We start from the raw sequence: 110,346 nt of genomic DNA, 5'->3' as shown, positions 1-110,346 counted from the left end.
TGTGAGGGTGCCTATCAACCGCCGGCCCTGTTCCTGGCCGCCGCCGGGGTCAAAGCGCATCGCGTTCTCGACATCAATGACGCCACGTTTATCAGCAGCCTGGAGCATATGGACGCGGTGATCTCCCTGCGCTGCTATCAGAAATTCTCCGCCGACTATGTGCGCGCCTTCAGCCGACGCGGCAAGCTGCTGTGGAACCTGCACCCCGGCGACTTGCCGCGCTATCGCGGGGTGATGACGCTATTCCGCGCAATGATGAACGGTGACAAGAGCTGTGCGGTGACGCTGCATGAAATGGATGAGCACTGGGACGCCGGCCCGGTGCTCGCCCGTCTGCCCGCCGAGTTGCGTCACGATCTGTCGTTCCTGGAAAACATGATGTTGCTGGGCGTGCAAAGCGGCACCTTCCTGGCGCGCCAGCTCATGCGGGCGGAACGGCGCGAAGCGATAGCGGCGGAAAAGCAGGGTGATTCGCGCTATTGGGGCTTCCCGGACGCACAGACGCTGGCGCGGGCGGAACAGGCGGGCATTGAGCTGGTGGATCACGACGCCGTGCGCGATCAGTATCTGGGGCTGTTCGTCGGCGATCGTTTCCATCCGCTGGCGGGACAGTTCTGCGCCGGGTTCGACGACTTCGTGCGGGCGCACGGCCATGATTGAAACGTTGATTGTACTGGGTGCCGGTTTTCTGACCGGCATCACCACCATTCTGTTCGGCTTCGGCGGCGGCTTTGTGGTGGTGCCTTTTGTCTATCACCTGATCTCCGCCTCGGGCGAGCAGCCCGGCCAGGCGATGCATATTGCTGTAGCGACCTCGACAGCGGTGATGATCCTCAACGCGAGTTATGCCACCCTGACCAACTGGCGCAGCGGCAACCTGCTGCGAGAAACCATCGTACCGCTGATCTTTTTCATCGGCATCGGCGCGGCGCTGGGCGCGTTCGCCTCCTCGCTGCTGGCGGACGGCGTGATCCGCTGGCTGTTTGTGGTCTATATGGCGGTGACCATCGCCGACTGTCTGTTCCGCCGGGGCTTCCTGATCAAACCGGCGCGCGCCGAACTGTCTCCCGCCACGTTGTGGGGCGGCGGGCCGTTGATCGGCGGCATCGCCACGCTGCTGGGGGTGGGCGGCAGCGTGATGACCGTGCCGCTGCTGCGTCGCCATGGTTACGACATGAAATATTGCGTCAGCGCCGCCAACCCGCTGTCGATCCCGGTGGCGGTGATCGGGGCGCTGATGTATATCGTGTTGGGGTGGCGCGAGATGAGCGGGCCGCAGTATCTGGGTTACGTCAATCTGAACATTCTGGGGCTGCTGGTGGCGGCGGGGATTGCGGGGATCGTGTTTGCCAGGCGTTGTTTGCCGAAGGTGAGCGATGCGCTGCATGCCAAAATCTACGTGCTGCTGCTGATCGCCGTGCTGATCGCTATCTGCTTCTGAGACAGAAAGGGCGGCCGGATGCCGCCCTGAAAACCGCTTAACGGTGGTATTCGCCCGCCGCTTCCGGCTGATACAGCAATTCCAGCACTTCAATCCGCGCTTCTTCACCGTTCGGCAATTGCCAGGAGATCTGCTTGCCGACGTGCATGCCGAGCAGCGCTGCGCCCAGCGGCGCCATCACCGACAGCTGATCGTGGCTGTCTTTCAGCGAAGCCGGGTAGACCAGCGTGCGCACATGCTCTTCATCAGTGTGCAGATCGCGAAAACGCACGCGGCTGTTCATGGTCACCACGTTGGCCGGCATTTTCTCCGGCGGCAGGATTTCCGCGCGATCCAACTCGTCGTTCAGCGCGGCGGCGACGTCGGTGTTGGCAAAGGCCGGTTGTTCCAATAGCGCATCCAGGCGTTCCGCATCCAGCTCATTAATAGTAATGATGGGTTTGGTCATTCCACTCTCCAGTCAAATCAAAGGGCGCCAGTCTGTGCGCCCATAAATTCGGAAAAACAACACAAAGCAACACCCCCGCGCCAGAGGAGCGGGGGTGTGGGTAATGTCGATTTGTCCCATTGATAGTAGGCGGTTGGGGCGAGAAAAGAAAGAGATCCCGATCACGAAGGCTTTTATCGTCAATCGAGACAAAAAAAACCGTTAGCCGGGTTATGTATTTGTTATCTCATTCACTTTTTCGCCGCAGCGCCGTTTTGCGAAATGGATCTCCGCGCGTCATTCGATTTCCACTTCGAACTGGAAAAAACCGGTCTCCACAGAAAATCTTGCCGGGGGTAGGGTAAAGACATCACAGAAAGCGGGTTATTCAGGTGATGCGCTTTACGGCTTACTGATTAATGTGGGATCTAGGGGTACTGAAAAGTGAATGATGGATCTGCTTCATTAAAAGAAATTGAACAATCCGATATCAGCGAAGCCGGTGAGATCACCGCTCGGGTGCTGGCGGATATTACCGCGATGCTGAATGCTGAGAATATTTATACCAATGCGGTGCAGCAACAGATGCTGGAATCGCATATTCGCGCCATGGTGCTGCGCTCAATAACCGGCGAGCCGTTGCCGGAGGTGGATAAATCATTGTTCGACGAAATTTCCGCCGAGTCCATGCAAATGGCGGAGCGCGTGGTGGATCAGTTTGGCACATTGCCTATCGAAGAGGCCTATTTGCTGTCCGTGCACTTCGAAGTGGCGAAAGATAATAACGCATAGCGGTTAACGCATCGATTTCAATCAGGAGAATATACCATGGGTCAAATTACCGTAGTGATCGGCGATCGTTTGGGCAAAGGGCAAAAAGTCGGCCAGGGCGTTGAAAACGCAGGCGGAAAAGCGGTGGTTATCCCCGGCGTGGCGGCGGATATGAAGCTGGGCGACGTCATGAAAGCGGAAAACGCGCAGCTGGGCATTTCTTTTTGCGGCAGCGGCGGCGCCGGCGCGATTACCGCGCAAACCAAATACGGCTACAAAGCCAAATACGGCATGCGTTCGGTGGAAGAGGGCGTGACGGCAATTAACGAAGGCTGCAACGTGCTGGGTTTCGGCTTTATGGATAAAGAAGAGCTGGGCCAGAAACTGGTGGAAGCCTACGTCAAAAAACATGGCAACCCATAATGAAAGAGCAATATATCACATCGGTAAAGGTGGAGGGTAAAGGCGACAGCAAAGCGAAAGCTTTTGCTTCCGCCTTGGCTAATGTGCAGGGCGCGGTATTAAAGTCCACCAACAATATTCTGCTGCGCATCGAGCCGCAGGACGTCAGCGTAGTGAAGGCGGAAGAGAAAATAACTAAAGAGAAATTTCTTTTCTTCTTTTTGCCGCGTGAAAGAAAGAGCTATGCCGTTTCTCTGGAAATAACCGTGAACGTAACCATTATCAATACCGAGAAGGTTGTCTTCGTCACGAAATAAAAACGTTAGCATAAATGAAAGGGTATACTGATGTTTTTAATCATCTTATTTAAATCGATTATTATCGGTGGGCTGGTGGGGGTCGGCGTAGGGGCCGGCGCCGCACGCATGTTCCACGCGCCGACAACACAGGGCATGGGAGCGTTTCGCACCCTGGGCGAGCTGAACTCCTGCGAGGGCGATCCGGCTTCCCACTTCTCATTCGGTCTGGGCTTCTTCTTCAACGCCTGGGCGTCTTCCGTGGCGGCGGGCTCCTTCACGCAGGACGTCGATCACCGCATCATCCCGCACTGGGGTGCGGCGGCCCTGATGGTCAAGAATCGCAATCTGGCGCAAACGCTGCACGATCCGAAAAAAATGGCTATCGCCTGCGGCATCATCGGCATGCTGGTGGTGGCCTTCCTCAATACCACCGCTTCCGCCGTGCCTGCCGCGCTGCAGGTTACCGCGATCAAGGTGCTGGTGCCGGCGGCCAACCTGCTGGTGAACACCGTGATGCCGGTGATCTTCTGGCTGGCGGCGATCGACGCCGGGCGCCGTTCCGGCTTCTGGGGCACCATCTTCGGCGGCCTGGCGCAGCTGATCATGGGCAACGCCGTACCGGGCCTGGTGCTGGGCATTCTGATCGGCAAGGGCGTGGAAGAGAGCGGCTGGAACAAGATCACCAAGATCATGATGGCGGTGATCGTGCTGCTGTTCGTGCTGAGCGGCTTCTTCCGCGGCTTCGACATGAAAGTTCTCGAGTCCTTCAGCCTCGGCGTGCCGGGCTGGCTGGACGCCATTCACAACACCCTGAGCGGTAAATAAGGAGCGGGATGATGGAAGAGCAAACCCAAAAAGGCTTCTGGTACGCCGACTGGTCATTCCCGATTTTTGTTGGCCTGCTGTCCTCCGGCGTGTTCGCCGGGACGCACATGTACTACCTGTACGGCATCGGCGCCTTTAACGAAGTGGCCTTCGTCTCCATGCTGCGGGCGGGGATGGATACCGGCGTGTACGGCGCGGTGGCGGCGTTCGGCGCCAGCTTCCTGTTCGCGCGCATCATCGAAGGCTCGCTGGTGGGCATCCTCGACATCGGCGGCGCGATCCAGACCGGCGTCGGGCTGGGCGTACCGGCGCTGCTGCTGGGGGCCGGCATCGTGTTCCCGGTCGCCAACTTCGCCGCGTCGCTGGCCACCGGTCTGATCATCGGCCTGGCGATCGGTTACGTGATCATCCTGGCGCGCAAATTCACCATCAATCAGAGCAACTCCACCTACGGCGCGGACGTGATGATGGGCGCGGGCAACTCGTCGGGCCGTTTCCTCGGGCCGTTGATCATCCTGTCGGCGATGACCGCTTCGATCCCGATCGGCATCGGTTCGCTGCTCGGCGCGCTGCTGTTCTATATCTGGGGTAAACCGATCACCGGCGGAGCGATCCTCGGCGCGATGATCCTGGGGGCGATCTTCCCGGTAGCCATTTCTTAAGAGGCCTGCGCCAGGCGCCGCCCGAGGCTGAGGCGGCGCCCGGGCTAACAGGAGCAATGCGGTATGTATGACTTAGTAATCAGAGGCGCCAGACTGGCGGACGATACGCTGATCGATCTGGCGGTAAAGGACGGCAAAATAGCCTCGGTGGGGCGGCTGGCGGCGGACGTCAGCGCCGTTCGCCAGCTGGATCTGGCGGGCAACTGCCGCTTGAGCGCCGGTTGGATCGACGCGCACGTGCACTGCTATCCCGAATCGCCGATTTACCATGACGAGCCGGATCGGGTCGGCGTCGCCAGCGGCGTCACCAGCGTGGTCGACGCCGGCAGCACCGGCGCCGACGATATCGACGCCTTTTATCAGCTGACGCGCAGCGCCAAAACAAACGTTTTCGCCTTCCTCAACATCTCGCGCATCGGCCTGCTGCGGCAGAACGAGCTGGCGGAGTTGACGGACATCGACAAGCGCGAGGCCGGCCAGGCCATCGCCAATCACCCCGGTTTCATCATCGGCATCAAGGCGCGCATGAGCAGCAGCGTGGTGGGGAAAAACGGTACCCGGCCGCTGGTGTTGGCCAAAGAGATCCAGCAGGAAAACCGCCAGCTGCCGCTGATGGTGCATATCGGCAACAACCCGCCGGATCTGGACGACATCGCCGATCTGCTGACCCGCGGCGACATCATCACCCACTGCTACAACGGCAAACCGAACCGCATTCTGACGCCGGCGGGCACATTGCGCGAGTCTATCCAGCGCGCGCTGCGGCGCGGCGTGTTGCTCGACGTGGGGCACGGCACCGCCAGCTTCAGCTTCGAGGTGGCGTGCCAGGCGATCAAACTGGGCATTTTGCCGCACACCATCAGCTCCGATATTTACTGCCGCAACCGCATGAACGGGCCGGTGCATAGCCTGGCGACGGTGATGTCCAAATTCTTCAGCGTCGGCCTGACGCTGCCGCAGGTGATCGCCTGCGTGACGGAGAACGCCGCGTCGGCGCTGCAGCTCAGCGGCAAAGGGCGGCTGGAGCCGGGCTATGACGCCGATTTCACACTGTTTGAACTGCGCCGCGAACCGCAGGTGTTCGCCGACGCCGAAGGGCAAACCGCCGAGGGCGAACGGCTGTTGGTGCCGCTGGCTGCGGTGGTGGCCGGGGAAATCCTATTAACCGAACAAGGGGAGGCAAGCCATGTCTTCGATTTATGAAAAATACGGTTTGAAGCAGGTGATCAACACCTCCGGCCGCATGACCATTCTCGGCGTTTCCACGCCGCGCCAGGACGTGATCGACGCCGTTGATTACGGCCTGAACCACTATTTCGAAATCAAGGATCTGGTCAACAAGACCGGCGCCTACATCGCCGATCTGCTCAATGTGGAGGACGCGGTGATCGTTTCCTGCGCCTCGGCGGGGATCGCCCAGTCAGTGGCGGCGGTGATCGTTAAAGATAACGCCAATCTGCTGGTGAACCTGCACTCGGCGCCGATCGCCGTGCCGCGCGAGATCGTGCTGCCGCGCGGCCACAACGTCAACTTCGGCGCGCCGGTGGACACCATGGTGGCGCTGGGCGGCGGCAAGGTGGTGGAGGCGGGCTACGCCAATGAATGTTCGCCGGAGCAGATTGAAGCCTGCATCACGCCGCAGACGGCGGCGATCCTGTACGTCAAATCGCACCACTGCGTGCAGAAAAGCATTCTGTCCGTCGAACAGGCGGCGGTGGTGGCGCGTAAACATAACCTGCCGCTGATCGTCGACGCCGCGGCGGAAGAAGATCTGATGTGTTACTACCAGATGGGGGCCGATCTGGTGATCTACAGCGGCGCCAAAGCCATCGAGGGGCCGACCAGCGGCTTGGTTATTGGCAAGAAACAGTACGTCGAGTGGGTGAAGCTGCAGTCCGGCGGCATCGGCCGGGCGATGAAGGTCGGCAAAGAGGGCATCCTCGGCCTGACGCAGGCAATTGAAAGCTATCTGACGCTTGAGAAAACCACCGGGCAACAGATGGTGGCGCGGATGACGCCGTTCCTCAACAGCCTCAACACCCTGACCGGCGTCAGCGCCAAAACCGTCTGGGACAGCGCCGGCCGCGATATCGCCCGCGCCGAGATCACCTTTGATGAGGCGGTGCTGGGGCGGTCGACCTATGACATCGTTCAGGCGCTGAAAACCGGCGACATCGCCATCTACTTCCGCGGCTACAAGGCCAACGAGGGCAAGATTGAGGTCGACGTGCGCAGCGTCGACGAGCAACAGCTGATGACCGTCTTTAGCTGTATCAAGAACCTGTTTACGGAGAAACAAGCATGAAGCTGCAGCCTAACTACTATCGCGACCGCGTCTGCCTGAACGTGCTGGCCGGCTCCAAAGCCAACGCGCAGGACATTTACGCGGCGGCGGAAGGCCATGTGCTGGTGGGCGTGCTTTCCAAGAACTACCCGGACGTCGACAGCGCGGTGACCGACATGCTGCGCTATGCGCGCCTGATTGAAAACGCGCTGTCGGTCGGCCTGGGCGCCGGCGATCCGAAGCAGTCGGCGATGGTCAGCCTGATCGCTCAGCAGGTGCAGCCGCAGCACGTTAACCAGGTGTTTACCGGCGTCGGCGCCAGCCGCGCGCTGCTGGGCCAGAACGACAGCGTGGTCAACGGCCTGGTGTCGCCGACCGGCCGCGTCGGCTGGGTGAAGATCTCTACCGGCCCATTGAGCGCCGCGGCGCCGGACGGCATCGTGCCGGTGGAAACCGCCATCGCTTTGCTGAAGGACATGGGCGGCAGTTCCATCAAGTATTTCCCGATGGGCGGCCTGAAGTGCAAGGACGAATACCAATACGTCGCCAAGGCCTGCGCCGAGCATGACTTCATGTTGGAGCCGACCGGCGGCATCGATCTGGAAAACTACGAGCCGATCGTTGAGATCGCCCTGGCGGCCGGCGTGAAACGCGTGATCCCGCATATCTACAGCTCGATCATCGACGCCGCCAGCGGCGACACGCGTCCGCAGGACGTGAAAACCCTGCTGGCGATGACCAAAAAGCTGGTGGGTTGAACGCGTAATGGGATGAGGTAAACGCTGGGAGGCGAAGGTTTTCCCGTGGCGCGGCATGCCGCGCCTTACCTATACTGAGGATTACTATGCGAAACTGGCAGGTTCCAACCCGACGCACCGCGTTGTTCCTGGCGCTGCTGGCCGTGACCGGCCCGGCGCTGCATGCTGAGGATGCAATGAACTCCACGTCATCTCATTTCGCCTATATCGGCACCTACAATCCCAACGGCGAAGGCGTTTACCGGGTGCAGGTCGATCCGGCCAGCGGCGCGTTGAGCCACGCCACGCTGGTCAGCAAAGTGCCGAATCCGGCGCAGCTGACGCTGAGCGTTGACGGCAAGACGCTGTATGTCGCCAGTGAAGTGGCCGACTTCAACGGCGGCAAACACGGTGGCATCACCGCTTACCGGGTCAATCCGGCCGATGGCGCACTGACGCAGCTCAACCAGGTAGATTCGCAGGGGGCAGGGCCGGTGTATCTCTCCTCGACGCCGGACGGCCGCCATCTGCTGGTGGCGAACTATGTCAGCGGCAGCGTGGCGGCTTTCCCGATTGAAGCGGACGGCAGCCTGGGCGCCGCCAGCTCGGTGCAGCAACAGCAGGGCCCGGCGGGCGCGGCCAAACCGGCGGCGGCGGTGAACGGCAGCTTCGCCATCAGCGATCACAATGGCCCGCATGCCCATATGATCGCCAGCGATCCGAGCGGCAAGTTCGTGTTCTCCACCGATCTGGGGTTGGATCGCATCTACCAATGGCGCTTTGACGCCGCGAGCGGCCGGCTGACGCCGAACGATCCGCCGTGGATCGCCGCCTCTTCCGCCGGCGCCGGCCCGCGCCACTTTGTGTTCCACCCGGACGGCGACACCGTGCTGCTGGTGAACGAAGAGGCCTCGACGTTGACCAGCTACCGTTTTGATCGCCAAAAAGGTACTCTGAAACAACTGCATGCGGTTTCCGCGCTGCCCGCCGACTATCAGGGCACCAGCTTCGCTTCGGGGCTGGCGCTCAGCAAGAACGGCGACACGCTGTACGTCGCCAACCGGCTGCATAACAGCATTGCCCAGTTCAGCGTGGGCGCCGGCGGCGAGTTGAAACCGGTGGCGGAAACCTGGACCCGCGGCGATTATCCGCGTTCGCTGGCGCTGAGCCCGGATGGCCGCTATCTGTATGCGCTGAACCAGCGCAGCGATAACGTCACTCGTTTCAGCGTCAACCCGACGGACGGCAAACTCAGCTTTGTGGGCGGCTATCTGCCGATCGGCAGCCCCTCGCAAATGGCGTTCCTGCCGCCGGCGAAGTAACCCGTGGCCCGCCCGGTTCGCCGGGTGGGCCGCCTGATTGACGGACACAGAATGGTGCGATTTCCTTACCCGCGTTTGGCTTACTTGTTCGATGCTTTGCAAACCGAGACTTTGCCGCAGGATGAGCTGGCGAAGCGTTTCGCCGTGTCCACCCGCACGGTGCGGGCGGATATCACCGCGCTGAACGAGATCCTGGACAAATACGGTGCGCGCTTCGTGCATAGCCGCGGGGCCGGCTATCGTTTGCAGGTCGATAACGCCGCGCTATTCAGCGCCCTGCAGCATCAGGAGCGCCGCAAACAGGCCACCCCGCGCAGCGCGCAGGAGCGGGTGCATTATCTGCTGGTGCGTTTTTTGACCTCAGCCTTCTCCCTCAAACTGGAAGATCTGGCCGACGAGTGGTTCGTCAGCCGCGGCACGCTGCAAAACGACATGGCTGAGGTGAGAGAGCGTCTGGCGCACTATCAATTGACGATCGAAACCAAGCCGCGCTACGGCATGAAGCTGTTCGGCGCGGAGATGGCGATCCGCGCCTGCCTGACCGATCTGCTGTTCCAGCTGCAGTTGGCCGACGCCGAGAACCCGTTGCTCAACAACGAGATCCTGTTGCAGCCGCAGGTGGCGGCGTTCGCCGGATTGTTGCACCCGCTGTTGTCGCAATACGCCATTCGCCTGACCGACGAGGGCGAGCAGTACCTGATCTTCTACTGTGCGGTGGCGCTGCGGCGCATCAACGACGGTTATCCGCTGCCGGACTTCGAGGTGGAGGACGGCGACGAGGCGGTGCGTCAGGTGTCGACCCGTCTGGCGGCGGAGCTGCGCGCGGCCTCCGGCAAAGAGATCTCGATGGCCGAAGAGGCCTATCTGCGGGTCAACATCGCCGCACGGCGCGTGCAGGACGTGCAGCCGACCGAGATCAACGCCGACGATGAAGAGGCGCTGGTGGACTACATCCTGTCCTACATCAACGCACACTATAACTACAACCTGCAGGGCGACGAGCAGCTGCGGGCCGATCTGCTCACCCATATCAAGACCATGATTACGCGGGTGAAATACCAGATCAACATCCCCAATCCGCTGCTGGCCAACATCAAGCAGCACTATCCGATGGCTTACGACGTGACGCTGGCGGCGGTCTCCAGCTGGGGCAAGTACACGCCTTATACGCTGAGCGAGAACGAAATCGGCTATCTGGTGTTGCACATCGGCGTGGGGCTGGAGCGGCATTACAACATCGGTTATGAACGCCACCCGCAGGTGATGCTGGTGTGCGACACCGGCAACTCGACGGTGCGCATGATCCAGGCGCAGATTGCGCGCAAGTATCCGCAGCTGGTGATGACGCGCATCGTTTCGCTGCGCGATTACGAGATGCTCGCGCACATCGACGAAGACTTCGTGATTTCCAACGCCCGCATCGGCGAGAAGAACAAGCCGGTGGTGGTGATGTCGCCGTTCCCGACCGATTATCAGCTGGAGCAACTGGGCAAGCTGGTGCTGGTGGATCGCACCCGGCCGTACATGCTGGAGAAGTTCTTCGACGCCGAACATTTTATGGTGCTCAACGAGCCGCTGACGCAGGCGGAGCTGTTCAGCCGGGTGTGCGGCCAACTGGAGCGAGAAGGGTACGTCGGCGCGGATTTTTATCCGTCGGTGGTCGAACGCGAGGCGATCGTTTCCACGCTGCTGGGCGAGGGCATCGCGCTGCCGCACTCGCTGGGGCTGCTGGCGAAGAAGACCGTGGTGGTGACGCTGCTGGCGCCGCAGGGCGTCGTCTGGGGGGAAGGTGAGGTTGCGCACGTGATTTTCCTGCTGGCGATCAGCAAGAGTGATTATGAAGAGGCGATGGCGATCTACGAGCTGTTCGTCACCTTCGTGCGTGAACGTTCAATGAGCCGCCTGCTGGGCAGCGACAGCTTCGACAGCTTCAAAGCGGTGGCGCTGGACTGCCTGAGCCGGAGTTGAGGGCTAATCCGCTTCCGGCAGGAACAGGGCCGGGGGCAGATTGAAACGCTTGGCCAGCGCCATAATGTGCGGAATGGTCAGCGATCTTTTACCGTTCAGGATTTGGTTAACCAACGACTTTTTACCGATCTCATGTTCAAAATCACTTTGGCTGAGTTGGTGCTGTTCCATAAGGACGCGAAGCGCGGCTACCCCCTGTGGTAACTGGGTGATACGCTGGTTGAATGCGGTAAATTCGGCGCTGTTGTCTTCATATTCGGCGATCTTTTTTGCCAGCATGTCAATCAGCGGATGGTGTTCGTCGTTTTCCAGCAGGTATTCCACCAATTCAAGCGCTTCCCGGTAGTCTTGCTGAGCGCGGCTGCCCTGCAACAAGGGCACGGCGCGCAGTAGCGCATCGGCCGCCTTAATGGCATCTGTAATCATGATGAACTCCTTCGATAGTGCTGCATCAGCTTGTCGTATTCGGCGTGGCTAACGATATGCTTTATGAAGACTTTCTGTGTCTCGAAGCTGGCAAAGAACAAGATCCGCAGGTGGTTGCCGCCGACGTCAATGACCCACCATTTCTCTTTGTATTTCATACGATCGAGCGAAGGAAAAAGCGCTTTTAACTCGTCCGGCGTGCGGAACTCGCCCCGTCGCAACGCTTTATAAATGGCCTCGAGAGCAGTGGCTTCATTGGGATATTGCTTCGTTGCGTTATTGAACGGTTCCCTGGAAATGATATGCATCGTTCCTTCGATTCCTACCCGGTGAACATTATAGCGACTGCCGGTGAAGTTCACAAATTGTAAACTTTTCGTTGTCCCGTAAGCAAAGCGTGGGGAAACACCCGCCTGTTGTCTGTTTTTGCGTTACACACTATTGCGATTATCGTGGTGGGGGTAAATCCATGACTTGAATTTACAGGCGGTTACGGCTGATTCTGGAAGCGGATTCGCAAAGTGAGAAACGGGAGGGCTACGTTATGGGAGGGGGGGGAGGCAACACATGCGCCGAGGCGACGCATGGGGAGAGTCTCAGCGACTAATCTTCATCAAACCCGGAGTTGAACAGCTCGACCACCGCCGCCAGCGCGTTGACTTCGTCGGGGCCGGTCGCTTCGACTTCGATATGCCGGCCCTGGGCGGAGTCCAGCATCAGCAGCGCGATGACGCTGCTGGCTTCGGCTTCGGTGCCGCTTTCGTTGCGCAGCATCACTTCGGCGTCGAAGCTTTGCACCAGTTCGAACAGTTTCATCGCCGGGCGCGCGTGCATGCCCAGCTTGTTTTTGATTTCAACCGTCTGTTTGACCGTCATTGTTTGCGCTTTTCCAGCGTGCGGTGGCGCGACTGCACGTTCTTGCCGCGCGAGCGGAAGTAATCGGCCAGCTGTTCCGCCACGTACACCGAACGGTGCTTGCCGCCGGTACAGCCGATGGCGACCGTCAGGTAGCTGCGGTTGTTGGTTTCCAGCATCGGCAGCCACTGTTCCAGATAGCTGCGGGTCTGGTAGATGAAGTTGTGCACTTCGGTATGGCGATCGAGGAACGACGCCACCGGTTTGTCCAGGCCGGTCATCGGCCGCAGCTTCGGATCCCAGTGCGGGTTCGGCAGGAAGCGCACGTCGAACACGTAGTCGGCGTCGATCGGGATGCCGTGTTTGAAGCCGAAGGATTCGAACACCATGGTCAGTTCGCGCTCGCGCTTGCCCAGCAGGCGGGTGCGCAGCATTTCGGCCAGCTCATGTACCGACATTTCCGAGGTGTCGATAATCAGGTCCGCCCGCGAGCGCAGCGGTTCGAGCAGATCGCTCTCTTCGTCGATGGCGCTTTCCAGCGACAGGTTTTTGCTGGAGAGCGGGTGCAGGCGGCGGGTGTCGCTGTAGCGGCGGATCAGCGTGTTGCGATCGGCGTCGAGGAACAGCAACTGCGGCGAGAAGCTGTCCGGCAGCTGAGTCATCGCGTATTCGAACACTTCCGGTGATTCAGGCATGTTGCGCACGTCGATGCTGACCGCTGCGGAGATATTGCGTTCCGCCAGCGTATTGGCGAGCTGCGGCAGCAGCACCACCGGCAGGTTGTCAACGCAGTAAAAACCCATGTCTTCCAGCGCCCGCAAGGCGACGGATTTTCCGGAACCGGAACGGCCGCTGACAATCATCAGCACCATGTGGCAACTCCCCTGGCATCGCGGCGGCGTTCATCGCCACCGTTAAACTTTGTTATTCCGGCCGCAGCCGGATCCATCATCGTAAAACAGTATCGTTATCCGGGCTGGAAGTCACGCCGGCCGGGCATCACTCGGTGATGATTTGGTAAAGTTCTTCGTCGCTCTGCGCGGCGCGCAGGCGGCGGCATACGGTTTTGTCGGCCAGGCGTTTGGCGACCAGCGACAGCGTATGCAAATGGGTTTTGCACTGATCGGCAGGCACCAGCAGCGCGAACAGCAGGTCGACCGGCTGGTTGTCGATAGCGTCGAAAGCGATGGGTTGGTCGAGACGGATAAACACGCCAACGGCCCGCAGTGTGTCCTCTTCCAGTTTGCCGTGGGGAATGGCGATACCGTTGCCGATACCGGTGCTGCCCATGCGCTCCCGGGTGAGAACCGCGTCAAACACCACCTGCGAAGGCAGATTGAGCTGTTTGGCGGCCAGTTCGCTGATAATTTCCAAAGCCCGCTTCTTGCTGGTGCAGTGTACCGAGCTTTTGGTGCACTCGATGTTTAACACCGAGCTTAATTGCATATATTCGTTGTTCATCTCATCTTCACTTAAAACCGCGCCGCCGGGCGAACCCGGCAAGGCGGTTTTTCGTCGGTTTTAACCCTGATTACCGTTCGGCGCGTCACCCATGCGGGTCACGCGCCGAAGGGTGAGGCGGCGACGGATGCCGCCTCATGGAATGGGTTAGGGTGTCAGTGTTGCTTCAATTTGTCTTTATGTTTGTTCAATTGACGTGCCAATTTGTCGATCAGCGTATCAATTGCGGCATACATATTCTCGTCTTCCGAGGTGGCGTGCAACTCGCCTCCATTCACGTGCACCGTTGCTTCCGCAATTTGCTGCACTTTTTCCACACTTAATACAACATACACCTGATTGATGCGATCAAAGTACTGTTCGAGTTTGGCGAACTTGTTGTTCACGAACTCGCGCAACGGATCGGTGATTTCGATGTGGTGTCCGGTAATGTTGAGCTGCATAGTGTCTTCCTTCTCAATAGAGGTCAAACCAACTGTTTACGCTGGTTCGACGGCGGGATGGACAAAGACTCTCGGTACTTGGCGACGGTGCGCCGCGCCACGATGATCCCCTGATCGGCGAGCAGGGTGGCCAGCTTGCTGTCGCTGAGTGGTTTGGCGGGGTTTTCCGCCGCAATCAATTTCTTCACCAACGCGCGGATCGCCGTCGAGGAGGCTTCGCCGCCGCTGTCGGTATTCACGTGGCTGGAGAAGAAATATTTCAATTCGAAAATGCCGCGCGGGCTGTGCAGAAACTTCTGCGTGGTGACGCGCGAGATCGTCGATTCATGCATCTCCACGGCCTGGGCGATATCCGCCAGCACCATGGGTTTCATAAACTCTTCGCCTTGCTCGAAGAACGCCTGCTGTTGATCGACGATGCAGCGGGTGACTTTCAGCAGCGTCTCATTGCGGCTCTCCAGGCTTTTAATCAGCCACTTGGCTTCCTGCAGGTTGCTGCGGATGAACTGGCCGTCGGCTTCGCTGCGGGCGCTGTTGCCCAGCGCGGCGTATTGCTGATTGATCTTCAAACGCGGCACGCTGTCGCCGTTGAGCTCGACCGTCCATTTGTTCTGCGTCTTGCGCACCAGCACGTCCGGAATCACGTATTCCGATTCGCCGGTATTGATCGACTGCCCCGGGCGCGGATCGAGCGACTGAATCAGCAGCATCGCTTCTTTCAGTGTATCTTCTTTTAGCCGGGTTGATCGCATCAGGCTGCGAAAGTCATGGTTGGCCAGCAGATCCAGATGGTCGCTGATGATCAGCCGCGCTTCGGCCAGGTAAGGGGTGTCTTTGGCGTATTGGGAGAGCTGCACCAGCAGGCAATCGCGCAGATCGCGCGCGGCGACGCCGATCGGATCGAAACGCTGCACGCGCTTCAACACCGCCTCGACTTCCTCGAGGGTCACGTTTTCGTCACCCAGGCTTTCCAGAATGTCTTCCAGCGGCACGGTGAGATAGCCGGTGTCGTCCACCGCGTCGACGATGGAGGTGGCGATGGCGGCGTCGGTATCGGAAAACGGCGTCAGATCCACCTGCCACATCAGGTAATCCTGCAGCGTTTGGGTGGTCTCGCCCTGATAGACCGGCAGCTCGTCGTCGCTGTAGTCGGTGCCGGTGCCGGACGGCGTGCCGGCGGTGTAGATCTCATCCCAGGTGGCGTCCAGCGGCAGCTCTTCCGGCATGTCTTTCTGTTCCAGCGCCTCGCGGGTATCGAGCCCCTCGGTCTCCTGGGTTTCTTTGGCGTCGATTTCGTCGTGCAGATCGGTCTGTTCAAGCAGCGGATTGCTCTCCAGCGCCAGCTGGATCTCTTGCTGAAGCTCAAGCGTGGACAACTGCAGCAGGCGGATCGCCTGCTGGAGCTGAGGAGTCATGGCCAGCTGTTGACTGAGCCTGAGTTGCAAACCTTGCTTCATAGTTTTCTGTCTACTTCCGTTAACGGTGTCGCCCCGCAGGGCGCGCCGGCGCTTAGAGGCGGAACTCTTCGCCCAGATAAACGCGTTTAACCTGCTCGTCGGCCAGAATAGCATCCGGCGTGCCGTGGGCAATCAGTTTGCCCTGGCTGACGATGTAGGCGCGTTCACATACGTCCAGCGTCTCGCGCACGTTGTGGTCGGTGATCAGCACGCCCAGGCCGCTGTCACGCAGGTGCTCGATGATTTTTTTGATGTCGATAACGGAAATCGGATCCACCCCGGCGAAGGGTTCGTCCAGCAGAATGAATTTCGGGTTGGCCGCCAGCGCGCGGGCGATTTCGACGCGGCGGCGTTCACCGCCGGACAACGCCTGGCCAAGGCTGTCGCGCAGATGGGAGATATGGAACTCTTCCATCAGCTCCTTGGCGCGGTCTTCGCGCTGTTCGCTGGTGAGGTCGGGGCGAATCTCCAGCACCGCCATCAGGTTGTCGTACACGCTCAGGCGGCGGAAGATCGAGGCTTCCTGCGGCAGATAGCCAATACCGCGGCGCGCGCGGGCGTGCAGCGGCAGCAGGCTGATGTCTTCTTCGTCGATCACGATGCGCCCGGCGTCGCGCGGCACGATGCCGACCACCATGTAGAAGGTGGTGGTTTTACCTGCACCGTTCGGGCCGAGCAGGCCGACGATCTCGCCGGATTTCACTTTCAGGCTGACGTCTTCGACAACTTTACGGCCCTTGTAGGCTTTCGCCAGGTTTTCTGCGATGAGTGTTGCCATAAGTGATTAGTTACTCTTTTTTTGCTCGTTTTTGTCTTGCAACTGCGACGGTACCAGAACCGTTGTCACGCGTTTGCCTTTATCGCTAAACGCCTGCATTTGCTGCTGTTGCACCAGATAGGTGATGCGATCGCCTTTCACGTTGCTGTCGAGCTGCTCCAGATAGGCGTTGCCCGTCAGGGTCACCAACTGGGTCGCCACGTCGTAACGCACTTTCTGCGCGTGGCCTTTGACCGGCTTGCCGCTGTCCTGCATCTGGTAGAAGGTTACCGGGTTGCCGAACGCTTCAATATAGGTCTTATTCTGATCTCCGCCCGGGCGGGTGACCACCACCTTGTCGGCGCGAATATCGATGGTGCCCTGTTTGATCACCACGTTGTCGGTGAAGGTGCTGACGTTGCTTTGCATGTCCAACGACTGCTTGAGCGAGTCGATGCTGACCGGCTGGCTGGAGTCGGATTTCAGCGCCAGAGCGGGGGCGCTGGCGGCCAAAACTAAGCTGCCGAGCAACAGGTTACGGAGTTGGTTTTTGGTTCTGAATTTCATAGTTGGTCTTAACCTTATCAATCAGCTCAGCGGTTTTGGTCCGCAGGTTCCCACGCATTTTCATGCCGTTAGAGGTAAAATTGGTCCCGTAAAGCGTGACTTCGTCATCGGAGGTGACGTCCTGGGTGACCAGGTTTACCTGAGCGTTGTCCGTCTTAATTTTTTCCAGCTGCGAGGTGGTGGTCAGGCTGTTCACCTCGACGTGACCATACAGATACAGCATTCGGTCTTTAGTCAGTTTGGCGCGATCGGCGCGAACTGACCAGGTGGCCACCGCATTCTCATCGAACAGCGTCATCACCGGCTGGGTGAACCAGCTCAGCTCGCCGGCGGTGTAATATTTCGCGTCTTCCGCCACCAGTTTGTAATTCAGCTTGCCGGCCGGGTTGTACACCACGGTGACCGTGTGCTGGCTCTGGTAGGTCGGATCCTGATCGTTGACCGGGCCTGGGGCCGTGTCGTCGCTGAAGTCCGTCATGTTCCAGCCGATCAGCGCCAGAACGATCACCGTCAACAGGATGGTGATCCACAGTTTGGTTTTACTCATATCGACAGCCCTTTGGCGTCCTCCAGCTTATTTTGAGCCAAAAGAATGATGTCGCACAGTTCGCGCACCGCGCCGCGGCCGCCGGCAATGCGGGTGACGTAGTGGGCGCGCGGCGCCAGCAGCGGATGGGCGTCCGCCACCGCGACCGCCAGGCCGACCTGCGCCATCACCGGCCAGTCGATCAGGTCATCGCCGATATAGGCGACCTGATCCGCCGTTAACGACAGTTTATCCAACAGTTCGCGGAAGGCCAAAAGCTTATCGGACTGCCCCTGATACAGATGGGTGATGCCGAGCGTCTGCGCGCGGTCCTCCAGCAGCCTGGCGGAGCGCCCGGTAATGATCGCCACCTCGATGTCTGAGGTTTTCAAGCAGCGGATGCCGTAGCCGTCGCGCACGTTGAACGCCTTCAGTTCTTCACCGTTGTTGCCCATGAAGATCAGGCCGTCCGACAGCACGCCGTCAACGTCGCAAATCAACAGGCGGATGTTCCCGGCACGCGCCATAACCTCTTGTTCTACCGGCCCGTAGCAGGTTTCTACCATACCCATTCCGTTCTATTCCTTAATTAAACGACGCCGGCGCGCAGCATGTCATGCATATGTACCACACCCAGCAACTGGTCGCCATCGGCAACCAGCAGCGCGGTGATGTGGCGTTGTTGCATCAGGTTCAATGCATCGACCGCCAGGATGTTGGGGCGCACCCGCACGCCGCCCGGCGTCATGACATCGGCAATCTTCGCCTCGTGCAGGTTGATGCCCATGTCGAACACCCGGCGCAGGTCGCCATCGGTAAAGATGCCGGCGATTTTCATCAGATCGTCGCAGATCACCGTCAGGCCCAGATTTTTGCGGGTGATTTCCAGCAACGCGTCGCGCAACGAGGCGTCGGCGCTGACGTGGGGAATTTCATCGCCGCTGTGCATGATATCGCTAACCCGCAGCAGCAGTTTGCGGCCGAGTGCGCCGCCCGGATGCGACAGCGCGAAATCTTCCGGCGTGAAACCGCGCGCTTTCAGCAGCGCGACGGCCAGCGCATCGCCCATCACCAGCGTGGCGGTGGTGCTGGTGGTCGGCGCCAGCCCCAGCGGGCAGGCTTCCTGCGGCACCTTGATGCACAGGTGGATATCCGCCGCTTTACCCATCGAGCTTTCCGGATTGTTAGTCATACAGATGAGGGTGATCTGTTGGCGTTTCAACACCGGGATCAGCGCCAGGATCTCGCTGGACTCGCCGGAGTTGGAGATGGCGAGCACGATGTCCTGCGGGGTGACCATGCCTAAATCGCCATGGCTGGCCTCCGCCGGATGAACGAAGAATGAGGGCGTGCCGGTGCTGGCGAAGGTCGCGGCGATCTTGCAGCCGATGTGGCCGGATTTGCCCATGCCCATCACCACCACTTTGCCGCCGCAGGCGGCGATGGTTTCGCAGGCGCGGGTGAAGTCTGCGTTGATGTAGCTGTCGAGCTGAGCCAGCCCTTCACGCTCTATCTGAAGCACTTCTTTGCCGGCCTGTTGAAAATCGAAGCCCGGTTGCAACTCAATGTTCGACATACTCATTCCCGTCGGTTTAGCCGAAAGTACTGAAAGGGTTAAAGAACAGCACCGCAAGATACGCAATAAAGCCGCATAATAACAGCGCGCCCGCCAGGTGGCCGATGCGATGTTTGCGGCCGATGCACAGCACGCTCAGCAGCACGCTGGCCGCCAGCATCACCCAGTAATCGCGATGGAAGGCGGCGGTGTCAACGCTGCCCGGCGACAGCAGGGCGGGTACGCCCAGCACGATCACCGTGTTGAAAATATTGGAGCCGATGATATTGCCAATCGCCATATCATCCTCGCCCTTGAGCGCCCCGGCGATGGAGGTGGCCAGTTCGGGCAGGCTGGTGCCGATGGCGATAATGGTCAAACCGACCACCAGTTCGCTCAGACCGAAATAGTGTGCGATCACCGTCGCGTTATCGACCACCATTCTGGAAGAGAGCGGCAGAATGATAAACGCCAGCACCAGCCACAGCACCGCCACGGTATTGCTGCTGTCCTGCGGCAGCTCGGCGATCTGCTCCATGGTCAGGCTGTCGCTGCCCTCGCGCTGCGCCAGCCGGGCGATTTTCAGCATCAGCAGGATGAAGCCGGCGGCGGCGGCCAGCAGCAGCACGCCGTCCAGCCTGCTCAGGGTGCCGTCCATCAACACGAAACCGCATAATACTGTGACCGCTAACATCAGCGGCAGTTCGCGCCGCAGTATCTCAGAGCGCGCGGCCAGCGGGTGAATCAGCGCCGCCACGCCCAGAATCAATAAAATGTTGGTGATGTTGGAACCTAATACGTTGCCAACGGCCATATCTATCTGCCCGTTCAGCGCGGCGGTGGTAGACACGATCAGCTCCGGCAGCGAGGTGCCGATGCCGACGATGGTCATGCCGATGATCAGCGGCGGTACGCCGAGCGAGCGGGAAATCACGGCAGCACCATAAACTAAGCGGTCTGCACCGTACACCAGTAGAAATAAACCAACGATTAATAATGCTATCGCGAGAAACATGCAGGGTCCTTTGTCGGGTATTATCCCGGTTCGTTGGTTAAAGCCGTCAATGCGGCGGTATTGCTTGCCCTCCGTTGCGCGCGTTTAAGCCGCAGCAACGGTTTTCCCCGGCTAATAGTTGAACAGTTTCGTTTTTTTTCGTTATGGCGCCAATTTTGACCGGGTGGCGCGGAAAAGTAAAACCAATGGCACCATTGGTTGCGAAATGGCAGTAAGTTTTTGTAAAGATGAGACGGATTGCGCCCATTGCTTTAACATCACGGGTAGATTCAGCAAAAGATGAGTCGTAAAGGGTCCATTAACATGCTCCAAAAGGCAGATAATTTGGTCGAAGTGCGCGGCATGAGCTTCTCGCGCGGCGACCGACGGATATTTGAAGACATCAACCTGACGGTGCCCCGCGGTAAGGTCACGGCGATCATGGGGCCATCAGGCATCGGCAAAACCACGCTGCTGCGCCTGATCGGCGGCCAGCTGGCGCCGGACAGCGGGGAGATTTGGTTCGACGGCGACAACATTCCCGCGTTGTCCCGCCGTCAGTTATACGACGCGCGCAAAAAGATGAGCATGCTGTTCCAGTCGGGCGCGCTGTTTACCGATTTGACCGTATTCGAAAACGTGGCCTACCCGCTGCGCGAGCACAGCAACCTGCCGGAGCCTTTGTTGCGCAGCACGGTGCTGATGAAGCTGGAAGCGGTGGGGCTGCGCGGCGCGGCCCAGCTGATGCCCAATGAGCTTTCCGGCGGCATGGCGCGCCGGGCGGCGTTGGCGCGCGCGATCGCGCTGGACCCTGAGATGATCATGTTCGACGAACCCTTCGTTGGCCAGGATCCGATCACCATGGGGGTGCTGGTCAAGCTGATCGATGAGCTGAACCATGCGCTGGGCATTACCTGCATCGTGGTGTCGCACGACGTGCCGGAGGTGCTGAGCATCGCCGACTACGCCTACATCGTGGCCGACAACCGGGTGATCGCCGAAGGCACCACGCAGCAATTGCAGAACAATCCTGATGCGCGCGTGCGCCAGTTCCTGGATGGTATAGCGGATGGGCCGGTGCCGTTCCGCTATCCGGCCGGGGATTATCAGACCGAACTGCTAGGCTTAGGGAGTAAATAAGCTCATGTTATTAAGAGCGTTAGCGTCGTTGGGGCGCAGTGGCATCAACACCAGCGCCAGCTTCGGCCGCGCCGGGTTGATGCTGTTCAACGCGTTGATTGGCCGGCCGGAACCCGGCAAGCAGTGGCCGCTATTGTTGAAACAGCTTTACAGCGTCGGCGTGCAGTCGCTGCTGATCATCATGGTCTCCGGGCTGTTTATCGGCATGGTGCTGGGCCTGCAGGGCTATATCGTGCTCACCACCTACAGCGCCGAGGCCAGCCTTGGCATGATGGTGGCGCTGTCGCTGCTGCGCGAGCTGGGGCCGGTGGTCACGGCGCTGCTGTTTGCCGGCCGCGCCGGTTCCGCGCTCACGGCGGAAATCGGCCTGATGAAGGCGACGGAGCAGATCTCCAGCCTGGAAATGATGGCGGTCGATCCGCTGCGGCGCATCGTGGCACCGCGCTTCTGGGCCGGACTTATCAGCATGCCGCTACTGACCATCATCTTCGTGGCGATCGGCATTTGGGGCGGTTCGGTGGTCGGCGTGGATTGGAAGGGCATCGACAGCGGCTTCTTCTGGTCGGCGATGCAGGGCGCCGTGGAGTGGAAAAAAGATCTGCTCAACTGCCTGATCAAAAGCGTGGTATTCGCCATTACCGTAACCTGGATTGCCATTTTCAATGGGTACGACGCCGTGCCTACCTCTGAAGGGATTAGCCGGGCGACGACGCGTACCGTGGTGCATTCGTCACTGGCGGTGTTGGGATTGGATTTCGTGCTGACCGCACTGATGTTTGGGAATTGATTCGATGCAAACGAAGAAGAGTGAAATCTGGGTTGGGGCATTTATGCTGATCGCGCTGTGCGCCATCGTGTTTATCTGCCTGCAGGTGGCGAACCTTAAATCGATCGGCAGCGAGCCGACCTACCGCATTTACGCGACGTTCGACAACATCGGCGGCCTGAAACCGCGTTCGCCGGTGAAAATTGGCGGCGTGGTGATCGGCCGCGTGGCGGACATCGAACTCGATTCGAAAACCTACACGCCGCGCGTGGCGCTGGATATCCAGAAAAAGTACGACCAAATCCCGGATACCAGCTCGCTGGCGATCCGCACCTCCGGCCTGCTGGGCGAGCAATATCTGGCGCTTAACGTGGGCTTTGAAGATCCTGATATGGGCACCACCATCCTGAAAGATGGCGGCACCATTCAGGACACCAAATCAGCCATGGTTCTGGAAGACCTGATCGGCCAGTTCCTGTATAAAAGCGGCGGTCAGGACAGCGCCAAATCGGGAGACGCGGCCGCTGAGCCGGCTGCCGGCGCCGCACCGCAACCCGCTGTTCCAAATCATTAAGAGAGGATACCTGCATGTTTAAACGTTTACTGATGGTGGCTCTGCTGGTGGTTGCACCGCTGGCGAGCGCAGCCGACCAAACCAATCCCTACAGCATGATGCAAGAAGCGGCGCAGAAGACTTTCAGCCGTTTGAAGAACGAACAGCCGAAGATCAAGCAGGACCCGAACTACCTGCGTGCCATCGTGCATCAGGAACTGATGCCGTTCGTGCAGGTGAAATACGCCGGCGCGCTGGTGCTGGGGCGTTACTACAAAGAGGCAACGCCTGCGCAGCGCGAAGCTTACTTCACCGCCTTCCAGGCTTACCTGGAGCAGGCTTACGGCCAGGCGCTGGCGATGTATCACGGCCAGACTTACCAGATCGCGCCTGAACAGCCGCTGGGCAATGCCGACATCGTGGCTATTCGCGTCACCATCATCGACAACGGCGGCCGCCCGCCGGTGCGTCTGGATTTCCAATGGCGCAAGAACAGCAAAACCGGCTACTGGCAGGCGTATGACATGATCGCCGAAGGCGTCAGCATGATCACCACCAAGCAAAATGAGTGGGCGTCTACGCTGCGTACTCAGGGCATCGACGGCCTGACCAAGCAGCTGCAGGCCGCCGCCGCGCAGCCTATCACGCTGGACAAGAAAAACTGATGTCGGCAGCGCTCAGCTTCGAATCAGAGCGGCAGACGCTGATCCTGCGCGGTGAACTGGACCGGGAAACGCTGCAGCCGCTGTGGCGGCAGCGCGCCGCGCTGATGGCGGATAAAACCGCGATCGACGTGGCGCAACTGCAGCGCGTGGACTCCGCCGGGCTGGCGCTGTTGCTGCATCTGCAGGAAGAGCAGCGCCAACGCGGCGTAGCGCTGAAAATTTTCGGCGCTACCGAGCGCCTGAAAACGCTGATCGCGCTCTACAACCTGCAGGCGATAATGCCTGTCGATACCGCCGGTTAGCGGCGTTTTAGGCCGCTCTTGCGTGGTAAAACGATACAAAGCCCCTGTTATGCAGGGGCTTTTTCTTTAGTTTAAGAAAACATCGTATTCCACTAAGATACTAGGCTGTTTATGATCCTTTAGCGGCAGAACTGGATACTATGGAAACCAACGAGATTAAAGACGTGCTGATGCAGGCATTGGCACTGGATGAAGTACATGTGACGGGCGACGGTAGCCATTTTCAGGCGATCGTGGTCGGTGAACTGTTCGCCGGCATGAGCCGCGTCAAAAAACAGCAGACGGTTTACGCACCGCTGATGGAATACATTGCGGACAACCGCATTCATGCCTTGTCTATTAAGGCGTACACCCCTGAAGAGTGGCAGCGAGACCGCAAACTCAACGGATTTTAAGGCTGTTTGCCCTGCCGGGCGGGCAGCTTCAGATTAGATAACAGAGAGTAGTCAGATGGATAAATTTCGTGTGCAGGGTCGGACCCGCCTGAGCGGTGAAGTGTCTATTTCCGGGGCCAAAAACGCCGCCCTGCCGATCCTGTTCGCCGCCCTGTTGGCGGAAGAGCCGGTCGAGCTGCAGAATGTCCCTAAGCTGAAGGACATCGACACCACCATTAAACTACTCAACCAGTTGGGTACCAAGATTGAGCGCAACGGTTCGGTCTTCGTGGACGCCAGCGGCGTGAACGAGTTTTGCGCCCCTTACGATCTGGTGAAAACCATGCGCGCTTCCATTTGGGCGCTGGGGCCGCTGGTGGCGCGTTTCGGCCGCGGTCAGGTTTCCCTGCCGGGCGGCTGCGCGATTGGCGCGCGTCCGGTCGATCTGCACATCACCGGCCTGGAGCAGTTGGGTGCCGAGATCAAGCTGGAAGAAGGCTACGTCAAGGCGTCCGTCGAGGGCCGCCTGAAGGGCGCGCACATCGTCATGGACAAGGTGAGCGTGGGCGCGACCGTGACCATCATGAGCGCCGCGACCCTGGCGACCGGCACCACCGTTATCGAAAACGCCGCGCGTGAGCCGGAAATTGTCGATACCGCCAACTTCCTCAACACGCTGGGCGCGAAGATCAGCGGCGCAGGCAGCGACAAGATCACCATCGAGGGCGTCGAGCGTCTGGGCGGCGGCGTGTACCGCGTGCTGCCTGACCGCATCGAGACCGGCACCTTCCTGATCGCCGCCGCGGTTTCCGGCGGCAAAGTGATGTGCCGCAACACCCGTCCGGACACGCTGGATGCGGTGCTGGCCAAGCTGCGCGAAGCCGGTGCCGATATCGAAGTGGGCGAAGACTGGATCAGCCTGGACATGCACGGCAAGCGCCCGAAAGCGGTCACCGTGCGCACCGCGCCGCACCCGGGCTTCCCGACCGACATGCAGGCTCAGTTCAGCCTGCTGAACCTGGTGGCGGAAGGCACTGGCGTCATCACCGAGACCATCTTCGAAAACCGCTTCATGCACGTGCCGGAACTGATCCGCATGGGCGCACACGCGGAGATCGAGAGCAACACCGTGATCTGCCATGGCGTTGAACAGCTGTCCGGCGCTCAGGTGATGGCGACCGATCTGCGCGCTTCCGCCAGCCTGGTGATCGCCGGCTGCATCGCCGACGGTGTGACCGTTGTCGATCGCATCTATCACATCGATCGCGGCTATGAGCGTATTGAAGACAAGCTGCGCGCGCTGGGTGCGAACATCGAGCGCGTGAAAGGCGAGTAAGTCATTAGCGCCGGCGCGGCTGCGTCGGTAGGATGAATAGCAAAGGGCCGGCTATCAATGCCGGCCCTTTTTTAATTGCTGTCTTCCGGGAATTCACCCACCGTCATTTTCAACGTAATGCGTTTGCCGTCGCGCAGCACGATAACCGGTATCTCGGTGCCCGGTCTGATCTCCGCCACCTGATCCATGGTTTCCAGCACGGATACCGCCGGTTTGTTATCCACGTTGATGATGATGTCGTTGATCTGGAAGCCGGCGTTGCTCGCCGGGCCGTTCGGCGTAATTTCGGTCACTATGATGCCCTGCAGGCGATCGATGCCGGAATTGGAGGGGCGCAGCGGAATGATCTCCTTGCCCTGAATGCCGAAATAGCCGCGGATAACGCGGCCGTCGCGGATCAGCTTGTCCATGATCTTGGTAGCCAGTTCGATCGGGATCGCAAAGCCCAGTCCTTCCGGCGTTTCGCCGTCGGTGATTTTATCATAGGTCAGGGTGTTGATACCGATCAGCTCACCCAGCGAGTTGACCAGCGCGCCGCCGGAGTTGCCGCGGTTGATTGAGGCGTCGGTCTGCAGAAACGTCTGCCGGCCGGTGGTGCTCATACTGATGCGCCCGGTAGCGCTGAGGATGCCCTGAGTCACGGTTTGCCCCAGGTTATAGGGGTTGCCGATCGCCAGCACCACGTCGCCGACGTGGGCAACGCGATTTTTATTGGTCGGGATCACCGGCAGGTTGCCGGGATCGATCTTCAGCACCGCCAGGTCGGTCAGGCCGTCGGAGCCGACCAGCAGCGCTTCATAGCGGCGGCCATCCTGCAACACCACGGTGATCTGCTGAGCGTCTTTGATCACGTGGCGGTTGGTGATGATATAGCCGCGTTCGTTCATGATCACGCCGGAACCGAGCGACAGCACGTTGGCGGCGCCGTTCAGGTTACGGTTGTAGATGTTCACCACGGCAGGGGCGGCGCGGCGCACCGCCTTGTTGTAGCTCACCGGCGTTTCGTCGCTGGTATTCTCGGTTTTCTCTGCAAACAGGCCGTTGGAAGAGCGCAGCATGGGCAGGGCGGCCAACAGCAGGCCGGCAACGATGAGACCGATAACGACAGAACGCAAGAGCTTAGCAAACATGGAGTTTTCGTGGTGTGGTGAACGATGTTCGGAGGATAGCATGAGTTAACCGGGCGCAGTATGTCACCGAGCCCGGTTTTTGCACAAATTAACGCAGCAGCAGATAAATGGTTTCGTTACCGCGCACGATATTGAGTGCCATCACCGGCGGCTTGGCTTCCAGCACCTTGCGCAGCGCGGTGATACTGTCCACGCGCTGGCGGTTGACGCCGATGATCACGTCGCCTTTTTGCAGGCCGATTTGCGCCGCCGTCGAGCCTTTATCCACGTTCTCCACCTTCACGCCCTTGTCGCCGCTCGGCAGCGCACCGTTGCTGAGGGATACCCCCTGCAGCGCCGGCGACAGCGTTTCGGCATTGGTCGAGGCGCTCTCGCTGTTGTCCAGCGTGACCGAGACTTCCTGCGGTTTACCGTCGCGCAGCAGGCCTACCTTGAGCGTTTTGCCCGGTGCGGTGGTGCCGACCTTGGCGCGCAGTTCGGCAAAGCTGTTCACCGGTTTGCCGTCGACGGAAACCAGAATATCCCCGGCTTTGATGCCGGCCTTGGCGGCGGCGGATTTCGGCAACACTTCGCTGACGAAGGCGCCGCGCTGCGCGTCGGTGTTGAAGGCTTTGGCCATGTCCGGGGTCATTTCACTGCCCTTGATGCCAAGCAGGCCGCGTTTCACTTCACCGAATTCGATCAGCTGCTGGCTCAGGTTCTGCGCCATATTGCTCGGAATGGCGAAGCCGATGCCGACGTTGCCGCCGCTCGGCGCCAGAATGGCGGTATTGATGCCGATCAGTTCGCCGTTCAGGTTAACCAGCGCGCCCCCGGAGTTGCCGCGGTTGATGGAGGCGTCGGTCTGAATGAAGTTTTCCAGCCCTTCCAGATTCAGGCCGGTGCGGCCCAGCGCTGAGATGATGCCGGAGGTGGCGGTTTGGCCCAGGCCGAACGGGTTGCCGACCGCCACGGCGAAGTCGCCGACGCGCAGCTGGTCGGAATCGGCCATCTTGATGGCGGTCAGGTTTTTGGTATCGCTGAGCTGCAGCAGGGCGATGTCGGACTGTTCATCGCGCCCGACCAGCTTGGCGTCCAGCTCACGGCCGTCGTTCAACTGCACGCGGATTTTATCGGCGTTGTTGATGACGTGGTTGTTGGTCAGCACGTAGCCCTTGGCGGCGTCGATGATCACGCCGGAACCCAGCCCTTCAAACGGGCGGGAGCTCTGCTGTTGGCCGGGGAAGTTGGGGCCGAAGAAGCGTCTGAACTCTTCCGGCAACTGTTGACGCTGCACCTGGGTGCCGGCGACATGCACGCTCACGACGGCGGGCAAGACTTTTTCCAGCATCGGCGCCAGGCTCGGCAGCGGCTGCCCCTGCACGGCGACGGGCAGGGCCGCGTTGGCCGCCGGTGCGGCGCTGAGCGCCAGACCGAGGCTCATTGCCAATGCACTAAGAATTAACGACTTTTTCTTCATTGATGATAACTCTCTCAATACCTGCCGATGAAAATTTGATGATAAGGCAATCGCCTTGTCATAGTGAAGGGTAAGACCGTGAATTTGCGTGCAAAGTTCAGTAAAGGTAATGCGAGGGAAGGTCAATATGGCACAAACGGGATTAAACCCGCGGGAGGCCCCGCGGGCGAAGAAGGAATATCAGTCGCGGCGTGCGCTTTGACCGCGCAGCAGGCCGGAGGCCCCTTCCGAATAGTCGCGCGGCATTTCCACCGGCGCCTGATCGTTGTCCGCTTCCGCTTCGGTCAGGCGATAGCGGAACGGGTTCTCCTGCATCGGCAGATCCGGCAGCAGGTTGTTGGAGCTTTTCGCCATGTGCTGATACAGCTGGCGATAATCGCGCGCCATGTTATCCAGCAGCTCGGCGCTGCGGGCGAAGTGGCCGACCAGCTCCTGACGGTACTCTTCCAGCTCGGTTTTGCTCTTGTCCAGCTCATTCTGCAAGACTTGTTGTTGACGCAATTTACGGTTGCCAAAACGCATCGCCACCGCACCAATCACGATACCGACGACCAAACCAATCAGCGCATACTCCCAGGTCATGATGACTCCTATTTTGACTTCGTTGTTCCGCAGGGATTTTTCACTTAATAATATCCACTATAACCGTTAACCTTGTCCGAGTGGAATCCTGATGCGCTTCCACCTAATTTTTACAGGGTTTTCAGCGGCGCCCGCAGCGGGCATTTGTGGCGATAACGGTGCGAATCGGCATCAACTTGCCGCCAACGTTGGCTAAATAATTTCTAAGCGTTCTTAGGGAACATCGAACAGATGCAGGCACTATCACCGTTATCTCGCTACCAGCAGGCGCTGGATGCGGGGGAATATCAGGCCGATGAGGTTCAACGCCGGGCCGTCACTCAACTGGATCGCATTTATCAGGCTCTGCGGCAAAAGCCGGCGGCGAGTGCGCCGGCCGGCGGGCTGCGCGGCAAGCTCAGCCGCTTGCTGGGCAAGGGCGGCGACACGGCGCCGCAGCGCCCGGTGCAGGGGCTGTACATGTGGGGCGGCGTCGGGCGCGGCAAAACCTGGTTGATGGATATGTTCTTCCACAGCCTGCCGGGCGATCGCAAAATGCGCCTGCACTTCCACCGCTTCATGCTGCGGGTGCATGAAGAGCTGACCGAGTTGCAGGGGCGGGAAAACCCGCTGGAAATCGTCGCCGACGGCTTTAAGGCCGAGACCGACGTATTGTGCTTCGACGAATTCTTCGTCTCCGACATCACCGACGCCATGCTGCTGGCCACGCTGCTGCAGGCGTTGTTCGCGCGCGGCATCACGCTGGTGGCCACCTCGAACATCCCGCCGGACGATCTGTACCGCAACGGTCTGCAGCGGGCGCGTTTCCTGCCGGCCATCGATCTGATCAACGAGTACTGCGACGTAATGAACGTCGACGCCGGCATCGACTATCGTCTGCGCACCCTGACCCAGGCGCACCTCTACCTGACACCGCTAAACGACCAGACGTGTGAGGCGCTGGATCGGATGTTCGTCAAGCTGGCGGGCAAGGCGGGGGAGGACGCGCCGGTGCTGCAGATCAACCATCGGCCGCTGCAGGCGATCCGTTCGGTGGACGGCGTGCTGGCGGTGGATTTCCACACGCTGTGCGAAGAGGCGCGCAGCCAGCTGGACTACATCGCGCTGTCGCGGCTGTATCACAGCGTGATCCTGTATAATGTGCAGGTGATGGGGCCGCTGAAAGAGAATACCGCGCGCCGTTTCCTGGCGCTGGTGGATGAATTTTACGAGCGTCACATCAAGCTGGTGATCGGCGCCGAAGCGTCGATGTTCGAGATCTATCAGGGGGTGCAGCTGAAATTTGAATTCCAGCGCTGCCTGTCGCGCCTGCAGGAAATGCAGAGCGAAGAGTACCTCAAGCTGCCGCATCTGCCCTGAGCCCGCCGGGCCTATCGCCGGTTGTCCGCCGCCGGCGATAAATTTATTTTCCATTCAAAAACCGTTCGATCTTTGTGAGCGACTTCTCTATAATCTTGCGACCCCACGTTACAACAAAGTTTTTTTTCCCAAAAACTTTATAGTGCCGGCAATGGCTATTCGAAGGGGTAGGTTTGCTGGACTTGTATGGTCGTGTGAGCCTCAACTGTTTTCGAGCGTTTGGGTGTTCACCAACGTGTAACTAATTATTGGGTAAGCTTTCTAATGAAAACTTTTACAGCTAAACCAGAAACCGTAAAACGCGACTGGTACGTTGTTGATGCAGATGGTAAAACTTTAGGCCGTCTCGCTACTGAACTGGCTCGTCGCCTGCGCGGCAAGCATAAAGCGGAATACACCCCGCACGTGGATACCGGTGATTACATCATCGTTCTGAACGCTGACAAAGTTGCTGTAACCGGCAACAAGCGTACAGACAAAGTGTACTACCACCACACCGGCCACATCGGTGGTATCAAGCAAGCGACCTTTGAAGAGATGATTGCCCGCCGTCCTGAGCGCGTGATTGAAATCGCGGTTAAAGGCATGCTGCCAAAGGGCCCGCTGGGTCGTGCTATGTTCCGTAAACTGAAAGTTTACGCGGGCACCGAGCACAATCACGCGGCACAGCAACCGCAAGTTCTGGACATTTAATCGGGATTAATGGCAATGGCTGAAAATCAATACTACGGCACTGGTCGCCGCAAAAGCTCCGCCGCTCGCGTCTTCATCAAGCCGGGCAACGGTAACATCGTTATCAACCAGCGCAGCCTGGAACAGTACTTCGGTCGCGAAACTGCCCGCATGGTAGTTCGTCAGCCGCTGGAACTGGTCGACATGGTTGGCAAACTGGACCTGTACATCACCGTTAAAGGTGGTGGTATCTCCGGTCAAGCTGGCGCTATCCGTCACGGTATCACCCGTGCACTGATGGAATACGATGAGACTCTGCGTTCTGAACTGCGTAAAGCTGGCTTCGTCACCCGTGACGCTCGTCAGGTTGAACGTAAGAAAGTCGGTCTGCGTAAAGCACGTCGTCGTCCGCAGTTCTCCAAGCGTTAATTTTCGCTGCTTCGGCAGTGCGATTTACGCAAAAAACCCGGTGCTTCACCGGGTTTTTTTACGCCTGAAATCCGCCGTCCCCGACTAAAATCTGTGGCATATCAGACAATTCAACATGAATTCGCCGCACCGCCCCCACAAAACAAGCAGAATCTGGTAAACTATCATCCACTTTTGCGCCTGTTCGCCGTGCAGTTGACCTCCTGGGCCGGTTTTTTATGGGCTCGGGTCGCGCTGCGTGCTGCCGGCCTGCGGCAAGATTATTCAGGATAGCAGCCTGTCAGTTGGCTATTCGCAGTATTTTCTAGATAACTTGGAGGTTTTCATGGCTGTCGCTGCCAACAAACGTTCGGTAATGACGCTGTTCTCTGGCCCGACCGACATTTTTAGCCATCAAGTACGTATCGTACTGGCGGAGAAAGGTGTCAGCGTCGAGATCGAGCAGGTCGAAATGGATAACCTGCCGCAAGATCTGATTGACCTCAACCCTTACCAGACGGTGCCTACGCTGGTCGATCGCGAACTGACCCTGTATGAATCCCGCATCATCATGGAATATCTGGATGAGCGTTTCCCGCACCCGCCGCTGATGCCGGTTTACCCGGTTGCTCGTGGTGAGAGCCGTCTGATGATGCTGCGCATCGAGAAGAACTGGTACTCGCTGATGGACAAGATCGAGAAGAGCAGCGGCCAGGAAGCGGAATCCGCCCGTCGCCAACTGCGCGAAGAGTTGCTGGCGATCGCGCCTATCTTCGGTCAGGCGCCGTATTTCATGAGCGAAGAGTTCAGCCTGGTGGATTGCTACCTGGCGCCGTTGTTGTGGCGTCTGCCGCAGCTGGGCATCGAATTGAGCGGTGCCGGTTCCAAAGAGCTGAAAGGCTACATGACCCGCGTCTTCGAACGCGACGCCTTCCTGGCTTCCCTGACCGAAGCCGAGCGTGAAATGCGCCTGCAGACCCGGGGCTAAGCGCGATGGACATGTCTCAGATGACGCCGCGTCGCCCGTATCTGCTGCGGGCGTTCTACGACTGGCTGCTGGATAACCAACTGACGCCTCACCTGGTGGTCGACGTGACTCGCCCGGACGTGCAGGTGCCGATGGAGTTCGCGCGTGACGGCCAGATCGTGCTGAATATCGCGCCGCGCGCGGTAGGCAACCTGGCGTTGGGTAACGAAGACGTGCAGTTCAACGCGCGCTTCGGCGGCGTGCCGCGTCAGGTTTCGGTGCCGATGGCCGCCGTGCTGGCGATCTATGCGCGTGAAAACGGCGCCGGCACGATGTTCGAACCGGAAGCCGCCTACGACGAGAGCGAAGGCGTGTTCGAAGGTCTGGACAATGAGACGATCCCTTCGGAAACCCTGATGTCGGTCATCGACGGCGATCGCCCGGATACCGCGGAAGACAACGGCCCGGATGACGAACCGCCGCAGCCGCCGCGCGGTGGCCGCCCGGCGCTGCGCGTGGTGAAATAACCCCGTGAGAACAAACGAAAAAGCACCCCATGGGGGTGCTTTTTTTTGCCCGGCAGACGCGGGTCAGCCTTTCAACGCGGCAATGCAGGCGTCGCGCGGCGCGCTGAGATCGCCTACGCGCACGGTAGATAGGGCGTGGGTTGCGCGCTCACGGAAACTGCTGATGGCGGTGTCGCCTTGCACTTCCGGCGGTGCGGTGCAAATGTCATTGAGCGGCAGATCGTTGCCTTTGTTGAGCGCCTGCAACACCGCCGCCGGATTGTAGATCAGGGCTGCGGAGAGGGCCGATTTGATGCCGGCGGTAAAGCCGGCATTGCCGCCGCCGGCCAACTTGGGCGCCAGGGCAATCCAGCTGTCGTCCCCCAGCCGGATGCTGTTTTCCACGGCGCCGAACTGCCCGGCCTTGCCCAACTGCGCCACGACCGGCCGTGCGCCGCGCGCTTCGATATTGTAACCAACCTCCTGCGAATCCAGCGCCATGGCTGAAGCGCTGAAACTGACGGCCAGCAGCGCGCCGGCCAACAGGGAAATGGAGCATTTCATGTTCGCTATCCTTATCTCGGTGTCAGGCGCAGCCGCGCCCCGCAATGGTGCTAACTCAATACTATAGCGCGTTGAGGCGGTGAGGAGCGGGGAGGTTGTTACAAAGCGTGGCAGGCTAAAAACAGAGGCCCGGCAATATGCCGGGCCTCTGATGGTACGGAAGGTTTACACTTCGAGGTAGTTCATGATGCCGTCTGCCGCTTTGCGGCCTTCGGCGATCGCCGTCACTACCAGGTCAGATCCGCGCACTGCGTCACCACCGGCGAAGATTTTCGGGTTGCTGGTCTGGAACGCGTTGTCGCTGCCTTCCGGCGCCAGGATGCGGCCCTGTTTATCCAGCTGCACGTCGTGCGCCGCCAGCCAGTCCATGCGGTGCGGGCGGAAGCCGAACGCCATCACCACCGCGTCCGCGTCGATCACGTGTTCGGAACCTGGCACCTGCTCTGCCGTCTGACGGCCGTTGGCATCCGGCGCGCCCAGCTGAGTGCGCACCATTTTCACCCCGGCCACGCGGCCGGCGCTGTTCAGTTCGATGCTCAGCGGCTGCAGGTTGAACTGGAAGTCCACCCCTTCTTCCCGGGCGTTCTTCACTTCGCGCTTGGAGCCCGGCATGTTGGCTTCGTCGCGGCGGTAGGCGCAGATGACCTGCGTTGCGCCCTGACGCACCGAGGTACGCACGCAGTCCATGGCGGTATCGCCGCCGCCCAGCACCACCACCCGTTTGCCTTCCATGCTGACGTAAGGCTCGTGCTGCTCGGTTTCATACCCCATCAGCTGCTTGGTGTTGGCGATCAGGAACGGCAGCGCGTCGTACACGCCCTGCGCCTCCTCATTCTCCAGGCCGCCGCGCATCGACTGATAGGTGCCGACGCCGAGGAACACCGCATCGTACTCGCTCAGCAAGGTCTCCATGCTGACGTCTTTACCCACTTCGGTGTTCAACTGGAACTCGATGCCCATCTCGCTGAAGATGCCGCGGCGTTTGACCATCACTTCCTTTTCCAGCTTGAAAGCCGGGATGCCGAAGGTCAGCAGGCCGCCGATCTCCGGATGACGATCGTATACGACCGCCTTGACGCCATTGCGGGTCAGCACGTCGGCGCAGGCCAGCCCGGCGGGGCCGGCACCGACGATCGCCACGCGCTTGCCGGTCGGCTGCACGTGCGACATGTCCGGCTTCCAGCCCATTTCGATGGCCTTATCGCTGATGTAGCGCTCGATATTGCCGATGGTGACCGCACCGAACTCGTCGTTCAGGGTGCAGGAGCCTTCGCACAGGCGATCCTGCGGGCATACGCGGCCGCACACTTCCGGCAGGCTGTTGGTCTGATGCGCCAGGTCCGCCGCTTCCATGATGCGGCCTTCGTTGGCCAGTTTCAGCCAGTTCGGGATGTAGTTGTGCACCGGGCACTTCCACTCGCAGTACGGGTTGCCGCAGGACAGACAGCGGTCCGCCTGGGCCTTGGCCTGGGTTTCCGAAAACGGTTCGTAGATCTCGACGAACTCGATTTTGCGGATCTTCAGCGGTTTCTTTGGCGGATCAACACGCTGCAGGTCGATAAATTGATAAACGTTCTGGCTCATTAATGACCTACCTCTTACTGCGCCTGCACCCGCAGCTCGGCTGCGGAACGGCTACGGTGACCCAACAGCGCTTTGACATCGCTGGACTTCGGTTTGACCAGGGCGAACTTCGGCGCCCACTCCGGCCAGTTGGCCAGGATCTCTTCCGCGCGGGAAGAGCCGGTCGCCTGCACGTGTTCGGTGATCAGGCCGCGCAGGTGCTCCTCATGGATCGCCAGCTGATCGACATCCAGCACTTCCACCAGCTCCGGGTTCACGCGCTTGCGGAACTCGCCGTCTTCGTCCAGCACGTAGGCGAAGCCGCCGGTCATGCCGGCGCCGAAGTTGATGCCGGTTTTACCCAGCACGCAGACGATGCCGCCGGTCATGTATTCGCAGCCGTTGTCGCCGATGCCTTCCACCACGGTGATGGCGCCGGAGTTGCGCACCGCGAAACGTTCGCCCGCGCGGCCGGCGGCGAACAGCTTGCCACCGGTGGCGCCGTACAGGCAGGTGTTGCCGACGATGCTGGCTTCATGGCTGCGGAAGGCGGAACCGATCGGCGGGCGCACCGCGATGCTGCCGCCGGCCATGCCTTTGCCGACATAGTCGTTGGCGTCGCCGGTCAGGGTCAGCTCGACGCCGCCGGCGTTCCAGACGCCGAAGCTCTGCCCGGCGGTGCCGGAGAAGTGCGCCTTGATCGGATCGCCTGCCATCCCCTGATCGCCGTGTACGTTGGCGATCGCGCCGGACAGCATGGCGCCCACGGAGCGGTCGGTGTTGCGAATGTCGAAGTAGAAGGTTTTACCCTGCTTCGCTTCGATGTACGGCTGCGCCTGCGCGAGCAACTCTTTGTTCAGCAGACCCTTGTCGAACGCCGGGTTGCTGCTTTCGGTACAGTACACCGCTTTGCCCGGATGCGGCGTGGCGGTTGTCAGCAACGGCGACAGATCCAGCTTGTTCTGCTTGGCGGAAATGCCGTCCAGCTCGGTCAGGAACTCGGTGCGGCCGATCAGATCCACCAGCTGGCTCACGCCCAGCTGGGCCATGATCTCGCGGGTCTCACGCGCGATAAACTGGAAGTAATTCGTCACGCGTTCCGGCAGGCCGTGGTAGTGATCGCGGCGCAGCTTGTCGTCCTGAGTCGCAACGCCGGTCGCGCAGTTGTTGAGGTGGCAGATGCGCAGGTATTTGCAGCCCAGCGCCACCATCGGCCCGGTGCCGAAGCCGAAGCTTTCCGCGCCCAGGATCGCCGCTTTGACGATGTCCACGCCGGTTTTCAGGCCGCCGTCCACCTGCAGGCGGATCTTGTGGCGCAGGCCGTTGGCCACCAGCGCCTGCTGGGTTTCCACCAGGCCCAGTTCCCATGGGCAGCCGGCATATTTCACCGAGGACAGCGGGCTGGCGCCGGTGCCGCCGTCGTAACCGGCGATGGTGATCAGATCGGCATAGGCTTTCGCCACGCCGGTGGCGATGGTGCCAACGCCCGGCTCGGACACCAGTTTCACCGAGATCACCGCCTTCGGGTTGACCTGCTTCAGATCGAAGATCAGCTGCGCCAGATCTTCGATCGAGTAGATGTCGTGGTGCGGCGGCGGGGAGATCAACGTCACGCCCGGCACCGAGTAACGCAGTCTGGCGATATACGGGGTGACTTTGTCGCCCGGCAGCTGGCCGCCTTCGCCCGGCTTGGCGCCTTGGGCCACCTTAATCTGGATCACGTCGGCGTTCACCAGGTACGCTGGCGTTACGCCGAAGCGGCCGGAGGCCACCTGTTTGATGCGCGACACCTTGTTGGTGCGGTAGCGCGCCGGATCTTCGCCGCCTTCGCCGGAGTTGGAGAAGCCGCCGAGGCCGTTCATGGCGATCGCCAGCGACTCGTGCGCTTCCGGGCTCAACGCGCCGATCGACATCGCTGCCGTGTCGAAGCGTTTGAACAGCGATTCCGCCGGTTCAACCTGATCGACCGGGATCGGTTCGCCTTTCGGCGTGATGGCCAGCAGATCGCGCAGCATGGCGACCGGCCGCTCGTTCACCAGCTTGGCGTAGGCCTGGTAGTCGCTGTACTCGCCGCTGTGCACCGCTTTTTGCAGCGAGTTCACCACGTCCGGGTTGTAAGCATGGTATTCGCCGCCGTGCACGAACTTCAGCAGGCCGCCTTGCTCCAGCGGTTTGCGTTTCAGCCAGGCGCGCTTGGAGAGGTTCTGCAGATCCTGCTGGAAGTCGCTGAAGCTGGCGCCGCCGATGCGGCTGACCACGCCCTGGAAGCACAGATCCGCCAGATCGCGGTGCAGGCCGACCGCTTCGAACAGCTTGGAACAGCGGTAAGAGGCGATGGTCGAGATGCCCATTTTGGACATGATCTTGTACAGGCCTTTGTTGATGCCGTTGCGGTAGTTCAGCATCACGTCGCGGTATTTCTTGTCGATCGCCTGGCTGTCCACCAGCTTGGCCAGGGTTTCATAGGCCAGATACGGGTAGATGGCGGTCGCGCCGAAGCCGAGCAGCACGGCGAAGTGGTGTGGATCGCGGGCGCTGGCGGTTTCAACGATCAGGTTGGCGTCGCAGCGCAGGCTTTTCTCCACCAACCGGGTTTGCACGGCGCCAACGGCCATCGGGGCCGGTACCGGCAGGCGGCCGGGCGCGATGGCGCGGTCGGACAGCACCAACAGCACCGCGCCTTCGCGCACCTTGCGTTCCGCTTCGTCGCACAGGGCGCGAATGGTCTGCTCCAGATCCTGCTGTTGCGGGTCGAAGGTCAGATCGAGCGTCTCGGCGCGATAGTATTCGCCTTCCAGCGTGGTGAGCTGTTTGAAATCGGAGTACAGCAGGATCGGCGATTTGAAGCTCAGGCGGTGCGCCTGGCCTTCGGCTTCGCAGAACACGTTCATTTCACGGCCGATGCTGGTGGCCAGCGACATGACGTGCGCTTCGCGCAGCGGATCGATCGGCGGGTTGGTGACCTGCGCGAACTGCTGGCGGAAGTAGTCGTAAACGATTCGCGGCCGGCTGGAAAGCACGGCGAACGGGGTATCGTCGCCCATCGAGCCGGTGGCTTCCTGGCCAATTTCGCCCAGCACGCGGATCACCTGATCCAGCTCTTCACTGCTGTAGCCGAACTGTTTCTGGTAGGTTTCGAGCTGCGCGTCGTCGAGCTCGCGGCTGCCGACCTGATCGTCCGGCAGATCTTCGAACGGCACCAGGCGTTTGACGTTTTTCTCCATCCACTCTTTATACGGATGGCGGCTTTTCAGATCGTTGTCGGTTTCCGCCGAGTGCAGGATGCGGCCGCTGCGGGTGTCGATCACCATCAGCTCGCCGGGGCCGACGCGGCCTTTTTCCACCACTTCATCCGGCTGGTAATCCCAGATGCCGACTTCGGAGGCGCAGGTGATCAGCTTGTCTTTGGTGATCACATAGCGCGCCGGCCGCAGGCCGTTGCGATCGAGGTTACAGGCGGCGTAGCGGCCGTCGGACATCACGATGCCGGCCGGGCCGTCCCACGGCTCCATGTGCATCGAGTTGAAGTCGAAGAAGGCGCGCAGATCGCCGTCCATGTCCGGGTTGTTCTGCCAGGCCGGCGGCACCAGCAAGCGCATGGCGCGGATGAGATCCATCCCGCCCGCCAGCAGCAGCTCCAGCATGTTGTCCAGCGAGCTGGAGTCGGAGCCGGTTTCGTTGACGAACGGCGCGGCGGCCTGCAGATCCGGGATCAGCGGCGTTTGGAATTTGTAGGTACGGGCACGCGCCCACTGGCGGTTGCCGGTGATGGTGTTGATTTCGCCGTTGTGCGCCAGGTAGCGGAACGGCTGAGCCAGCGGCCAGCGCGGCACGGTGTTGGTGGAGAAGCGCTGGTGGAACAGGCAAATGGCCGATTCCAGGCGCAGGTCCGCCAGATCGAGATAGAAGCGCGGCAGATCCGCAGGCATGCACAGGCCTTTATAGATCGTCACCAGGTTGGAGAAGCTGCAGACGTAGAAACTGTTGTCCTGCACGCGTTTCTCGATGCGGCGGCGCGCCACGAACAGGCGGCGTTCCATATCGCGCGGGCGCCAGCCGGCCGGGGCGTTAACGAAGATTTGCTCGATGCGCGGCAGGGAGGAGAGGGCGATTTCACCCAGCACGTCCGGGTTGGTCGGCACTTCACGCCAGCCGACGATCGACAGCGTTTCGTTTTGCAGCTCTTCTTCCACGATGCGGCGGCTGAGGCGCGCTTCCTCTTCATTCTGGCTGAGGAACATCATGCCGACGGCGTAGTTTTTGGCCAAACGCCAGCCGCGCTCTTCCGCCACCATGCGGAAGAAGCGATCGGGTTTTTGCAGCAACAGGCCGCAGCCGTCGCCGGTCTTGCCGTCGGCGAGGATCGCGCCGCGGTGCTGCATGCGGGCCAGCGCGTGAATGGCGGTGCGCACCACCTTGTGGCTAGGTTCGCCTTCTATGTGGGCGATCAGGCCGAAACCACAGTTGTCCCTCTCTTGGGATTTATCGTACAACATATCGTGAACCTCCCCAGGCTCTGCGTGACTCTCACAACCTACTGCGAGGGGGCTTCCCAATTTCAGGCAGAAGTCCAATCAGCAAGTTAACCCCGCCAATCTGCTTTTCCGCCCTCCATCAATGGCCTCTCGTGACGGTCTCACAAGTGGTATAGGACTTGTTTTAAGAGGGAGTCTTCAATTACTGCATAAATATGACGAGACGTTTGCCCGTCCAGAAAGCTTCCAGCGGACTTCCAACTTAGCGAGAAAGAATTCGCAGGTCAAATGTGGGCTTAAGATAGATTCTTATCGAATTGATGATGTTTATTTATTTGAAAAATAAGTGTTTTAATGCATTTTTGCACTATCATGGGGCAACGCCGATCCACTCAGAAGTGTGAGCTGTCTCACTATAGTGCAACCCCTTAATCTCTGCACCATGCTAGTGCGAGGGGTAATGCCAGAGTTTTATTCTATAAGATATTGCTTTGCTGATGTTTATGACTATTTTTCACCGTGTTGTCATATTGCCGTTAACGGTTGCGTGACGATTAGAATAATTCATCAGAATTATAGTGAATTGATTTGCATTTATGATGAATAGTTATGCCTGGTGGCGCCTTGCGGGGAAAGCGTTGATCTCTGTCATCGCGGGAAAAGCCGTTTCTTATTAGCATCGCGGCTTTGAACACAGAGAACCACCAAGATTATGCAGTTGCCGCAATTAGTCAATATGTTTGGCGCGGATCTCCAGCGCCGCTATGGCGAAAAGATCCATAAACTCACGCTGCACGGCGGATTCGGCTGCCCTAACCGCGACGGCACGTTGGGGCGCGGCGGCTGTACGTTCTGCAACGTCGCCTCGTTCGCCGATGAGGCGATGCAGCGGCAGAGCATCGCCGAACAGCTGGCGCAGCAGGCCGCGCGGGTCGATCGGGCGCGGCGCTATCTGGCCTATTTCCAGGCCTATACCAGCACCTATGCGGAGGTTGAACGGCTGGAGGCGATGTATCGGCAGGCGTTGGCGCAGAGCGCCATGGTCGGCCTGTGCGTCGGCACCCGGCCGGACTGTGTGCCGGCCGCCGCGCTGGATCTGCTGACGGGCTACCGCGAGCAAGGCTATGAGGTGTGGCTGGAGCTGGGGCTGCAGACGGCGCACGATAAAACACTGAAGCGCATCAACCGCGGCCATGATTTTCGCTGTTATCAGCAGACTGCGCGGCTGGCTCGGCAGCGCGGGCTGAAGGTGTGCTGCCATCTGATCGTCGGGCTGCCGGGAGAAACCCAGCGCGATCATCTGCTCACGCTGCAGCAGGTGACGCAGACCGGCGTGGATGGCATCAAGCTGCACCCGCTGCACGTCGTCACCGGCAGCACCCTGGCGCGGGCGTGGCAGGCCGGGCGGTTGCCCGAACTGGCGCTGGAGGATTACGCCGCCAGCGTCGGGGAGATGATCCGCCATACGCCGGGCGAGGTGGTGTACCACCGCCTTTCCGCCAGCGCCCGCCGGCCGACGCTGCTGGCGCCGCTGTGGTGCGAAAACCGCTGGAGCGGCATGCAGGCGGTCGGCGCTTATCTGCAACGGCACGGCGGGCAGGGCAGCGCGCTGGATGAAAAGTGGCGCTACCGCCCTGGCATGCCGCTCTGAAGTGCAATCTTTGCCACACTTCGGCGTTTGCCGCCTTATCTCACCGCTGTTTTACGGTATGATTCAAAAGATTGTGTCTGATGGGAGCCGCTATGAAGCAAATCCGGGTGTTGGCCCAGTACTACGTTGATTTAATGGTGAAACTGGGGTTGGTGCGCTTCTCGCTGCTGCTGGCCTCGGCGCTGGTGGTGCTGGCGATGGTGGTACAGATGGCGGTGACCATGCTGCTGCGCGGCGAAGTGGAAAGCATCGACGTGGTGCGTTCGATCTTCTTCGGCCTGTTGATCACCCCGTGGGCGGTCTATTTTCTCTCGGTGGTGGTGGAACAGTTGGAAGAGTCGCGCCAACGGCTGGCGCGGCTGGTGGACAAGCTGGAAGAGATGCGCCACCGCGATCTGGAGCTCAATCAGCAGCTCAAAGACAATATCAGCCAGCTGAATCAGGAGATCGCCGACCGTATCAAAGCGGAAGAAGAGCGCCTGCAGGTGATGGAAAAGCTGACGGAAGAGATGGAGCAGCGCGAGCAGGCGCAGATTGAGCTGGGCCAGCAATCGGCGCTGCTGCGTTCCTTCCTCGATGCCTCGCCGGATCTGGTCTACTACCGCAACGAAGACAAAGAGTTTTCCGGCTGCAACCGCGCGATGGAGCTGTTGACCGGCAAGAGCGAGAAGCAATTGATCGGCCTGACGCCGTTCGACGTCTACGGCCAGGAGATCGCCGAAAAGGTGATCGAAACCGACGAGAAGGTGTTCCGCCACAACGTCTCGCTGACCTACGAACAGTGGCTGGTGTATCCCGATGGCCGCAAGGCCTGTTTCGAGCTGCGCAAGGTGCCGTTTTACGACCGGGTGGGCAAACGCCACGGGCTGATGGGCTTTGGCCGCGATATTACCGAGCGTAAGCGCTATCAGGACGCGCTGGAGAACGCCAGCAGGGAGAAGACCACCTTTATCTCCACCATCAGCCACGAGCTGCGTACGCCGCTTAACGGCATCGTCGGCCTGAGCCGCATTCTGCTCGATACCGAGCTGAACGACGAGCAGCTGAAATACCTGAAGACCATCCACGTCAGCGCCATCACCCTCGGCAATATCTTCAACGACATTATCGAAATGGACAAGCTCGAGCGGCGCAAGGTGCAGCTCGACAACCAGCCGGTGGACTTCACCGGTTTCCTGGCGGATTTGGAGAACCTCTCGGGCCTGCTGGCGCAGCCGAAAGGGCTGCAGTTCGTCATGGAGCCGCAGACGCCGCTGCCGCAGCAGATCGTGACCGACGGCACCCGCCTGCGGCAGATCCTGTGGAATCTGATCGGCAACGCGGTGAAATTTACCCAGCAGGGGCAAATTGTGGTGCGCGTGCGGCGCGAGGCGCAGGAGAAGCTGGTGTTCGAAGTGGAAGACTCGGGCATGGGCATCCCGCAGGACGAGCAGGACAAGATCTTCGCCATGTATTATCAGGTGAAAGATCAGCGCGGCGGCCGCCCGGCCACCGGCACCGGCATCGGGCTGGCGGTCTCCAAGCGGCTGGCGCAGAGCATGGGCGGCGACATTACCGTGCGCAGCGAACAAGGGCACGGTTCTTGCTTTACCTTAACCATCAAGGCGCCGGCGGTGCAGGAAGCCGTCAGCGCGGCGCCGGAGGAAGAGGCGCTGCCGTTGCCGGCGCTGCACATCCTGCTGGTGGAGGATATCGAACTGAACGTGATCGTGGCGCGCTCGGTGCTGGAGAAGCTGGGCAACAGCGTCGACGTGGCGATGAACGGCCACGACGCGCTGGCGATGTTCGATCCGGACGAGTTCGATCTGGTGCTGCTGGACATCCAACTGCCGGACATGACCGGGCTGGACATCGCCCGAGCGCTGCGCGAGCGCTATGCCGGGCAGGCGCTGCCGCCGTTGGTGGCCCTGACCGCCAACGTGCTGAAAGACAAAAAAGAGTATCTCGAGGCGGGCATGGACGATGTGCTGAGCAAGCCGCTGTCGGTGCCGGCGCTGACCAAGGTCATCAAACACTATTGGGATCATCAACCTTCTCACACTTCAAAGAAAACGGAGCACAAGGCGATGCAGATTAATGAGTCGTTACTCGATACCGCGATGCTGGAACAGTACATGGATCTGGTTGGCCCGCAGCTGATCCACCAAAGTCTGGAGATGTTCGAACAGATGATGCCGGGCTATCTGGCGGTGCTGGACTCCAACATGACGGCGCGCGATCAGAAAGGCATCACTGAGGAAGGGCATAAGATCAAGGGCGCCGCCGGTTCGGTCGGTCTGCGCCATCTGCAGCAGCTGGCGCAGCAGATTCAAACGCCGACGCTGCCGGCCTGGTGGGATAACGTGCAGGATTGGGTGGATGAGCTGAAACAAGAGTGGCGCAACGACGTGCAGGTACTGCGGGCTTGGGTTGAGAACGCTGAAAAAAAATGACCCCGACCTAAGCCGGGGTGCGCGAATATTGCGCCAACACCAGGGAAATTGTGAACCTGCGTATTGGTTTCAGTGTTCTGGTCGAGCAGGTTGTTGCGAATTCCTAAACATCATACAGCCAACAACATAGCAAATGTAAGCGCTCTTGTTAGAAGATTCATTAAAATGTGTGATGTAGATTAGTGTTTGTCAACTCCGAGCACGAACCAGTTGACAGCAGCGACAGGAGTAAGAGTGATGAAAAAGGTGGGTGTAGTCCTCAGCGGCAGCGGCGTTTATGACGGTACGGAGATCCATGAAGCGGTGCTGACGCTGCTGGCGTTGGATCGTGCCGGCGCCCAGGCGGTGTGCTTGGCGCCTGATAAACCACAACGCCATGTTATTAATCACTTATCTGGTGAGGAGATGGCGGAGTCGCGCAATGTTCTGATTGAATCGGCGCGCATTGCCCGCGGTGCGGTGCAGCCGCTGGCGCTGGCGGAGGCCGCGCAGCTGGATGCGCTGATCGTGCCCGGCGGCTTTGGCGCCGCCAAGAACCTCAGCAATTTCGCCGAAGCCGGCGCGGAATGTTGGGTCGATGAAGATTTGGCGCGCCTGACGCGCGAGATGCATAAGGCCAACAAACCAATTGGCCTGATGTGCATCGCGCCGGCGCTGTTGCCGAAACTGCTGGATCAACAAGCGCGGCTGACCATTGGCAACGATCCGGATCTGGGGGAAGTGATTGACGCCATGGGCGGCGAACCGGTGATTTGCCCGGTGGACGACATCGTGGTGGACAGCGAACATAAGATCGTGACCACGCCGGCCTATATGCTGGCGCCGTCTATCGCGCAGGCGGCCCTGGGCATCGATAAGCTGGTGGCGCGGGTGCTGGAACTGGCTGAATGAGAAAATCGCTCGTCGGATGGCGGCGGCTGCGCCCGTGGTATTGGCTGAAGCGCGGCGTCATCGCGATTATCGGCCTGTGGGTGTTGGGCATTGTGCTCTTCGCCTTCCTGCCGGTACCGTTTTCCGCCGTGATGGTGGAACGGCAGGTCAGCGCCTGGCTGAGCGGCGACTTCGGCTATGTCGCCTATTCGGACTGGGTGTCGATGGACGACATCTCGCCGCAAATGGCGCTGGCGGTGATGGCGGCGGAAGATCAGAAGTTTCCAGACCATTGGGGCTTCGACGTGGCGGCCATTGAAAAGGCGCTCAGCCACAATGAGAAGCGCCCGACGCGCATCCGTGGCGCGTCCACGCTGTCGCAGCAAACCGCCAAGAACCTGTTTTTGTGGGATGGCCGCAGCTGGCTGCGCAAAGGATTGGAGGCCGGGCTGACGTCCGGCATCGAATTGGTGTGGACCAAGCGGCGCATTCTGACGGTGTACCTGAACATCGTCGAGTTCGGCGATGGGGTGTTCGGCGTGGAAGAGGCTTCACAGCGCTTTTTCCATAAGCCGGCCAAGCGCCTGAGCGCGGCCGAAGCGGCGCTGCTGGCGGCGGTATTGCCGAATCCGCATCGCTTCAGGGCCGATGCGCCGTCCGGCTATGTGGTGCAACGTCAACAGTGGATCATGCGGCAGATGCGGCAACTGGGCGGGGAAGCGTTTTTACGCGAGAACAAGCTGGATTAAACGGGCGGGAACGGCACGGTGCCGCTCCCGCCAGGCGGATTATTTCACGTAGGTAAAGGCGGTCGTGACGTGCTTCACGCCGCTGACCTGGCTGGCGATCTGCGCCGCCGACTGCCCTTCCTGCTGCGTGACCAGGCCCAGCAAGAACACTTCGCCGTTTTCGGTGGTGACCTTCACGTTGGACGATTTCACCGTATCGCTGGTGAGCAGCTGCGAACGCACCTTGGTGGTGATCCAGGTGTCGGAGGACGCGGTGCTCAGGCTGACCGGCGTGCCCTGACGGATTTCGTTATACACTTCGGTCGTGCCTTCCACGCCCATGGCGATCTGCTTGGCGCGCGCGGTGAGATCGGCGTTAGGCGACTGGCCGGTCAACAGCACCTTGCCCTGATAGGCGGTGGCGACCACCCGGGCATCTTTCTTCAACTGCTGGTCTTTGCTCAGGGCGCTTTCGACCCTGGCTTCCAGCGTGCCGTCATCCACCTGGGTCCCTACGCTGCGCGGGTCGGTGGCGGTTTTGGTGGCGACGGCCGCACTGCCGACGACGACGCCGGCGATACAGCCTTGCAACAGCAGGGCGCTGGACAGCACTGCAAATGTGGCTTTTAGCTTCATCTCAGTTCCTTAATCGTCCTGGTGGGGGAATAACGTATTGTCTATCAGGTCGCACAGGCAGTTTACGGTCAGCATATGCATTTCCTGAATGCGCGAGCTGCGGTGCGACGGGATGCGGATTTCGACATCCTGCTGGCCGAGCAGCCCGGCCAGCTCGCCGCCGTCGTAGCCGGTAAGTGCGACGATGGTCATATCGCGCGTCACGGCCGCCTCGACCGCCTTCACAATATCACGGCTGTTGCCGCGGGTGGAAATCGCCAGCAGCACGTCGCCGGTGTGCCCGAGCGCACGCACCTGCTTGGCGTACACTTCGTCGTGCAGCCGATCGTTGCTGATTGCCGTCAGCACCACGTTGTCGGCGTTGAGAGCGATGGCCGGCAGGCTGGGGCGCTCGGTTTCAAAACGGTTGATCATGCTGGCGGCGAAGTGCTGCGCGTTGGCCGCCGAGGTGCCGTTGCCGCAGCACAGGATTTTGTTGCCGTTGAGTAAGGATTGAACCAGCGTCATCGCAGCACGGGAAATGGCGTCCGGCAGTGCTTCCGCCGCCGCGATCTGGGTTTGGATGCTTTCGGTGAAACAGACTTTAATTCTATCCAGCACGTTGTATTAATCCACTAAGTCAAAGGGCCGGTCTGCGCCGCAAAACCCCGATTAATCCGTATTGAAGGCGTTGGGTATCCATTCTAACTGGCTACCGGTAATGGCCAAAACATCAAAACGGCAAGATGATGTGTCAAAACTGGCTCCGCGCCCCGCCAGCCAGACGGCGGCGGCGTGCAGCAACCGCTGTTGTTTGCGAAAGGTGACGCTGGCGGCCGCGCCGCCGAAGGCGTCGTTGCGGCGGTAGCGCACTTCGACGAACACCCAGGTGGTGCCGTCGCGCATGATGAGGTCGAGCTCACCGCCGCGCACCGCGACATTGGCGGCGCAGAAGGTGAGCCCGGCGTGTTCCAGGTGACGGCGGGCCAGTAACTCATAGCCCGCCCCTGAGGCGCGTGGGTTCAAGAGACTGGAACGACCGTGCCCTGACGGTATTGCAGCCAAGGCAGCTTACGGTTGATCACGCAGTTCGGCGACGCGCTCAGCGTACCGGTGGTGCCGGAAACCTGGAAGCCCGGCAGCTGGCGCATTTCAGCAAAGTGGTTGGCCAATGTCCAGGCATCCATCCCCATCGCATACAGGCGCACCAGCGAGTAGTCGTTGCGGAAACGCGCGCTGGCCTGCTGCAGCAGCTGAGGGTTTGAGCCGGCCAGCAGCGGAATATCGCTGAACTGCAGGCCTTCCATTTCCAGACGGAAGTCCGGGCCGGCGCCGGCCTGGTAGCTGCGCGAGCTGGCGTACATCGCCGGCTTGCCGCGCGAGCTGGTGGCCATGTCGATCATCGGTTTGATCAGCGTCAGCTGAGACTGCGTGGCGACGATGTACACCGCGTCGACGCTGCCGCCGGTGGCGGCGGGCACGTCGCTCGGCGGCGCAGGAATGGTCAGCCCGGCGATGGTGACGCTCTGCGGCGCCGGGGCGCTCGACATCGGCGTACCGGTCATGCGGATGCCGCCGCTGTTCACCATTTGGCGCAGCTCGCCGGCGGAGCCGATATCCTGGCGCAGCACAGTTTGCCCGCCTTGCTTCTGCCATTCCTGGTTAAAGGCCCTGGCGACGCGATCGCCGAAGGCGCCGCGCGGCACCAGCAGCAGCGGTTGACGCTTCTGCTGTTCCCAGATGTGGCGGGCGGCGTCGCGGGCTTCATCTTCCGGCGACAGGGCGAAGTAACAGATGTTCAGGTTGTCCTTCGGCGTTTCGGGTTGGTTGAGCGCCAGCACGTTCAGCGTGGTGGTGCTGGCGGACAGCTGATCGACGTTCTCTTTCAGCAGTGGGCCGACCACCAGGGTGGCGCCATCCTGCTGCGCCTGGCTCAGCAAGGCGGCCAGCGGCTGGCTGGTGGTGTCGTACACTTTGACCTGCGCGTTGGCGGCCTGCAGCGGCGTTATCGGCGCGCTGGACGGCGCAGCGGGTTGCGCGGCGGTGACGGCAGGCTGGCTCTCTTGCGCCGAAGGGCTGACCGCGCCGTTGGCGTTGATGTCACCCGTAGCGGCCTGATCGGCTGGCGCCGTTTGAGCCGGCGTGCTGGCCGGTTGCGCGGCTTGAGGCTGCGGCGCCGGCATGGAACCGCCGTTTTTCGCCGCTTCGAAGCCTTGCTGGATGGCGTCGGCGAACACTTTCGCCTGGCCGTTCAACGGCAGCAGCAGGGCGATTTTCGAGGTGGAGGCCTGGGTGAAGTTCAGCACCTGATTCAGGCGAGCCGGTAGCGTTTTGGCCGCCGGGTTATTCGGATAACGGTTCTGCCAGTCTTTGATGCCGGCCTTCAGCAGATCGGGATCCTGCTTGTTGTCCTGATAAACGCGCAGCAGATCCAGCCAGCCTTGCAGCACGTTCTCGTCGGCGTTGATCACCAGGCTGTTCATCTCCTGCGGCGTCAGCTGCAGCAGCGCCTGCCAGGTTTGATCCAGATTGTCCTGGTGCGCCTTGCCGGTCAGCAGCGGCTCCTGGGCGATATAGGCGCGGATCAGCGGCAGCGATGCTTTGCCCTGATTGGCGGCGATCTGCGCCTGGTAGTAGCGCACCTTCTGATTCGGCGACAGCGCGCCGCTGTCCAGGTGGCCCAGCGTGCTGCGGGCGCTGACGTAGCTCTTGTTGGCGATCTGCAGTTCGGCGGTCAGCAATTGGCGTTCGGTCTGCTGCGCGCCGCTGAGATTTTTCGGCAGTTGATTCAACTGGTCGCCGGCCTGCGGCAGTTTTCCTTCACGCAGCAAGGCGCGAATAGCAAGTAATTGCCAGTCAGCCTTGTTATCATCGCTGCTTTGCTGCAACTGCTGCAGGTAGTAATCGGAGCTGGCGCTCGCTTCGTCCTGTATATTGGCGGGCGGCGTTTGCGGGGCCCGACTTGGACAGCCCGCCAGGAAAAGGGCGGCGGCGATGACTGCGGTCAGTCGGACAGGCTTGGAACGCCCTGCTTTGGTACGAACGAATGTTGAGGAAAGCATACTGTATCCAGTGATGTTTTTTTCAAGATGCTCAATATTAAATCGGCAACCCGGATGAAACAATGAATCAACACCAACAATCAGTCATTTCTGCATCAACGCTGTATGTGGTGCCCACCCCCATCGGCAATCTGGGCGATATTACCCACCGTGCGTTAGAGGTACTGAAAAGCGTTGATCTGATCGCGGCGGAAGATACGCGCCATACCGGATTGCTGTTGCAACACTTCGCGATCAACGCGCGTCTGTTCGCGCTGCACGATCACAACGAACAGCAAAAGGCCGAGCAACTGCTGGCGAAACTGCAGGAAGGCCAAAGCATTGCGCTGGTTTCCGACGCCGGCACGCCGCTGATCAACGATCCCGGTTATCACCTGGTGCGCCGCTGCCGCGAGGCCGGCATTCGCGTGGTGCCGCTGCCGGGCGCCTGCGCCGCCACTACCGCGCTGTGCGCCGCGGGCGTCGCTTCCGACCGTTTCTGCTACGAAGGTTTCCTGCCGGCGAAAACCAAGGGGCGCAAGGATACGCTGATGGCGCTGGCGGAGGAACCGCGCACGCTGATTTTCTACGAATCCACCCACCGCCTGCTGGAAAGCCTGCAGGACATGGTCACCGTCTGGGGCCCGCAGCGCTATGTGGTGCTGGCGCGCGAGCTGACCAAAACCTGGGAATCCATCCATGGCGCGCCGGTGGGCGAGCTGCTGGCGTGGGTGCAGGAAGATGAAGTGCGCCGCCGCGGTGAGATGGTGCTGATCGTCGAAGGCCACAAGGCGCAGGAGGATGCGCTGCCGCTTGAGGCGCTGCGCACGCTGGCGCTGCTGCAAAAAGAGCTGCCGCTGAAAAAGGCGGCGGCGCTGGCGGCGGAAATCCACGGCGTGAAGAAAAATGCGCTGTATAAGCACGCGCTGGAGCAACAACAGCCGTAAAGCGGTTGACCTGCCGCCGCCGCGACGCTACTATCCGCGCCGGAGTTGACCAGACAGTCGCCGCTTCATTGCCGTCCTCTTCGGGGAGACAGATGGAGGGGAGGAAAGTCCGGGCTCCATAGGGCAGGGTGCCAGGTAACGCCTGGGAGGCGCAAGCCTACGACTAGTGCAACAGAGAGCAAACCGCCGATGGCCCGCGCAAGCGGGATCAGGTAAGGGTGAAAGGGTGCGGTAAGAGCGCACCGCGCGGCTGGCAACAGTTCGTGGCACGGTAAACTCCACCCGGAGCAAGGCCAAATAGGGGTTCACATGGTACGGCCCGTACTGAACCCGGGTAGGCTGCTTGAGCCAGTGAGCGATTGCTGGCCTAGAGGAATGACTGTCCACGACAGAACCCGGCTTACCGGTCAACTCCCTCGACAAAAGAAAACCCCGCGCAACGCCTGTTGCGCGGGGTTTTTCGTTTTTCGGCCGGCTTACACCGGCAGGTCAATCAGCAGCGCGCGCAGCGGCGTCTCGGCGCGGATCGTCAGGCGGTTTTCCTCACGCACGAAGGCGCCGTCGCCGCAGGTCAGGCGTTGCGCTTCGTGGCGCTCGCCGGTAGCGGCGATGGTGCCGTGAATCGATTGCAAATAGGCGCGCGGCCCGTTAATCGTCAGCGTTTGTTCTTCGCCCGGCTGCAGATCGAGATGGTGGATCCAAACCTGCTGGCGCAGCTGCAGGCTACCCTGCGCGCCGTCCGGCGAGGCCAGCAGCAGGTTGCCCGCCGCCGGCAGCGCCAGGCGCTGCACCCGCTCGTTGTTGCGTTCCGGGCAGGCGTCCAGCCACAGCTGCAGGCGGGTCAGCGGCGTATCGCTGCTGACGTTCTGTTCGCTGTAACTCAGGCCCGGCTGGGTGGCCAACAGCAGCGCTTCGCCGGCTTTGGCGCGCGCGGTGTTGCCGTCGCTGTCGCGGTATTCCGCCTCGCCCTGCAGGATCAGGTTCAGGATATCCACGCTGGGATAGGTGCGCGGCTGGAACGACGCGCCCGGTGCCAGCACCTCCTGATTCAGCACCCGCAGCGACGCGTAGCCCATCAGTTTGGGATCGAAGTAGTGACCAAAGGAAAAGGTGTAGCGAGCCTGCAGCCAACCAAAGTCAGCTTGCCCGCATTGTTGTGCTGTTCTGCATGTAATCATGGCAATCGGCTCTCTAAATTCATTATCCAAATGGTAAGCATCTGGACGTCGGATTGTTAGCCAGTTAATCTGGTCGGCATATTCAAATTTCCTGACAGAGGGATGTGATGGCCAGAGATCGGGCGCTCACGCTTGAGGCGCTGAGAGTGATGGACGCGATCGACCGGCGTGGCAGTTTCGCCGCGGCCGCCGACGAATTGGGCCGGGTGCCGTCGGCGCTCAGCTACACCATGCAAAAATTGGAAGAAGAATTGGACGTGGTGCTGTTCGACCGTTCGGGCCACCGCACCAAGTTCACCAACGTCGGGCGCATGTTGCTGGAGCGCGGGCGGGTGCTGCTGGAGGCGGCCGATAAGCTGACCACCGACGCCGAGGCGCTGGCGCGCGGTTGGGAAACCCACCTGACCATCGTCAGCGAAGCGCTGTCGCCGCCGAGCCTGCTGTTCCCGCTGGTGGACAAACTGGCGCTGAAGGCCAACACCCAGGTGTCGATTTTCACCGAAGTGCTGGCGGGCGCCTGGGAGCGGCTGGAACAGGGGCGCGCCGACATTGTGATCGCGCCGGACATGCATTTTCGCGCGTCGTCGGAGATCAACACCCGCAAACTGTACAAGGTCATGAGCGTTTATGTCGCCGCGCCGGATCATCCTATCCACCAGGAGCCGGAGCCGCTGTCTGAGGTGACCCGCGTGAAGTACCGCGGCATCGCGGTGGCGGATACCGCCCGCGAGCGCCCGGTGTTGACCGTACAGCTGCTGGACAAGCAACAGCGCCTGACGGTGAGCACCATTGAAGACAAACGCCTGGCGCTGCTGGCCGGGTTGGGGGTGGCGACCATGCCGTATCCGATGGTGGAGAAAGATATCGAGGCCGGACGGCTGCGTGTGGTGGGGCCGGAATACAGCCGCGAAGCCGATATCATCATGGCCTGGCGGCGCGACAGCATGGGGGAGGCGAAAGCCTGGTTCCTGCGCGAAATTCCGCGCCTGTTCGCGCAGCGCTAACGTCGGTTGGATGACATCCCCTTGCCGGGCGGCAAGGGGATTTTTTTGCCTTAGCCGAAGCGCTGGTCGCGGCCGTGCGGCTCGTCCAGATCCTGCGCCGGCCCGATGGAAATGATGCCGTGCGGGTTGATGGTGGCGTGGCTGCGGTAGTAGTGGTTGCGAATGTGCGGCAGGCTGACCGTTTCGGCGATGCCCGGCATCTGGTAGATGTCGCGCAGGAAACCGTACAGGTTCAGATAGTCGCTGATGCGGTGTTTGTCGCACTTGAAGTGGGTGACGTACACCGGATCGAAACGCACCAGCGTGGTCCACAGACGCAGGTCGGCCTCGGTCAGCCGATCGCCGGTCAGGTAGCGATGTTGCCCCAGGATCTGCTCAAGGCGCTCCAGCGCGTTGAATACCCCGTTGACCGCTTCGTCATAGGCTTCCTGGCTGGTAGCGAAACCGGCCTTGTACACGCCGTTGTTCACTTGCTCGTAAATCCAGCCGTTCAGCTCATCGATCTTACCGCGCAGATCGGTCGGGTAGTAGTCCCCGGCCCGAGCGCCGACGCCGTCAAACGCGCTGTTGAACATGCGGATGATGTCGGCGGATTCGTTGCTGACGATGGTTTGCCGCTGTTTATCCCACAGCACCGGCACGGTCACGCGCCCGCTGTAGTGCGGATCGGCCCGCAGGTAGATCTGGTACAGGAAGTCGGCGTGATACAGCGGATCGCCGGTGGTTTCAGGAAAATCCTGGCCGAAGGTCCAGCCGTTTTCCAGCATCAGCGGGTGCACCACCGAGACCGGAATAATCTGCTCCAGCCCTTTCAATTTGCGCATCAGCAGCGTGCGGTGCGCCCAGGGGCAGGCGAGAGAAACATACAGGTGATAACGGCCCGCTTCGGCCTGGAAGCCGCCCGCGCCGTGTTCGCCGGGCTGACCGTCGGCGGTCACCCAATTGCGAAACTGAGCGGTTGAACGTTTGAAACGGCCGCCGGTAGATTTCGTGTCATACCAGATGTCTTGCCAAACGCCATCGACGAGTTGTCCCATGGGAATCTCCTTGGTGTCCGAGTGAAAAACGACAGGGCCCGGCATGCCGGGCCCTGAATGACAGTTTAGATTACCATTTCTTGTTCAGAAGACGGTCGATGCTGAAGCCGCCCGGGCCTGCGATCGCCAACACGATGAAGCCGCCGGCGATGGTCAGGTTTTTCATGAACATCAGCTGGTTTACGCCTTCCGCAAAGTCAGTGTGGAACAGCAGCGCGGTCAGGATGGTGAAACCGGCAGTGAACAGCGCCACGGTGCGGGTCAGGAAGCCGAACAGGATCGCCAGACCGCCGCCAAACTCCAGCAGAATGGTCAGCGGCAGCAAGAAGCCAGGCACGCCCATCGATTGCATGTACTGTTGGGTTCCGGCATAAGCGTCACCCATTTTGCCGTAGCCTGCCACGATAAACAGGATTGGCATCAGAATACGAGCAACCAACAAACCTGTATCTTCTAATTTTTTCATCATCTACTCCAAAGTGTTTTTGTGTGCCTGTTCGGCGGTAGTCATATCAACGGGCGGTATATCGGGTCTCTCACCCTGTTCGGCCCATATCGTATTGATGGAGTGAATGTTAATCGGGAAGTGCTCAGGTTGTTAGCAAGTAAAACTGTCGTAATTTTTCAAAAAATCTGAATCTTTAGCGTGCTAATAAACTGACGCTTGTCAGCAGGTTGCCCAGCCCTCGGGATAAACAGCGCTGTTTTAAGGGGAAAACGAGGGCAGAGCAACAGGATGTTTGAAGGAAAAACGCGGGGCTTACTTGGCGGAGAAGGTCTTTTTAAACAGTCGGATAGCGCTCCAGGCACCGAAAGCGCGACGCGACCAGCGGATCATCTTGCTGGGGTGGCGGATGCCGTACAGCGCCATGACGCTGGAACCGAGTACCAGATAGCGGCGCAGGCCAAAAACGGTCTGCCAGCCGCGGTCAATGCGTTCGGTTTTTTCCAGCCACAAAGACTTGTGTTCGGCCAGATCCAGACGCTGTTGCTGGATCTGGCGAATCAGCCTCTCTTTTTTCCATTCCAGGTAGCGGCGGCGGCTCATGGCTCGCGCTCCAGTTCGGCGCGGTCGAGTTCCAACTGCTTGCGCGTGGCGCCCAGCAGCGTGGTGCGACGGGCCTTGACCAGCGTCCAGATGGTGCCGACCACGGCCAGAAACAGCAGCACGCCAGTGGTGGCGCCCAGCGCCACCAGCCGGTAGACCGGATCGATGGCCCAGAAGATCAGGATCAGCAGGCTCATCAAACCGAAGGCGGTGAACAGCAGTGTCATACCGGCCATGATCAGCAGCTGAATGAGGTTGGCTTTCTCCTCTTCCAGCTCGACCACCGCCAGCCGGACACGGGTTTCCACCATGCCGACCAGGATCGTGATGATGCGCTGACCGATATCCAGAACCCCTTTGGCGGGGCCCTGCGCGCGCACTTGCGGTTGTTCAGCCATGATTAGCGACGCGCGAGCAGCACGCCCAGCACCACGCCGACCGCCGCGCCGATACCGATGCCGGTCCACGGGTTGTCGCGCACATAGTCGTCGGCCTGGCCGGCGATCTGTTTGGTTTGCGAAGCCAGCTTGTCACCGGCGTCGCTCAGGCGAGCGCGGGTCTCTTTCAGCGCGCCTTCCGCCTTCGAACGTAGCTTCTCCAGCTCGGCTTTCGGCTTGTCGGTGGAGGAGTTCAGCACTTCCTCCAGCGTATCGGCTAAGGACTTCAGTTCAGCGCGTAAGTTTTCTGCATTTGAATCATGTGCCATGTGATTATTCCTTAACGTTTATTTCGACAGACTTTTAACATAGCGGATTTTTTCGCCGGAGCAAAGGGGTGATGGCCAGCAGATAACACCAGACATCAATTCCATATGCTTAAGAAATCCCGTGTGATGGGGCTCTCATCGATAAATCCGCTGGTGTAAAAAAATTATTCCGCCTGGGCGCGTTTCAACTCAGCTTGCGCTTCCGCCAGCTTTTGCTGCTTCTTGGCGACCTTGTCCAGCTTGCCGGTTTGCTGCGTTTCTTTCAGCTCCTGCCGGCGTTCTTCGACCTTGCGCTGTTTCTCTGCGATGTTTTTCTGGCGTTCGGCCTGCAGGCCGGCTTCGGTGCAGTGAGTCTGCACTTCGCTCAGCGCTTTTTTCAGCCCGTCCACGCGGTGGGTGTTGCCGTGTTGGGTGGCGTAGTCGATTTGCTGTTGGATGTTTTGCGCTTTGGCGGCGCAACCGCCCTCTGCGGCCGAAGCGAGGGCCGGCAGCGTGCAGAGTGGCAACAGCAGTAACAGGGAGTGGCGTAATTTCATCTTTCAGTTCCTTGTTCATGGGATGCCTGAACAGGCATCCGCTTTCCTGGCTGCCGAAGGCGGCAGCGCGAGAGGAGGGCGTTCATCGCCGGCTGAAGTTACCCTTCAGCATAGTCATGAAACCGGCGAGCCCCCAAAGAATCAGCCGTGACCCAGTGCTGACTGATTAATTCTTGAGCTAATCGATGCGAATGAAAATGAAGATTATGGCAATGAAAGGAAACCCCTTCATATGAAGGGGGATTATCCCAGATTGAGCGGGGAGCGCGCAAATTCGCGCACCCAATGCGACGGCACGGGGGACTCGCTCAATGCGATGTGGTAACCGGGTGGCAGAATGGTTTGCAAAGCTTCGCGCGCCAGCAACTGCTGCTCCGGCGAATCCAGACGGATGACCAGGCCATCGCCTTCCGGCGTAATGCTTTTGATGCGGATGCCGCGTTCATCCAGGCGCTGGTAGACATAAAAGCCGTCGGGCAGCGACAGCCCTTGCTGGCTGGCGCGGATGCGCAGCTCGCTCTCGGTGCGCACCATGCAGGGCACCAACAGCGTCGCCAACGCCAGCAGGGCGAGCGCGATCATCAGGACGTATTGCCAGCGCGGGCGCTTTGCTGTCACGCCCCTTTCCCCGGATTCTGGCTATTGGCGCGCTTCTTGCGCCACAACACGATCAGCGAGCCGACCAGCCCGACCACCAGCAATACCAGCGGCAGCATCATCAGGCAGAACATCAGCTGATCTTCATACTTGCGGAACACCGGAGTTTTCCCCAGGGCGAAGCCCAGCGTCGTCAGGATCAAGACCCACAGCAGGCCGCTCATCCAGTTGAAGAACTGGAAGCGTGCGTTGCTCAGGCCGGACAGGCCGGCGATGGTCGGCAGCAGGGTGCGCACGAAGGCCAGGAAGCGGCCGACCAGCAGGGCGGAAAGGCCGTGACGGTGGAACAGGTTATGTGCACGCTGATGGTAGTGGGCCGGCAGATGCGAAAGCCAGCCTTGCACCGTTCGCGTATTGCCGAGCCACCGGCCTTGTATATAACTGACCCAGCACCCCAGGCTGGCGGCGACGGTCAGGATAACGATGGTCAATGGGAAGCCCATGGTGCCTTTGGCGATCAGCACGCCGACCAGGATCAGCAGGCTGTCACCCGGCAGGAAAGCGGCCGGCAGCAGGCCGTTCTCCAAAAACAGGATCATGAACAGCAGGATGTAGAGGGTCCACACCAACGAAGGGTTCGCCAGCGTCTCAAAATCCTGCTGCCATAAGGCATGTATCAGTTCTTTAATGATGTCCATCCGGTGTTCCTAAAACGTCATTGTTTATTTTTATCTCAGCGGCGGAGCGGGCGTGAGCTGAAAGCGCGCGGCGATCCTGAGTGCTGATAACGATGAAACGGCGTTGCTTTAAGGTTTCTAAGCGATGCGACACCGGTCATAGGTGGTAAGTCAGCGTGCCACGGTACTGCATGTTGCTTTCTTTCCAGCCGGCCTGCCGACTTTGTTGCCTGGAGGCGTCCAGCATCCAGTCGACCTGGGCAAGCCGGTTGGGGGCCGGGGTGTCCTGGCGGGGGAAACGAATTCGGTAGCCCGGCTCTGCGGCCAGGGTATAGACCGGCGCCGGCAGGGAGGACGCGAGCAGCGAACCGGGGAAAGAGTACGCTCTGGGCAGCAGCAGCGGCAACTTGCCGGGGGCTTTGCGGCGCGCTTCGGCCGGCGCCCGATACACATGATCATAGGGGGAAAGCGCCGGCTCCGCCAGCGGCGGCAGGCTGCTCAGCGCGTTGGGGGTGGGCTTGGATGACGCCACGCATAGCTGTTGGCCGGAGACCGAACCGGTCCAGCAGAAAAGAGCAATCAGCATGGCAAACAACCAGCGCATTTATTCGCGTCCCGCCCCCGCAGCAATGGGTAAAAAAGTGGGCTAACTCTACCAAAATAGCACGATTGGCAACAGGGAAATCTACGTTGCCGACGGTGAAATAGTACACGGCAAACGGCGGTTCCGGCATCGATTCAGCGGATTTTACATTACCTGACATAAGCCGACGGTTTTTGACCGCCGTGGCTATTTCGGCTCGTGGTTCACGCCATCCAGATGCACCACCGGATTCTCGGCGAACAGGTAGCGATCGGCGTTGTATTCGAAGTCATCGCTGGTGGCGTTGAACAGCATCTGTTTGGTGTTTTCCAGGTGCTGCCACATCGCCAGTTTGGCGGCGTAAGGGTCTTTGCGCATCAGCGCCTTGAGGATCTGATCGTGATCGTCACACCAGCTGGCGATCGAGCGTTCGTCGATATGCTCGTGCAGCTTTTTCCAGTAAGGGTTGTTGACCCGCTGCACCCACATTTTTTCCACGATGGTGGCCATGGCGGTGTTCTGGGTGGCCAGCGCCACCTGCACGTGGAACTTCAGATCCCACTGCGAGTCGCGGAAGCGATCCTCTTTACGGGCGTGCTCCTGGATCTCCATCAACTGCACGATATCCTGCTTGGTCACCTGGGTGGCGGCGAATTCGGCGATGTTGCTTTCGATCAGCTGGCGCGCCTGCAGCAGCTCGAACGGGCCGGCGGTGGCGAACTCGATGCTGTCGCCCGGCACCACCAGGTGTTTTTGCTGGTTGGACACCACGTGGATCCCGGAGCCCTTGCGCACGTCTACATAGCCTTCCACTTCCAGCATGATGATCGCTTCGCGCACCACGGTGCGGCTGACATTCATCTCTTCGGCGATGTATCGCTCGGCCGGCAGCTTGTCGCCCACCGGGTAGCGGCCGCTTTCGATGCGTTGCTTAAGCTCGGCGGCCAGTTGCTGATACAGGCGTCTGGTTTCGGTGAATTCCATAGTGAATGCTCTATACGGTGCGGTGGGAAGGGGCGCGTGGCCATCGGATTTGTTATACCACTTATTCGGCACCGCTGCCAGAGGAGCAAGAGGCCCGGCGCGGCGGCCGGGCGGCGGGATCAGCTGCGCGCCGGGGCCGGTTGCAGCGTGGCCGGCTGGGTTTCGGCGGCCGGACGGTTTTGCAGCACCGTCCAGATGACGATGGCGCCGAGAATGTCGAAGACCGACAGCGCGGCGAACAGCGGGCTGAAGCCGAGGGTGTCCGCCAGGGCGCCGACCACCAGGGCGAACAGCGTGCTGGCTGTCCAGGCCGCCATGCCGGTGAGGCCGTTGGCAGTCGCCACCTCATTGCGGCCGAACACGTCGGAAGAGAGGGTGATCAGCGCGCCGGACAGTGCCTGATGGGCGAAGCCGCCGACGCACAGCAGCGCGATAGCCGCGTAAGGGCTGGTGAACAGGCCGATCATGCCGGGGCCGATCATCAACACCGCTCCCATCGTCACCACCAGCTTGCGTGAGACGATCAGGTTGACCTTGAAATACTTCTGGAACAGCGGCGGCAGATAACCGCCGACGATGCAGCCGAGATCGGCGAACAGCATCGGCATCCAGGCGAACATGGCGATCTCTTTCAGGTTAAAACCGTAGGCCTTGAACATGAACAGCGGGATCCAGGCGTTGAAGGTGCCCCAGGCCGGCTCCGCCAGAAAGCGCGGCAGCGCGATGCCCCAGAACTGGCGGTTGCGCACGATCTGCCAGGCGGACATCTTTTTGGCGTTAGAGGTCTGGTGCTGGGCTTCCTGGCCTTCGAGGATGTAACGGCGCTCTTCCTGGCTCAGTTTCTTCTGATCTTTCGGGTGTTTGTAGAACAGCAGCCAACAAATGGCCCAGATCAGGCTCAGCACGCCGGTGATGATGAACGCCATTTCCCAGCTGTGCGCCACGATGGCCCATACCACCAACGGTGGGGCGATCATGCCGCCGATCGATGAACCCACGTTGAAATAACCGACGGCGATCGAACGCTCTTTGGCCGGAAACCACTCGCTGCTGGCCTTCAGCCCGGCGGGGATCATGGCCGCCTCGGCCATGCCGACCGCGCCGCGCGCCAGCGCCAGGCCGCCCCAGCTGTTGGCCAGCGCGGTGCCCATACAGAACAGCGCCCACAGAATGGCGAACATGGCGTAGCCGACCTTGGTGCCCAGCACGTCCAGCACGTAGCCCGCCACCGGTTGCATCACGGTGTAGCAGGCGGAATAGGCGGCGACGATATAGGAATACTGTTGGGTGGTGATGTGCAGCGTATCTTCCAGCGTCGGCGCCGCGACGGCGATGGCGTTGCGGGTCAGGTAGCCCAGCACGGTGCCGATGGTCACCAGTCCGATCATGTACCAGCGTAACCCTTTAATTTTACGCATCCGAAATGTCTCCCCGTTTGAAGGTGTGGCCGTCGATGCGGCTGGCGAGACAATAACCTGTCATACAGGTTTAAAAGTTGAGTGATATCACAAAAGGAATTATTCGCCTGAGCGATACTGTCGCTGGTGAAATAGTGCGTTTACGCCGCACGCTTGCCGTAAAATTGAGCGAAAAAGGGATTAAAGGACCTTAAACCAGCAGCTCATGGGAAAAATTTGCTGGACGCCTGTGAAAATTGGTGTGATAACTTTTGTGATTCGACCCCGTGCCGCACGGCAAGTAAGGAGCCCGAGATGGCGACGTTTTTGAGCGAAGATTTCCTGCTGGACAACGAATTTGCCCGGCGCTTGTATCACGACTATGCGGCGCCACAGCCGATTTTCGATTATCACTGCCATTTGCCGCCACAGCAGATCGCGGAGAACACCCGTTTCAGCAACCTGTACGATATCTGGCTGCGGGGCGATCACTATAAATGGCGGGCGATGCGCACCAACGGCGTGGCGGAGCGGCTGTGTACCGGCGATGCGGGCGATCGCGAGAAATTCGACGCCTGGGCCGCCACGGTGCCGCATACCATCGGCAACCCGCTCTATCACTGGACGCATCTGGAGCTGCGTCGGCCGTTCGGCATCACGGATACGCTGCTGTCGCCGGCCACGGCGGATGAGATCTGGCAGCGCGGCAATGCGCTGCTGGCGCAGGATGAGTTTCGCGCGCGCGGCATCATGCGGCAGATGAATGTGAAAATGGTGGGCACCACCGACGATCCGATCGACGATCTGCGCCATCATCGGGCGATCGCCGACGATCGTGGCTTCGATATCAAGGTATTGCCGAGCTGGCGGCCGGACAAGGCTTTCACTGTCGATGCACCGGGCTTCAATGACTATCTGCGGCAGCTGGAGGCGGCGGCGGATACCGCCATCGGCCGCTTCAGCGCGCTGTGCGACGCCCTGTACAAGCGCATGGATCACTTCGCCGCCCACGGCTGCAAGGTGGCCGACCATGCGCTGGACGTGGTGGTGTTCGGCGAGGCCGATGAAGCGGCGCTGGATGCGATCCTGCTGCGCCGCCTGAACGGCGAGCTGCCGACGCCGGAACAGAGCGCCCAGTTCAAAAGCGCGGTGCTGCTGTTCCTGGCCGGCGAGTACCGGCGCCGCGGCTGGGTGCAGCAGTATCACATCGGCGCGTTGCGTAATAACAACAGCCGCATGCTGGCCGCCGTCGGGCCGGATATCGGTTTCGATTCGATCAACGATCGGCCGCTGGCGGAGCCGCTGTCGCGGCTGCTGGATGCCCAGGCGCGGCAGGGCGGCCTGCCGAAAACCATTCTCTACTGCCTCAACCCGCGCGATAACGAAGTGATCGGCACCATGATCGGCAATTTCCAGGGGGAAGGCACGCCGGGCAAGATGCAGTTCGGTTCCGGCTGGTGGTTCAACGATCAGAAGGACGGCATGCAGCGCCAAATGACGCAGCTGGCGCAGCTCGGGCTGCTGAGCCGCTTCGTCGGCATGCTGACCGACAGTCGTAGCTTCCTGTCGTACACGCGCCATGAATACTTCCGCCGCATTCTTTGCCAGATGATCGGTCGTTGGGTGGCGGACGGCGAAGCGCCGGCGGATATCGCGCTGCTGGGCGAAATGGTGAAAAACATCTGCTTCGACAACGCCAAAGACTATTTCGCCATTGAACTGGCGTAGCCGTTATCCGGGACCGGTTTATGCAAAGTACGATAAAGATTCACGAGCAGGATAACGTGGCGGTGGCGCTGCGCGATCTGGCTGCCGGAGAGTGCGTTGAGCTGGAAGGCGCGGTCATCCAACTGGCGCAGCCGGTGGCGCGCGGGCACAAATTTGCGCTCGGCCCGATCGCCAAGGACGAGGACATCATCAAATATGGCCAGTCGATCGGCCATGCGCTCGCGGCCATCGGGCCGGGGGAGCATATTCATTCGCAAAACGCCAAAACCAACCTGAGCGATCTGGACAGCTACCGTTACCAACCGCAGTTCCCGACGTTGCCGCCGCAGGCCGCGGATCGCGAGGTGCAGTTGTACCGACGGGCCGGCGGCGAAGTGGGGATCCGCAATGAGCTGTGGATCGTGCCGACCGTCGGCTGCGTCAACGGTATCGCTCGCCAGATCCAGCAACGCTTTTTGCAGCAAACGCAGGCAGAGGGGATCGACGGCGTGCATCTGTTCAGTCACCCGTTCGGCTGCTCGCAGCTGGGGCAGGATCATGCCAACACCCGCATCATGCTGCAGAACCTGGCGCGCCATCCCAACGCCGGCGCGGTGCTGGTGATCGGGCTGGGTTGCGAGAACAATCAGGTGGATGCCTTTCGCGCCACGTTGGGGATAGAGGACGAGCGACGGCTGCGCTTTATGGTGTGCCAACAGCAGGACGACGAAGTGGAAGCCGGGCTGGCGCTGTTGCACGAGCTGTACCGGGAGATGCGCCACGATCGCCGCGAGCCGGGCCGCCTGAGCGAGCTGAAGTTCGGCCTGGAGTGCGGCGGTTCGGACGGATTGTCGGGTATCACCGCCAACCCGCTGCTGGGGCGGTTCTCCGATTATGTGATCGCCAACGGCGGCACCACGGTGCTGACCGAAGTGCCGGAGATGTTCGGCGCCGAGCGCATTCTGATGAGCCGCTGCCGCGATGGGGAGACCTTCGACAAAACCGTCGACATGATCAACGATTTCAAACGCTATTTCATCGCCCATCAGCAGCCGATTTATGAGAACCCGTCGCCGGGCAACAAGGCCGGCGGCATCACCACGCTGGAGGAGAAATCGCTCGGCTGCACCCAAAAGGCGGGGTTAAGCCAGGTGGTTGACGTGCTGAAATACGGCGAGCGGCTGCGCGTGCCGGGGCTGAATCTGCTCAGCGCGCCGGGCAACGACGCCGTGGCGACCAGCGCGCTGGCCGGCGCCGGCTGCCATATGGTGCTGTTCAGCACCGGGCGCGGCACGCCGTACGGCGGCTTTGTGCCGACGGTGAAGCTGGCGACCAACAGCGAGCTGGCGGCGAAGAAACCGCACTGGATCGATTTTGACGCCGGCAGCCTGATCCACGGCGTGGCGATGGAGACGTTGCTCAGTCGCTTCATCGATCTGATTGTCGAGATCGCCAACGGGCGTCCGGCGCGTAATGAAACCAACGACTTCCGCGAGCTGGCGATCTTTAAAAGCGGGGTGACGCTGTAAGGCTGACAAAAAAGGCGCTCGAAGGAGCGCCTTTTTGATGAAGCAACGCGCGATTAACGCACCTTCAGCGGATCTTCGTTCGCCAGCCGCTGGTCTTCCGCCTGGCAGGCCGCGGCGGTGAACAGCACGTCGGTGGAGGAGTTGAGGGCGGTTTCCGCCGAATCCTGCAGGACGCCGATGATAAAGCCGACCGCCACCACCTGCATCGCCACGTCGTTCGGAATGCCGAACATGTTGCACGCTAGCGGGATCAGCAGCAGCGAACCGCCGGCCACGCCGGAGGCGCCGCAGGCGCAGAGGGCCGCCACCACGCTCAACAGCAGGGCGGTCGGGACGTCCACCGCGATGCCCAGCGTGTTTACCGCCGCCAGCGTCAACACGGTGATGGTGATCGCCGCGCCGGCCATGTTGATGGTGGCGCCCAGCGGGATGGAAACCGAGTAGGTGTCCTCATTCAGGTTCAGCTTCTTGCACAGTTCCATATTCACCGGGATGTTGGCGGCGGAGCTGCGGGTGAAGAAGGCGGTCACGCCGCTCTCGCGCAGGCAGGCGAACACCAGCGGATACGGGTTGCGGCGGATCTTCCAGTAAACGATCAACGGGTTGAGCACCAGCGCCACCAGCAGCATGCAGCCAAGCAGCACCATCAGCAGCTGGGCGTAGCCCCACAGCGCGCCGAAGCCGGTTTCCGCCAGCGTGGAGGCCACCAGGCCGAAGATGCCGAGCGGCGCACAGCGGATCACCGCGCGCACCACCAGCGTGACCGCATGGGACATGTCGTTGATCAGCCCCTTAGTGGTCTCGGAAGCGTGGCGCAGCGCCAGCCCCAGACCGACGGCCCAGGCCAGAATGCCGATGTAGTTGGCGTTAATCAGCGCATGGAATGGGTTGGCCACCACGCTCATCAACAGGCCCTTCATCACCTCCACAATGCCGCCCGGCGGGGTAATGTCCGTCGCGCCGGTGGTCAGCGCCAGCGTGGAAGGGAAGATAAAGCTGACGACCACCGCCACCAGCGCGGCGGCAAAGGTGCCCAGCAGGTAGAGGAACAGGATCGGGCGAATGTTGGTCTTCTGCCCCTGTTTATGGTTGGCGATCGAGGCCATGACCAGAATCAGCACCAGCACCGGCGCCACCGCTTTCAGCGCGCCGACGAACAGGGTGCCGAGCAGGCCGACCGCCGCTGCCGCCGCCGGTGAAACCAGCGCCACCAGAATGCCGGCCACCAGGCCGACCATGATTTGTTTGACCAGGCTGCCCTGCGTGATCTTTTGTAGTAGTTTTTGCATAGTGCTTTCTTCCTGATGTTATCTGGCCGCCGCGGCGGGAACGACGCCAGGCAGCTTTATATGATTCTGTAACTAAGTGTGTTTGCCGAATCAGTATTCAGCAATCGAATGATGTTGGAAAGAGGCGAGGGTGAAATTCTGAGCGCGGATCAACACTTGATAACATACTGGTTACATTTGTGTGATCGCAATAACGTTTGGCGTTTTGGGGGAATTGCCAAACAATCACGGGGCGACTAGCGCCCCGGATAACAGATTATGGTTATTTCTTCGCCAGGCGATCGTTGCGGTGATTGACCCAGGCGTTGATCAGCAAGGTGAACGTCAGGATGCCCGCCACCACGCCGAGCGACACGCCGATCGGGATGTGGAAGAAGTCGATAATCAGCATCTTGATGCCGATAAATACCAGGATCACCGACAGGCCGTATTTCAGCATCGAGAACCGTTCCGCCACGTTGGCCAGCAGGAAGTACATGGCGCGCAGGCCCATGATGGCGAACAGGTTGGAGGTCAGGACGATGAACGGATCGGTGGTCACGGCGAAGATCGCCGGAATGCTGTCCACCGCGAAAATCACGTCGCTCAGTTCCACCAGGATCAGCACCAGCACCAGCGGGGTGGCGAACAGAATGCCGTTGCGGCGCACGAAGAAACGCTCGCCTTCCAGGCTGTCGGTCATGCGCAAGCGGCTGCGCAGCCATTTCACCAGCGGTTTGTCGCCGATCGCCGAGTCATCTTCCTTCGCCAGCGCCATTTTAATACCGGTGAACAGCAGGAAAGCGCCGAACAGATACAGCAGCCACTGGAACTGGCTGACCAGCCAGCTGCCGGCGAAGATCATGATGGTACGCAGCACGATCGCCCCCAGCACGCCGTAGATCAGCACCCGCCGTTGCAGGTTGGCCGGCACGGCGAAGTAGCTGAACAGCATCAGCCAGACGAACACATTATCCACCGCCAGCGCTTTTTCGATCAGGTAGCCGGTCAGGAAGGCCAGCGCCTGGGTATCGGCGACGGCGCGCCCGGCGGTTTCATTCAGGTAGTACCAGAAACCGAAGTTGAACAGCAGGGAGAGGCTGACCCACACCAGCGACCAGCTGGCGGCCTGCTTCATAGTCATGGTGTGCGCGCCTTTACGGCCCTGCAACAGGAGATCGATTGCGAGCATCACGACTATGACGGCGGCAAAGCTGCCCCATAACCACGGTGTGCCAACGGAATTCATCATCAGAGGTATCCTTCAAAAACAAAAACGGCCAACGTCGGAAGACGCCAGCCGCTCTGTGAACGCTGCAAGCAAACCTCGCCTTCCGGCAAGGTCTCACTTACAACGTTGATGAAGGTGGTTACACCTTTGACATCAGGTTGCCCGGTAACCGGATGCTTGCGCATCGTAATGACGATTGACCGGCAATGAAGTTACTCCCCTTTGCAGAGCAGAAAGTAATGCAAAATGTGTCGGCGGTCAACGTGAATCGCGTTAACCGGCCATCGCTTTTTGCGCGCCGAGGCTGACGACGAATCCCTGCAGCAGCAGGCGGCTGAATGGCGTGTCGCTAACCTGTTGTTGTTGCTGTTGGTAGCGGGCCTGCTGCTCGGGATGCAGCTCGCCGAGCCACTGCAGATACTGGCTCATCACCGCGCCGTTGAATTCCGGGTGGAACTGGGTGGTCAGGGCGTGATCGCCATAGCGCAGGATTTGGTGCGCGTCCTGCTGCGAACGCGCCAGCGTCTGCGCGCCGGCGGGCGGCGTCAGCACGCTCTGCGAGTGGATCAGGTTGGCCTTGAAGCGCGGCGGCAGCAGGGTGAGCCGCCGATCGTCGGCCGCGGCGGGCAGCAGTTCGATCTCCAGCGTACCCACCTCCATGCCCTGCGGGTGGTAGCCCACTTCGCCGCCGAGCGCGTAGGCCAACAGCTGATGGCCGTAGCAGACGCCGAACAGCGGCAGTTTGATCGCCATCGCCTGGCGCAGCCACTCGGCGGCTTCCTCGCTCCACGGCAGCCGTTCGGTCACCATCGCCGGCGAGCCGGTGATGACTACGCCGCAATAGGCGGCAGGCGGCAACGGCCGTTCGCCGGCGGGCAGGTGCACGATGTGCGCGCGTTCGGCGTCGATATTGCCCTGTTGCAGGAACATGCCTTCAAAGTTGGCCAATTCCTGACGAATGGCCTGCGGCGCGTCGCCGGTTTGCATCACGAGCAGCGGTTTCATCTCATTCTCCGTCGGCGGGGAAGACGACGCCGGTCTGGCGGCGGATATCGGTCAGCAGGCGGGCGACGATCAGCGAATTCTCCAGTCCCGGATGTTCCACCTGATGCTGCTCAACCAGCTCGGCGAAGGCCAGCGCCTCATACAGCATGGTGTTGATGTGCTGCGGCTGGCTCAGATCCTGGCGGTTGCCGCCGCGCGGCGTCAGCGCCACGCCCTGGCACTCGGAAATCTTGTCGATAATCAGCGTGCCTTCCTCCCCCTGGATCTCGCTGGGGATCGCCGAGTCGCTGACCTTGGAATGGGAAAGCGTGACGTCGAAATCACCGTAGTTCAGGCAGACGGTGCCGTGGGCGTCAACGCCGGTATCGAGCAGTGTGGCGCTGGCGAGCACCGACTGCGGCGCGCCGAACAGCGCTACCGCGCTGGCCAGGCAGTAGTAGCCGATATCCATGATTGAGCCGTTGGAGAACTGCGGGTTAAAGGTGTTGGGGTTCTCGCCGGCGAGATAACGCGGATAGCGCGAAGAGTATTGGCAGTAGTTGATAAAGGCTTTGCGTAACCGGCCGACGTTCGGCAATGCCTGTTGCAGCGCCAGAAAATTCGGCAGATAGGCGCTTTTGAACGCCTCGAACAGCACCACCTGGTTTTCCCGCGCGCAGGCTACCAGCTGTTCCGCTTCGCGCTGGTTGGAGGCCAGCGGTTTTTCGCAGATCACGTGCTTTTTATGGCGCAGGAACAGCAGCGATTGCGGGCAGTGCAGGGAATTGGGGCTGGCGATATACACCGCGTCTATGGCGTCAGACTGCGCCATCGCCTCGAGCGAGTCGAAAAACTGCGTGACCTGATAGTTGGCGCCAAACGCCTGCGCCTGTTCCAGCGAGCGTGAATACACGGCGCTCAGCTTGAGTTTGCCGCTTTCATGGGCGGCATCGATAAAACGTTCCGTAATCCAGTTGGTGCCGACAACGGCAAAGCGAATCATAGCGAGCTCCGGTCCAGCCTAAAACCGCAGATTATCACGCCCTCACTCGCTATGCATACAGCTCGCCGAACAGCGAAAGGTGCGTCAGATACAGCCGGGTATCGAACTCCAGCTGGTGATAATCGGGCTCCATATGGCAGCACAGGCTGTAGAACGCCTTGTTGTGATCTTTCTCTTTCAGATGCGCCAGCTCATGCACCACGATCATGCGCAGGAACGGCTCAGGCGCGACCTTGAACACCGTCGCCACGCGGATTTCCGCCTTGGCCTTCAGCTTGCCGCCCTGCACGCGCGAGATGGCGGTGTGCAGGCCCAGCGCGTGCTTCATGACGTGGATCTTGCTGTCATAGGCCACCTTGCTCAGCGGCTGGGCGTTGCGCAGATACTGGTTTTTCAGATCGACGGTAAACTGATACAGCGACTTGTCGGTGGTGCAGTCATGCACCTGCGGATAGCGCTGCAGCAGCACGTCTCCCAGCCGATTCTGATGGATCAGTTGCTGCACCTGGCTTTGCAGATGCGTTGGGTAGCCTTGCAGGTAGGCGAGTTCGATGTCATGCATGAGTGATATTGCGTCCCAGTATTTCTTTGATTGGCCGCAGCCGCACACGTTGCGCATCGGCCTGTCTGGCTTCCCAGCGATCGTGTGCCGCCTGCAGGTTTAGCCAAAAGTCGGCGGTCGTTTCGAACAGGTCGGCAAACAGGTTGGCCTCGGCAACGCTCATGCGTCGATGCCCGTTGCACAGGCGGTTAACAGTGGCACGGGTGACGCCCAGTACCTTCGCCAGTTCTTCCTGGCCGATGCCCAACGGCGTTAAATACTCTTCCTGCAGCACTTCCCCCACCGTGGTGGGTTCGCGAGTCGTGGTTTCCAACATAGGTTCCCCCTCGTTCAGGTATCTTGGTGAGGATCGAGGTAAATTTTTTCAGCGGCATCATGCCGCCACTGGAACATCAGCCGCCAGTGCATATTGACGCGCAGACTTGACCATCCCTGAAATGGCCCGGATAGCCGCTTGTAATAGTTACCCGTGGGGTGATGCAAATCACGCTCTTGCTGCGCGGCGGCCAATATATCGAGCTTTCTGGCCAACTGCCGCTCGAGCACGCCGGGGATCAGACGGCTGCGTTTGCCTTCCAGATAGAACTGCTCCAGATAGCGATCGCGGAAAGATTTAATCATGCTTTCCCCCTTCCATAGGGACTGGCAGTGTAACATTTAAAGTTACACCTCGTCAGGTTAAAAAAACGTCGACATGGGTGCTTGGGAGGGAAAGGTTAATGTTGTTAAAGGAGAAAAGGGACGCGGGTTTTCAGATACGCGGCGCAATACGCAATTTATCCGAAAAAACATTTTACTGACGGGCGTTTTTAGGGGATAAACAGCCCAAATTTTATCAGTCAGGAGGGGCAATGAGCCAACTCGATCTGGGAACACAGCAACTTGAGCTGGAGCGTTATCCCCAACAGGAAGAATCCACCCAACTGCAGGCGTGGGAAGCGGCGGACGAATATCTGCTGCAACAGCTTGAAAACGTAGATATCGGCGGCCGCCCGGTGCTGATTTTCAACGATAACTTCGGCACCCTGGCCTGTGCGTTGCACGCGCATCGCCCTTACAGCGTCAGCGATTCGTACATGAGCCAGCTGGCGACGCGCCACAACCTCAAACTCAACGGTCTGGATCCTGAGCAGGTCACGCTGCTGGACAGCCTGGCCGAGCTGCCGGCGGCGCCGGCGGTGGTGCTGATTCGCGTGCCGAAAGCGCTGGCGCTGCTGGAACAGCAGCTGCGCGCGCTGCGCCACGTCGTGACCGAAGACACGCTGATCGTCGCCGGCGCCAAAGCGCGCGACGTGCACACTTCGACGATGCAGCTGTTTGAAAAAGTGCTGGGCCCGACGCGCACCAGCCTGGCGTGGAAGAAAGCGCGTCTGATCTTCTGCCAGGCGGCGGATATCGTCCCGCCGGCAGCGGCGGAAACCACCGACTGGACGCTGGACGGCACCGATTGGCTTATCCATAACCACGCCAACGTCTTCTCGCGCGGCAGCCTGGATATCGGCGCGCGCCTGTTTATGGAACATCTGCCGCGCGGCCTGAACGGCCACATCGTCGATCTGGGCTGCGGCAACGGCGTGATTGGCCTGACGGCGCTGGCGCAAAACCCGGAAGCGCAGGTGACCTTCGTCGATGAATCTTACATGGCGGTGGCTTCCAGCGAGCTGAACGTGGAGCACAACCTGCCGCAAGAGCTGGATCGCTGTCAGTTTGAGGTGAACAACGCGCTGGCGGGCATCGAGCGCGAAAGCGTGCAGGCGGTGCTGTGCAACCCGCCGTTCCACCAGCAACACGCCATTACCGATCACACCGCCTGGCAGATGTTCTGCGACGCCAAGCGCTGCCTGCAGGTGGGCGGTGAACTGCGCATCGTCGGCAACCGTCACCTCGACTACCATCAGAAGCTCAAGCGCCTGTTCGGCAACTGCACGCTGGTGGCCTCGAACAAGAAGTTCGTGATCTTGAGAGCGGTGAAATCCGGCGCGCGTCGCTGAGCGTGAATAACAAGGGGCGCCGGGCGCCCCTCTGGCTGTAGACAAAGGGGGAAAAAGCGTGGTTTTTCCCCCTTTGTGGATATCAGCCGAAAATCAATAAATTGATTTTCCTTGTTCTCTATTCGCTGCTCTCTGCCAACCCGGCATGGGGATGAGGTTTGTCATCAATATCAGGGGCGCCGGGCGCCCCTTTTTTACAGCGCCATCGCCAACCGCGTACCCTGATCGATCGCGCGGCGGGCGTCCAGCTCGGCGGCCACGTCGGCGCCGCCGATCAGGTGCACGGTTTTCCCCATCGCCAGCAGCGGCTGCTGCAGTTCGCGGCGCGGTTCCTGCCCGGCGCAAATGACCACCGTGTCCACCGGCAGGCAGCTGTCTTGCTCGGCGCGGGTGATGTGCAGCCCTTCGTCGTCGATCAGCCGATAGCTGACGCTGTTGAGCATCTTCACGCCGCGCATCGCCAGGCTGGCGCGGTGGATCCAACCGGTGGTTTTGCCCAGGCCTTCGCCCACTTTGCTGGTTTTGCGCTGCAACAGATAGATTTGCCGGGCGGCGCGTGGCGCCTGAGGGCCTTGCTCAGCCAGACCGCCGCGCTGTTCAAGGCGCCCGTCGATGCCCCATTCGCGGTTGAATTCCGCCTGATCCAGGCTGCTGGACACGCCGTGCTGGCTGAGGTACTCGGCGGTATCGAAGCCGATGCCGCCGGCGCCGACGATCGCCACCCGCTGGCCGACCGGTTTTTTATCGCGCAGCACGTCCAGATAGCTCAGCACCTTGGCGTGCCCGATGCCGGGGATGTCCGGGGTGCGCGGCACGATGCCGCAGGCGAGGATCACCTCATCGAATTCGCTTAAATCCGCCGCTTCGACCTTGACGCCCAGCCTGACCGTCACTTCACGCAGCGCCAGCTGGCGGCGGAAGTAACGCAGCGTTTCATGGAATTCTTCCTTGCCGGGGATCTGCTTGGCGATGTTGAACTGGCCGCCGAGCTGCTCGGCGGCGTCGAACAGCGTCACCTGATGGCCACGGCTGGCGGCGGTGGTGGCGAAGGCCAGCCCGGCAGGGCCGGCGCCGACCACCGCCAGTTTTTTCGGTTTTTCCGCCATCGTCAGCGGCATTTCGGTTTCGCGGCAGGCGCGCGGGTTGACCAGACAGGAAGTCAGCTTGCCTTCAAAAATCTGGTCGAGACAGGCCTGGTTGCAACCGATGCAGGTATTGATCTCGTCGGCGCGCCCTTCAGCGGTTTTTTGCACAAAGGCGGCGTCGGCGAGGAACGGGCGCGCCATCGACACCATATCGGCGCAGCCGTCCGCCAGCACCTGCTCGGCCACCGCCGGATCGTTGATGCGGTTGGTGGTGATCAGCGGGATGCTGACCTTGCCCATCAGCTTGCGGGTCACCCAGCTGAATCCGGCGCGCGGCACCATGGTGGCGATGGTCGGAATACGCGCTTCGTGCCAGCCGATGCCGGTATTGATAATGGTGGCGCCCGCCTGTTCGACTGCCAGCGCCAGCTGTTCGATCTCTTGCCAGCTGGAGCCGTCTTCCACCAGGTCGAGCATCGATAGCCGGTAGATCAAAATGAATTCCGGGCCCACCGCCTGGCGCACCGCCCTGACGGTCTCGACGGCGAAGCGCATGCGATTGGTGAAGCTGCCGCCCCATTGGTCGTCGCGCTGGTTGGTGCGCGTCGTCAAGAATTGGTTGATCAGATAGCCTTCGGAACCCATCACCTCAACGCCGTCGTAGCCGGCCTGCTGCGCCAGCGCCGCACAGCGGGCGAAATCGGCGATGGTTTGCTCAATCTCCGCTTCGCTGAGCGCGCTCGGCGTAAACGGGTTGATCGGCGCCTGCAGCGCGGAAGGAGCCACCAGTTTGGGTTGATAGCTGTAGCGGCCGGTGTGCAGGATCTGCAGCGCAATTTTGCCGCCCGCCTGATGGACGGCCTCGGTCACCGGGCGGTGGTGAGGCAATTGCGCCTCGCTGTTGAGGAGCGAACCGCCGCGAAACACCACGCCCTGTTCGTTCGGGGCAATGCCGCCGGTGACGATCAGCGCCACGCCGGCGGCGGCGCGCTCGGCATAGAACGCGGCCAGGCGCTGCGGGCCGTCGGGCAGCTCTTCCAGGCCGGTATGCATCGATCCCATCAGCACCCGGTTTTTCAGGGTGGTGAAGCCGAGATCCAGCGGCGCCAGCAGGTGAGGGTAATTGCTCATTGCACTCTCCATCGGGTGAAATCGGGGCCCGTTGTTATAATTATGTGAACACAAGTGGTCGGATGAGATAAATCTAGCCGTTGTCGCGCCGCTTGGGAATCTGCGTTGCGCCGAATGTGATAGATGTCATGAATCTCAGACTCTGTTTGCATAACGAACAAAAGATCGGTTAGCCTTTACGCGTTGCAAATTCCTTCTCTCTGCGGAGCCATAACCGAAAATGAACAACCACGCCTGTTGATATCTGGTCCCACGCCGTGCGCTCTCGCGCCCTGTGGGGATGTTTTGATCTCATTCAGGAGTGCTTATGGCTCATTTAGCGCAGTCCCCTTATTTCGTTTTACATCAACTGACCTGCCAATTTGCTGACGGCGAAACGCTGTTCGGCCCGCTGGAACTCGTTTTTGATCGGTCGCGCTGCGGCCTGGTGGGGCGCAACGGCGTTGGCAAAACCCAACTGCTGCGCCTGATCGCCGGATTGGATCTGCCGGGCAATGGACACGTTGAATCTCATGCCGCAGTAGTTTACGTTGCGCAGCAGCCGGAGATCGCGCCGCACACTACGCTGGCCCAGCTGTTGGGCTACGGCGAGGTGTTCGCCGCGCTGGCGCGTCTCGAGCAGGGGCGGCCGTTGGCGGACGATATCGATCGTCTGGAAGGGCGCTGGGATCTCAACGATCGTCTGCAAAACGCCTTTGCCGCCGCCGGGTTGCCGGCCTTCGATCCGTTGCGATCCGCCAGTTCGCTGAGCGGCGGCGAGCGGATGCGCGCGTCGCTGTGCGGCGCCTTGCTCGGCGAGGCGGATTTTCTGCTGCTGGACGAACCGACCAACCACCTCGACAGCGCCGGCCGCGCCTGGCTGTATCAGCAGCTGGATCAGTGGCGGGGCGGGCTGTTGATCGCCAGCCATGACCGGCAGCTGCTGGGGCGCATGGAGCGCATCGTCGAACTGACGCCCGGCGCGCTGCGCAGCTACGGCGGCAACTATGAGGACTACCGGCGCCAGCGCGATACGGAGCAGCAGGCGGCGCGCGCCGATCTGGAGCATGCGCGCGAGGAGCGCCGCCGCACCCGCGCTCGCCAACAGAAAGAGCACGACATGAGCCAGCGGCGCTCGGCGCAAACGCTGCGCGTCGTCGATACGCTGAATATCGCCTCTTTCGAACGGGTGGCCTACAAGTCGGCGGCGAAGGAGAGCCTCGGCACGCTGCGCAAACAGCATCAGGATCGGCGCGACAGCCTCGATGCGGCGGTGCGTGAAGCCTATCAGCGGGTGGAGGAGGAACCGCCGGTGTTGCTGGCGTTGCCGGGCAGTGAAGTGAGCGCGAACAAGCAGGTGCTGGTGCTCGAGCGGCTGCAACTGCCGTTCGTCAGCGCGCCGCCGCTGGATTTGAGGATCGACGGCCCGATGCGCGTGGCGTTGACCGGCCCCAACGGCTGCGGAAAATCCACCTTGCTGAAGACCCTTCTCGGGCAGTTGGCGGCGCTTTCCGGCCATTGTCATTGCCCGCTGTCGACGGCCTACCTCGATCAAACCCTGTCGCAGCTCGATCCGGGCCTGTCGGTGATGGAACATCTGGGGCTACAGGATTCGCCGCTGGCGGAAGGGGCGTTGCGCACCCGGCTGGCGCAGCTGCAGCTTGGCGCGGATCGCATCGCGTTGTCGCTGGGCTCGCTGAGCGGCGGTGAACGCTTGAAGGCGGCGCTGGCCTGCGCGCTGTGGCGGCGACAACCGGCGCAGCTTCTGTTGCTCGACGAGCCGACCAACCACCTGGATCTGGCGTCGTCGCTGGCGATCGAAACCGCGCTGGCGGATTTCCCCGGCGCGATGCTGGTGGTGTCGCACGACGAAGACTTCCTGCAGGCGCTGAGGCCGACGCACCGCCTGAACAGGCAAGCGGACGGCTGGCGGCTTCAGGCCTGGTGAGGCAGGCGGGCGGCGATCTGACCTAGTGCGGGGCGTTGATGCACGCCAGCAGCTGGGTGAAGGCGGCGGCCATTTGCTCTTCCGGCACGCAGGCAAAGCCCATCAGCAGGCCGCGCCGGCGGTTGGGCTGCATATAGTAGCGCGACAGCGGCCGCACCAGCACCCCGCGCGCGCCGGCGGCGGCGGCGATCGCCACGTCGTCGGCCTCGTCCGGCAGGTTGAGGATCAGGTGCAAACCGGCGTTGCTGTTGAATTCGCTGAGCGCCTGCTTGCCGAGATGTTGTTCGATCAACCCGGTCAGGAAGGCGCGCCGCCGGGCATACAGCAACCGCATGCGGCGGATATGCGCCGTGTAGTGCCCCGCCTGAATAAACTCCGCCAGCGCGCTCTGGATCAGCAGGTGCCCGCCGCGGTACAGCTCGGCATGGGCGGTTTTCAGCGCCTGCACCAGCGGCGGCGGCAACACCACATAGCCGAGGCGCAGCGCCGGGTAGAGCGTTTTGCTGAAGGTGCCGATATAGATCACCGGCGCGTCGGCTTCCAGCCCTTGCAACGCCGGGATCGGCTGGCCGGAAAAGCGGAATTCACTGTCGTAGTCGTCCTCGACGATCCAACCGCCGGCGTTGCGCGCCAGCGCCAGCAGCCGTTGGCGGCGCGCCAGGCTCATCACCGAGCCGAGCGGATACTGGTGCGACGGGGTGACGAAGATCAGCCGCGGTGGGTTGGTCGGCTGCTCCGGCGGCACCAGCCCGGCCTCGTCTACCGCCAGCGGGCAGATGTTCAGCGCATTGATGCGCAGGATATTGCGGATCCCCCAATAGCCCGGCTCTTCGATCCAGGCGTCATCCCCCGGATTGCACAACATGCGCGTCACCAGATCGATCGCCTGATGGATGCCCTCGGTGATCAGGATCTGTTCCGGCGAGCAGCGTACCGAGCGCGCCACCCGCAAATACTCCACCAACGCATGCTGCAGCTCCGGGCTGCCGCCCTGATTGCTGTAGGTCAGCCGCTGCGGCGCCGGGCGGCGGCTGAGGCGCGCCTGGATCTTGCTGAACAGCTGATGAGGAAAGGCGTTGACGTCGGGCACGCCGGGAATGAATGCCCCCCATTGTTTGGGGCTGGCGCTGGCGTGGTGCAGCAGCGTGGCGCCGCGCTCCGACAGTTCGACGCGCCGCGGTTGCCCGCTGCCGTCCGCCGGGGCGCCGCCGGTGGACAGGCAGCTGTCCGGCACCGTGTCAGCGACGAAGGTGCCGCTGCCGGCGCGCGCCGACACGTAGCCTTCTGCCAACAGTTGTTCATAAACGGTTAACACGGTGTTGCGTGACAGGCTGAGCTCCTGCGCCAGGTCGCGCGAGGCGGGCAGGCGGCTGGAGGGCGGCAGACTGCCGTCGAGAATGCTGGTGCGGATCGCGTTGTAAAGCCGCTTGTGCAGTTTGTCATCAGGCTGTTCGCCGAGGCGCTGCAGCAACAGATCACCACTCAATGAGCGCAATTGGATCCCTCAATTATTCGTAACTGGCACTCGATTATAGGGCCACATCCTGTGTAAATAAACGGCATTGTTTCACGAATGTGAACGAAACGTGTAACTGGCACCGACCGGAGAGAACAGCATGAAAAACGCAGAATTGAACCAACGCCGTCAGGACGCCACCCCGCGCGGAGTGGGCGTGATGTGTGGTTTTTACGCCGAGCGCGCAGAGAACGCCACGCTGTGGGATGTGGAAGGCAAAGAAGTGATCGACTTTGCTTCGGGGATCGCCGTGCTGAACACCGGGCACCGTCACCCGAAAGTGATCGCCGCAATTGAAAAGCAGCTGCAGGCCTTCACTCACACCGCCTATCAGATCGTTCCTTACGAAAGCTATGTCTCTCTGGTGGAGCGCATCAACCAACGCGCGCCGATCGCCGGTCCGTGTAAAACCGCCTTCTTCACCACCGGCGCGGAAGCGGTGGAAAACGCGGTGAAGATCGCCCGCGCTTACACCGGCCGCCCGGGGTTGATCACCTTCGGCGGCGGTTTCCACGGCCGCACCTACATGACCATGGCGCTGACCGGCAAAGTGGCGCCTTACAAACTGGGCTTTGGCCCATTCCCCGGCTCGGTGTTCCACGGCCAGTACCCGAACGCGCTGTACGGCGTGACCACCGAAGACGCGATGAACAGCCTGGACCGCCTGTTTAAAGCGGATATCGATCCCAAGCAGGTGGCGGCGATCGTGCTGGAGCCGGTGCAGGGCGAGGGCGGCTTCAACGTGGCGCCGGCCGATTTCATGCAGGCGCTGCGCGCGCTGTGCGACCAGCACGGCATTCTGCTGATCGCCGACGAAGTGCAGACCGGCTTCGCCCGCACCGGCAAGCTGTTCGCCATGGAACACTACAGCGTTAAGCCCGATTTGATCACCATGGCGAAAAGCCTGGCGGGCGGCATGCCGCTGTCGGCGGTGGCGGGCCGCGCCGAGGTGATGGACGCGCCGGCGCCGGGTGGGCTGGGCGGCACCTACGCCGGTAACCCGCTGGCGGTGGCCGCCGCGCACGCGGTGCTGGACGTGATTGAAGAGGAGCAACTGTGCCAGCGCGCTCAGCGCTTGGGTCAGCACCTGGTGGAAGTGCTCCAGCAGGCGCGCAAAACCAGCCCGGCGATCGCCGATGTGCGCGCGCAGGGATCGATGGTGGCGGTGGAGTTCAACGATCCGGCTACCGGTAAACCTTCAGCCGATATCACCCGTCAGGTGCAGCAGAAGGCGATGGAGGAAGGGCTGCTGCTGCTGAGCTGCGGCGTGAACGGCAACGTGATCCGCTTCCTCTACCCGCTGACTATCCCGGACGATCAGTTCACCAAGGCGATGGGCATCCTGTCCCGCGCGCTGGCCCACTAAGGAGCGAACGGCATGAAATTGAACAATCCCGAGCTGTTGCGCAGCCAGTGTCTGATCAACGGCGAATGGTGCGACGCCCTGAGCGGCAAGCGCGAAGCGGTGATCAACCCGGCCACCGGCGCCGAACTGGCCAGCATTCCGCTGGTCAGCGAAGAGGAAACCCAACAGGCGATCGCGGCGGCGCAGCGGGCGCAAAACGACTGGAAACAGCTGACCGCCAAGCAGCGTTCCGCGCTGCTGTTGGCCTGGGCTGATAAGGTGCTGGCCGCGCAGGAAGATCTGGCGCAGCTGATGACCGCCGAGCAGGGCAAATCGCTGGCGGAAGCGCGCGGCGAAGTGACCTACGCCGCGTCGTTCATCACCTGGTTCGCCGAAGAGGCCAAGCGGGTGGACGGCGCGGTATTGCAGGCGCCGCAGGCTTCGCAGCGCCTGGTGGTGGTGAAGCAGCCGATCGGCGTGTGCGCGGCCATCACCCCGTGGAACTTCCCGGCGGCGATGATCACCCGCAAGGTGGCGCCGGCGCTGGCGGCCGGTTGCGCCATCATCGTCAAACCGGCCGAGCAAACGCCGCTGACCGCGCTGGCGCTGGCCAAGCTGGCGCAGGACGCCGGCATTCCCGCCGGCGTGTTGCAGGTGGTGACCGGCGAAGCGGCGCAGGTGGGCAAGGTGTTGTGCGACAGCTCGGTGGTGCGCAAGCTGAGCTTTACCGGCTCGACCGAGGTCGGCCGCATCCTGATGGCGCAGTGCGCGCCGAGCATCAAGAAACTGTCGCTGGAGCTGGGCGGCAATGCGCCGGTCATCGTGTTCGACGACGCCAATCTGGACGCGGCGGTGGCGGGCATCATGGCCTCCAAATTCCGCAACAGCGGCCAGACCTGCGTGTGCGCCAACCGCATCTACGTGCAGGATGGCATCTACGAGCGGCTGGCGGAGAAGCTGGTGGCGGCGGTCGAGCAGTTGAAAGTCGGCGACGGCAGCCAGGAAGGCACCACTCAGGGGCCGCTGATCGACAGCGATGCGGTGGCGAAGGTGCAGAGCCACATCGACGACGCGCTGATCAAAGGGGCGCAGATCGCCACCGGCGGCCAGCCGCACGCGCTGGGCGGCACCTTCTTCCAGCCGACGGTGGTGACCGGCGTGACGCAGAAGATGCGCTTCGCCAAAGAAGAGACCTTCGGGCCGGTGGCGCCGCTGTTCCGTTTCCATGACGAGGCGGAAGCCATCGCCATGGCCAACGACACCGAATTCGGTCTGGCCGCCTATCTGTTCACGCAGAACGCCGCGCGCCAGTGGCGGGTGCCGGAAGCGCTGGAGTACGGCATGGTCGGCATCAACACCGGGCTGATTTCCAACGAAGTGGCGCCGTTCGGCGGCGTGAAACAGTCAGGGCTCGGGCGTGAAGGATCGCGCTACGGGATAGAAGAATATCTGGAGCTGAAATACCTGTGTATCGATGTAAGCCGTTGAGCGTCAGGACGTTAACCCATCCCGGCGGCCAGCGTCGCCGGGCGATAAAGGATGATGCATGTCTGATAATATCTCTGTTTCTCCGGCGCTTGCCGCCGGGGTGCGAGCACCTGCACCCGCCAAATCGTTAAGTTTCCTCGAAGGGGTGGCGATGATCGTCGGCACCAACATCGGCGCCGGCGTGCTCTCCATCGCCTACGCCTCCAGCAAGGCCGGCTTTCTGCCGCTGCTGTTTTGGCTGGTGCTGGTGGGGAGCCTGACCACCATCACCATGCTGTACGTTGCCGAATCTACGCTGCGCACCCGCGCGCATCTGCAGCTGAGCGGACTGGCGAAGCGCTACGTCGGCGGCCTGGGCGCCTGGCTGATGTTCGCTTCGGTGTGCGTCAACAGCGTCGGGGCGCTTACCGCCTACATGACCGGCAGCGGCAAGCTGCTGCAATCGCTGTTCGGCATCTCGCCGGCGCTGGGCAGCCTGCTGTTTTTCGTGCCCGCCGCCGGCGTGCTCTATCTCGGTTTGAAAGCGATCGGCCGCGGCGAGAAGTTCATCAGCATCGGCATGGTGGTGATGTTGACCGCGCTGGTGGCGGCGACGCTGCTGAAAGACACCACCCAGATACGCAACCTGCTGGACGGCGACTGGCGCTATATGGTGCCGGTATTCAACGTGGTGGTGTTCTGCTTCTCGGCGCAGTACATCGTGCCGGAGATGGCGCGCGGCTTTGCCGACAAGCCCGAGCAACTGCCGAAGGCGATCATCGTCGGCATGGTCGTGACCTTCATTTTGCTGGCGGCGGTGCCGATGTCGGTGATCGCGCTCAGCGGGCTGGATGACATCTCCGATGTGGCCACCATTTCCTGGGGCCAGGCGCTGGGGCAGTGGGCGTTCTTCTCCGCCAACATCTTCGCGCTGTGCGCGATGCTGACCTCGTACTGGGGATTGGGCGGCAGCTTCCTGACCAATATCTTCGACAAGTTCCGGCTGGGCAACGACGAGCTGCCGCTGCGCCGCTTCGGTGTGCTGCTGCTGGTGGTGGTGCCGCCGTTCGCGCTGGCCTACAGCGGGCTGGTGTCGTTCGTCAACGCGCTCTACTTCGCCGGGGTGTTCAGCGGGGTGATCCTGTCGATCATGCCGATGCTGATCCTGCGCGGCGCCCGCAAACACGGCGATCAGATCCCACGCTGGCAGTGCAACTGGATCACGCACCCGCTGCTGCAGATCAGCATTGTGTTGCTGTACCTGGCCAGCGCGGTGTACGCCATCGCTTCATTGTTAGGCTATCTGCCCTCTGGATGGTGATTTGCCTTCCCTCAAGCAGTGATGTTGTTTCTCGGCATTGAGAACGGCGGCGTCGTGGCCGCCGATTTTTTCCTCAGGCGCGTCGTTTTTCCGACAGCGCCAGCCAGGCCTGCACCGACGGGCGCTGCCACTGCTTGTGCGCATAGTGGCGCACGCGCTCCGGCACCGGATCGCCGTGCATTACCAGCCGGTTGAGCATCAGCGCCAGATCGGTGTCGGCGATGCACCACTCCCTGAACAAATTATCCTGCCCGTGGCTCAACAGCTTTTCCACGGCGGCGATCAGCTTGCGCGCGGCCTCCTGCGCGGCTTCGGACAGCGGCGGGAACTTGCCGTTGTTGAACACCACTTCGGTCGAGCGCTCGGCGCGGATCGGCAGCAGATCGCTGCGCAACCAGGCCTGGATCTCGCGCGCCTTGGCGCGCAGCTTCACGTCGCGCGGGTACACGGCGTGGGCCGGGTGGATGTCTTCCAGGTATTCGGCGATCGCCGAAGACTCCGAGAGCTGGAACTCGCCGATCGCCAACGTCGGCACCCGGCGGGTGAGCGACAGCGCCGCGTAGGCTGCCTCTTTGTTCTCTTCTTTCGCCAGATCCACCGGCTTCACGGTGAACGGAATGCCTTTTTCCGTCAGCACGACAAAGGCGGACATGGCGTACGGGCTGAAAAATTCACTGTCGGTATAAAGCTCGGTGATCGGTTGAGACATCGGCGGTTCCTCGGGGTTAAGGGGGGAACATTCATCATTGTCGAGGGGAGGCTAAAAATCAATCTGTTAGCCTAAAAGTTCTTGGGCGGCGCGGTTTACGGCGCCGTGAGCTCCTTCAGGATGATGTGATATATTTGTTGCCAACACGTGAATTGAGCCGTATTGGGTAACATGAAGACGCAGTGGATAGAACGAGTGAAAGTGGGATGCGCGCGCCTGTGGCCGCACCCGCTGGCGGTGGGCAAACGAGAGATGCTGATTTCCAGCGTTGGTGCCGGTTTGGGGCTGATGCTCGCCGGCTGGATCAGCCACTTTATTTTGGGCGAGGTAAACCTGTGGTTTATCGCGCCGATGGGCGCTTCGGCGGTGCTGCTGTTCGGCGTGCCCAACAGCCCGCTGGCGCAGCCCTGGTCGATCGTTGGCGGCAATGCGCTGGCGGCGACGGTGGGCGTGAGCGCCGGTCTGCTGATCCCCGATCCGGGCCTGGCCTGCGGCGCTGCGGCGGCGGTGGCCATCGGCCTGATGTTCAAGCTGCGCTGCCTGCATCCACCCGGCGGCGCGGTGGCGCTGACCGCCATCCTCGGCGGCCCCGGCATTCATCAGATGGGCTACCACTTCGTGTTGTACCCGGTGCTGCTGAACTCGGTGCTGCTGGCGGCGCTGGCCATTCTGTTCAATAACCTGGCCGGGCGGCGCTACCCGCACGCGCTGGCGCCGGCGGAGGCCAAGCCGGCCAATCTGCCGATCGATGCCGTTTCCATCACCCGCGCCGATCTGCACGAGGCGCTGATGGAGGGGGATCTGTTCGATATCGATGAGGACGATCTGCAGGAGATCCTGCTGCGCGCCGAGCAGCTGGCGCATCAGCGGCAAAGCAAGGCCGCCTGATCAGCCCAGCGTTTTACGGTAAAACACCACCCGTTCCGTTTCGGCAAAGCCCAGCGCCGCATGCAGGCGCTGGGAGTCCAGATTGGCGATGTCGGTATCCGACGCCAGCTCGCTGCAGCCTTGCTGCTTGGCCCATTCCTGCACCTGTGCGATCAATCGCGCGGCCCAGCCCTGGCGGCGGGCGTGTTCGACGGTATAGATCCCTTCCAGAAACGCCACCGGCGACGACTCGCAGCCGTTGACGTAATCGTGGCGCAGCGCGACCTCGGCAAAGCCAACGAAAACGCCGTCCAGCCCCCGCGCCATAAACGCGGTGTGGTGCGGCGAAGCCAATATTTCGCGCATCTCCGCGCGGTGCTCTTCCAACGGACAAGTGGGCCACAGCGCCGAGCGCAGCGCCAGCCAGGCGTCGAGGTTGTCGTGGTCGCAGTTGACGATCATGCGGGATCCTTATGGGGCGAAATAAATCAGGAATGCCGAAATGGCAGTGTGGCACGGTGGTGGGAAACAAAAAAGCCATTATGCCGAGGGGCGCCCTTCATTAGGATGAAAGGGGTGTTGATATTTTAAGCGAAGTTAGTATAGGGTACGGCCAGGGCGCTGATAAGGGATTGTTATGGATGCGAAAGCCGTAGCTCAAGGAATTCTTGAGGGAATAGAGTCTTTACCAAGGGGCATTGTCTATAGTGCTCGTAGGACATGGCAGGGAGCAGGGCTCGGCGGTCGAGAGCTTAAGCGCCGCAATGAAATCGAAACGGAACGGTTCATCAAGGTCGTTCGTGCCGGCTATGGTATCGAAGCCCCGCTACGTGAGCTGATAGCGGTGATTATCCGTGACTGCTATCAGCGGATGGATCTGCAAACACAAACCGCGCTAAGCCAAAAATTAAACCATGTAGAGGGTTATCTTACAGGACGTATGGGGACGCAGTTCATTCTGGTTCAGCAAATCACACACCATATTTTGAAAAAGGTTATCGGCAGCACACTTTTCAAATGGGTATTCAAAGGTGTCACCATTGCTGGGCTAAACATCATTCTTTTACAAGGAATTATTGAACAGGCCGCCGTTTCTTCGCGTCGTTTGCGGGAACAATATCCCTCAACGTACCATAAGCTCACGCCACGAAATTTGGACATGATCTACTTTCTGGCGGAGGAGTATCTTGAACCCTTTGTTGCCTATACCAGCAAATCGAAAATGTTCTGTGAAGGTGTGAATCATGAGCTATCTAAAGTCTTGGGGCAGTAAGCTCGGTAAAGGATTGTCGCACCTTGTGGAAGCGATTTTGGGCGGGATATTTTCTGTCGCTGCGTTTGGCTCACTGTTCTGGTTCGACGAATGGTGGCAACGAATTCTGAGCGCGGCAATATTCCTGTTGCTGGTGTTTGTCACTATTGCTTTGTGTAGCCTTGTGAGAGGCGAGCGATAGCGGATAGATCAATCAAAAGCCAGCGGTTGGATTTTAACTAATGGTTAAGTGATGATGACTTCCTATCGTTAAGTAATAAAATCAATGAACTGGCTAAAATCCTTTCTTGTGAAGTTCGTTAAATTTGTTGGCCGACAAACTGCTGACTTGGCTGAGTCCATAGTCATTGGCCTGTTCTCTATAGCGGCATTTGTTGCCTTGTTCTGGTTTGATGAGTGGTGGAAATCTATCGCTGCGGCTGTCGCGATCTTCTTTGCCGGCTTCCTGGTAAGTCTGTCTATAGGCTGGTTAAGAGGGGAAAGATAGCTGAGAGTGTTGGCATACTGCCGCCATTTTGCCGCCACTGTGAGCAAGAAATAAAAAAGCCACTTCGAGAAAAGTGGCTTTTTTATATGATTTTAAAGCTAAAATTTGGTGGCCCCTGTTGGGTTTGAACCAACGACCAAGCGATTATGAGTCGCCTGCTCTAACCACTGAGCTAAGGGGCCAAGCCGCGAGATTATAGGGAATCCTTAAGCATCGGTCTACTGTTACCCGCCCGTATGTTGCTTTTCTGCGCAGTTCTAGCCTGTTGTAATTGCTGGCGGATTTTGCGATAACCGCAGTAAATCCCTGCAATGGACTCACGATACTCATGGAACTTCTGGCGCCCAACCTGCGGGTGGTGTTTTGCGGCATCAATCCCGGCCTTTCTTCCGCCCATCAGGGCTATCCTTTCGCCAACGGCAGCAACCGCTTCTGGAAGGTGATCCATCAGGCCGGCTTTACCGCGAGCCAGCTGGCGCCGGAGCAGTGGCAGCAGCTGAAGGACAACGGCTGCGGCATTACCGCGCTGGTGGCGCGCCCGACGGTGGCGGCCAGCGAGCTGTCGCGCGACGAGTTGCGCAGCGGCGGTGAGGCGCTGCAAGAGAAAATCCTGCGCTATCAGCCGCGCGCGCTGGCGATCTTGGGCAAGCAGGCGTTCACCACCGCCTTCGGGGTGAAAAACGCGCCCTGGGGCAAGCAGACGATGATGCTGGGAAAAACCGAGGTCTGGGTATTGCCCAACCCCAGCGGATTGAATCGCGCCACGCTGGAGCAGCTGACCGCCAGCTATCGCGAGCTGTTCCTGGCGCTGCAATGAGATAAGGGGAGTGTGCGATGACATCGATGATGAAAGGTTGTTTGATGGCGCTGTTATTGGTGACCGGCGCCGCACAGGCGGGGCATTCGCCGCAGGAAGCGCGCAACAAGCAGAACGTGCTGGAGTTTTATCGGCAGGGGCTGAACAACAAGGATTTTGCGGCGGCGCGGCCGTTTTTGGGCGAACAGTACAAACAGCATAACCCCAACGCCAAAGACGGCGTGGCGGGTTTTCGTCAATTTGTCGAGCTGCTGAAAACGCGTTACCCCAACTCGCACAGCGAGATTAAACAGGCGTTCGTCGACGGCGACTACGTGATCCTGCATGTGGAGGTCAGCGGGCGCGAGGCCGGCAAGACCGCGGCGATCGTCGATATCTTCCGTCTGGACAGCGCCGGAAAGATCGTTGAACACTGGGACGTGACGCAGCCGGTGCCGGAGAAGACCGCCAGCGGCAACAGCATGTTCTGATGCATAAAAAAACCCCGGCAGGCCGGGGTTTTTGTTTTAGGTGCGGTAGCCGGACTTAGTCGTCCAGGAAGCTGCGCAGCACTTCGGAGCGGCTTGGGTGACGCAGCTTGCGCAGCGCCTTGGCTTCGATCTGACGAATACGCTCACGGGTAACGTCAAACTGCTTGCCAACCTCTTCCAGCGTGTGGTCGGTGTTCATGTCGATGCCGAAACGCATGCGCAGCACTTTCGCTTCGCGCGCGGTCAGGCCGGCCAGCACGTCGTGAGTGGCGGAACGCAGGCTTTCCGAGGTCGCGGAATCCAGCGGCAGTTCGAGGGTGGTATCCTCGATGAAGTCGCCCAGATGCGAATCTTCGTCGTCGCCGATCGGCGTTTCCATCGAGATTGGCTCTTTGGCGATCTTCAGCACCTTGCGGATCTTGTCTTCCGGCATCAGCATGCGCTCGGCCAGCTCTTCCGGCGTCGGCTCGCGGCCCATCTCTTGCAGCATCTGGCGCGAAATACGGTTGAGCTTGTTGATGGTCTCAATCATATGCACCGGAATACGGATGGTGCGCGCCTGGTCGGCGATGGAGCGGGTGATAGCCTGACGGATCCACCAGGTGGCGTACGTCGAGAACTTGTAGCCGCGGCGGTATTCGAACTTGTCTACCGCTTTCATCAGGCCAATGTTGCCTTCCTGGATCAGATCCAGGAACTGCAGGCCGCGGTTGGTGTATTTCTTGGCGATAGAAATAACCAGACGCAGGTTGGCCTCAACCATCTCTTTCTTCGCGCGGCGAGCTTTCGCTTCACCGATCGACATGCGACGGTTGATGTCTTTGACCTGCTCGATGGTCAGACCGGTTTCTTCTTCGATCTGACGCAGTTTCTGCAGGCTGCGCTGCACGTCTTCAGCAACGTCTTTCAGCTTTTCCGACCATGGCTTGGCCATCGCCAGCGCCGCTTCAAACCAGGAATCGCTGGTTTCGTTGCCGGCGAACAGGGTGACGAAGTTTTTCTTCGGCATTTTGCACTGTTCAACGCACAGCTTCATGATGATGCGTTCCTGGGTGCGAACGCGGTCCATCATGGTGCGCATGCTGTTGACCAGGAAGTCGAACTGTTTCGGCACCAGGCGGAACTGCTTGAACACTTCAGACAGCTTCAGGATCTCGTCCGCGGCGCTGGCGTGGCTGCGGCCGTTTTTCTTGATCACCAGGCGGGTCGCTTCATACTGATCGCGCAACTCGGCGAACTTCTGACGCGCGAGCTCAGGATCGATGCTGTTGTCGTCTTCGGTGTCGTCGTCTTCGTCGTCTTCATCTTCTTCGTCGTCGTCTTGCTCTTCGCTCGACAGTTCAGAACCGATGTGAGTGGCGGTTGGGGCGATGTCCTCTTCCGCGTTAGGATCGACGAAGCCGGTGATCAGATCGGACAGGCGCGCTTCACCCGCTTCGACGCGATCGTACTGCTCAAGCAGGTAGGTGATGGCTTCCGGGTATTCGGCAACCGAGCACTGTACCTGGTTGATGCCGTCTTCGATGCGCTTGGCGATGTCGATTTCGCCTTCGCGCGTCAGCAGTTCGACGGTACCCATTTCGCGCATGTACATGCGCACCGGGTCGGTGGTGCGGCCGATTTCGGATTCCACGCTGGACAGAACCTGTGCGGCGGCTTCTTCCGCATCTTCGTCCGTGCTGTTCGAGTTTTCGGCGAGCAGCAGGTCATCGGCGTCCGGTGCTTCTTCCATCACCTGGATGCCCATGTCGTTAATCATCTGGATGATGTCTTCGATCTGATCGGAGTCGACGATATCTTCCGGCAGATGGTCATTGACCTCAGCATAGGTCAGATAGCCTTGCTCCTTACCACGGGTGACAAGTAGCTTCAGCTGTGACTGCGGGTTTTGCTCCATAAGACGGTATCCACACTTCAGAGTATTTAGGTTGGTGTCGGTCGGCGAAACCGCCAACAATAGCATTTGGGGCGTTTTCGTTATCGCCGCGGCCCACTATGGCGGCACTGTGCAGGGCTCTGCCCTCGCAATTATCGGCACTTAAGCCGTTTGGTATTCAGTTTTTCTTCGCTAAAACCTGGTTGAGAGAACGGACTTCTTCACGTTCCTCCGCGCTCAGACCGCGCGTTCTGGCCTGGGCGATCAGCGTTTCCAGCCGTTGCTCGAGCACCGAGTCGTACAGGCTGGCCAATGTATCCAAAAAGGTCTGCTCGACCATGTCCTCAACGATCATATGGTTCCAGGTCGCCAAGGTTTCAAGCTGCTGGCTGAATTTGTTGTCGCGATACAGCTCCAGCAATTGCCCGGTCGTCAGGCCCGGCTGCGCCAAACAGGTCTGCACCAGTTCGACGAACAGCGGCAATCCCGCCTGTTTGGTCTGCTCCAACCCTTCCAGCGAAGGGATAAGTGTAGCCAACTGCGGATTTTGCACCAGTAACCCTATCAGTATACGCATGGTTGTGCGTTTTAGCTGGGGCGCCTGATAAGGATTCGCATTTTCAGCCTGCTTGGGCATCAGCTTGTCGAGCTGGCTGTCGTCCAGCAGCCCCAGCTTGTTGCCGAGCTCCTGGCGCAGGTACAAGCGCAACGTTTCGCCCGGCACCTGAGTAATCAGCGGCAGCGCCAGCGTGCTCAGCTTGGCGCGCCCGTCCGGGCTGCTTAAATCCACCTGCGGCAGCAGGCTTTCGAACAGGAACGTGGACAGCGGCTGCGCCTGCTCCATTCGCTGCTCGAAGGCTTCTTTGCCTTCCTTGCGCACCAGCGTGTCCGGATCTTCGCCGTCGGGCAAAAACATGAACCGCAGCTGGCGCCCGTCATTCAGGTACGGCAGCGCGGTTTCCAGCGCCCGCCAGGCCGCTTCGCGGCCGGCGCGGTCGCCGTCGTAACAGCAGACGACGTTGTCGGTGGCGCGGAACAACAGCTGAATGTGTTCAGCCGTCGTCGAGGTGCCGAGCGAGGCGACGGCATAGTCGATGCCGAATTGCGCCAACGCCACCACGTCCATATACCCCTCCACCACCAGCAGCCGCTGCAGGGTAGGGTGGTTCTGCTGTGCTTCATACAGGCCGTACAGCTGGCGGCCCTTATGGAAAACTTCGGTTTCCGGCGAGTTCAGGTACTTCGGCATACCGTCGCCCAATACGCGGCCGCCGAAGGCGATCACGCGCCCGCGCTTGTCGCGGATGGGGAACATCACCCGTTCGCGGAAACGGTCGTACGAACGCCCCTGATCGTTAGTCACCAGCATGCCGGCATCGTTCAATGCGCGGCGCGAGTCGGCGTCGCGGCCGAAACGCTTCAGGGCGTTGTCCCATCCCGCCGGCGCGAAGCCGATGGCGAAATGGCGAATAACGTCGTCACTTAACCCGCGCTGCTGCAAATAGTTGCGCGCCGGCGCCCCGGAGGACTGCTGCAGTGACTGTTGATAGAACGCGCTGAGCTGTTCCATCAGTTGGTACAGGCTCTGGCGCTGATGGCGTTCGATCTGGGTTGGCCCGGTGCCCGCTTCGTAAGGCACTTCCAGCCCGTGCATGGTCGCCAGTTCTTCGATGGTTTCGACAAACTCGAGTCGGTCGTAATTCATCAAAAAGTCGACGGCGTTGCCGTGCGCACCACACCCAAAACAGTGATAAAACTGCTTTTCGCCATTAACGGTAAAGGAAGGCGTCTTTTCGTGGTGGAACGGACAGCACGCGTGATAGTTCTTGCCTTGCTTCTTGAGCTTCACGCGGGCGTCGATCAAATCGACGATGTCGGTGCGAGCCAGCAAGTCATTGATAAATACGCGCGGAATTCGTCCAGCCATAAGCCCTTACTTCATTAGCCTATAAACGAGAACAAGCCGCGCATTCCTTTCGGAAAGCACGGCCTTCGTATGCAACTACTCGGTCTGCGCGATTTTGAAAATCAGAAATTCACGCGGTGGGGTTGCCCCCGAAGAATTAATACAGACGAGTGCGGCGTGCGTTTTCGCGAGCCAGTTTCTTCGCGTGACGTTTCACAGCAGAAGCTTTAGCGCGTTTACGTTCGGTAGTTGGTTTTTCATAAAACTCACGACGACGAACTTCAGCTAAAACACCTGCTTTTTCGCAAGAGCGTTTGAAACGACGCAGAGCAACGTCAAATGGCTCGTTTTCACGTACTTTAATTACCGGCATGTGCCTCTCACCTCAATAAAATTCGGTTTGCTGCTGGCCAAGCGCCAGCCTTTTCAAAATGGTGCGGAATTTTACTCCAATGGATGCTGCTTTGTAAAGCATCACAGCAAATTGAAACCCGCGTCGCTCTGCCGCAACGTGCGCAATTTTGCACCGGGCGCTGATTATAGACTAATCAGAAAAAAATGCTCGTGTTTAATCGCTCAGGCATTTTCTGGATGAATCATCGACATAGGCGCAAGCCGGTGACAAGATGCGCCGCACCGGCGGTAAATGCGGCGGAATGTGGTAGACTGGCGGCCGCACGTGAATGATGGGAAATGTAATGCGAGTACTGGGTATAGAAACGTCCTGCGATGAAACCGGAATTGCAGTGTATGACGATCAAACCGGTTTGTTGGCCAACCAATTATACAGCCAGGTGAAGCTGCACGCCGACTACGGCGGCGTAGTGCCGGAACTGGCCTCCCGCGATCACGTGCGCAAAACCGTGCCGCTGATTCAGGCGGCGCTGAAAGAGGCCAACCTGACCCCGGCCGATATCGACGGCGTGGCTTACACCGCCGGGCCGGGCCTGGTGGGGGCGCTGCTGGTCGGCGCAACCGTGGGGCGCGCGCTGGCGTTCGCCTGGAACGTGCCGGCAGTGCCGGTGCACCATATGGAAGGCCACCTGCTGGCGCCGATGCTGGAAGACAACCCGCCGGCGTTTCCGTTCGTCGCGCTGTTGGTCTCCGGCGGCCACACCCAGCTTATCAGCGTCACCGGCATCGGTGAGTATGAGTTGCTGGGCGAGTCGATCGACGACGCGGCCGGCGAAGCGTTCGACAAAACCGCCAAGCTGCTCGGCCTGGATTATCCTGGCGGGCCGATGCTGTCGAAGATGGCGCAGCAGGGCACGGCGGGGCGTTTCACCTTCCCGCGGCCGATGACCGATCGTCCGGGGCTGGACTTCAGTTTCTCCGGGCTGAAAACCTTTGCCGCCAACACCATTCGCTCCAACGGCAACGACGATCAGACGCGTGCCGACATCGCCCGCGCCTTCGAGGATGCGGTGGTGGATACGCTGGCGATCAAATGCAAACGCGCGCTGGAGCAGACCGGCTTCAAACGCCTGGTGATGGCCGGCGGCGTGAGCGCCAACCGCACGCTGCGCGCCAAACTGGCGGAGATGATGCAGAAACGCGGCGGGGAGGTGTTCTATGCCCGCCCGGAATTTTGCACCGACAACGGCGCGATGATCGCCTATGCCGGCATGGTGCGCCTGAAGAGCGGTGCCAACCCGGAGCTGAGCGTTTCCGTGCGGCCGCGCTGGCCGCTGGCGGAACTGCCTGCGGTATAAAGCAAAGGGCCGGATTATCCGGCCCTTCCGTTATTCCTCTCTCGGCTGGTCGCCGTTATCCGCGTCGTTTTTCTTCTTGCGGAACTTGCCCCAGATCTTGCTTTCCTGGCCGCGCCACAGGCGCTGAATATTGTCGTGATGCCGCATCAGGATCAGGCAGGAGAGCATCGCTACCGGGAAGGTGAACTGCGGTTTGAACCACCAGACGTAGAACGGGGCGATCAACGCGCTGACGATGGCGCCGAGCGAAGAGTAGCCGCTGAGCAGCACCGTCAACAGCCAGGTGCCGGTCATCAGGCCGGTCAGATCCCAGCCGATAGGTGCGATGGCGCCAAACGCCGTCGCCACGCCTTTACCGCCGCGGAAGTGGAAGAACACCGGATAGATGTGCCCCAGGCAGGCGGCGATCGCCGTCAGGCCCAGATATAGCGGCGGCACATCGAGTTTGTAGGCCAGCCAGACCGGCAGCATCCCTTTCAGAATATCGAACACCAGCACCGCCGCCGCCGCCAGTCGGCCGCCGATGCGCAGGACGTTGGTCGCCCCGGGGTTTCCTGAGCCATGTTCACGCGGATCCGGCAGCCTGGCGATCCGGCAAACCAGGATCGCGCTGGAAATCGAGCCGCACAGATACGCGAAGATAATCATGCCAAGCGCGGTAGCACTCATAACGCGGTTCCGTTTAATAATGGTCGTTTTACTCGCAACATCTATGGATAATACGCACATTCCGCTGGAAGTGGTATCCGGCAAGGCCAAAAACAGAGAATGACGTGATGGATATCGTATTTATTGAAGAGCTTACCGTAATTACCACCATTGGCGTTTATGAGTGGGAACAGGGCATTCGTCAGAAGCTGGTGTTCGATATCGAAATGGGCTGGGATAACCGGCCGGCCGCCGCCAGCGACGATGTAACTGACTGTCTGAGCTATGCCGATGTCAGCGACGCCGTGATCCAGCATGTTGAATCGAACCGGTTCGCGCTGGTGGAGCGCGTGGCGGAGGAAATATCCGAAATTTTGCTTCAACGCTTCAATTCCCCGTGGGTCCGTATTAAGGTCAGCAAACCGGGCGCTGTAGCACATGCCAATCGGGTCGGCGTGATCATTGAGCGCGGCACTCGTCCCGCATGATTTTATGTCATCTGCTTGCAACGAAAGACCGTTAAGCTGGTCTTAATCCTGAGAATTGTTTTAGCGGCATTGTCTTTTAAGCACTGCCGCTTTTTTATGTGATGGCCGTTATTTTATGGGGTGAGCGAAGCACATGGCTGACATGCATTCACTGTTTATTGCGTTTGTTCTTGGGGTTGTCGAAGGGTTAACCGAATTTCTGCCGGTGTCTTCCACCGGGCATATGATTATCGTTGGCGAGTGGCTGGGTTTTACCGGCGACAAAGCCAAAACCTTTGAAGTCATCATCCAACTGGGGTCTATCCTGGCCGTGGTGGTGATGTTCTGGCGCCGGTTGTTCGGCCTGATCGGCATCCATTTCGGCGGCAAGCCGGTGGAGCACGAGGGCAAAACCAGCGGTCAACTGAAGCTGGGGCATATCCTGCTGGCGATGATCCCGGCGGTGGTGCTGGGTCTGGTATTCCACGATGTGATTAAATCGCTGTTCGCGCCGAAAAACGTGATGTACGCGTTGGTTGTCGGCGGCCTGCTGTTGCTGGCGGCGGAATGGCTGAAGCCGAAGACACCGAGAGCGGAAGGGCTGGATGACATCACCTACCGCCAGGCGTTCATGATCGGCTGCTTCCAGTGCCTGGCGCTGTGGCCGGGTTTCTCCCGTTCGGGGTCCACTATCGCCGGCGGTATGCTGGTGGGCGTAAACCGCTATGCGGCGTCCGAGTTCTCCTTCATCCTGGCGGTGCCGATGATGATTGGCGCCAGCGGCCTGGATCTGTACAAGAGCCTGCACTTCCTGACCTGGGGCGATCTGCCGATGTTCGCCGTCGGTTTCGTTACTGCCTTCGTGGTGGCGCTGATTGCGATCAAGACCTTCCTGTCGCTGATCAAACGCATCTCGTTCGTGCCGTTTGCCATCTACCGCTTTATCGTGGCGGCCGTGGTTTACATGGTATTCCTGTAAGCCCGATGGCAAGAAAAAACCCCGCTCTGCGGGGTTTTTTTTATGCCTGATCGTTGAGGATGGTTTGGTTGAGCTTCCAGTCGGCCAGCGCCTGCTGGCGACGGCGTTTGAGCTCATCGCGGATCGCGGTGCCCTGCAGCCCGCTGGCTACCACCTCTTTAATAGATACCGCGTTCGCCACCTGATACGCCTGGCGCAGATAGTCGCCCTGCGGATAAGGATTCTCCTCAAAGCCGGTGCGGCCGCGCGCGTCCGCTTCGCTGGTCAGGATCATCTGCTCCAGCCTTTGGGGCTTGCGCCAGACGTCGATGGCGTCGAACAGCTTCAGCAGGGTCTCCGGCCGCAGCTTGTTCACGGTGTGGATCAAATCATGGTACTCGGCCACCAGCTTGCTCAGATCGCGCACCGGATTGGGCACCCGCAGCCGTTGGCATAGCGCTTCGACCAGCCGCACGCCCGCCGGGCCGTGGCCGTGGTGATGCGGCCAGAACTCTTTTGGCGTCAACCCTTTGCCGAGGTCATGACACAGGGTGGCGAAGCGTACGTCCACCTCGGGAGTGAGGCGGGCGGCCATCGCCAGCGCCATCAGCGTATGCACGCCGGTGTCGATCTCCGGGTGCCATTTGGCGGGAGCAGGCACGCCGAACAGCGCGTCGATTTCCGGGAACAGCACCGCTAGCGCATCGCAGTCGCGCAGCACCTGAAAATAGACCTGCGGGCTCTGGCTTTGCAGCGCCTTTTCGGTTTCCTTCCAGACGCGTTCGGCGGTCAGCGCGGCCAGTTCACCGCTGTGCGCCATCCGGCGCATCAAGGCCAGCGTTTCGTCGGCGATGCGAAAACCCAGATGGGCGAAGCGAGCATTGAATCGCGCCACGCGCAGCACGCGCAGCGGATCTTCGCCGAACGCGTCGGAAACGTGGCGCAGCACGCGCGCCTGCAGATCGGCCACGCCGCCGTAGGGATCAATCAGTTCCCCTTCGGCGGAACGAGCGATGGCGTTGAGGGTCAGATCGCGCCGCAGCAGATCTTCTTCCAGCGTGACGTCCGGCGCGGCATAGCAGGTAAAACCGGTGTACCCCTGGCCGGATTTGCGCTCGGTGCGCGCCAGCGCGTACTCCTCGTGGGTATCGGGATTGAGGAACACCGGAAAATCTTTGCCGACCTGCTGGTAGCCCAACGCCAGCAGCTCCGCCGGCGTGGCGCCCACCACCACCCAATCATGATCGACCACCGGAATGTTGAGCAGGCTGTCGCGAACGGCGCCGCCGACCAGATAAATCTGCACTGTTGACTCCTGAATATCGTGTAAGGCTCTGTCTATCAGATTACATGAATTGGCCGCGGGATGTCGGCGCCAATGAAAAAGGCGCCCGCAGGCGCCCAAACTCAAACTGAACGATACTGAGATCAGTTCATCCAGCGATTGTTGTTCTTGCGACGCGGGATCAGGTGCGGCAACAGCAGGCCCAGCAGCAAACCGACGCCGGCGACGCCGCCGCCGTACATGAACCATTGCAGGATAATGGTGCGCTGCTTGTCGTCGAGCTGCAGGTTAACGGCGTTGACCTTCTTCTGCGCGACCACCAGCTGGTTTTTCAGATCCTGGTTTTCCTTCTGCAGGCTGCTGATGGTGCTGTCGCTGCCTGCGACTTTTTCCTGCATTTCCGCCGTGCGCTGGTTCCAGGTGTTGTCGATGTTGGCGAGCTTGTCGGTCAGGGTTTTCACCTGCTGTTCCAGCTCCGGCACGCGGGTGCGCAGGCTTGGCGTCTGGCTGAGTTGGTCGAGCGGGATCCAGGTGGTGCGGCCTTTCGGATCGCGGATCTGGCCGTAGTTGGTGCTGTCGTTGACGCTCAGCAGGGTCACTTCTTCACCGGCGTTCAGAGTGCCGACAATACGGTACTGATTACCTGGACCGCTATGGACGTAAGTGCTTAACTCATCGGAGATATAGCGTTTATCTTCGGCATGTGCGGCCCAAGTGATGCTGAAGCTCAGCGCGGCAAGGAAAATCAGGCGTAATTTCTGCATTAGTTCATCGTTTCTGGGTGAATTTATGGAACGATAGTAGAGGGTTCAGTCTGACGACGCAACGCCAAAACCGGAATGAGAACTATCTTACTGTGGCTGATTCTGTGAGTTGCGCAGCGTTTTATAACGTAACAGGTTTTTTCTACAGTTAGCAGGGTTAAGGCGCCGGGAATCGCGGTAAGATAACGGCAACTGGGCGTCAGTGGGCAGCATACGGCGGGCCGAGCGCGCCGCGCTGAAACCGACGCGAATGCGTAACTTATTGGTGTTAAAGAATTATGACCGTTGAAATTGAACTGAAATTCATCGCCGCGCCGCAAGCGGTGGCCGCTCTGCCACACTGGCTCGCCGCCTGGCCGCATCAGCATTCCGCGCCGCAAAAGCTGACCAACATTTACTTCGAAACGGCCGACAACTTCCTGCGCAGTCACGACATGGGGCTGCGCATTCGCGGTTTCGACGATCGCTATGAGATGACCATCAAAACCGCCGGTAAAGTGGTGGGCGGCCTGCACCAGCGCCCGGAATACAATGTCGCTATCGCCGAGCCGCAGCTGGCGTTGGCGCAGTTTCCTGCCGACATCTGGCCGCAGGATTGCGATATCGCGGCGCTGCAGCAGGCGTTACAACCGCTGTTCCGTACGGATTTCGTGCGTGAGAAGTGGGTGGTTACTTACGGCCAAAGCGAGATAGAGATTGGCCTGGATCAGGGAGAAGTGCGTGCTGGTGGCCTCAGCGAAGCCCTGAGCGAGATAGAACTGGAGCTGCTGAAAGGCAATACCGCCGATCTGCTGGCGTTGGCCGGTGAGCTGGCGGCGCACGACGGGCTGCGTCAGGGCAGCCTGAGCAAGGCGGCGCGCGGTTACCACCTGGCGCAGGGCAATCCGCCGCGTGAGGTGCGCCCGCTGCGGGTGCTGAAGCCGGCGGCGAAGGCGACCGTGGAGCAGGGGATGATCGCCGCCTTCGAGCTGGCGCTCAACCACTGGCAGTACCATGAAGAGCTGTGGCTGCGCGGCGACGCGCAGGCGCGCGCTTCGGTGATTGAGGCGGTTGGCACGATCCGCCAGGCGCTGGTGATCTTCGGCGGCCTGGTGCCGCGCAAGGCCAGTGCCGATCTGCGCGCCCGCCTGACCGAGCTCGAACCGCTGTTGGCGGACAAAACCGCGCAACCGGAGACCCTGTGTTACAGCGCGGTCTACCTGCAATGTAAGTTGGCGCTCACATCATGGCTGGTGCGCGGCGCCTGGCGGCCGTTTATCGACGCCAAAGCGCAGGCCAAGCTGGACGGTTCTTTCAAACGCTTCAGCGACATCATGCTGGGGCGCAGCGGCGCGGAGCTGAAAGAGGCCTTCAGCCGTACGCTGAACGAAGATGAATATCAGGAACAATTGCCGCGCCTGACGCGTCAGATTTCGGCGCTGGTCCTGCTGTCGGGCGCTTATCCCGACGAGCAGACCGGGCCTTATATCGACGCCTGGCGCGAGCTGCAGGCGGCGCTGAGCGAGCGCCGTCAGGGCTGGTATGAAGCCAGCCGCAAACAGGCCTTATCGCATGCGCCATTCTGGTTAAACGGCGCGCTTCGTTAATCAAGCCGGCCCGTCAGCCGCGGGCCGCAGAACGGGTCATACACTATGTCGCCACTTTCAGTCGCGTTACAGGCTCAGGCACAGCAGATTGTGCAGCGTTTTCAGGAAGTTCACGGCGTGGACTGCGCCTTTAGCGAGCAGGAACAGTGGGTGCTGGCGTCGAGCGATTTCGTCAGCGACGCGCTGCTCGCCCAGCCGGCCTGGCTGGCGACGCTGCGCGAACAGCCGCCGGCGCCCGGCGAGTGGCAACACTATGCCGCCTGGCTCCAGGACGAGCTGGAAGAGGTGCGCGATGAGGCGCAGCTGATGCGTACGCTGCGTCTGTTTCGCCGCGAAACGCTGGTGCGCATCGCCTGGGCGCAGGCGCAGGGGCTGTGTTCGACCGAAGAAACGTTGCTGCAGCTGAGCGGGCTGGCGGAGACGCTGATCGTCAGCGCGCGCGACTGGCTGTACCAAACCTGCTGCCGCGAATGGGGCACGCCGTGCAACGCCGCCGGCGAACCGCAGCCGCTGCTGGTCCTCGGCATGGGTAAGCTGGGCGGCGGCGAACTGAACTTCTCGTCGGACATCGATCTGATCTTCGCTTACCCGGAAAATGGTCAAACCCAGGGCGGGCGGCGCGAGCTGGATAACGCCCAGTTCTTCACCCGCCTCGGCCAGCGGCTGATCAAGGCGTTGGATCAACAGACCATCGATGGCTTCGTCTATCGCGTCGACATGCGGCTGCGGCCGTTCGGCGACAGCGGCCCGTTGGTGATGAGCTTTGCGGCGCTGGAGGATTACTACCAGGAACAGGGGCGCGACTGGGAGCGCTATGCGATGGTAAAGGCGCGCCTGATGGGCGGGGCGGAAGACGCCTACAGCCAGGAGCTGCGCAAAACGCTGCGCCCGTTCGTGTTCCGCCGCTACATCGATTTCAGCGTCATCCAATCTTTGCGCAACATGAAGGGCATGATCGCCCGCGAAGTGCGGCGGCGCGGTCTGAAGGACAACATCAAGCTGGGCGCCGGCGGCATTCGCGAAATCGAATTCATCACTCAGGTATTCCAGCTGATCCGCGGCGGCCGTGAACCGGCGTTGCAGGGGCGTTCGCTGTTGCCGACGCTGCAGGCGGTGGGTGAGCTGGGGCTGCTGGAAAGTGAGCAGGTGCGGGCGCTGAGCGCCGCCTACCTGTTCCTGCGGCGGCTGGAGAACCTGCTGCAGGCGATCGGCGATCAGCAAACCCAGACGCTGCCGCAGGAGGCGCTCGATCAGGCGCGGTTGGCCTACGGCATGGGGTTGGCGGATTGGCCGGCGCTGATGGCGGCGCTGGAGGTGCATATGCAGGCGGTGCGCGCGGTGTTCGACGACCTGATCGGCGACGATAGCCCGGATGTCGGTGAAGATCCCGACTACCAGCACTACCACAGCCTGTGGCAGGACGCGCTGGAGGAGAACGAGCTGGCACCGCTGACGCCGCACCTCGACGAAGAGGGGCGCCGACAGATGCTGCGCACCATCGCCGATTTCCGCCACGACGTCGACAAGCGCACCATCGGCCCGCGCGGCCGCGACGTGCTCGATCAGCTGATGCCGCGCCTGCTGGCGGAGGTATGCCCGCGCCAGGACGCCCCGACCGCGCTGGTGCGGCTGGCGCAGCTGCTCCTCAGCATTGTCACCCGCACTACCTACCTCGAGCTGCTGGTGGAGTACCATGCGGCGCTCAGCCATCTGATCCGCCTGTGCGCCGCGTCGCCGATGGTCGCCAACCAGCTGTCGCGTTACCCGCTGCTGCTGGATGAGCTGCTGGATCCGGCCACGCTGTATCAGCCGGTGGCGCTGGACGCCTACCGCAGCGAGCTGCGGCAGTATCTGCTGCGGGTGCCGGAAGACGATGAAGAGCAAAAGCTGGAGGCGCTGCGCCAGTTCAAACAGGCGCAACAGCTGCGCATCGCGGCTGCGGATATCGCCGGCGCGCTGCCGGTGATGAAAGTGAGCGATCACCTGACTTATCTGGCGGAGGCGATCATCGACGCGGTGGTGCAGCAGGCCTGGAGCGATATGGTGGCGCGCTACGGCCAACCGACCCATCTGCAGGAGCGCGAAGGGCGCGGCTTTGCGGTGATCGGCTACGGCAAGCTGGGCGGCTGGGAGCTGGGTTACAGTTCCGATCTCGATCTGGTGTTCCTGCTGGATTGCCCGCCGGAGGTGATGACCGATGGCGATCGCTGCATCGACGGCCGCCAGTTCTACCTGCGGCTGGCGCAGCGGGTGATGCATCTGTTCAGCACCCGCACGTCCTCGGGCATTCTGTATGAGGTGGACGCGCGCCTGCGGCCTTCCGGCGCTGCGGGGATGCTGGTCAGCACCGTTGAGGCGTTCGCCGACTACCAGCAAAACGAAGCCTGGACCTGGGAGCATCAGGCCCTGGTGCGTGCGCGCATCGTGCACGGCGACCCGGCGCTGCATCAGCAGTTCGACGCGATCCGGCGCGAGATCCTGTGCAAAACGCGCGATGCGCAGACCCTGAAGCGCGAAGTGCGCGAGATGCGCGAAAAGATGCGCAACCATCTCGGCAACAAGCAGCGCGATCTGTTTGATATCAAGGCCGATGAGGGCGGCATTACCGACATCGAATTTATTGCCCAATATCTGGTCTTACGCTATGCGCCGGGTGAACCGCGCTTGACGCGTTGGTCGGACAACGTGCGCATCTTTGAGCTGATGGCCAATTACGACATCATGCCGGATGAAGAGGCGCGCGCGCTGACCCAGGCCTATGTCACCATGCGCGACGAGATCCACCATCTGGCGCTGCAGGAACATTCCGGCAAGGTCGGCAGCGAGCTGTTTGCCGCCGAGCGCGAGCAGGTGCGCGCCAGCTGGGCCAAATGGCTGGATTAATACCTTTTTGCGGGTATTCCGGCGGTCTGTGGTAATATCTGCGCCACTAAAATTTTGTTCTTTTTTGGAGTTATCGGATGAAAGTTACGCTGCCTGATTTTCGCCGCGCCGGTGTGCTGGTGGTCGGTGACGTCATGTTGGATCGCTATTGGTATGGGCCGACCAGCCGCATTTCACCGGAAGCCCCGGTGCCGGTGGTCAAGGTCGATACCATCGAAGAGCGTCCCGGCGGCGCGGCTAACGTGGCGATGAACATCGCTTCGCTGGGCGCCACTTCCCGTCTGGTGGGCCTGACCGGCATCGACGATGCGGCGCGGGCGCTGAGCGCCAAGCTGAATGAAGTCAACGTGCGCTGCGACTTCGTCTCGGTGCCGACCCATCCGACCATTACCAAGCTGCGCGTACTGTCGCGCAACCAGCAACTGATCCGTCTCGACTTCGAAGAAGGCTTCTCCAACGTTGATCCGCAGCCGATGCTGGAGCGCATTCAGCAGGCGCTGCCGCAGATCGGCGCGCTGGTGCTGTCCGATTACGCCAAGGGCGCGCTCAGCCAGGTGCAGGGCATGATCCAACTGGCGCGCGCCGCCAAGGTGCCGGTGCTGATCGATCCGAAAGGATCCGATTTCGAGCGCTATCGCGGCGCGACGCTGCTGACGCCGAACCTGTCCGAGTTCGAAGCGGTGGTGGGCCACTGTAAGGATGAAGCGGAACTGGTGGAGCGCGGCATGAAGCTGGTGGCGGATTTCGAGCTGTCGGCGCTGCTGGTTACCCGCTCCGAACACGGCATGACGCTGCTGCAGCCGGGCGTTGAGCCGCTGCACTTGCCGACCCAGGCGCAGGAAGTGTTCGATGTGACCGGCGCCGGCGACACCGTGATCGGCGTATTGGCCGCCTCGCTGGCCGCCGGCAATTCGCTGGAAGAGTCCTGCTTCCTTGCTAACGCCGCCGCCGGCGTGGTGGTGGGCAAGCTCGGTACGTCTACCGTGTCGCCGATCGAGCTGGAAAACGCGGTGCGCGGCCGCGCCGAAACCGGCTTTGGCGTGATGACCGAAGCGCAGTTGAAAAACGCCGTGGCGCAGGCGCGTCAGCGCGGCGAGAAAGTGGTGATGACCAACGGCATCTTCGACATTCTGCATGCCGGCCACGTCTCCTATCTGGCCAACGCCCGCAAGCTGGGCGATCGCCTGATCGTGGCGGTGAACAGCGACGCCTCGACCAAGCGTCTGAAAGGGGAGAAACGCCCGGTCAACGCGCTGGAGAACCGCATGATCGTGCTGGGCGCGCTGGAAGCGGTGGATTGGGTGGTGCCGTTCGAGGAGGACACGCCGCAGCGCTTGATCGCCGACATCTTGCCGGATCTGCTGGTGAAAGGCGGCGATTACAAGCCGGAAGAGATTGCCGGCAGTGCGGAAGTGTGGGCCAACGGCGGCGATGTCAAAGTGCTGAACTTTGAAGACGGCCTGTCGACCACCAACATCATCAAAGCGATCAAAGACGGGCGCGGCTAACGCCGGGCAATCTAAAGAACAAGGGCGCGCGGTGCGCGCCCTTGGCGGGAATTATTCGTCTTCCTGCTTGGCGGCCGGCGCCGCGCTCAGCTTGCTTTCCAGCTCGGCCATGCGCTGCTCCAACAGCGCCAGCTTCTCGCGGGTGCGCAACAGCACCTGAGTCTGCACGTCGAACTCTTCGCGGTTAACCAAATCCAGACGGGTCAGCTGCGACTGCAGCACCTGACGGATTTTTTTCTCAACGTCTTCCCCGAATTCACGAACGCCTTTAGGCATGGACTCATGAACCTGGCGTGCGATTTGTTCGATTTTTTTCGGGTCAATCATGGCGTATCCCTTTCAGAGTTTAATAGCTGCCGCTTAGTGTAATGCGAGTTGCCCGCCGGATAAACCATTAAGCGCATTCGCCGTACGTGGCCGAATTGTGCTTTTGCCAATTGCCCTGTCTACCCATTAGCGTTATAGTCATCTTGCTTATTCTCAGGGCGGGGTGAAAGTCCCCACCGGCGGTAAATCACCTTCTACGGTGAAAGCCCGCGAGCGCTCAGCCAGCCTGTAAAGGCCGGTTAGAGGTCAGCAGATCCGGTGTAATTCCGGGGCCGACGGTTATAGTCCGGATGGGAGAGAGTAACGGTATCTGCCGGGCATGCGCCCGCTTGCGTTATTTTTTTAGCTATTGCTAGCTACTCCTCAAGATCGCCCTGGTTCTGGTAATCCATAATTTTTAATGAGGTTTTTTACCATGAATCAGACGCTACTTTCAGACTTCGGCACGCCAACAGAACGCGTTGAACGCGCGATCGACGCACTGCGCAACGGGCGCGGCGTAATGGTGCTCGATGATGAAAACCGTGAAAACGAAGGTGACATGATCTTCGCCGCGGAAACCATGACCGTTGAGCAGATGGCGCTGACCATTCGCCACGGCAGCGGCATCGTGTGCCTGTGCATCACCGAAGAACGCCGTCAGCAGCTTGAGCTGCCGATGATGGTGACCAACAACTCCAGCCAGTTCCAGACCGCCTTCACCGTGACCATCGAAGCGGCGCAGGGCGTGACCACCGGGGTTTCCGCTTCCGATCGCCTGACCACCATCCGTGCGGCGGTGGCAGACAGCGCCAAGCCGAGCGACCTGAACCGTCCGGGCCACGTGTTCCCGCTGCGCGCGCAGCCGGGCGGCGTGCTGAGCCGCCGCGGCCACACCGAAGCGACCATCGATCTGGTTTCCATGGCCGGTTTCAAACCAGCCGGCGTGCTGTGTGAACTGACCAACGACGATGGCAGCATGGCGCATGCGCCGGAAGTGATTACCTTCGCCAAACAGCACGACATGGTGGTGCTGACCATCGAAGATCTGGTGGCCTACCGCCAGGCGCACGAGAAAAAAGCCAGCTGATCGCCGGCCGCTTTCAACGATAAAAAAGCCGCGTAAAGCGGCTTTTTTTGTGGCTAGTGTTTTGACAGGCGTTCGCCGATGCGGCTGGCGTAATTCATCACATGGAAGGTGTAGTTCTCCTCCACCGTGCCCTGGAACAGGTGCGCCCAGGGGCCGATGGCGTAGATGCCGAGATCTTCCCCGCCGTGCGTCTCGCTGTTCAGCGGCACCAGCGCCGGCTGAATAAAGTCAGGTGCGGTGGCCTGTTCCATGGTTAATGCCGGGCGCTCGGTCAGCGGGATTATGCCGCCGGGGCCGTTGGCGAAGCCGACGGTGGTGTAGGGCTTGCCGTCGCTGCCCAGCCGCGGTTTGCCGTCGACGCCGACGGAAATGCCGAGGATAGGATTGCCGCGCTTGGCATAGCCGGCGATGGTCAGCGTGTGGCTGTGATCGCCGGTCACGATCACCAGCGTGTCGTCCAGATTGACCTTATCGATGATGGTTTTCACCGCTTCGTTCAGGGCGACCGCGTCGCTCAACGTGCGGTAGGCGTTGCCGTTATGGCTGCCGTGATCGATGCGTCCACCCTCGACCAACAGCAGGTAACCTTCGGGATTCCTGGCCAGAATATCGATGGCCTTGCCGGTCATTTCCGCCAGTGAGGGTTCTCCCGCCGCGTCTTGCCGCCGATCGTGCTCGAAGTTCATGTGCGACGGTTCGAACAGGGCCAACAGGTGGTCGACTTTGGTCGGATCGATTTTGTCGAACTGCGCCTGATTCCAGACGTATTGCCCACGCTCGCCGTAGCGTTGCATCCAGACCTGCGTCAGGTCGCGGCCGTCCTTTCTGGCGCCTTTCTTGCCGGGATATTCCGGATCGCTCACGCTGTCGGGCAGAAAGTTGGCGCGCCCGCCGCCCATCGCCACGTTCAGGCCGTTGCCGTACTTCATTTCCACCAGCTGGCGCGCGATGTCGCGGCAGCCTGCGGCCAGAGCATCCGCCGGCATTTTGGCGTCAGACTCCCAGTCGCGATTGGCGATATGGGCATAGGTGGCGCCCGGCGTGGCGTGGGTAATGGTGGCGGTCGTCACGGCGCCGGTGGACAGGCCGAGCGTTGCGGCCATCTCCCACAGCGTGGTGACGGCCTTGGTTTGCTGATCCTCGCAGTTGTTGAGGGTAGCCGTATGGTTGAGGCCCATCAGATCGTTGATGGTTTTGACGCCGGTGGTCATCGCTACCGCGCTGGGCGCAGAGTCGGTGATTTGGGCGTCGGCGGAGTAGGTTTTGGCCGCCGCCAGATAGGGGAAGGCCTCCCAGGCCAGCACGTTGGATTCGCCATCCACGCCGCGCTGCTGCCCTTCAAAAATGCGGGCGGCGGTCACGGTGGAAAACCCCATGCCGTCACCGACCACCAGAATGACGTTTTTGGCGCGGTTGGTGTTTGGCGTTTGCTTCAGCCGCTGTTGCAGCTGAGTTTGCGCCTGAATGAAGTAAGGATCTTCGCGCTGCGTCAGCTGCGCGTTGTCCGCCGCGCCGGTGGTTGCCGTCCAGCCGGCGAGTAAGAACATGGAAAGCGCCAGGCGGGTTGCCAGTGTGAGTCTGAACATGAATTCCTCCTTGGTGAGACGTAATTCCCATCGCGCGACGGCGTTGCCTGCTCCCGTCGGCAGAGGAGGAGTGTATAGATCTTGTTAACAAAAAATACATAAATTGTTCACAAATTGGATCTGTGTGGCAGTAATGTCATGCTATTCACTGATATTATTAATTTATTGAAATATATGATTTTTTTATCTTTCTGCGGATCGGCGTATTTCTCTACTTTTAATTCAAATTTATTGAATATCTTCATCACGGTTATCCGGCTGTGTTGCTGCGGCAAAGCGCGTAATGTAGCGGCATAGCACAATTTGAACTAAGGATCCCTCTATGAACACCTCTCGTATGCCGGCACTGTTTCTTGGCCACGGTAGCCCGATGAACGTGCTGGAAGACAACCGTTACACCCGGGCATGGCGTGCGTTGGGTGAGTCATTGCCGCGCCCGAAGGCGATCGTGGCGGTTTCCGCGCATTGGTATACCCGCGGCACAGCGGTCACCGCGATGGAAAAACCCAAAACCATTCACGACTTTGGCGGGTTCCCGCAGGCGCTGTTTGATACCCGCTATCCGGCGCCGGGCTCTCCCGCGCTGGCCGCGCAGCTGCAGCACATTCTGGCGCCGGTGCCGGTAACGGCGGATCTCGGCGAGTGGGGATTAGATCACGGCACCTGGGGTGTCCTGATCAAGATGTATCCCGATGCTGACATTCCGGTGGTGCAGCTCAGCGTCGACGGCACGCAGCCGGCGGCCTATCACTATGAGCTGGGCCGCAAACTCGCCGCGCTGCGGGACGAGGGCGTGATGATCGTCGCCAGCGGCAACGTGGTGCACAACCTGCGCATGGTGAAATGGCAGGGCGATACCAGCGCCTACCCATGGGCGGAATCATTCAATAACTTTGTCCGGGATAACCTGCGTTATCGGGGCGATAACCATCCGCTGGTGGATTTCATGCGCCATGAGGGGGCGGCGCTGTCGAATCCGACGCCGGAACACTATCTGCCGTTGCTGTATGTGCTCGGCGGCTGGGATGGAAAAGAGGCCATCAGCGTGCCGATCGACGGTATCGAAATGGGGGCGCTTAGCATGCTGTCGGTGCAGGTGGGCTAAAGAAAAAACGCCAGTCAGCGACTGGCGTTTTTACCTTCAGCGGGGCGATCAGCCGAGGATGGTGTGCGGATAGAAGCGCGACAGATCCTGCGTGATCAGTTCGCGATCTTCGCGCAGGCCGATGCCGCAAGGTTGATCGTTCACCAGCCAGCTGCCGATCAGCGTGTAGCTGTCTTCGAACTTCGGCAGCGGATGGAACTGCTGCACGATCATGCCTTCTTCGCCGTACGGCCCATCGACGCGCGCCACTTCCTGACCGTTTTCGACGATCTGGATATTGGCGCCTTCGCGCGAGAACAGCGGTTTGGTGACGTAATGATCCATCGGCGGATGATCGTCTTGCGCGAAATAAGCCGGCAGCAGGTTAGGGTGGTTCGGGAACATTTCCCACAGCAGCGGCAGCAGCGCCTTGTTGGAGATGATGCTTTTCCAGGCCGGCTCCAGCCAACGCACGCCGGCGTCTTCCAGCTTGGTGGAGAACATCTCGCGCAGCATGAATTCCCACGGATAGAGCTTGAACAGGTTACCGATCACCTGATCCTGCAGATCGGTGAATTGACCTTTCTCGCCAAGGCCAATCTCTTCCATGAACAGGAACTCGGTCGGCAGACCGGCTTCCTGCGCGCAGTCCTGCAGATATTGCACCGTGCCGCGATCTTCTTCGCTGTCCTGGCAGCACGCCAGGTGCAGCAGGCCGAAGCCGTGATGCGCTTTCAGCTCGGCGAAACGCTCGATCAGCTTCTCCTGCAGGCTGTTGTACTGATCCGATTGCGGATCCAGCTTGCCGGCATTGATCTGATCTTCCAGCCACAGCCACTGGAAGAAGGCCGCTTCATACAGCGAGGTCGGCGTATCGGCGTTGTTCTCCAGCAGCTTCGGCGGGTTGACGCCGTCGTAGGCCAGATCGAGACGCGAATACAGCGACGGCTGGTTGGTGCGCCAGGAGCTGCGCACGAACTCCCAGGTGTGTTTCGGGATGCAGAACTTGGCCATCAGCTCGTCGCTGCCGACCACTTTCTCCACCACCTGCAGGCACATCTGATGCAGCTCGGCGGTGGCGCTTTCGATCTCTTCAATCTGCGCCAGCGTGAACTGGTAATAGGCGTCTTCACACCAGTACGGCTCGCCGTACATGGTGTGGAAACGAAAACCGAACTCGGTCGCTTTTTCACGCCAGTCCGGGCGCTCGGTAATAGCAATACGTTTCATGCATCAACCGCCCATGCTGCGAGAGCCGGAGTTGGAGGTGGCGCTGCTGCGCTGCATGCTGGTCTGCTTGGCCACGGTCTCGCCGAAACCGCCGCGGGTAACGGTATTGGTGACCGCAGGCTTCGGCGCCATGGCGGTTTTCGGCACCGTCATGGTGCGGCCGCCGGCGGTGGCCGGGCCGTAGCTCTTGCCGCTGGCGTCGACAAACTTGCCGTTCGCCGGGCTGGCGGCATTCTTGGAGGTGAACAGCGGCTGCTGCGCGAAGCCGGAACCGCCCATCAGGCGGCCCATCATGTAACCCGCCATCAGCGGCATCCAGAAGCTGCCGCTGCTTTGTGATTCCGCCGCCATGCCGGCCTGTGCCGGAGCCTGGGTACACTGCGCTTCGCCGAACTCGGCGACGCAGTCTTCGCGAGTGGCGTATTTCGGCGCGGTTTTCGCCGCTTCTTTCAGGGCATTGTTGTAGGAGGTGGTGCACTGCTCGCTCATCGAAGGATTGGCGCGCGAACAGTCATCGGCATTCTGATACAGGGAGACCGTTTCATCGCTCTTCTCGCAGCCGGCCAGCATAAAGACGGCGCTGATCGCCAAAGCCACGGGCGCGACACGGTAGCTGCGCCAGGATTTGCGGAACGTCTCTTGGTTGATGTTTTTTGTCCGTTTCATCGTTATCAATCCCATCATGCGGGCTGTTTTCGCCCTTTCCCAGTAGTGGCGCTAAGGATAGGGGAAACATGGTCAAAATTAAAGCTGAAACGCCCGCAGAATCCACTCTTTACGCAGTTATACGTTGGGGTGTGCGCCAGTTCGCTTTCGCGGCGAAAAAACGCGCGTTAGCGTTTCATCATGAAACGTTGTCGCTATGATGATGTTCCATAATGGAACAAAAATCGCGTGGCTCGCCAGGCGGGCGGCAGGCGCTCATAGTCGAAGCACAACAACAAGCCGGCGGCGAAGCCGGCGCGTCATCACCTGATATCTGAACGTTACCATCGCCAACTCCCTACAAGGATCCGGTTATGTTGAGAATCATCCAGTCACCAGGCAAATACATTCAGGGCGCCAATGCGCTGTCCGCCGTCGGCGAATACGCCAAATCCCTCGCCGACCATTATTTCGTGATCGCCGACGACTTTGTGATGCAGCTGGCGGGCGACACCCTGATGGGCAGCCTGCAGCAGCACGGCGTGAAACATCATGCGGCCCGCTTCAACGGCGAGTGCTGCCGTAAAGAGATAGACCGCCTTGGCCGCGAGCTGCAGACCCACGGCTGCCGCGGGGTGATCGGCGTCGGCGGCGGCAAGACGCTCGACACCGCCAAGGCCGTCGCCCACTACCAACGGCTGCCGGTGGTGCTCATTCCCACCATCGCCTCCACCGATGCGCCGACCAGCGCGCTGTCGGTTATCTACACCGAACAGGGCGAATTCGCTGAATACCTGATCTACCCGCGCAACCCGGACATGGTAGTGATGGACAGCGCCATCATCGCCAAAGCGCCGGTGCGCCTGCTGGTAGCCGGCATGGGCGACGCGCTCTCCACCTATTTCGAAGCGCAGGCCTGCTTCGACGCGCAGGCCACCAGCATGGCCGGCGGCAAATCGACGCTGGCGGCGCTCAGTCTGGCGCGGCTGTGCTACGACACCCTGCTGGCCGAAGGGGTAAAAGCCAAACTGGCGGTCGAGGCCGGCGTGGTGACGGAAGCGGTGGAACGCATCATTGAGGCCAATACGTATCTGAGCGGCATCGGCTTCGAGAGCAGCGGGCTGGCGGCGGCGCATGCCATTCACAACGGTTTCACCGTGCTGGAGGAGTGTCACCACCTGTATCACGGCGAGAAAGTGGCGTTCGGCACCCTGGCGCAACTGGTGCTGCAGAACAGCCCGATGGCGCAGATTGAAACCGTGCTGGCGTTTTGTCATGACATCGGCTTGCCGATCACGCTGGCGCAGATGGGCGTCACCGGCGATGCGACGGCGAAGATGATGGCGGTGGCCGAGGCCAGCTGCGCCGCGGGTGAAACCATTCACAACATGCCGTTCAAGGTCACCCCTGCGGGCGTGCAGGCGGCGATCCTGACGGCGGATAGGCTGGGCGCCGCCTGGTTGCAGCGTCATTGATACCGTTGGGGCGCGGTGCGCCGCGCCCCTGTTCTTACAGAGGAAACCATCGTGAAAAAACTGATTAATCAGGTCGAGTCGGTGTTGGAAGAGCAGTTGCAGGGGCTGGCGGAGGCTCATCCCGAGCTGCTGGTGCACGCGGATCCGGTGTTCGTGACCCGCGCCGACGCGCCGGTGGCGGGCAAAGTGGCGATCCTGTCCGGCGGCGGCAGCGGCCATGAGCCGATGCACTGCGGCTTCGTCGGTGAAGGGATGCTCGACGGCGCCTGTCCGGGCGAGATTTTCACCTCGCCGACGCCGGATAAAATGTACGAGTGCGGTCAGGCGATCGACGGCGGCGCCGGGGTGCTGCTGCTGATCAAGAACTACACCGGCGACGTGCTCAACTTCGAAACCGCCACCGAGCTGCTGCACGACAGCGGCGTCGCGGTGGCGACGGTGCTGGTGGATGACGACGTGGCGGTCAAAGACAGCCTGTTTACCGCCGGGCGGCGCGGGGTGGCCAACACCGTGCTGATGGAGAAACTGTTGGGCGCCGCCGCGGCGCGCGGCGACGATCTGGACAGCGTGGTGACGCTGGGGCATCGCATCAACAACCACGGGCATTCAATCGGCATTGCGCTGGGCGCCTGTACCGTGCCGGCCGCCGGCAAGCCGTCGTTCACCCTGGCGGAGAACGAAATGGAGTTCGGCGTCGGCATTCACGGCGAGCCAGGCATTGCGCGCCGCCCGTTCACCACGCTCAACGCGGCGGTGGACGACATGTTCCATACGTTGATCGACCACGGCCACTATCAGCGCGCGATCCGCGTCTGGGATCGTCAGCAGGGCGAGTGGCGCGACGAGATGCAGACCAAGCAGCCGCTGACGCGCGGCGATCGGGTGATCGCGCTGGTCAACAATCTGGGCGCCACGCCATTGTCTGAGTTGTATGGCGTGTACCATCGGCTGGCGGAGCGCTGCGCCGAGGCGGGCATCATCATTGAACGCAACCTGGTGGGTTCTTATTGCACCTCGCTGGATATGCAGGGGGTATCCATCACGTTGTTGAACGTGGACGACGAGCTGTTGTCCTTGTGGGATGCGCCGGTGAAAACGCCTGCGCTGCGTTGGGGTTGCTGAGGAGGAATCATGGCGTTGACCAAACAACAGGTTGTCGATTGGCTGATGCGTTGCGGCGAGGTGTTCAGCCGGGAGCGCGATTTTCTGACCCAGTTGGACACCGAGATCGGTGATGCCGACCACGGTTTGAACATGAATCGCGGTTTCAACAAGGTGGTGGAAAAGCTGCCGTCGGTGGCGGACAAGGATATCGGCTTTATCCTGAAAAACACCGGTATGACGCTGCTGTCGAGCGTGGGGGGCGCCAGCGGTCCGCTGTTCGGCACCTTCTTCATCCGCGCGGCGCAGGCGGCGAACGCCAAGCAAAGCCTGGATCTGACGGAACTGCATCAGGTGATGCAAGAAGGGGTGGAAGGCGTGGTGATGCGCGGCAAAGCGGAGCCGGGCGACAAGACCATGTGCGACGTCTGGTGGCCGGTGGTGGAAAGCCTCGGCCAGTCCGCGCAGCAGAACCTGAGCGTGGCGGAGGCGCTGCAGCGCGCCGCCGACAGCGCCGAGCGGGCGGTGGAGAGCACCATCACCATGCAGGCGCGCAAGGGGCGGGCCAGTTACCTGGGCGAGCGCAGCATCGGCCACCAGGATCCCGGCGCCACTTCGGTGATGTTGATGATGAAAACGCTGGCCGAGGTTGCCGGCAGTTAGCAGGAGGCGAGATGATTAATATCGTGGTGGTTTCGCACAGCGCGTTGCTGGCGCGCGGCGTTGAGCAGTTGGCGCGGCAGATGATGCGCGGCGACGGCTGCAAACTGGCGCTGGCGGCGGGCGTGGATGACGAGCAGCACCCGATCGGCACCGACGCGGTCAAAGTGATGGAGGCGATCGAAGCGGTCGCCGACGGCGATGGCGTTCTGGTGCTGATGGATCTGGGCAGCGCGCTGCTCAGTGCCGAAACCGCGCTCGATCTGCTGGACCCGGATCTGGCCGCCAAAGTGCGGCTGTGTGCGGCGCCGCTGGTTGAAGGCACGCTGGCGGCGGTGGTTGCCGCCAACTCCGGCGCCTCACTGGAGCAGGTGGTAGCGGAGGCGCAGGGGGCGCTGCAGGCCAAACAGGCACAGCTGGGCGAGGCTTCACCTACGGCGAAAAACGTGGCCTTGCCGCTGGCGCAGGGCAAAAGCGCAACCTGGACGGTACAGAACCCGCACGGGTTGCATGCGCGTCCGGCGGCGCGGCTGGTCGAGACGCTGGCGCCGTTCAAGGCCGAGCTGGTGCTGGAGAAGCAGGGGCAGTGCGTCGATCCGCGCAGCCTCAATCAGCTGGCGCTGCTGCAGGTGCGTCACGGCGACACCATCCGTTTGATCGCCGACGGCGCGCAGGCGGACGAGGCGCTTGCGGCGTTCAAAGCGTTGGCGGAGCAGCATTTTGGCGAGACGGTCTCCGAGCGGCAGCAGCCTTCGCTGCACGGTATCCCGGTGGCGGAAAGCGTCACCAGCGGACCGGTGTTCCAGGCTTACAGCTTCTGGCCACCCACGTCCGATCGGCGCATCGGCGCGGACGAGGTATTGGGTGAACAGCAACGCCTGCGGGAGGCGCTACAGCATACGCTGAGCGATCTGAACCGGCTGGCGGAACGCACCGGCACGCTGATCGGCAAGCCGCAGGCGGCGATCTTCGGCGCCCACAGCATGCTGCTGGACGATCCGGATCTGCAGCAGGCGGCTTACACCCGCATCGCGCAACAGCTGTGCAGCGCCGAGCAGGCCTGGCGACAGGTGCTGGAGGCGATCGCCGAAGAGTACCGCGAGCTGGATGACGACTACATGCGGGCGCGCGAACTGGACGTGCGCGACATGCTGCGCCGCACGCTGTGCCATCTGCAGGGGCTGCCGCTGCCGGTTATTGCGCTGACAGAACCGTCAATATTGGTGATGGACGAACTGATGCCTTCGGAGGTGGTGATGCTCGACAGGCGGCTGGTGCTCGGCATCTGTCTGAGTGGCGGCAATGCCCTGTCGCACAGCGCCATTCTGGCGAAGGCGATGGGCATTCCGATGGTGGTCGGCATGCAGGATTGCCTGAGTAAAACCCGCAGCGGGCAGAAGGCGATGCTGGATGCCGCGCGCGGGGTGTTGCAGCTCAGCCACTAAGCGCGCAGCTTGAACTGGCGGATGTCGATCCCGTGCTGTTTGATCTTCCGCCACAGCGTGGTGCGGCCGATGCCCAGCAGCTGCGCCATCTCCGTCAGCTGGCCGCGGCTGACGGTCGCCGCGCGCAGGATCGCCTGGCGCTCCATGTCCGTCAGCGTCAACAGCGGCGCGCCGGGCTGCGGATCGCTTTCCAGCAGCGACGGCTGGCCGAGCAGGTGCGCCGGCAGATCCGCCAGCTGGATGTGGTGGCCGTGGCAAATCATCGCCGCGCGCTCCACCACTCCTTTCAGCTCCAAGTCGTTGCCCGGCCACAGGTAGAGCGCCAGCTGGGCCATCACTTCGTCATCCACCCGAAAGCGGCACTGAAAATGCTGCTCCAGCGTGCGCAGGTGGTGTTTGACCAGCAGCGG

At 60.7% G+C, this 110,346-nt stretch carries 111 protein-coding genes, 1 tRNA gene, 1 other RNA gene and 1 riboswitch (2 of these 114 running past the window's edge); of the genes, 54 read left to right on the top strand and 59 right to left on the bottom strand.

Annotation, left to right across the window (positions count from 1 at the left end; translation table 11 throughout):
• Positions 1-660 carry the 3' portion of a formyltransferase family protein gene (locus ACOWVD_RS15205; RefSeq protein ID WP_044030374.1) on the top strand. It extends 222 nt beyond the left edge of the window, so only the last 660 of its 882 coding nucleotides appear in the window; its start codon lies beyond the left edge, outside the window; its stop codon occupies positions 658-660.
• Complete coding sequence (locus tag ACOWVD_RS15200; RefSeq protein ID WP_197763824.1) at positions 653-1,441, top strand: TSUP family transporter; 789 nt, start codon at positions 653-655, stop codon at positions 1,439-1,441. The genes ACOWVD_RS15205 and ACOWVD_RS15200 overlap by 8 nt, the downstream gene beginning before the upstream one ends.
• A 37-nt stretch (positions 1,442-1,478) precedes the next feature.
• On the opposite strand, the gene rnk is transcribed toward ACOWVD_RS15200, so the two are convergent.
• Positions 1,479-1,889 (bottom strand): nucleoside diphosphate kinase regulator, encoded by a 411-nt coding sequence (gene rnk / locus ACOWVD_RS15195; protein WP_004936993.1) that lies wholly within the window; start codon positions 1,887-1,889, stop codon positions 1,479-1,481.
• Between the two features lie 453 nt (positions 1,890-2,342).
• Here rnk and ACOWVD_RS15190 point away from each other — a divergent pair, with 453 nt between their 5' ends.
• From ACOWVD_RS15190 to ACOWVD_RS15145, 10 genes are all read left to right on the top strand, one after another.
• A complete protein-coding gene (locus tag ACOWVD_RS15190) occupies positions 2,343-2,660 on the top strand; it encodes a glycine dehydrogenase (protein WP_086016691.1) in 318 nt (105 codons plus the stop codon).
• 36 nt (positions 2,661-2,696) lie between these two features.
• The gene (locus ACOWVD_RS15185) at positions 2,697-3,062 is read left to right on the top strand and encodes a glycine-rich SFCGS family protein (protein WP_004937000.1); all 366 of its coding nucleotides are present in this window, start codon (positions 2,697-2,699) and stop codon (positions 3,060-3,062) included.
• Positions 3,062-3,358: a DUF4312 family protein gene (locus tag ACOWVD_RS15180; protein ID WP_421105648.1), complete on the top strand. Its 297-nt coding sequence runs from the start codon at positions 3,062-3,064 to the stop codon at positions 3,356-3,358. The genes ACOWVD_RS15185 and ACOWVD_RS15180 overlap by 1 nt, the downstream gene beginning before the upstream one ends.
• A 30-nt stretch (positions 3,359-3,388) precedes the next feature.
• Positions 3,389-4,165, top strand: coding sequence for a DUF4311 domain-containing protein (locus tag ACOWVD_RS15175; protein ID WP_004937006.1), 777 nt, complete (start codon positions 3,389-3,391; stop codon positions 4,163-4,165).
• Between the two features lie 11 nt (positions 4,166-4,176).
• Positions 4,177-4,827, top strand: a complete 651-nt coding sequence (locus tag ACOWVD_RS15170) for a DUF4310 family protein (RefSeq protein ID WP_004937013.1) — start codon at positions 4,177-4,179, stop codon at positions 4,825-4,827.
• A gap of 63 nt (positions 4,828-4,890) precedes the next feature.
• Positions 4,891-6,030, top strand: a complete 1,140-nt coding sequence (locus ACOWVD_RS15165; RefSeq protein ID WP_197763826.1) for an amidohydrolase/deacetylase family metallohydrolase — start codon at positions 4,891-4,893, stop codon at positions 6,028-6,030.
• The gene (locus ACOWVD_RS15160; RefSeq protein WP_021505110.1) at positions 6,014-7,132 is read left to right on the top strand and encodes a DgaE family pyridoxal phosphate-dependent ammonia lyase; all 1,119 of its coding nucleotides are present in this window, start codon (positions 6,014-6,016) and stop codon (positions 7,130-7,132) included. The genes ACOWVD_RS15165 and ACOWVD_RS15160 overlap by 17 nt, the downstream gene beginning before the upstream one ends.
• Complete coding sequence (gene dagF, locus ACOWVD_RS15155; RefSeq protein WP_033648993.1) at positions 7,129-7,869, top strand: 2-dehydro-3-deoxy-phosphogluconate aldolase; 741 nt, start codon at positions 7,129-7,131, stop codon at positions 7,867-7,869. Before ACOWVD_RS15160 ends, dagF begins: the two co-directional genes overlap by 4 nt.
• 86 nt (positions 7,870-7,955) lie before the next feature.
• Positions 7,956-9,170 (top strand): lactonase family protein, encoded by a 1,215-nt coding sequence (locus ACOWVD_RS15150; RefSeq protein ID WP_085337186.1) that lies wholly within the window; start codon positions 7,956-7,958, stop codon positions 9,168-9,170.
• Between the two features lie 51 nt (positions 9,171-9,221).
• The gene (locus ACOWVD_RS15145; RefSeq protein WP_421105647.1) at positions 9,222-11,138 is read left to right on the top strand and encodes a BglG family transcription antiterminator; all 1,917 of its coding nucleotides are present in this window, start codon (positions 9,222-9,224) and stop codon (positions 11,136-11,138) included.
• 3 nt (positions 11,139-11,141) lie between these two features.
• Here the strand turns inward: ACOWVD_RS15145 and ACOWVD_RS15140 are convergent, their stop codons facing one another.
• From ACOWVD_RS15140 to ACOWVD_RS15080, 13 genes are all read right to left on the bottom strand, one after another.
• A complete protein-coding gene (locus ACOWVD_RS15140; RefSeq protein ID WP_197763827.1) occupies positions 11,142-11,564 on the bottom strand; it encodes a helix-turn-helix domain-containing protein in 423 nt (140 codons plus the stop codon).
• Positions 11,561-11,872: a type II toxin-antitoxin system HigB family toxin gene (locus ACOWVD_RS15135; RefSeq protein WP_004937033.1), complete on the bottom strand. Its 312-nt coding sequence runs from the start codon at positions 11,870-11,872 to the stop codon at positions 11,561-11,563. The genes ACOWVD_RS15140 and ACOWVD_RS15135 overlap by 4 nt, the downstream gene beginning before the upstream one ends.
• A 295-nt stretch (positions 11,873-12,167) precedes the next feature.
• Positions 12,168-12,440, bottom strand: coding sequence for a PTS phosphocarrier protein NPr (gene npr / locus ACOWVD_RS15130; protein ID WP_004937034.1), 273 nt, complete (start codon positions 12,438-12,440; stop codon positions 12,168-12,170).
• The gene (gene rapZ, locus ACOWVD_RS15125) at positions 12,437-13,291 is read right to left on the bottom strand and encodes an RNase adapter RapZ (RefSeq protein WP_015379177.1); all 855 of its coding nucleotides are present in this window, start codon (positions 13,289-13,291) and stop codon (positions 12,437-12,439) included. The genes npr and rapZ overlap by 4 nt, the downstream gene beginning before the upstream one ends.
• 127 nt (positions 13,292-13,418) lie before the next feature.
• Entirely contained in the window at positions 13,419-13,880 is a 462-nt protein-coding gene (gene ptsN, locus ACOWVD_RS15120) for a PTS IIA-like nitrogen regulatory protein PtsN (RefSeq protein WP_016930212.1), read from the bottom strand.
• A 155-nt stretch (positions 13,881-14,035) separates the two neighbouring features.
• Entirely contained in the window at positions 14,036-14,323 is a 288-nt protein-coding gene (gene hpf, locus ACOWVD_RS15115) for a ribosome hibernation promoting factor (protein WP_004937038.1), read from the bottom strand.
• Between the two features lie 23 nt (positions 14,324-14,346).
• A complete protein-coding gene (gene rpoN, locus ACOWVD_RS15110; RefSeq protein ID WP_021505109.1) occupies positions 14,347-15,780 on the bottom strand; it encodes an RNA polymerase factor sigma-54 in 1,434 nt (477 codons plus the stop codon).
• Positions 15,781-15,832: 52 nt separating this feature from the next.
• Positions 15,833-16,558: an LPS export ABC transporter ATP-binding protein gene (gene lptB, locus ACOWVD_RS15105; protein ID WP_004937040.1), complete on the bottom strand. Its 726-nt coding sequence runs from the start codon at positions 16,556-16,558 to the stop codon at positions 15,833-15,835.
• A gap of 6 nt (positions 16,559-16,564) precedes the next feature.
• Complete coding sequence (lptA, locus tag ACOWVD_RS15100) at positions 16,565-17,104, bottom strand: lipopolysaccharide ABC transporter substrate-binding protein LptA (RefSeq protein WP_004937045.1); 540 nt, start codon at positions 17,102-17,104, stop codon at positions 16,565-16,567.
• On the bottom strand, positions 17,073-17,651 hold the full coding sequence (gene lptC / locus ACOWVD_RS15095) for an LPS export ABC transporter periplasmic protein LptC (protein ID WP_004937047.1): 579 nt from the start codon (positions 17,649-17,651) through the stop codon (positions 17,073-17,075). The genes lptA and lptC overlap by 32 nt, the downstream gene beginning before the upstream one ends.
• On the bottom strand, positions 17,648-18,202 hold the full coding sequence (gene kdsC / locus ACOWVD_RS15090) for a 3-deoxy-manno-octulosonate-8-phosphatase KdsC (RefSeq protein ID WP_273890115.1): 555 nt from the start codon (positions 18,200-18,202) through the stop codon (positions 17,648-17,650). The genes lptC and kdsC overlap by 4 nt, the downstream gene beginning before the upstream one ends.
• Before the next feature lie 17 nt (positions 18,203-18,219).
• Complete coding sequence (kdsD, locus tag ACOWVD_RS15085; protein ID WP_004937051.1) at positions 18,220-19,206, bottom strand: arabinose-5-phosphate isomerase KdsD; 987 nt, start codon at positions 19,204-19,206, stop codon at positions 18,220-18,222.
• 16 nt (positions 19,207-19,222) lie between these two features.
• Positions 19,223-20,200, bottom strand: a complete 978-nt coding sequence (locus tag ACOWVD_RS15080) for a calcium/sodium antiporter (protein WP_015379175.1) — start codon at positions 20,198-20,200, stop codon at positions 19,223-19,225.
• Between the two features lie 303 nt (positions 20,201-20,503).
• Here ACOWVD_RS15080 and mlaF point away from each other — a divergent pair, with 303 nt between their 5' ends.
• The 7 genes from mlaF to murA all read left to right on the top strand — a co-directional run bounded on the left by mlaF (position 20,504) and on the right by murA (position 25,315).
• Positions 20,504-21,319, top strand: coding sequence for a phospholipid ABC transporter ATP-binding protein MlaF (gene mlaF, locus ACOWVD_RS15075; RefSeq protein ID WP_049241465.1), 816 nt, complete (start codon positions 20,504-20,506; stop codon positions 21,317-21,319).
• Between the two features lie 4 nt (positions 21,320-21,323).
• Positions 21,324-22,106 carry a lipid asymmetry maintenance ABC transporter permease subunit MlaE gene (gene mlaE / locus ACOWVD_RS15070; RefSeq protein ID WP_004937059.1) on the top strand — a complete coding sequence of 261 codons (783 nt, stop codon included), beginning with the start codon at positions 21,324-21,326 and terminating at the stop codon, positions 22,104-22,106.
• A 4-nt stretch (positions 22,107-22,110) separates the two neighbouring features.
• On the top strand, positions 22,111-22,659 hold the full coding sequence (mlaD, locus tag ACOWVD_RS15065) for an outer membrane lipid asymmetry maintenance protein MlaD (RefSeq protein WP_004937061.1): 549 nt from the start codon (positions 22,111-22,113) through the stop codon (positions 22,657-22,659).
• Between the two features lie 14 nt (positions 22,660-22,673).
• Entirely contained in the window at positions 22,674-23,303 is a 630-nt protein-coding gene (gene mlaC, locus ACOWVD_RS15060) for a phospholipid-binding protein MlaC (RefSeq protein ID WP_004937063.1), read from the top strand.
• Complete coding sequence (gene mlaB / locus ACOWVD_RS15055) at positions 23,303-23,605, top strand: lipid asymmetry maintenance protein MlaB (RefSeq protein WP_004937064.1); 303 nt, start codon at positions 23,303-23,305, stop codon at positions 23,603-23,605. The genes mlaC and mlaB overlap by 1 nt, the downstream gene beginning before the upstream one ends.
• A 140-nt stretch (positions 23,606-23,745) precedes the next feature.
• Positions 23,746-24,000, top strand: a complete 255-nt coding sequence (gene ibaG, locus ACOWVD_RS15050; protein WP_004937066.1) for a BolA family iron metabolism protein IbaG — start codon at positions 23,746-23,748, stop codon at positions 23,998-24,000.
• A 55-nt stretch (positions 24,001-24,055) separates the two neighbouring features.
• Positions 24,056-25,315, top strand: coding sequence for a UDP-N-acetylglucosamine 1-carboxyvinyltransferase (gene murA, locus ACOWVD_RS15045; protein WP_004937068.1), 1,260 nt, complete (start codon positions 24,056-24,058; stop codon positions 25,313-25,315).
• 71 nt (positions 25,316-25,386) lie between these two features.
• On the opposite strand, the gene degS is transcribed toward murA, so the two are convergent.
• The 3 genes from degS to zapG all read right to left on the bottom strand — a co-directional run bounded on the left by degS (position 25,387) and on the right by zapG (position 28,486).
• A complete protein-coding gene (gene degS, locus ACOWVD_RS15040; RefSeq protein ID WP_004937070.1) occupies positions 25,387-26,445 on the bottom strand; it encodes an outer membrane-stress sensor serine endopeptidase DegS in 1,059 nt (352 codons plus the stop codon).
• Positions 26,446-26,533: 88 nt separating this feature from the next.
• Positions 26,534-27,904 (bottom strand): serine endoprotease DegQ, encoded by a 1,371-nt coding sequence (gene degQ / locus ACOWVD_RS15035; protein WP_004937072.1) that lies wholly within the window; start codon positions 27,902-27,904, stop codon positions 26,534-26,536.
• Positions 27,905-28,084: 180 nt separating this feature from the next.
• On the bottom strand, positions 28,085-28,486 hold the full coding sequence (gene zapG, locus ACOWVD_RS15030) for a Z-ring associated protein ZapG (protein WP_004937074.1): 402 nt from the start codon (positions 28,484-28,486) through the stop codon (positions 28,085-28,087).
• A gap of 231 nt (positions 28,487-28,717) precedes the next feature.
• On the opposite strand from zapG, the gene zapE reads away from it, so the two are divergent.
• The 5 genes from zapE to sspB all read left to right on the top strand — a co-directional run bounded on the left by zapE (position 28,718) and on the right by sspB (position 32,419).
• Positions 28,718-29,845 carry a cell division protein ZapE gene (gene zapE, locus ACOWVD_RS15025; RefSeq protein WP_164095404.1) on the top strand — a complete coding sequence of 376 codons (1,128 nt, stop codon included), beginning with the start codon at positions 28,718-28,720 and terminating at the stop codon, positions 29,843-29,845.
• Between the two features lie 264 nt (positions 29,846-30,109).
• Positions 30,110-30,538, top strand: coding sequence for a 50S ribosomal protein L13 (gene rplM, locus ACOWVD_RS15020; protein WP_004937079.1), 429 nt, complete (start codon positions 30,110-30,112; stop codon positions 30,536-30,538).
• Between the two features lie 15 nt (positions 30,539-30,553).
• Complete coding sequence (gene rpsI / locus ACOWVD_RS15015) at positions 30,554-30,946, top strand: 30S ribosomal protein S9 (RefSeq protein ID WP_004937080.1); 393 nt, start codon at positions 30,554-30,556, stop codon at positions 30,944-30,946.
• Positions 30,947-31,271: 325 nt separating this feature from the next.
• Entirely contained in the window at positions 31,272-31,913 is a 642-nt protein-coding gene (gene sspA, locus ACOWVD_RS15010; RefSeq protein WP_004937082.1) for a stringent starvation protein SspA, read from the top strand.
• Positions 31,914-31,918: 5 nt separating this feature from the next.
• Positions 31,919-32,419, top strand: a complete 501-nt coding sequence (sspB, locus tag ACOWVD_RS15005; protein WP_004937084.1) for a ClpXP protease specificity-enhancing factor — start codon at positions 31,919-31,921, stop codon at positions 32,417-32,419.
• Between the two features lie 63 nt (positions 32,420-32,482).
• Here the strand turns inward: sspB and ACOWVD_RS15000 are convergent, their stop codons facing one another.
• The 3 genes from ACOWVD_RS15000 to gltB all read right to left on the bottom strand — a co-directional run bounded on the left by ACOWVD_RS15000 (position 32,483) and on the right by gltB (position 39,021).
• The gene (locus ACOWVD_RS15000; RefSeq protein ID WP_156866266.1) at positions 32,483-32,962 is read right to left on the bottom strand and encodes a hypothetical protein; all 480 of its coding nucleotides are present in this window, start codon (positions 32,960-32,962) and stop codon (positions 32,483-32,485) included.
• Positions 32,963-33,127: 165 nt separating this feature from the next.
• Positions 33,128-34,546: a glutamate synthase small subunit gene (locus tag ACOWVD_RS14995; RefSeq protein WP_015379170.1), complete on the bottom strand. Its 1,419-nt coding sequence runs from the start codon at positions 34,544-34,546 to the stop codon at positions 33,128-33,130.
• A gap of 14 nt (positions 34,547-34,560) precedes the next feature.
• Positions 34,561-39,021: a glutamate synthase large subunit gene (gene gltB, locus ACOWVD_RS14990; RefSeq protein WP_164095403.1), complete on the bottom strand. Its 4,461-nt coding sequence runs from the start codon at positions 39,019-39,021 to the stop codon at positions 34,561-34,563.
• A 691-nt stretch (positions 39,022-39,712) separates the two neighbouring features.
• On the opposite strand from gltB, the gene ACOWVD_RS14985 reads away from it, so the two are divergent.
• From ACOWVD_RS14985 to mtgA, 4 genes are all read left to right on the top strand, one after another.
• On the top strand, positions 39,713-40,651 hold the full coding sequence (locus tag ACOWVD_RS14985; protein ID WP_164095402.1) for a TIGR01212 family radical SAM protein: 939 nt from the start codon (positions 39,713-39,715) through the stop codon (positions 40,649-40,651).
• 92 nt (positions 40,652-40,743) lie between these two features.
• The gene (arcB, locus tag ACOWVD_RS14980; RefSeq protein ID WP_015379167.1) at positions 40,744-43,083 is read left to right on the top strand and encodes an aerobic respiration two-component sensor histidine kinase ArcB; all 2,340 of its coding nucleotides are present in this window, start codon (positions 40,744-40,746) and stop codon (positions 43,081-43,083) included.
• Positions 43,084-43,320: 237 nt separating this feature from the next.
• Entirely contained in the window at positions 43,321-43,974 is a 654-nt protein-coding gene (gene elbB, locus ACOWVD_RS14975) for an isoprenoid biosynthesis glyoxalase ElbB (RefSeq protein WP_015379166.1), read from the top strand.
• Complete coding sequence (gene mtgA, locus ACOWVD_RS14970) at positions 43,971-44,702, top strand: monofunctional biosynthetic peptidoglycan transglycosylase (RefSeq protein WP_421105646.1); 732 nt, start codon at positions 43,971-43,973, stop codon at positions 44,700-44,702. Before elbB ends, mtgA begins: the two co-directional genes overlap by 4 nt.
• A 39-nt stretch (positions 44,703-44,741) precedes the next feature.
• On the opposite strand, the gene dolP is transcribed toward mtgA, so the two are convergent.
• From dolP to ACOWVD_RS14950, 4 genes are read right to left on the bottom strand one after another with little or no spacing between them, the layout of a single operon-like run.
• Positions 44,742-45,317, bottom strand: coding sequence for a division/outer membrane stress-associated lipid-binding lipoprotein (gene dolP / locus ACOWVD_RS14965; protein WP_004937101.1), 576 nt, complete (start codon positions 45,315-45,317; stop codon positions 44,742-44,744).
• Between the two features lie 9 nt (positions 45,318-45,326).
• Positions 45,327-45,917 (bottom strand): DnaA initiator-associating protein DiaA, encoded by a 591-nt coding sequence (diaA, locus tag ACOWVD_RS14960; protein ID WP_004937103.1) that lies wholly within the window; start codon positions 45,915-45,917, stop codon positions 45,327-45,329.
• Positions 45,918-45,968: 51 nt separating this feature from the next.
• Entirely contained in the window at positions 45,969-46,322 is a 354-nt protein-coding gene (locus tag ACOWVD_RS14955) for a YraN family protein (RefSeq protein ID WP_134942552.1), read from the bottom strand.
• Positions 46,319-48,358 (bottom strand): penicillin-binding protein activator, encoded by a 2,040-nt coding sequence (locus ACOWVD_RS14950; protein ID WP_049241475.1) that lies wholly within the window; start codon positions 48,356-48,358, stop codon positions 46,319-46,321. Before ACOWVD_RS14950 ends, ACOWVD_RS14955 begins: the two co-directional genes overlap by 4 nt.
• A gap of 62 nt (positions 48,359-48,420) precedes the next feature.
• Here ACOWVD_RS14950 and rsmI point away from each other — a divergent pair, with 62 nt between their 5' ends.
• Positions 48,421-49,284, top strand: coding sequence for a 16S rRNA (cytidine(1402)-2'-O)-methyltransferase (gene rsmI, locus ACOWVD_RS14945; RefSeq protein WP_015379162.1), 864 nt, complete (start codon positions 48,421-48,423; stop codon positions 49,282-49,284).
• Between the two features lie 41 nt (positions 49,285-49,325).
• Positions 49,326-49,703, top strand: an RNA gene (gene rnpB / locus ACOWVD_RS14940) — RNase P RNA component class A.
• A gap of 57 nt (positions 49,704-49,760) precedes the next feature.
• On the opposite strand, the gene ACOWVD_RS14935 is transcribed toward rnpB, so the two are convergent.
• Positions 49,761-50,462, bottom strand: a complete 702-nt coding sequence (locus ACOWVD_RS14935) for a pirin family protein (protein ID WP_004937111.1) — start codon at positions 50,460-50,462, stop codon at positions 49,761-49,763.
• Positions 50,463-50,569: 107 nt separating this feature from the next.
• Between ACOWVD_RS14935 and ACOWVD_RS14930 the strand changes: the two genes are divergently transcribed.
• On the top strand, positions 50,570-51,466 hold the full coding sequence (locus ACOWVD_RS14930) for a LysR family transcriptional regulator (protein WP_004937113.1): 897 nt from the start codon (positions 50,570-50,572) through the stop codon (positions 51,464-51,466).
• Positions 51,467-51,516: 50 nt separating this feature from the next.
• On the opposite strand, the gene ACOWVD_RS14925 is transcribed toward ACOWVD_RS14930, so the two are convergent.
• The 11 genes from ACOWVD_RS14925 to ACOWVD_RS14875 form a co-directional block, all read right to left on the bottom strand.
• A complete protein-coding gene (locus tag ACOWVD_RS14925; RefSeq protein WP_421105645.1) occupies positions 51,517-52,503 on the bottom strand; it encodes a glutathione S-transferase family protein in 987 nt (328 codons plus the stop codon).
• 70 nt (positions 52,504-52,573) lie between these two features.
• On the bottom strand, positions 52,574-52,969 hold the full coding sequence (locus tag ACOWVD_RS14920) for a DoxX family protein (protein WP_031300242.1): 396 nt from the start codon (positions 52,967-52,969) through the stop codon (positions 52,574-52,576).
• Positions 52,970-53,263: 294 nt separating this feature from the next.
• Positions 53,264-53,551 carry a YqjK-like family protein gene (locus ACOWVD_RS14915; protein WP_004937121.1) on the bottom strand — a complete coding sequence of 96 codons (288 nt, stop codon included), beginning with the start codon at positions 53,549-53,551 and terminating at the stop codon, positions 53,264-53,266.
• Positions 53,548-53,949, bottom strand: coding sequence for a phage holin family protein (locus ACOWVD_RS14910; protein ID WP_015379160.1), 402 nt, complete (start codon positions 53,947-53,949; stop codon positions 53,548-53,550). The genes ACOWVD_RS14915 and ACOWVD_RS14910 overlap by 4 nt, the downstream gene beginning before the upstream one ends.
• Before the next feature lie 2 nt (positions 53,950-53,951).
• Positions 53,952-54,257, bottom strand: a complete 306-nt coding sequence (locus tag ACOWVD_RS14905; protein ID WP_004937125.1) for a DUF883 family protein — start codon at positions 54,255-54,257, stop codon at positions 53,952-53,954.
• Positions 54,258-54,421: 164 nt separating this feature from the next.
• Positions 54,422-54,793 (bottom strand): DUF1090 domain-containing protein, encoded by a 372-nt coding sequence (locus tag ACOWVD_RS14900; protein ID WP_015379159.1) that lies wholly within the window; start codon positions 54,791-54,793, stop codon positions 54,422-54,424.
• A 243-nt stretch (positions 54,794-55,036) separates the two neighbouring features.
• Complete coding sequence (gene mzrA, locus ACOWVD_RS14895; protein WP_004937130.1) at positions 55,037-55,411, bottom strand: EnvZ/OmpR regulon moderator MzrA; 375 nt, start codon at positions 55,409-55,411, stop codon at positions 55,037-55,039.
• A complete protein-coding gene (locus ACOWVD_RS14890; RefSeq protein ID WP_004937132.1) occupies positions 55,408-56,088 on the bottom strand; it encodes a DedA family protein in 681 nt (226 codons plus the stop codon). Before ACOWVD_RS14890 ends, mzrA begins: the two co-directional genes overlap by 4 nt.
• Before the next feature lie 136 nt (positions 56,089-56,224).
• Entirely contained in the window at positions 56,225-56,671 is a 447-nt protein-coding gene (locus ACOWVD_RS14885) for a hypothetical protein (RefSeq protein ID WP_049241480.1), read from the bottom strand.
• A 186-nt stretch (positions 56,672-56,857) separates the two neighbouring features.
• Positions 56,858-57,634 (bottom strand): transcriptional regulator ExuR, encoded by a 777-nt coding sequence (gene exuR, locus ACOWVD_RS14880; RefSeq protein WP_004937137.1) that lies wholly within the window; start codon positions 57,632-57,634, stop codon positions 56,858-56,860.
• 119 nt (positions 57,635-57,753) lie between these two features.
• Positions 57,754-59,052: an MFS transporter gene (locus ACOWVD_RS14875; RefSeq protein ID WP_015379157.1), complete on the bottom strand. Its 1,299-nt coding sequence runs from the start codon at positions 59,050-59,052 to the stop codon at positions 57,754-57,756.
• 294 nt (positions 59,053-59,346) lie between these two features.
• Between ACOWVD_RS14875 and uxaC the strand changes: the two genes are divergently transcribed.
• Together uxaC and ACOWVD_RS14865 are read left to right on the top strand one after the other, a co-directional pair.
• A complete protein-coding gene (uxaC, locus tag ACOWVD_RS14870) occupies positions 59,347-60,759 on the top strand; it encodes a glucuronate isomerase (protein WP_004937143.1) in 1,413 nt (470 codons plus the stop codon).
• 20 nt (positions 60,760-60,779) lie between these two features.
• Complete coding sequence (locus ACOWVD_RS14865; RefSeq protein ID WP_421105644.1) at positions 60,780-62,267, top strand: UxaA family hydrolase; 1,488 nt, start codon at positions 60,780-60,782, stop codon at positions 62,265-62,267.
• 53 nt (positions 62,268-62,320) lie between these two features.
• On the opposite strand, the gene sstT is transcribed toward ACOWVD_RS14865, so the two are convergent.
• The 7 genes from sstT to ACOWVD_RS14830 form a co-directional block, all read right to left on the bottom strand.
• On the bottom strand, positions 62,321-63,556 hold the full coding sequence (gene sstT, locus ACOWVD_RS14860) for a serine/threonine transporter SstT (protein ID WP_004937146.1): 1,236 nt from the start codon (positions 63,554-63,556) through the stop codon (positions 62,321-62,323).
• A 262-nt stretch (positions 63,557-63,818) separates the two neighbouring features.
• Positions 63,819-64,787, bottom strand: a complete 969-nt coding sequence (locus ACOWVD_RS14855; RefSeq protein ID WP_015379153.1) for a TerC family protein — start codon at positions 64,785-64,787, stop codon at positions 63,819-63,821.
• A 252-nt stretch (positions 64,788-65,039) separates the two neighbouring features.
• Positions 65,040-65,771: a glutamine amidotransferase gene (locus tag ACOWVD_RS14850; protein WP_004937150.1), complete on the bottom strand. Its 732-nt coding sequence runs from the start codon at positions 65,769-65,771 to the stop codon at positions 65,040-65,042.
• A gap of 1 nt (position 65,772) precedes the next feature.
• Positions 65,773-66,753: a Gfo/Idh/MocA family protein gene (locus tag ACOWVD_RS14845; RefSeq protein ID WP_049241481.1), complete on the bottom strand. Its 981-nt coding sequence runs from the start codon at positions 66,751-66,753 to the stop codon at positions 65,773-65,775.
• Between the two features lie 49 nt (positions 66,754-66,802).
• A complete protein-coding gene (locus tag ACOWVD_RS14840) occupies positions 66,803-67,315 on the bottom strand; it encodes a M48 family metallopeptidase (RefSeq protein WP_016930176.1) in 513 nt (170 codons plus the stop codon).
• Positions 67,308-67,631 carry a HigA family addiction module antitoxin gene (locus ACOWVD_RS14835; RefSeq protein ID WP_015379150.1) on the bottom strand — a complete coding sequence of 108 codons (324 nt, stop codon included), beginning with the start codon at positions 67,629-67,631 and terminating at the stop codon, positions 67,308-67,310. Before ACOWVD_RS14835 ends, ACOWVD_RS14840 begins: the two co-directional genes overlap by 8 nt.
• 14 nt (positions 67,632-67,645) lie before the next feature.
• Positions 67,646-67,936: a type II toxin-antitoxin system RelE/ParE family toxin gene (locus ACOWVD_RS14830; RefSeq protein WP_048325546.1), complete on the bottom strand. Its 291-nt coding sequence runs from the start codon at positions 67,934-67,936 to the stop codon at positions 67,646-67,648.
• A 230-nt stretch (positions 67,937-68,166) separates the two neighbouring features.
• Here ACOWVD_RS14830 and rlmG point away from each other — a divergent pair, with 230 nt between their 5' ends.
• Positions 68,167-69,306, top strand: coding sequence for a 23S rRNA (guanine(1835)-N(2))-methyltransferase RlmG (rlmG, locus tag ACOWVD_RS14825; protein WP_015379148.1), 1,140 nt, complete (start codon positions 68,167-68,169; stop codon positions 69,304-69,306).
• Between the two features lie 194 nt (positions 69,307-69,500).
• Here rlmG and ACOWVD_RS14820 read toward each other — a convergent pair whose 3' ends face one another.
• Positions 69,501-71,522, bottom strand: coding sequence for an FAD-dependent oxidoreductase (locus ACOWVD_RS14820; RefSeq protein ID WP_421105643.1), 2,022 nt, complete (start codon positions 71,520-71,522; stop codon positions 69,501-69,503).
• Positions 71,523-71,829: 307 nt separating this feature from the next.
• On the opposite strand from ACOWVD_RS14820, the gene ACOWVD_RS14815 reads away from it, so the two are divergent.
• Positions 71,830-73,449 carry an ABC-F family ATP-binding cassette domain-containing protein gene (locus ACOWVD_RS14815; RefSeq protein ID WP_421105642.1) on the top strand — a complete coding sequence of 540 codons (1,620 nt, stop codon included), beginning with the start codon at positions 71,830-71,832 and terminating at the stop codon, positions 73,447-73,449.
• A gap of 22 nt (positions 73,450-73,471) precedes the next feature.
• Here the strand turns inward: ACOWVD_RS14815 and ACOWVD_RS14810 are convergent, their stop codons facing one another.
• Positions 73,472-74,944, bottom strand: a complete 1,473-nt coding sequence (locus ACOWVD_RS14810) for a PLP-dependent aminotransferase family protein (protein WP_197798902.1) — start codon at positions 74,942-74,944, stop codon at positions 73,472-73,474.
• Positions 74,945-75,065: 121 nt separating this feature from the next.
• Here ACOWVD_RS14810 and ACOWVD_RS14805 point away from each other — a divergent pair, with 121 nt between their 5' ends.
• The 3 genes from ACOWVD_RS14805 to ACOWVD_RS14795 are packed head-to-tail and all read left to right on the top strand — an operon-like array spanning position 75,066 to position 79,098.
• A complete protein-coding gene (locus ACOWVD_RS14805; protein WP_421105641.1) occupies positions 75,066-76,331 on the top strand; it encodes a 4-aminobutyrate--2-oxoglutarate transaminase in 1,266 nt (421 codons plus the stop codon).
• Between the two features lie 12 nt (positions 76,332-76,343).
• The gene (locus ACOWVD_RS14800) at positions 76,344-77,798 is read left to right on the top strand and encodes an NAD-dependent succinate-semialdehyde dehydrogenase (RefSeq protein WP_049241489.1); all 1,455 of its coding nucleotides are present in this window, start codon (positions 76,344-76,346) and stop codon (positions 77,796-77,798) included.
• A 58-nt stretch (positions 77,799-77,856) separates the two neighbouring features.
• Positions 77,857-79,098, top strand: a complete 1,242-nt coding sequence (locus ACOWVD_RS14795) for an aromatic amino acid transport family protein (protein ID WP_049241491.1) — start codon at positions 77,857-77,859, stop codon at positions 79,096-79,098.
• A gap of 73 nt (positions 79,099-79,171) precedes the next feature.
• On the opposite strand, the gene yfcF is transcribed toward ACOWVD_RS14795, so the two are convergent.
• Positions 79,172-79,807: a glutathione transferase gene (gene yfcF, locus ACOWVD_RS14790; protein ID WP_004937171.1), complete on the bottom strand. Its 636-nt coding sequence runs from the start codon at positions 79,805-79,807 to the stop codon at positions 79,172-79,174.
• A 171-nt stretch (positions 79,808-79,978) separates the two neighbouring features.
• Here yfcF and ACOWVD_RS14785 point away from each other — a divergent pair, with 171 nt between their 5' ends.
• Positions 79,979-80,695 (top strand): HPP family protein, encoded by a 717-nt coding sequence (locus ACOWVD_RS14785; RefSeq protein WP_049241493.1) that lies wholly within the window; start codon positions 79,979-79,981, stop codon positions 80,693-80,695.
• Here ACOWVD_RS14785 and aac(6') read toward each other — a convergent pair whose 3' ends face one another.
• Positions 80,696-81,136 carry an aminoglycoside 6'-N-acetyltransferase gene (gene aac(6') / locus ACOWVD_RS14780; RefSeq protein WP_049241494.1) on the bottom strand — a complete coding sequence of 147 codons (441 nt, stop codon included), beginning with the start codon at positions 81,134-81,136 and terminating at the stop codon, positions 80,696-80,698.
• A 175-nt stretch (positions 81,137-81,311) separates the two neighbouring features.
• Between aac(6') and ACOWVD_RS14775 the strand changes: the two genes are divergently transcribed.
• The gene (locus ACOWVD_RS14775; protein ID WP_049241496.1) at positions 81,312-81,947 is read left to right on the top strand and encodes a hypothetical protein; all 636 of its coding nucleotides are present in this window, start codon (positions 81,312-81,314) and stop codon (positions 81,945-81,947) included.
• A 593-nt stretch (positions 81,948-82,540) separates the two neighbouring features.
• On the opposite strand, the gene ACOWVD_RS14770 is transcribed toward ACOWVD_RS14775, so the two are convergent.
• Positions 82,541-82,616 (bottom strand) — tRNA-Ile (locus ACOWVD_RS14770).
• A gap of 146 nt (positions 82,617-82,762) precedes the next feature.
• Between ACOWVD_RS14770 and mug the strand changes: the two genes are divergently transcribed.
• Together mug and ACOWVD_RS14760 are read left to right on the top strand one after the other, a co-directional pair.
• Positions 82,763-83,251 (top strand): G/U mismatch-specific DNA glycosylase, encoded by a 489-nt coding sequence (mug, locus tag ACOWVD_RS14765; RefSeq protein WP_053091216.1) that lies wholly within the window; start codon positions 82,763-82,765, stop codon positions 83,249-83,251.
• Between the two features lie 17 nt (positions 83,252-83,268).
• The gene (locus tag ACOWVD_RS14760; RefSeq protein WP_164095347.1) at positions 83,269-83,721 is read left to right on the top strand and encodes a nuclear transport factor 2 family protein; all 453 of its coding nucleotides are present in this window, start codon (positions 83,269-83,271) and stop codon (positions 83,719-83,721) included.
• A gap of 55 nt (positions 83,722-83,776) precedes the next feature.
• Here the strand turns inward: ACOWVD_RS14760 and rpoD are convergent, their stop codons facing one another.
• The 3 genes from rpoD to rpsU all read right to left on the bottom strand — a co-directional run bounded on the left by rpoD (position 83,777) and on the right by rpsU (position 87,876).
• Positions 83,777-85,618 (bottom strand): RNA polymerase sigma factor RpoD, encoded by a 1,842-nt coding sequence (gene rpoD, locus ACOWVD_RS14755; protein WP_004937194.1) that lies wholly within the window; start codon positions 85,616-85,618, stop codon positions 83,777-83,779.
• A 157-nt stretch (positions 85,619-85,775) separates the two neighbouring features.
• Complete coding sequence (gene dnaG, locus ACOWVD_RS14750) at positions 85,776-87,524, bottom strand: DNA primase (protein ID WP_015379098.1); 1,749 nt, start codon at positions 87,522-87,524, stop codon at positions 85,776-85,778.
• 136 nt (positions 87,525-87,660) lie between these two features.
• On the bottom strand, positions 87,661-87,876 hold the full coding sequence (gene rpsU / locus ACOWVD_RS14745) for a 30S ribosomal protein S21 (RefSeq protein WP_001144069.1): 216 nt from the start codon (positions 87,874-87,876) through the stop codon (positions 87,661-87,663).
• 325 nt (positions 87,877-88,201) lie between these two features.
• Here rpsU and tsaD point away from each other — a divergent pair, with 325 nt between their 5' ends.
• Positions 88,202-89,215 (top strand): tRNA (adenosine(37)-N6)-threonylcarbamoyltransferase complex transferase subunit TsaD, encoded by a 1,014-nt coding sequence (tsaD, locus tag ACOWVD_RS14740; protein ID WP_004937199.1) that lies wholly within the window; start codon positions 88,202-88,204, stop codon positions 89,213-89,215.
• A 30-nt stretch (positions 89,216-89,245) separates the two neighbouring features.
• Here tsaD and plsY read toward each other — a convergent pair whose 3' ends face one another.
• Entirely contained in the window at positions 89,246-89,884 is a 639-nt protein-coding gene (gene plsY / locus ACOWVD_RS14735; protein ID WP_049241501.1) for a glycerol-3-phosphate 1-O-acyltransferase PlsY, read from the bottom strand.
• A 107-nt stretch (positions 89,885-89,991) separates the two neighbouring features.
• On the opposite strand from plsY, the gene folB reads away from it, so the two are divergent.
• Positions 89,992-90,351: a bifunctional dihydroneopterin aldolase/7,8-dihydroneopterin epimerase gene (gene folB / locus ACOWVD_RS14730; protein ID WP_004937203.1), complete on the top strand. Its 360-nt coding sequence runs from the start codon at positions 89,992-89,994 to the stop codon at positions 90,349-90,351.
• Between the two features lie 133 nt (positions 90,352-90,484).
• Entirely contained in the window at positions 90,485-91,309 is an 825-nt protein-coding gene (gene bacA / locus ACOWVD_RS14725; RefSeq protein WP_015379094.1) for an undecaprenyl-diphosphate phosphatase, read from the top strand.
• Positions 91,310-91,349: 40 nt separating this feature from the next.
• On the opposite strand, the gene ACOWVD_RS14720 is transcribed toward bacA, so the two are convergent.
• Together ACOWVD_RS14720 and ACOWVD_RS14715 are read right to left on the bottom strand one after the other, a co-directional pair.
• Positions 91,350-92,594: a multifunctional CCA addition/repair protein gene (locus tag ACOWVD_RS14720; RefSeq protein WP_004937206.1), complete on the bottom strand. Its 1,245-nt coding sequence runs from the start codon at positions 92,592-92,594 to the stop codon at positions 91,350-91,352.
• Positions 92,595-92,716: 122 nt separating this feature from the next.
• Positions 92,717-93,337, bottom strand: a complete 621-nt coding sequence (locus ACOWVD_RS14715; RefSeq protein ID WP_004937209.1) for a TIGR04211 family SH3 domain-containing protein — start codon at positions 93,335-93,337, stop codon at positions 92,717-92,719.
• A 278-nt stretch (positions 93,338-93,615) separates the two neighbouring features.
• Between ACOWVD_RS14715 and ACOWVD_RS14710 the strand changes: the two genes are divergently transcribed.
• From ACOWVD_RS14710 to hldE, 3 genes are all read left to right on the top strand, one after another.
• Entirely contained in the window at positions 93,616-94,923 is a 1,308-nt protein-coding gene (locus ACOWVD_RS14710) for an inorganic triphosphatase (protein WP_015379092.1), read from the top strand.
• Between the two features lie 45 nt (positions 94,924-94,968).
• Positions 94,969-97,806: a bifunctional [glutamate--ammonia ligase]-adenylyl-L-tyrosine phosphorylase/[glutamate--ammonia-ligase] adenylyltransferase gene (gene glnE / locus ACOWVD_RS14705; protein ID WP_273890143.1), complete on the top strand. Its 2,838-nt coding sequence runs from the start codon at positions 94,969-94,971 to the stop codon at positions 97,804-97,806.
• A 77-nt stretch (positions 97,807-97,883) separates the two neighbouring features.
• Positions 97,884-99,314 (top strand): bifunctional D-glycero-beta-D-manno-heptose-7-phosphate kinase/D-glycero-beta-D-manno-heptose 1-phosphate adenylyltransferase HldE, encoded by a 1,431-nt coding sequence (hldE, locus tag ACOWVD_RS14700; protein WP_004937214.1) that lies wholly within the window; start codon positions 97,884-97,886, stop codon positions 99,312-99,314.
• Between the two features lie 51 nt (positions 99,315-99,365).
• Here the strand turns inward: hldE and ubiK are convergent, their stop codons facing one another.
• On the bottom strand, positions 99,366-99,641 hold the full coding sequence (ubiK, locus tag ACOWVD_RS14695; RefSeq protein ID WP_004937216.1) for a ubiquinone biosynthesis accessory factor UbiK: 276 nt from the start codon (positions 99,639-99,641) through the stop codon (positions 99,366-99,368).
• A 145-nt stretch (positions 99,642-99,786) separates the two neighbouring features.
• Positions 99,787-99,947, top strand: a riboswitch (FMN riboswitch).
• 109 nt (positions 99,948-100,056) lie between these two features.
• On the opposite strand from ubiK, the gene ribB reads away from it, so the two are divergent.
• Entirely contained in the window at positions 100,057-100,710 is a 654-nt protein-coding gene (gene ribB, locus ACOWVD_RS14690; RefSeq protein ID WP_004937218.1) for a 3,4-dihydroxy-2-butanone-4-phosphate synthase, read from the top strand.
• A 53-nt stretch (positions 100,711-100,763) separates the two neighbouring features.
• Here the strand turns inward: ribB and ACOWVD_RS14685 are convergent, their stop codons facing one another.
• Positions 100,764-102,296 carry an alkaline phosphatase gene (locus tag ACOWVD_RS14685; protein WP_049241505.1) on the bottom strand — a complete coding sequence of 511 codons (1,533 nt, stop codon included), beginning with the start codon at positions 102,294-102,296 and terminating at the stop codon, positions 100,764-100,766.
• Positions 102,297-102,618: 322 nt separating this feature from the next.
• On the opposite strand from ACOWVD_RS14685, the gene ygiD reads away from it, so the two are divergent.
• Positions 102,619-103,401 carry a 4,5-DOPA dioxygenase extradiol gene (gene ygiD, locus ACOWVD_RS14680; RefSeq protein WP_049241506.1) on the top strand — a complete coding sequence of 261 codons (783 nt, stop codon included), beginning with the start codon at positions 102,619-102,621 and terminating at the stop codon, positions 103,399-103,401.
• 48 nt (positions 103,402-103,449) lie between these two features.
• On the opposite strand, the gene ACOWVD_RS14675 is transcribed toward ygiD, so the two are convergent.
• Positions 103,450-104,610, bottom strand: a complete 1,161-nt coding sequence (locus tag ACOWVD_RS14675) for a glutathionylspermidine synthase family protein (protein ID WP_021505070.1) — start codon at positions 104,608-104,610, stop codon at positions 103,450-103,452.
• Between the two features lie 3 nt (positions 104,611-104,613).
• Complete coding sequence (locus ACOWVD_RS14670; protein ID WP_015379087.1) at positions 104,614-105,276, bottom strand: DUF1190 family protein; 663 nt, start codon at positions 105,274-105,276, stop codon at positions 104,614-104,616.
• A gap of 353 nt (positions 105,277-105,629) precedes the next feature.
• Here ACOWVD_RS14670 and ACOWVD_RS14665 point away from each other — a divergent pair, with 353 nt between their 5' ends.
• From ACOWVD_RS14665 to dhaM, 4 genes are read left to right on the top strand one after another with little or no spacing between them, the layout of a single operon-like run.
• Entirely contained in the window at positions 105,630-106,730 is a 1,101-nt protein-coding gene (locus ACOWVD_RS14665) for a glycerol dehydrogenase (RefSeq protein ID WP_004937227.1), read from the top strand.
• Positions 106,731-106,781: 51 nt separating this feature from the next.
• Positions 106,782-107,852 carry a dihydroxyacetone kinase subunit DhaK gene (gene dhaK / locus ACOWVD_RS14660; RefSeq protein WP_015379086.1) on the top strand — a complete coding sequence of 357 codons (1,071 nt, stop codon included), beginning with the start codon at positions 106,782-106,784 and terminating at the stop codon, positions 107,850-107,852.
• Positions 107,853-107,861: 9 nt separating this feature from the next.
• Positions 107,862-108,494 carry a dihydroxyacetone kinase subunit DhaL gene (gene dhaL / locus ACOWVD_RS14655; protein ID WP_015379085.1) on the top strand — a complete coding sequence of 211 codons (633 nt, stop codon included), beginning with the start codon at positions 107,862-107,864 and terminating at the stop codon, positions 108,492-108,494.
• Positions 108,495-108,505: 11 nt separating this feature from the next.
• The gene (gene dhaM, locus ACOWVD_RS14650; RefSeq protein WP_273890149.1) at positions 108,506-109,936 is read left to right on the top strand and encodes a dihydroxyacetone kinase phosphoryl donor subunit DhaM; all 1,431 of its coding nucleotides are present in this window, start codon (positions 108,506-108,508) and stop codon (positions 109,934-109,936) included.
• On the opposite strand, the gene dhaR is transcribed toward dhaM, so the two are convergent.
• Positions 109,933-110,346: the 3' portion of a dihydroxyacetone kinase operon transcriptional regulator DhaR gene (gene dhaR / locus ACOWVD_RS14645; protein ID WP_049241511.1), read on the bottom strand. 1,536 nt of this gene lie beyond the right edge of the window; 414 of the gene's 1,950 nt are visible here — the last part of the coding sequence; its start codon lies off the right edge, out of view — the gene reads right to left on this strand; the stop codon is at positions 109,933-109,935. The genes dhaM and dhaR overlap by 4 nt on opposite strands.

Origin of the sequence: Serratia sp. SA088, assembly GCF_049065515.1 — a bacterium.
In the GTDB taxonomy this organism is placed as follows: domain Bacteria; phylum Pseudomonadota; class Gammaproteobacteria; order Enterobacterales; family Enterobacteriaceae; genus Serratia; species Serratia nematodiphila.
Note: the sequence above shows the minus strand (reverse complement) of the source record. Positions and strands in the feature narration are given on the sequence as shown.

Excerpts from the sequence above, each read along its gene's own strand:
- hpf (WP_004937038.1), bottom strand. The coding sequence starts at position 14,323 with ATGCAGCTCAACATTACCGGACACCACATCGAAATCACCGATCCGTTG.
- murA (WP_004937068.1), top strand. The coding sequence starts at position 24,056 with ATGGATAAATTTCGTGTGCAGGGTCGGACCCGCCTGAGCGGTGAAGTG.
- ACOWVD_RS14685 (WP_049241505.1), bottom strand. The coding sequence starts at position 102,296 with ATGTTCAGACTCACACTGGCAACCCGCCTGGCGCTTTCCATGTTCTTA.
- rpsI (WP_004937080.1), top strand. The coding sequence starts at position 30,554 with ATGGCTGAAAATCAATACTACGGCACTGGTCGCCGCAAAAGCTCCGCC.
- ACOWVD_RS14995 (WP_015379170.1), bottom strand. The coding sequence starts at position 34,546 with ATGAGCCAGAACGTTTATCAATTTATCGACCTGCAGCGTGTTGATCCG.
- gltB (WP_164095403.1), bottom strand. The coding sequence starts at position 39,021 with ATGTTGTACGATAAATCCCAAGAGAGGGACAACTGTGGTTTCGGCCTG.
- ACOWVD_RS14935 (WP_004937111.1), bottom strand. The coding sequence starts at position 50,462 with ATGATTACATGCAGAACAGCACAACAATGCGGGCAAGCTGACTTTGGT.
- mug (WP_053091216.1), top strand. The coding sequence starts at position 82,763 with ATGGAACTTCTGGCGCCCAACCTGCGGGTGGTGTTTTGCGGCATCAAT.
- lptC (WP_004937047.1), bottom strand. The coding sequence starts at position 17,651 with ATGAGTAAAACCAAACTGTGGATCACCATCCTGTTGACGGTGATCGTT.
- ACOWVD_RS14820 (WP_421105643.1), bottom strand. The coding sequence starts at position 71,522 with ATGAGCAATTACCCTCACCTGCTGGCGCCGCTGGATCTCGGCTTCACC.
- ACOWVD_RS14910 (WP_015379160.1), bottom strand. The coding sequence starts at position 53,949 with ATGGCTGAACAACCGCAAGTGCGCGCGCAGGGCCCCGCCAAAGGGGTT.
- folB (WP_004937203.1), top strand. The coding sequence starts at position 89,992 with ATGGATATCGTATTTATTGAAGAGCTTACCGTAATTACCACCATTGGC.
- ACOWVD_RS15135 (WP_004937033.1), bottom strand. The coding sequence starts at position 11,872 with ATGCATATCATTTCCAGGGAACCGTTCAATAACGCAACGAAGCAATAT.
- ACOWVD_RS14710 (WP_015379092.1), top strand. The coding sequence starts at position 93,616 with ATGACCGTTGAAATTGAACTGAAATTCATCGCCGCGCCGCAAGCGGTG.
- mlaE (WP_004937059.1), top strand. The coding sequence starts at position 21,324 with ATGTTATTAAGAGCGTTAGCGTCGTTGGGGCGCAGTGGCATCAACACC.
- ACOWVD_RS14715 (WP_004937209.1), bottom strand. The coding sequence starts at position 93,337 with ATGCAGAAATTACGCCTGATTTTCCTTGCCGCGCTGAGCTTCAGCATC.
- kdsC (WP_273890115.1), bottom strand. The coding sequence starts at position 18,202 with ATGGGTATGGTAGAAACCTGCTACGGGCCGGTAGAACAAGAGGTTATG.
- mlaB (WP_004937064.1), top strand. The coding sequence starts at position 23,303 with ATGTCGGCAGCGCTCAGCTTCGAATCAGAGCGGCAGACGCTGATCCTG.
- ACOWVD_RS15185 (WP_004937000.1), top strand. The coding sequence starts at position 2,697 with ATGGGTCAAATTACCGTAGTGATCGGCGATCGTTTGGGCAAAGGGCAA.
- ACOWVD_RS14800 (WP_049241489.1), top strand. The coding sequence starts at position 76,344 with ATGAAATTGAACAATCCCGAGCTGTTGCGCAGCCAGTGTCTGATCAAC.
- ACOWVD_RS15175 (WP_004937006.1), top strand. The coding sequence starts at position 3,389 with ATGTTTTTAATCATCTTATTTAAATCGATTATTATCGGTGGGCTGGTG.
- plsY (WP_049241501.1), bottom strand. The coding sequence starts at position 89,884 with ATGAGTGCTACCGCGCTTGGCATGATTATCTTCGCGTATCTGTGCGGC.
- ACOWVD_RS15200 (WP_197763824.1), top strand. The coding sequence starts at position 653 with ATGATTGAAACGTTGATTGTACTGGGTGCCGGTTTTCTGACCGGCATC.
- ACOWVD_RS14985 (WP_164095402.1), top strand. The coding sequence starts at position 39,713 with ATGCAGTTGCCGCAATTAGTCAATATGTTTGGCGCGGATCTCCAGCGC.
- ACOWVD_RS15150 (WP_085337186.1), top strand. The coding sequence starts at position 7,956 with ATGCGAAACTGGCAGGTTCCAACCCGACGCACCGCGTTGTTCCTGGCG.
- rpsU (WP_001144069.1), bottom strand. The coding sequence starts at position 87,876 with ATGCCGGTAATTAAAGTACGTGAAAACGAGCCATTTGACGTTGCTCTG.
- ACOWVD_RS14785 (WP_049241493.1), top strand. The coding sequence starts at position 79,979 with ATGAAGACGCAGTGGATAGAACGAGTGAAAGTGGGATGCGCGCGCCTG.
- ribB (WP_004937218.1), top strand. The coding sequence starts at position 100,057 with ATGAATCAGACGCTACTTTCAGACTTCGGCACGCCAACAGAACGCGTT.
- ACOWVD_RS14865 (WP_421105644.1), top strand. The coding sequence starts at position 60,780 with ATGCAAAGTACGATAAAGATTCACGAGCAGGATAACGTGGCGGTGGCG.
- ubiK (WP_004937216.1), bottom strand. The coding sequence starts at position 99,641 with ATGATTGACCCGAAAAAAATCGAACAAATCGCACGCCAGGTTCATGAG.
- kdsD (WP_004937051.1), bottom strand. The coding sequence starts at position 19,206 with ATGTCGAACATTGAGTTGCAACCGGGCTTCGATTTTCAACAGGCCGGC.
- rsmI (WP_015379162.1), top strand. The coding sequence starts at position 48,421 with ATGAATCAACACCAACAATCAGTCATTTCTGCATCAACGCTGTATGTG.
- npr (WP_004937034.1), bottom strand. The coding sequence starts at position 12,440 with ATGACGGTCAAACAGACGGTTGAAATCAAAAACAAGCTGGGCATGCAC.
- dolP (WP_004937101.1), bottom strand. The coding sequence starts at position 45,317 with ATGAAGCTAAAAGCCACATTTGCAGTGCTGTCCAGCGCCCTGCTGTTG.
- ACOWVD_RS15180 (WP_421105648.1), top strand. The coding sequence starts at position 3,062 with ATGAAAGAGCAATATATCACATCGGTAAAGGTGGAGGGTAAAGGCGAC.
- ACOWVD_RS15140 (WP_197763827.1), bottom strand. The coding sequence starts at position 11,564 with ATGATTACAGATGCCATTAAGGCGGCCGATGCGCTACTGCGCGCCGTG.
- ACOWVD_RS14845 (WP_049241481.1), bottom strand. The coding sequence starts at position 66,753 with ATGATTCGCTTTGCCGTTGTCGGCACCAACTGGATTACGGAACGTTTT.
- mlaC (WP_004937063.1), top strand. The coding sequence starts at position 22,674 with ATGTTTAAACGTTTACTGATGGTGGCTCTGCTGGTGGTTGCACCGCTG.
- ACOWVD_RS14920 (WP_031300242.1), bottom strand. The coding sequence starts at position 52,969 with ATGAAAAAATTAGAAGATACAGGTTTGTTGGTTGCTCGTATTCTGATG.
- zapE (WP_164095404.1), top strand. The coding sequence starts at position 28,718 with ATGCAGGCACTATCACCGTTATCTCGCTACCAGCAGGCGCTGGATGCG.
- rpoD (WP_004937194.1), bottom strand. The coding sequence starts at position 85,618 with ATGGAGCAAAACCCGCAGTCACAGCTGAAGCTACTTGTCACCCGTGGT.
- ACOWVD_RS14665 (WP_004937227.1), top strand. The coding sequence starts at position 105,630 with ATGTTGAGAATCATCCAGTCACCAGGCAAATACATTCAGGGCGCCAAT.
- ACOWVD_RS14905 (WP_004937125.1), bottom strand. The coding sequence starts at position 54,257 with ATGGCACATGATTCAAATGCAGAAAACTTACGCGCTGAACTGAAGTCC.
- dhaM (WP_273890149.1), top strand. The coding sequence starts at position 108,506 with ATGATTAATATCGTGGTGGTTTCGCACAGCGCGTTGCTGGCGCGCGGC.
- ibaG (WP_004937066.1), top strand. The coding sequence starts at position 23,746 with ATGGAAACCAACGAGATTAAAGACGTGCTGATGCAGGCATTGGCACTG.
- ACOWVD_RS14670 (WP_015379087.1), bottom strand. The coding sequence starts at position 105,276 with ATGAAACGGACAAAAAACATCAACCAAGAGACGTTCCGCAAATCCTGG.
- bacA (WP_015379094.1), top strand. The coding sequence starts at position 90,485 with ATGGCTGACATGCATTCACTGTTTATTGCGTTTGTTCTTGGGGTTGTC.
- elbB (WP_015379166.1), top strand. The coding sequence starts at position 43,321 with ATGAAAAAGGTGGGTGTAGTCCTCAGCGGCAGCGGCGTTTATGACGGT.
- sspA (WP_004937082.1), top strand. The coding sequence starts at position 31,272 with ATGGCTGTCGCTGCCAACAAACGTTCGGTAATGACGCTGTTCTCTGGC.
- rpoN (WP_021505109.1), bottom strand. The coding sequence starts at position 15,780 with ATGAAGCAAGGTTTGCAACTCAGGCTCAGTCAACAGCTGGCCATGACT.
- sstT (WP_004937146.1), bottom strand. The coding sequence starts at position 63,556 with ATGCAAAAACTACTACAAAAGATCACGCAGGGCAGCCTGGTCAAACAA.
- zapG (WP_004937074.1), bottom strand. The coding sequence starts at position 28,486 with ATGACCTGGGAGTATGCGCTGATTGGTTTGGTCGTCGGTATCGTGATT.
- ACOWVD_RS14675 (WP_021505070.1), bottom strand. The coding sequence starts at position 104,610 with ATGAAACGTATTGCTATTACCGAGCGCCCGGACTGGCGTGAAAAAGCG.
- ACOWVD_RS14900 (WP_015379159.1), bottom strand. The coding sequence starts at position 54,793 with ATGAAATTACGCCACTCCCTGTTACTGCTGTTGCCACTCTGCACGCTG.
- mlaF (WP_049241465.1), top strand. The coding sequence starts at position 20,504 with ATGCTCCAAAAGGCAGATAATTTGGTCGAAGTGCGCGGCATGAGCTTC.
- sspB (WP_004937084.1), top strand. The coding sequence starts at position 31,919 with ATGGACATGTCTCAGATGACGCCGCGTCGCCCGTATCTGCTGCGGGCG.
- exuR (WP_004937137.1), bottom strand. The coding sequence starts at position 57,634 with ATGGAATTCACCGAAACCAGACGCCTGTATCAGCAACTGGCCGCCGAG.
- ACOWVD_RS15170 (WP_004937013.1), top strand. The coding sequence starts at position 4,177 with ATGGAAGAGCAAACCCAAAAAGGCTTCTGGTACGCCGACTGGTCATTC.
- lptB (WP_004937040.1), bottom strand. The coding sequence starts at position 16,558 with ATGGCAACACTCATCGCAGAAAACCTGGCGAAAGCCTACAAGGGCCGT.
- ACOWVD_RS14950 (WP_049241475.1), bottom strand. The coding sequence starts at position 48,358 with ATGCTTTCCTCAACATTCGTTCGTACCAAAGCAGGGCGTTCCAAGCCT.
- degQ (WP_004937072.1), bottom strand. The coding sequence starts at position 27,904 with ATGAAGAAAAAGTCGTTAATTCTTAGTGCATTGGCAATGAGCCTCGGT.
- hldE (WP_004937214.1), top strand. The coding sequence starts at position 97,884 with ATGAAAGTTACGCTGCCTGATTTTCGCCGCGCCGGTGTGCTGGTGGTC.
- ACOWVD_RS14890 (WP_004937132.1), bottom strand. The coding sequence starts at position 56,088 with ATGGACATCATTAAAGAACTGATACATGCCTTATGGCAGCAGGATTTT.
- ACOWVD_RS15000 (WP_156866266.1), bottom strand. The coding sequence starts at position 32,962 with ATGAAATGCTCCATTTCCCTGTTGGCCGGCGCGCTGCTGGCCGTCAGT.
- ACOWVD_RS14930 (WP_004937113.1), top strand. The coding sequence starts at position 50,570 with ATGGCCAGAGATCGGGCGCTCACGCTTGAGGCGCTGAGAGTGATGGAC.
- ACOWVD_RS15165 (WP_197763826.1), top strand. The coding sequence starts at position 4,891 with ATGTATGACTTAGTAATCAGAGGCGCCAGACTGGCGGACGATACGCTG.
- rnk (WP_004936993.1), bottom strand. The coding sequence starts at position 1,889 with ATGACCAAACCCATCATTACTATTAATGAGCTGGATGCGGAACGCCTG.
- ACOWVD_RS14830 (WP_048325546.1), bottom strand. The coding sequence starts at position 67,936 with ATGATTAAATCTTTCCGCGATCGCTATCTGGAGCAGTTCTATCTGGAA.
- degS (WP_004937070.1), bottom strand. The coding sequence starts at position 26,445 with ATGTTTGCTAAGCTCTTGCGTTCTGTCGTTATCGGTCTCATCGTTGCC.
- rlmG (WP_015379148.1), top strand. The coding sequence starts at position 68,167 with ATGAGCCAACTCGATCTGGGAACACAGCAACTTGAGCTGGAGCGTTAT.
- lptA (WP_004937045.1), bottom strand. The coding sequence starts at position 17,104 with ATGAAATTCAGAACCAAAAACCAACTCCGTAACCTGTTGCTCGGCAGC.
- ACOWVD_RS14815 (WP_421105642.1), top strand. The coding sequence starts at position 71,830 with ATGGCTCATTTAGCGCAGTCCCCTTATTTCGTTTTACATCAACTGACC.
- ygiD (WP_049241506.1), top strand. The coding sequence starts at position 102,619 with ATGAACACCTCTCGTATGCCGGCACTGTTTCTTGGCCACGGTAGCCCG.
- ACOWVD_RS15080 (WP_015379175.1), bottom strand. The coding sequence starts at position 20,200 with ATGTTTCTCGCGATAGCATTATTAATCGTTGGTTTATTTCTACTGGTG.
- glnE (WP_273890143.1), top strand. The coding sequence starts at position 94,969 with ATGTCGCCACTTTCAGTCGCGTTACAGGCTCAGGCACAGCAGATTGTG.
- ACOWVD_RS15160 (WP_021505110.1), top strand. The coding sequence starts at position 6,014 with ATGTCTTCGATTTATGAAAAATACGGTTTGAAGCAGGTGATCAACACC.
- yfcF (WP_004937171.1), bottom strand. The coding sequence starts at position 79,807 with ATGTCTCAACCGATCACCGAGCTTTATACCGACAGTGAATTTTTCAGC.
- dhaL (WP_015379085.1), top strand. The coding sequence starts at position 107,862 with ATGGCGTTGACCAAACAACAGGTTGTCGATTGGCTGATGCGTTGCGGC.
- ACOWVD_RS14875 (WP_015379157.1), bottom strand. The coding sequence starts at position 59,052 with ATGCGTAAAATTAAAGGGTTACGCTGGTACATGATCGGACTGGTGACC.
- dnaG (WP_015379098.1), bottom strand. The coding sequence starts at position 87,524 with ATGGCTGGACGAATTCCGCGCGTATTTATCAATGACTTGCTGGCTCGC.
- ACOWVD_RS14855 (WP_015379153.1), bottom strand. The coding sequence starts at position 64,787 with ATGATGAATTCCGTTGGCACACCGTGGTTATGGGGCAGCTTTGCCGCC.
- ACOWVD_RS14775 (WP_049241496.1), top strand. The coding sequence starts at position 81,312 with ATGGATGCGAAAGCCGTAGCTCAAGGAATTCTTGAGGGAATAGAGTCT.
- ACOWVD_RS14795 (WP_049241491.1), top strand. The coding sequence starts at position 77,857 with ATGTCTGATAATATCTCTGTTTCTCCGGCGCTTGCCGCCGGGGTGCGA.
- rapZ (WP_015379177.1), bottom strand. The coding sequence starts at position 13,291 with ATGGTGCTGATGATTGTCAGCGGCCGTTCCGGTTCCGGAAAATCCGTC.
- ACOWVD_RS14835 (WP_015379150.1), bottom strand. The coding sequence starts at position 67,631 with ATGTTGGAAACCACGACTCGCGAACCCACCACGGTGGGGGAAGTGCTG.
- arcB (WP_015379167.1), top strand. The coding sequence starts at position 40,744 with ATGAAGCAAATCCGGGTGTTGGCCCAGTACTACGTTGATTTAATGGTG.
- dagF (WP_033648993.1), top strand. The coding sequence starts at position 7,129 with ATGAAGCTGCAGCCTAACTACTATCGCGACCGCGTCTGCCTGAACGTG.
- ACOWVD_RS14885 (WP_049241480.1), bottom strand. The coding sequence starts at position 56,671 with ATGCGCTGGTTGTTTGCCATGCTGATTGCTCTTTTCTGCTGGACCGGT.
- tsaD (WP_004937199.1), top strand. The coding sequence starts at position 88,202 with ATGCGAGTACTGGGTATAGAAACGTCCTGCGATGAAACCGGAATTGCA.
- rplM (WP_004937079.1), top strand. The coding sequence starts at position 30,110 with ATGAAAACTTTTACAGCTAAACCAGAAACCGTAAAACGCGACTGGTAC.
- ACOWVD_RS14805 (WP_421105641.1), top strand. The coding sequence starts at position 75,066 with ATGAAAAACGCAGAATTGAACCAACGCCGTCAGGACGCCACCCCGCGC.
- ACOWVD_RS15145 (WP_421105647.1), top strand. The coding sequence starts at position 9,222 with ATGGTGCGATTTCCTTACCCGCGTTTGGCTTACTTGTTCGATGCTTTG.
- mlaD (WP_004937061.1), top strand. The coding sequence starts at position 22,111 with ATGCAAACGAAGAAGAGTGAAATCTGGGTTGGGGCATTTATGCTGATC.
- ACOWVD_RS14850 (WP_004937150.1), bottom strand. The coding sequence starts at position 65,771 with ATGAAACCGCTGCTCGTGATGCAAACCGGCGACGCGCCGCAGGCCATT.
- ACOWVD_RS14760 (WP_164095347.1), top strand. The coding sequence starts at position 83,269 with ATGACATCGATGATGAAAGGTTGTTTGATGGCGCTGTTATTGGTGACC.
- uxaC (WP_004937143.1), top strand. The coding sequence starts at position 59,347 with ATGGCGACGTTTTTGAGCGAAGATTTCCTGCTGGACAACGAATTTGCC.
- mtgA (WP_421105646.1), top strand. The coding sequence starts at position 43,971 with ATGAGAAAATCGCTCGTCGGATGGCGGCGGCTGCGCCCGTGGTATTGG.
- ptsN (WP_016930212.1), bottom strand. The coding sequence starts at position 13,880 with ATGAACAACGAATATATGCAATTAAGCTCGGTGTTAAACATCGAGTGC.
- ACOWVD_RS14925 (WP_421105645.1), bottom strand. The coding sequence starts at position 52,503 with ATGGGACAACTCGTCGATGGCGTTTGGCAAGACATCTGGTATGACACG.
- ACOWVD_RS14840 (WP_016930176.1), bottom strand. The coding sequence starts at position 67,315 with ATGCATGACATCGAACTCGCCTACCTGCAAGGCTACCCAACGCATCTG.
- ACOWVD_RS14915 (WP_004937121.1), bottom strand. The coding sequence starts at position 53,551 with ATGAGCCGCCGCCGCTACCTGGAATGGAAAAAAGAGAGGCTGATTCGC.